Consider the following 114738-nt stretch of genomic DNA (forward strand, 5'->3'; position numbering starts at 1 on the left):
TCTTCGCGAAACTCAAAGAATTCAGAGGCGTCGCAATGAGGTGCTGCAAGACAGACCAAAGCTTCTCAGCTTTCATCGCCATCGCGGCAACCCTCATCCGACTCAGATGAACGTCAACAGACCTTAACAGACGTTTAAGAAAATTCTCCATACATCGTCATGGCAAATCCGGAAGGCCCTCCTACGGCCTTCCCATGAGCCCCTGAAACGCCCTTTAAAACTGTTTCAGAACGGGACGTTTCAGGCTTTGCGGCGGAAGCCCGAAACCACCGCCCGTCCGGAGGCGTCGATTTCCAGATCGAGGATATGATCCGCTCCCGTCAGGGTCGCCCTGCGGCCCTCGAGCGCCGCCTCCGGAGCGGCGTCGAGGATCTCCTGGACGCGCAGCCAGTCCTCCGGCGGGAGCGTCGCCTTCTCTGCGGCCAGCGCCCGCGCCAGACGGGAGGACAGGATCACTGTGGAGAAGTCGGCGCCGAATTTCCCGCCGCCCATCGCCACGGGCGGGCCGAAATCGCCCGCGCCGGGGGAACGGAGGAAATTGGCGAAGGCCTGGGAACGCACAAAGCCCCGCGCCACGGCCCGCCCAAGGTCTGAGGAAACCTTGTCCATCTTCTCCACGGTCGTCCGACGCTGATGATCCATGTTCGCGCGGCCGACATTATAGTCGAAGCCCGGATCCACCCCGAGGGGGATCTTGCGGATCTCGCCCGTGCGGCCGTTCACCCAATCGCGCGTTTGAACCCCGGGCGCTTCAGAGGGCGTCAGCCCCCGGCGCGCCAGATCGCGATCGGAGAGCTGCTGGATGGAGCAGCGGCAGCGCCAGCCGTTGGGCGGCGCATGAGCGCCCCACCAGGGATCGTCCCAGGGCAGGACCACGCCATGCCAGGCGCGATGCAGCGGACGCGTGCGTCCGTCGAGCACCGCGACATAGCGCAGCCAGGGGCGCGCCGCCGCCGTCTCCTCGATCCGCTCCCATCGCCCGGCCGCATGGGCCATGCGCAGGTTGGTGTCATAGACGATCTCCAGACGTCGGGGCGAGCCGAGCTGCGCCGACCGGACCTCGCCGGTCTGCGGATCGACCACGTCCTGACGCCCCCACCAGCCGCCCGCCTGAAGGATCGGCGTCAGGCGCTGCTGAAATTCGCGCAGCGTCGTTCCCTCCTCGATGGCCGCGCTCATGGCGTCGCGGACCTCCTGGAGGAGATCCATCTTCATCAGCCCGGCCACGGTGAAGGCGCGGCCATGCTCCTCGCGCTCCATGTCCCGCCAGTCGAAGCTGGCCCTCAGCCCCTTGCGCTCGAAAGCCTCGATCGCTTCTTTGGGCGGCAGGGGCTTGAGGTCAATCCCGCTCAAGAGGCGCCTCCAGACGACCGGCCAGACGGGCCGTGAAGCCGCCCCGCGTCAGAAGCTCTTCGAAGGCGGCGGACTCCATCTCTCCGATGAGCTCCGCCAGCCGGTCCCGCGCCTCCTCCAGACTCCCCGCCTCCTCCAGCAGGCGTCGGATCGGATCGACCAGAGGCGCCATGACCGGACGCCAGTCGCCGAGCATCTCTCCGGCCAGATCATCCAGGGCGTCCGGCCCGGCCGCATGACAGGCGCAATCCGCTCCGGAAGCGCGGGGCTGGAAGGCGGACGCAAGCGGCTGGCGCGCCCCAAGGGCGGGCGGCGCAGGAGAGACGGCCGGGCTCGACGCTCCGAGGGGCGCGAGGAAATCGCCCTTCTCTCCGGCCGGAGGATCGGGCAGGCCCATGCGGTCGCGCACCACGCTCTGCTCGACCTTCAGACCCCGGTCCACCATCATCCCGAGGGCCTCGGCGAAGAGTTTCAGGTCTGTGCTTTTCGGCAGCTCGATCCTGAGGCGCGGATAAAGCTCCCGAGGGCCGCGGTTCAGATCGATCAGCGGGCGCACGAGATCGCGGTTCAGGGCGCTGGCGAGCTGGCGCGCGTCGGCGCGCATGATGTCGCGCCGCACGTCGTCATGCACCTTCGCGGCGGCGAGAGATCCGCCGGAGACCTCCGTGGTCAGGGTCTGGCCGAGCACCGCCTTGGAGACCTGGCGATCAAGCCAATTCGCCAGACGCTCATAAAGATCCGTGCCCGCGCCTCCACCTTTGGCCGCCTCGACGAATTCGATGAACATGCTGGAAGGAATGATGGCGGCGGCGGAGCCGATGTTGGCCACCGCCCGCAAGAGGATCTCCTTGTCCCTCTCCGTGGCGCCCGTGTGGTATTTGCCGACGCGCAAAGGCTGGCCATGGACCTCGACGAAGGTGATCCAATCCTTGATGTCGTAATTCTTGAAGAGCCAGGCCCAGGCGGCGGCGCGGGCGAGGCCGCCGCGGATCGGCAGGCCTGATTTGGCCGAGGCCTTGTGGATGACGTATTTGCAGGGCCAAAGCTCCTCCGGCCCGCCCGCCCCACGCAGCCGCAGGGTCTCGCCGTCATCGCGATCGAATTCGAACCAGCGCGGATCCCGGCGCTTGAGCCGCGCCGGCCACCATTGGCGCGCCGAGAAATCCCAGATGATCTCCGTGACCGAATAGCCCTTGCCGATGGCATCGAGGATGTCGAAGACCTCCTCCTCCAGATCTTCGCGGCGGAGCCAGGCGCGGACGAGATCCGCGTTCGCCACGTCCTCCGCCGAATCGGAGGCGCTCTCCACCGTGATCTCCAGCTGCGCCACCGCCCTTTTGCGGGTGCCGAGCACCGAGAGATAATGGAGATCCTTCTCCTCCATCTCCTCGGCCAGCTCCAGGTAGGCGACGGCGTCGCCCTGTTCGGCGGATTTGAGGAGCCGCGTCAGGCGATCGGGCGTCAGGCCTTGCGCCGGATGGCCGCTCATGACGCTGCGCACGCCCGAAAGCGCAGGCGCCGCCTGCTCCTCGGGGAGCCGCCCCAGATCCACAGGTCGGCCGAATTGATCCAGCAGCTTCGTCACCAGGCGCCCCTCTTCGTGAAGCGGGCGACGCCCGCCCGATCCTCTGCGTCGGAATCCTCGCGGCGGGCGGCGCGATATCCATAAGCGACCGCCCCCTCCGCCGCTCCGGCCAGACCCATGAAGGCCGCCCAGGTCCGGTCCGCATGGCCAGCGCTGTCGCGGTTCGCCACGAGGCGCGGTCTGCCGGAAGGCCCGACCATCTTCTTGATCTTGTGCAGATCGGCGCGCAGGACCGGATCCCCCGCCGGGATCCGCGCCTTGCGGTCCTCGAAGATCTGCTTGGCGTGGGTCGCCAGATCAAGCTGGCGCGCGGGCGTCATGAGCACGCCCTCCACCCGCAATTCCCCATAGCGCCGCTGGGCGTCCTCCACCGGCTTCTCGCCCATGCCGGTCTGATCCATGACCAGCCGCACCGGATCGTAGCGCTGCATGAGGTCATGCAGCCGGTCGTCCTGCTCCGAGAAGCTGGCGCCCTTGAGCTCCACGATCTCCCGCGTCCAGAAGACGTCGCCGACCTGCTCCCAGACCCAGGCGACCCAGAGATCGTTGCGCCGGGCGATGTCATTGCCGATGAAGCAGGCGCCGCCCTGACGACCCTCCGGGTCCCCCGCGGCTTCATGCTCCGCGCCCAGGATCAGATCATGGGGCAGCCAGGCGCTCGCCTCGTCGAGCCACTTCAGTTCATATTCCTGCGCCCAGGCGTCCTCGTCGGCGATGCCCGCCCGCAACTCCTCGATGTCGCGCGGCAGGCCTTCGGCCACAGCCCGATGAATATCGACGATATGGCGCGACCAGGCGTCGCCCTCCGCCGTCACCAGCTCATGGAACTTGTTCCCCTTGCCGTTGGGCGTGGAGACGACGCGGATCTTGTGGCCGGCGGAGATGACGGGGAAGAGCGCCTTCCAGATGGCCCGGCTGTCGTGATGAAAGGCGAATTCGTCGAGCAGCACATTGGCGCTGAAGCCGCGGGCCGTATCGGGATTGGCGGGGAGCGCCGTGATGCGCGAGCCGCCCGGCAGGACCACCTCCAGCGCCTTGTAGCGGGCGTCTCCGGCTCCGGCGACTTCATATTCCAGCTCTTCAAAGGCCATTTGATAGGCCTTCGCATGGAGTTTGACGCCCTCGTCCATGGCCTCCTTCGCCTGACGCTCGCCGCGCGAGAGGATCACCCAGCGCCGACGCGCGCCAAGGGTGAAGGCCTCGAAGCAATCATCCACCGCCTCCAGCGTGGTCGTGAAGGTCTTGCCGATCTGGCGCGACCACATCCCGACCTTGAAGCGCGAGCGGTCGGCGAGCCAGGCCCGCTGATAGGGATAAAGGGGAACCGCCGGAGAGCTCATGAGAAGATTCCATAGACGTCCTCGCGGATGCGCCGCAGGACTTCGGCGGGATCCTTCACGCCTTTCTCCGCGACCTCCTCTTCAGCTTCGGCGAGCTTCTCCTCCAGCTTCCGGACGAATTCCTGACGGATCAGCTTCTCGCGATCGGCGTCCTGCTTGGCCGCCTGGGCCAGCTTCTGCATGGCGGCGGCGGCGAACATCGCCTCCTTGGGATCCAGTGCGATCACCTGGCCTTCTTCACTGATCAGCATCTTGCTGATCAGCCCATGCATCAATTCGATGTTGAGCCGGGCCGTGCGGCTCTCGGGGGCCTCGCCATAGCTGCGCACGAGGGTTTCGGCGATCTCGCGCGAGCGGCGCAGCTCCGCCCCGATGGAGGCCAGCTGCTTGACGTGGCGGCCGAGCGCGGAGCGCGAGATTCCCGCGTCCATCTCCTGAAGCTTGGCGAGGATCTCGTCGATGGTGCGGCCCTGATCGCGCAAGGCGGCGATCATCTCGCGCAATTCGGGCGGCAGACGCCGGACGCTGGAAGGACGGACTCGGGCCATGCTCAGCCTCCGCGCCCGGCGCGCGAGACGCCCTCGACCTGAACGTCTCCGGAGACCACATAGCCGCCGCGCTCGGTCAGCTCGACCACCAGCAGATCGTCGGCGAGCCAGTCGAAGGCGACGAGATGACGCTCGCGCAGCCATTCGGCGTCTTTGCGCGTCACGTCCCGCGTCACGCCCTGGATGGGCCGGAAGCCCTGACGGATCCCCTGATGGAGCACGCCGTCGCTGGCGGAGCCTCCAAGCTCCCGGAGAAGCTGGAGCAGATAGAACCGGCGATGCTCCGCGACGAAATCCCTGAAGCTCATCTCACGCCCTTGTGCAGGAGGAAGTCCTCGATCCGCGTCACCGATTGCGAGAGGCTGGAGAGCTGCTGGGTCTGGGCCCGCTCCGCTCCGGCCAGAGCGGCGATCTGATCCTTGAGCCCTGCGAAATCCTCCGCCGTGGGCAGATGCTTGATGTCGCGCTCCATGAGATCCGTGCGCCGCTCCAGCCCGCCAAGGCGCGAGGAGACGCCCTGAACCTTCGCGTCGAGGTGGCTGGTCTGCTCCCGAAGATCCTCCTTGGTGGCCATGGAGGCGGTGGCCGCCCGGATCATCCAGGCCGCGAGAGGAAGGACGACCACGCTCAGCAGAGGCAGCCATTTGAGATAGGTCGAAGGGTCCATCGGTTCATTCCGTCGCATCATAAAGGCAGGCGGCGTCCAGCCCCCTGAGCAGATCCGCCCCCGTCCCGACGGAGGCCGGGCCGCCGTCATCCAGCAGGGCTCCGGCGTGACGCCGGGCGGACGTCTGAAGGCCGGCGCAGATCGCCTCGCCGTTCGGCGCGATCGGCGCCGCCAGAGGCGAAATCGCGCAGCCATTCACGAGAGGCGTCAGGATCAAGAGAATCACGCGCGGCATCGTCCATTCTCCGGCGGGTTTCGGATTGCGCCCTGAGGGCGTCGCGCTCGGCCTCCGCCGCTTCCGCCCGGCGCTGCGCGGAGAAGCCGCGCAGGAGCAGGCGCAGGAGAAGCGCGGCGAAGGCGAAGATCGCGGCGAGGATCACCTCCATGCGGAGCGCTCCTCGACCGGACGGGTGAAGGGGCCGCGCGGCGGCTCGCCCGGCGCGGAGGCGGCGGGAGCCTGAGCGCCCCAGCGCGGTTCTCCCTGAAGATCGGAGCCGCCATAGGCTCCGCCCTCCTGAATCTCGCTCCAGCGGAGATCGGGGCGAAATCCAGCCTCCTCCCGCCGGGGCGCCGCAGGCGCGGAGGCGGCGGAGCCCTGCGGCGCGGCCTCGACCAGTTTGGCCTCGGCGATGGAGGCGAGCACGCCCTCGCCGGGCTTGAGCGCCGAGAGAGCGTCCGGGACGCTGCGCCCGGCGTAAGCCACGGCCGCGGCGGCGGGACCGTTCAAGCCGCGCGCCAGAGCCGCCCGCACGCCGGACATCAGGGCCAGATGCAGCGCCTCCCGATGAGCGGCCTCGATTTCGATCCCCCAACGCTGGCGCGCCAGACGGGAGAGACTGAAGAGAAGCCCGCCCAGAATCAGACCGAAGATCTGAACCAGGACCGGCAGCAGAAAATCCACGAAGGAAGCGAAGACGCTCATCATTCGGCCCTTTCAAGCCAGCGGCGGATGTCGAAGCCCGGACAGGCTTTGGCGGCGTATTCGTTATGGCCGCTGACCCGGGCGATCGGCGTCCGGGCGGAGATCTCCCGCAGAAGCCGGTCGAGGGCCGCGCCTTGCGCCGGGAGGTAATGATCTGCGAAGCGGTCCGAGGCGGCGCTTCCATGGCCGCCGATCAGGCAGATCCCGAGCGTTCCGGAATTGCGGCCGCGCACATGGGCGCCGATCTGCGTCTCGGGACGGCCGGGCAGGACGGAGCCGTCGCGGCCGACGAGCCAGTGATAGCCGATGTCCCGCCAGCCGTTGAGCTCCACATGCCAGCGGCGGATCTCTTCGATCTGCTCGCGCAAGGGGCGGCCGCGCATCCAGTCGGGACGGGTGGCGGCGCAATGCAGGGTGATCTCGCGCACCGGATGTCCTGCGCGCCCCTGGCGGATCACGGATCCCGCATGAGGCCGGGCCTGAGGCTCAACCGGGCGCGGAGCGGCGAAGCTGCGACGGGCGGCTTCGGTGCGCGGACCCTCCAGTCCGTCGATCATCCCGAGGTCGACCCCGCGGGCGGACATGACGGCTTGCTCGGCCGCGATCAGCAGCCGCGCCTGCGGCCAGGTCTCCGCGCCCGGAGCGATCTTCGCGCGCAGCACATAGAAGAGGGAGAAGAGGGCGGATCTGGCGGAGCCGCCCCAGACGCCGTCCAGCGGACCCGGATCATGTCCGAGCGCCTTCAGGCTTCTCTGGATGTCGAAAATCCGCATGATGAACCGCCATGTTTCCGATGCGGTTCATCTTGCCACCCCTGATCTTCCCGTCTTACCCGGACAGCTGTCCCGTCAAGACCATCTTCAGGTCAGTCTTCGCGCAAATCATCCGGAAGGCAAGATTTCTCCTCGCCCTCAAAGAGCGCGAACATATCCATCTGCGCGGAGGGGGGGCGGTTGCGGGCGCGGTGGCGCCGCACGGTGCGGATATGGCAGCCGAGGGCGCGGGCGATCTGCGCCTCGGATTGCCCCTGGAGCAACCTCTGCCCAATGTCGTGGGCGAGCTTGCGGTCGCGGCCCGTCAGCCAGAGCGGAACCGTGATGGCGCCTGGCCCAAGCGCCTCAAGAATAGAGGCCGCGGCCTCCATGCCGACCGACTGGACCAGCAGGCTGTCCATCTCCAGATTTCGGCTGATGTAGATCTCGCGGCCGCCATGGTCGCGCGCCAACTGGACGGCCGCCTCCACGCCCGCGACCTCGGCGATGAGGCGAAGGCTGGGCGGCGGCTCTCCGAAAGATTTGAGAACATCGGCGCGCGAGGTCGTCATCAGAGAGCGCCCTGTCTGGCGAGAGCGCGGCGACGCCAGGCCTTGAGGCCCTCGATCACCTTCTCGGCGTCTTGCGGCGTGAGCCAGTCCGGATCGCCCACGCCATCGGGACGGGCGTCGGTCGCGGTCATCCGCGCCACGAAGCCGCGCAACCCTTCGCGCGTCGGATTCTCCAGCAGGTCATGGCGGCGCATGTCGCCCCAGAGCGCGAAGACCTTGCGCACATGGGCCTTGGGCGAAGGCTTGAAGTTTTTGCTCTTCGCACCGCCGGAGCGGGCGCGCAGGGTGAGCAGAACCCGTCGAAGCTGAGCCTCCGTCATGGCGCGGATCGAACGCTGACCGACCGTCTGCTCCAGAAAGGCCCGCCAGGTCTCGTCATCCTCCAGGCCAGCCACCTGACGGCGGGTCGCATGGACGGCTTTGATCGTGTCGCTCATCTCCAGAAACCTCCCGCATGCAGAAGAAGACCAAAAACCGCCGTCGACATGAGGGCGTCGGCGAAGCTCCAGGCCGCGCGCGGCTGGCCGTCCCTCAGAAGGGCCACGCAAAGACCGAACCCCAGAAGGCCGATGACGCTTCCTTGAGGCCAGCGCATCACCAACCCCCCTCGTCGGGGGCGGGCAAGCCGAGGAGGGGCGGCGCGGCGGCGATCTTCGCCCTCCCTTTCGTGCGGCGAGCCTCGGCGCGCTTCTGCGCCTCCACCTCTTTCCGCTGCTCCTCGATCTCCGCCAGATCTCTGAGCAGATGGTAGAGATCTCGGGCGTCGGCGGTTTCGATCTCGATCCTGACCACGCCCTTCTCGCCTTTCGTCGTGGAGGAGAAGGACTTCAGGCGGGAGGCCTCGCCGATGTAGATGATCGCCATCACGCCGCCTCCGTCTCTGCGGACCGGGCGGCGGTCGCGTCGTCGCGCCACAGCTGGACGACGCCTTGCGTCCGCTCGAAGCCGATGACGTGAACCACCGGCTCCACCAGGGTGAAGCCGACGTCTGTTGCGACATGCCAGAGATCATTGCGGGCGAAGCTCTCCCTGACCAGCTGGAGCACCCGCATGCCGATCGCCTCGCCGCCCTCCAGAAAACAGCCAAGGCTCCAGAACCAATCCGCGAGAGCGAGACGCCTTCCCTGATGGACGAGGCGCGCCAGCTTGAGCGCCCAACTCTTGGGATCGGCGGCTTCGCCAAGACGCAGAGCGAGGCGCTCGAAATCCTTCACGCTGAAACTTCCCTCGCTCCAGAGTCCGGCCACGAAATAGCCAAGGTTCTCGGCCCTCGGATCAGGACGCCGTCCCATGGGCGCCTCCCGCTTCCAGAGCCTTCAGCTTCCCCATGGCCGCCGCCTGCGAGAGGAACGTCTCATGCTCGATCAGGCCGCCCTCGCTCCAGGCGACGCCCCAGCGGATCGGCAGACTGCGGGCGCATTCCATCTCGACGAGCACTGGACCGGATTCGACCTCCCCGGCGTGTTCCGCCGCAGAGCGCCAGGCCTCGATCAGAAGGGAGGAAGCGTCCAGCGAGGCGCCGCATTCCGGCTCATCCCAGAGCATGTCGGGCGTTTCCAGATCAGCGACGCGCGCCTCCAGATCGACGATCCTGGCGCGCAGGGCGGCCTTCTCGGGATCCTCCGGCGGTTCGGGCATGGGCCTGCCGTCTTTGGCGACGCCGAGAAGCTCGACCTTCACGAGGCCGTTCTCCAGATCCTCCGCATCCTGATTGCGGATTTGGGCCGCAAGACATCTTTCGGCGGCGTCTTCAGCGCTCGAAGCCGGAACCAGAAGAATGCTGTAAATCCGCGTCTTGCGGAATTTCACGGTGTAAAGAGGCATGACGATCTCCTGAGAAGCATCCTGCGGGCGGCCGTCTTCGGGCCGCCCGCCCCTGGATCAGACCGCGAAGACGGGCCGAAACCCGACGCTGGAATTGGCGTGATCAGGCCGACAGGCCAGACTGAGCGAGAAGAGGCCGTAGTCCTGGCGGCTGATCCAGCTGCCGCCGCTCAGGGCGACGCCCCCGCGATCTTCGCCGCGCCCCCAGACATGATCCTTCGTCGCCGCCTTCTCGGGACCGCCGATCACGCGGGAGGGAATGAAGATCGTCGAGAGGTCGAAGCCTTCGCCCCGCTCCTCATGGAAGGCCGTCGGGAAGCCGTCGCCCAGGCCCGGCCCATAAGGCACGCCCGTGTCGGTCCAGAATTCGTCGCCGGGCTTCTGATCGCTCCAGATCTCGATCCCGCCCCAGGCGTTGATCCGCAGCCCGTCCGTGAACTGCCAGACGTCGCCCCAGAGATCACGGATCCCGCGCCATTCCGCAGGCAGGACGCCCGTCGGCGAGACGCCCTCCCGTTCGAAGATCCCGACCACGCCGCCGATGGGCGCGCCCTTGTCGATCAGCGCCAGCAGCTGCACGGCGGCCAGATCATGGACCGACCAGAGTCGCCAGCCTTCGCCGAGCGTTCGGCAACCCTCCCGCGCCTTGCGGATCGTGAGGCCGGTCCAGGGCCTGCGCCGCGCCTTCATCGTGAGGCCTTCGCCCTCTTCGGAGCGGCTGGCCAGATATTTGCCGATCCAGATGAACTCCGAGGAGCCGCCTTCGGCCTTCGCAAAAGCCGGATGCAGGCGGAAGCCCTCGCGCGGCCAGGGCGAGATCCACCAGATGCGCTCGTCGCCGCGCCGCTCGCTCCGCAGCCAGAAGCGCGGGATTCTCACCATTTCGGAATCGTCCTCCAGCCGCACCTCGCCGATGCGGCTGAAGATCGGATGATCGCGGAAGGTCGCGTAATCCACATGCAGCGTGGCGCCGTCATGATCGACGCGCCGCCAGAGGCCGCCCTCGCCGAGGGCGATCCCGATCACGCCCGCGCGCAGGCGGTCGGAGACGGCGGTCTCTTCAGCGAAGGCGCGGGCGCAATCCACCTCAGGCCCGCGCAGGAAAGCCCACATCTCGCGGGCCTGATCCAGAGCATGGACAGGCGCAAGGCCCGCGTCGAAGGCCTGCCAGAGCAGGCGCGCGCGCTGCTCGCACCCCCAGTCGGGGGCGGGCGTGCGGATTTTTTCGACCGGAAAGGAGGCGAAATCCGGAGAAACAGGGTTGATCGTCTGGTTCATGGGGTTTCCTCTCAGGAGAGCAGCCGGCTGACGGGTGCGGCGGACGGCAGGCGCACGCGGCCTTCGCCGCCCGCCTCGATCTCCGCCTTGCGCGGCCAGTTCTCGACGATGGTCAGATCCGTGGCGCGCGCGATCACGCGGGCCAGTCTTTGCGCGTCCTCCAGTCCGGAGAAGCGGAGGATGCAGGCGTGGGCGAGCAGCGCCGCCGCCACGCCGACGACGACGGCCGCATCCTCCTCAGCGTCCAGAAGGACGTCGAGCGGATCCATGGAGGATCCGGGCTCAGACGAAACGTCGCTCTTCGGGTCGAAATCCGACATTTCAACCTCCTTTAAACGGGGTTTGAAGAGGATCAGGCGTGATCGGGAGAAGGCGCGCCGCGCGGGCGGGCGCGCTGGCGCCAATGGTCGAGGCGGACGACGCCCCCCTCTTCCGGAAAATCCTCGCAGGCGCCGGATCGCGCCTGCGGGAGGGTCAGCGCGGGCGGCAGGACCGCGCCCTCCAGAGCCTCGACGCGCTCTGCGGCTTCGGCCAGAAGCTCGCAGGCCTTCAGGACCGTCCCGATGGTCAGGCTGTCCCTGTGGATCTGATCGTAGAGATGGCTGGCCACATGGCGGATCTCTCTGCTCAGCATGGCGATCATTCCTTCACGTTCAGATTGGCGCGGGCCTGCCGCAGGCCCTTCAGCGTCACCCCCTCGCCGCCGCCCGCCATGGCGGCCAGCACGAGAACCTTGCTCACGCCGCGCAGGGCGCCGGGCTCTTCGGCCACCTCGCGCAACAGGGCGATCTCCTCCGCGCCCTTCACGCCCCAGGCTGAGGCCAGAACCCGCACGTCGCCGAGGGTCGCGCCCTTGAGGAAGAGGCGCATGCCGATCCGGCTGTAGAGCTGGGCGAATCGCAGCGAGCGCTCGCCCCCCGTGAGGCGGGCGTAGACGTCGGGATTGCCCACGAAGGCGAGGCCGACCCCGGTCGCGTCATGGATGGAGCGCAGTTCCTCCAGAGCAGCCACGGAGAGATGCTGCGCCTCGTCGACGATGAGCAGGCCGCGCGTGTTCTCGACGCGGCGGCGAATGGCGCGGGCCAGCTTGCGCCGCCCGATCTCCCGCACGCCGACCGCGTCGCCGACCTCCTCCAGCGCCGCGCCGAGCGAGGCGCTGTTGGGCGAGATCGTCGCCGTCCAGACCGAGGGATTGCTGTCGCGATATTGCTGGATGGCCTTGGTCTTGCCCACGCCCGGATGGCCGTAGACGCAGACGACGTCCCCCATCATCTGGGCGTAGCTGAAGACCGCGAGGATCTTCTCCACCGTGGGCGAGCGGAAAAAATTCGGGCGGCTGGGCAGAAGTCCCGCGGCCGCGTCATGGCGGTCCTGAGCCGCCAGCCATTGCCGGATCTTGACCTCAAGAGCCTGCACGTCGCCGGGGTATTTGCCGTTGAGCCATTGGCTCAGGGCGGTGACGGAGGCGCCGATCTCGGTGGCGGCGCGCGCCTGAGAGAGGCTGCGGCGCTCCATCAGCCCGCGCACGCGATCCTGAAGCGGCGGATGCGACAGGGCGCGATCATCAGGAACGAGGGCCTCCAGATCGGTTTCGATCTGGACGGAATCGAGTTTGGCGTTCATCTTCAGGAAACTCCTGTTTCTGTAGGTTCCAGGGGTCGGCCGATGGGCGGTTGCTTCGCCCATCGGCCTCTTTCATTCGGCGGGCGGCAGGCCGCGCCAGACGCGAGCGCCCGCCAAAGCCCGCCGGACGAATTCGTTTCCGCCCTCCTCATCCTCCTCCTGCGGTGCGGCCGCAGGCCTCTGGCGCGCGGCCAGAGCGGAGAAGTCGATGAGATCGGCGGCGGAATCTTCTTCGATCTCCAGGCGCGCAAGGGCGTCGCGGGCGGGATCGGGAATGCGGAGGAAATGGCCCGCCACCACGGCGCCGGTGGCGGCCGCCGGCGGCGTTTCGGCCTCCTCGCGGGCGACGGAGGTCCGGCGGGCCTTGTCGTAAAGCGCGGCGCGCTCCAGCGCCTTCATGTTCGCCGCAGCCGCAGCCCCCGCCTTGACGGATTTGACCAGACGCCGCTTGTTCTTGTTCCACTCGCGGCCCTCGTCGGCGCTGTTGAAGGCGGAGTCCGGCTTGTAATCTGCGACCGCCAGATAGCGCCCGTTCAGTGCGTAGAGGTGGACGCCCGCACTCAGGTTCTCGGGATCGAACATGACCGCCACCCGCTGACCTGCCAGCCGGGCCGAAACCTCGGACCAGTAACGGTTCTTGCGATGGGCGCCGCTTCCGGCCTTGATGCTGATCACGCCGCTTTGGCCGATGGTCACGACCTCGCGCGACATCAGCAGCAGACGGCGCTGGCGCTCGGAAAGCTGGCGCGGGACGACTCCCTCGGAGGCCTCCGCCCAGGCCTGATCGAAGCTCAGAACGCCCCGGCACAGCTGGGTCTTGCGGTTCGGCTGGGCGTTATGGCGGCGAATCTCGTCGGCGAGCGCGGCCTGCACCTCCTCGACCGCGACCGCCGAGGCTTTGCTGAAGCCCCGCCCGATCAGGGCGGGATGGGTCGCGACCTTGTCGTGGATCCCACCGATGCCGAAGGCGCGCTCGATGGGCTTGGCGCCGGGATTGCCGATCTCTTTGTCCGGATTGGTGAAATGCGGTTCGATCCCGAGGGCGAGCAGCATGCCGATCCCGTCATGCTCGTCCTTGAAGCGGCGGCGGCCCCTCGCTCCGGCGCTCATCGGCTTGTTCGCCGCCACCATGGTGTTGTCCACCCACATATGCGCGGGCGCGCAGACCGAGGTCAGGTCATAAGTGGCTAGCCGGAAAAGGTCTGCATGCTCGGTCTTGCCGAGACGGAACGCCAGGATCCGGCGCGTGGCGACGTCCTGAAACAGCCAGGCCGTCGCCGTGTTGAGGATCTCGCCGTCCGGGAACCGCACCCAGAGCTTGTCGAATTTGAGGCCGTCGCCGTTCACCGCCTCGCCCGGCGCGAAGACGCTGGCGTCGCGGCGCTGCTTGGGCAGACGGTCGGAGATCGCGCCCATGCCCTCGCGCATGAAGATCACGACGAGCGGATCGAGATCCGTCTCGATCCGCCGCGCCAGCGTCTTGGCGGAGGGGATGGTCCAGCCCTCGCTGGCCGCGACTTCCGCCAGCCGCCGATAGCTGTCGGCGTGGCTCGGCTGGCGGCGGGTGAGGTAATGCCCGACGTAGAAATCCCAGGCCGCCGCATCGCATTCGGCGCGGCGGTCGACCTTCCCGGCGTAGCGAGGAGCCAGAGCGGGCAGCCAGTTCCGGCGCTCGATCCCCTTCACCGCGGCCATCCAGCGCCGCAGCGTGGCCGGAGCCGCGCCCGATTCCTCCGCGATCAGCTCCACCGCCCGGACGCGGCTGGCGCCGCTCTCGATCAGCGTTGCGACATCGAGGAGCAGATTCATCCGCCGTTCCGCCTCCGCCCGATGATGTTCGGGCTGGTTCTCGTAAAATCCCCAGGCCTCGTCCTGTAGCGGCGGCTCGACGGCGCCCTTCGGCGCCGCCTTGCGCTGGCGCAGCAGCCAGGCCGCGCGGGCGCGCTCCGGCAGGCCGGAGACGTGATATTCCAGACCCCCGCCGCGACCCGCCTCCCGCTGGCGGCTTCCCCAGCCGTCGCGCTTCGCGCGCCTGATGACGCCGCTCTCGCTGGCTGGAATTCCCGGCAATCCTTGGGCGGCCCAATCCGCCGCCGAGAGCCATTCGGTCATGATCGCCCCCTTTGGGGCGGCTTCCGCCGCTCGCAGCCGGGGATCACAAATTGCAGGCCCCATTCGGTCATCTCGACGGACCACGGGCAGGGAAGCGAAATCCCCCCCCCCTCGATTCCTGGTCCTGCGACATGGCCGCGGCCTCCTGCTGCGTTCCCGTTGCGCCGACGCCAGCCCCCGCGCCCTGCGCCAGGGCGCGGGCGGATCTGGATTTCCGGATGAGGGGGCTGGCGGACTTCATCAGCCCTCCTCGCGCAGGGCGGGAGAGGCCCGGAAAGCCAGCGTCGAGCTGGCGCGGATCTCGATGGCCTCGCCGGTTTGAGGATTGCGCCCGGCGCGCGAGCCCCGCGAACGACGCTCGAATGCGCCGAATCCCTTGATCGAGACCTCATGCCCGGCGCCGGTGGTCTCGACGATGGCGGCCAGCGCCTCGTCAAGCACGGCGTCGACCTGATCCTTGTGGAACCCGGTCGCCTCGGCGACCTGCGCGATCAGCGTGAGTTTGGTCAATCTGGTCATGTTCAATTCCTGACGGAGACAAGACGGATGGAGGCCGGAGCGGGATCCGCTCCGGTCTTGGCGAAGGCCTCGCCGCGAGCCCCGGAGGACGCGGCGGAATTGGGGGATGAGGATGAGGCGGCGCGTGTTGTGCGGGCGCTGTCGGTAAAGCGCGGACTTTCTTTACCGCTGACACTTTGTGCGGTTCGATATATGCTCGCCGCGCCAGACCGACCGCGGTTCGGCGTCCCGTCCGGGCCGTAGCGATCCGGCCAAATCACCTCCGGCGCCACGCCGAGATGATCGGCCACGATCCGCTCCACGGCAGGATAAGGGCGGTGCAGGGCCTGACGGACCGTGCCCTCCCCATATCCGTTCCGGCGAGAAAGCTCGGCCATCGTCGATCCCCTCATCCGGATCGCGGCCTTGATTTCTTCAGGATGCCACCCGCGCGCCGTGCGGGCGATCCGTGCAGATCTCTTCATGAGACTGCGTCCTCTCAACATCGCCTCGCGGACGGCCATCCGATGGGCGAAAAATTGCGGTGCAGGTTGTGACGTTCCGTACGGAAATTGAAGTTAAAAAACTTCACTATCAAAGGAAAAACACTTCATTTTTGACGTGCGCTGAAAACGCGACAGGAGACCCGGCGATTAATCATTTAATATCAGTATTTTACTATATTTTATATTTTTTTAAAGCACCCACCTCAGAAGGCCAGGTCAAAGCTTATGAACTCTGATGAAGGCTTTTCCGCGAGGCTTAAAATTGCCCTTGGCAAACGCAGCGGAAGCTGGCTAGGCCGTCAGCTCGGCGTGGCAGGATCAACCGTAAACGACTGGTTAAGAGGCGACAGTGAGCCAGTATTATCAAACTTGATCAAATCCGCAGAAACACTGGGCATATCAGTGCAATGGCTTGCAACTGGTGAGGGGAGCATGATCGGCAGCAACCCCAAAAGCACTCACCAAGAGCCTGTGGATAAATGGCTGCTTACCAAAGCTGTTGAAGGAGTTAGGCGCACCTATAAGCGCGTAGGGGGGCAGATTCAGGCTGCTGGAGAAGTGGAACTAGCTTTTGAAATGCATGATAGGATCGTCACACTTGCAGCAGGTCAGGAAGCCCGACACGGCGCCCTGTTGATGGCCTTAGACCAACTCGAAAAGGATCTCATAGGCTCTGCGAAAACCAAGGAAGGCGGCGACAAACGCACGGCCCAATTCTCGTAATAAATGAATAATCAGCATAGGGAATAGGTAAAACTTGAGATGCTTTCGGTCAGGGTTTGCGCTCGCTTCAGATAGGCGCGTGAGTTTAGAAAAACATTAAATATCATATAGATAATAAAACACTGACCAAAACATGAAACACTGACGCCTCGGTCAGTGTTTCAAGTAAGAACCCTGACCGAAAATTTCCTGTGAAATGTCGCGGATCTGCGACAACATCTATATTTATCAATCGCTTAAATGCATGTTTAAACGCCGATCAAATAGGCAAATGGATTCCCAAATCATCTGTCCCAAAACTCGATCTCGGGGAAATTTCTCAAACCTCGGCGTTGCCGCGGCGATCAAGAGCGAAGGCGCTTAGACGCCTGTAAATGCGTCATGAATCCCATTTAATGCCGCCTTGTCCTGGCCTATCCCGGATTTCTCAAACCTCGTGTCCGTCAATAGCCCACCAACGGATCATGCACACGACGAACTGGCCGCCCTGATCCGTGCTGGAAATCTCGGCTTCACGCAACGAGCCGGGGCTCTCCCTCCAAGACCCGAGAGCGCCGCCTTCGCCCTAGGGTCAGCCTGATGACATCTCCATTTCGGGGATCTCGCCAGATCCAGCACAATACGTCCGAACTCCAGGGGCCATCTCGCTGAATCCCATCTCGGCATCGATCAGCGCCGCCGATCAAGCCTCGAGCCGCTCCATGGAAGAGCTATCTGTTCCTGAAGACCGGCCTGCGCTTCTCGACGAAGGCGGCCATGCCTTCCTTGCGGTCCTCCAGGGCGAAGGCGGCGTAGAGCAGCCGTCTCTCCAGATGGACGCCCTCCGCGAGGTGGGTCTCATAGGCCTTGTTCACCGCCTCCTTGGCCAGCATCGCGATGGGGCGCGACAATCGAGCCGCCTTCGTCGCCAGCTTCAGAGCCTCCTCGTAATAGCTCTCCTGCGGGAAGACCCGCGACACCAGGCCCATCGCCAGCGCCTCCCCGGCGTCGAGCGCGCGGCCCGTCAGGATCATGTCCATGGCCGCCGCCTTGCCGATCAGCCGCGTCAGGCGCTGGGTGCCCCCGGCTCCGGGGATGATCCCGATCTGCGTCTCCGGCAGGCTGAAGCGGGCGCTTTCCGAGGCCACGACGATGTCGCACATCATCGCCAGCTCGCAGCCGCCCCCGACCGCATGGCCGGAGACCGCCGCAACAGTGGGCTTCCGCGCGCGCGCCAGCGCCTCCCAGGAGGCCGTGACGAAGCCTTCCTCGTAGACTTCGGCGAAGGTCTTGTCCTTGATCTCCTTGACGTCGGCGCCGGCGGCGAAGGCCTTCTCCGAGCCGGTCACGAGGATCGCGCCGATCTGCGGATCGGCGTCGAAACCGGCGACGGCTGCGGAAAGCTCGCCCGTGAGCTGTCTGTTCAGCGCGTTGAGCGCCTCGGGGCGGTTCAGCGTCACGACGCCCACGGCGCCCTCGACGCGGGTCAGGATGCATTCGAAACTCATGGCGGACCTCAGGCGATGCGGATGACGATCTTGCCCATGCGGGCCGGATGCTCCAGCCGGGCGAAGGCGGCGGGAACTTCGGAAAGCGGAAAGACGCCGTCGATCAGCGGCGCGAATCCGCCCGCCTCCCAGGCGCGGACCAGGCGGCGGAATTCGTCGAGGCTCCCCATGGTCGAGCCGTGAACGGAGATCTGTCGCACGAAAAGCCGCTGGATCTCGGCGGAGGGATGGCCGCCCGTGGTCGCGCCGCAGGTCACGAGCCTTCCGCCCCGCGCCAGAGACCGCAAGGAGGCGGCCCAGGTCTTTTCGCCCACATCGTCGACGACGAGATCCACGCCCTCGCCCCCGGTCAGTCGCAGGACGGCTTTCGCCACGTCTTCGGCGGCGTAATCGACGGCCGGAACGCCCATCGCCCGAACATGCGCGAGCTTCTGCGCGCCCGTGGTGGAGGCGATCACGCGCGCCCCCGCCATGCGCGCCAGCTGCAGCGCCGCATAGGCCACGCCTCCGCCCGCGCCCTGGATCAGAACCGAAGAGCCCGGCCCGGCCTCGCCCTTGCCGAAGACCATCCGCCAGGCGGTGAGCCAGGCCACGCCCAGAGCCGCCGCCTGCTCCACGTCGGCCTCCGGCGCGAGCCTGATCAGCGAAACCGCAGGCAAGGCGACTTCTTCGGCGAAAACCCCGTCGCGATGCTCGCCGAGGATCTTCACCGCGACGCAGAGCGGCTGATCTCCCGCGAGGCAGAAGCGGCAGCGCCCGCAGAATTCACAAGGGTAGAGCAGGACGCGGTCTCCGGGCGCGAAGCCGGAGTCCGGATCGACCTCCAGAATCTCGCCGACGCCGTCCACGCCCATGATCTGCGGCAAGGCGTGGGTGATTCCGGCGCCGCTGTCGCGCATGTAGAGATCGACCCGGTTGACCGAAGCCGCCAGCATCCGCACCCGCGCCCATCCGGGCGGGCGAACCGGATCCGGGGCCTCGCCGTACACGACGCCCTCCGCGCCGCGCGTCTTGAGGATCACGGCCTTCATCGGTCCTCCTCCCTGAATTTTCAGGTCAATATATTTTCTTTTATACCGATGCAGATCCTCTAAGGATCATCATCTTCATGTGGTTTTAAAGCATGTTGCCAATCCGGATTCAAGATAATATATGTAAATATATTTACGTAAAAACCGGGAGGATGACATGACGATGGATTCGGAGACCCTGGCGCAGTTCACCACGGCGGTCCGCCGCTTCGTGGAGGAGCGCCTTATTCCCGCCGAGGCCGAAGTGGCCGAAACCGACGAAATCCCCGCCGGAATCGTCGCGGAGATGCGCGATCTCGGGCTTTTCGGCCTCACCGCGCCCGAGGAGTTCGGCGGCCTCGGCCTGACCATGGAGGAGGAGGTCCTGACCATCTTCGAGCTGGGCCGCGCGGCGCCCGCCTTCCGCTCGATGTTCGCGACCAACGTCGGCATCGGGATGCAGGGCATCGCCATCGACGGCACCCCGGAGCAGAAGGCGAAATATCTGCCGCGTCTGGCCACGGGCGAGCTCATCGGCTCCTTCGCCCTCACCGAGCCGGACGTGGGCTCGGATGCGGGTTCCGTCCGGACCTCCGCCCGCAGGGAGGGCGATCATTACGTGCTCAACGGCGTGAAGCGCTTCATCACCAATGCGCCTCATGCGGGGCTCTTCACGGTGATGGCCCGCACCGATCCGAACCAGAAAGGCGCCTCCGGAGTCTCGGCCTTCGCCGTGGAGCGCGGAACCCCCGGCCTCTCCCTCGGCAAGACCGAGAAGAAGATGGGTCAGCAGGGCGCCCATGTCTGCGACGTGGTCTTTGAGGATTGCCGCGTTCCGGCCTCGGCGCTGATCGGCGGTCTGGAGGGGCAGGGCTTCAAGACCGCCATGAAAGTGCTCGACAAGGGGCGTCTGCATATCGCGGCGGCCTGCGTCGGGCTCTCGGAGCGCATCCTCGACGACATGCTCGCCTACGCCGTCGAGCGCAGGCAGTTCGGCAAGCCTCTGGCGGAGTTCCAGCTGATTCAGGCCATGTTCGCCGATTCGAAGGCCGAGGCCTACGCCGCGCGCTGCATGGTCGTCGACGCGGCCCGCAAGCGCGACGCCGGACAGGACGTGAGCCTTGAGGCCTCCTGCGCGAAGATGTTCGCCTCGGAGGCCGTGGGCCGCATCGCCGACCGCAACGTCCAGGTTCACGGCGGCAACGGCTATATCCGCGAATATCGCGCCGAGCAGCTCTTCCGCGACGCCCGGCTGTTCCGGATCTACGAGGGCACGACCCAGATCCAGCAGATCATCATCGCCAAGGCTCTGACCGCCGGGGCGAAGGCCCGCGCCGGAGGATGAAGCCTCAGGGGGCGGCGGTCATTCCGCCGCCTCCTTCGACCGCGATTCCGCATCCGGATCGATCTTCTTGAAGTTGCGCAGCATCTTGTCGAGGTAATGGATCATGTGGATCCGGTCTTCGGTGGAGAATCCGGCCAGCGCCTCTTCGTAGTAATCGGCGATGACCGGGCGCATGTCGCCGTCCCAGAGGCCGCGCCCCTTGGCGGTCAGGCGGATCAGCCGCGAGCGGCCGTCCTTCTCGTCGACGACCCGCTCCAGATAGCCCATGGCCTCCAGCCGCGAGAGCACCCCCGCCAGATTCTGACGGCTGACGAGCAGGAAGGCGGCCATGTCGCCCACGGCGGCGCCGTCCTCGAATCCGGGACGCGTCAGGGCGCCGAGCACCGCCCATTGCTGTGTGGTGATTCCATGATCCTCCAGCGCCCGCGTGCCGGTTTTATGCAGCATGTTGGCGCATTGGTAGAGCCGGAAGAAGAGCCTGTTGCTCAATCCGGCGGACATTCCCGAAAATCTGTCAATATCTTTCACCATTTACGCAGTCTCGCCCGAGCGGCGGCCAGGGTCAAGAGAGCAGGAGGCGGGGGCTCGCAGAAAATTAATGGAAATATATTGACATAAAAATCCGAGCATCCTACCTTCCTGATCCAGAGGGGCGAAAGATGATCCGGCGCTGAAGAAACCGGGATCTTCCCCACCAGACATCGGGAATCCGCAGGAACGGCGGTTTTCCGGGCGGATTTCTGCAATCTGAACATCAGGGATGGAAATGTCTTTGCGAGGCTTGAAAGGTAAAGTCGTTGTCGTAACCGGAGGCGGCGGCGGCATCGGCTCCGCGACCTGCCTGCGGTTCGCCGAGGAAGGCGCGCGCGTCGTGGTCGCGGACATCAGCCCGGCGGCCGCCGAGAAGGTCGTCGAGGCGATCCGCGCCGCGGGCGGCGAGGCGGTCGCCATGATCGCCGACCTCACCGACTACGCAGCCACCGGCGAGGCCGTGGCGAAGATCGAGGCCGGATTCGGCCCCGTCGACATCCTCGTGAACAATGCGGGTTGGGACCTCTTCGTCCCCTTCCTCAAATCCGAACCCGACTACTGGGCGAAGATCATCGACATCAATCTGCGCGCGGTGCTGAACGTCACCAGGCCGGTGCTGGCCTCGATGGTGGCGCGCAAGGCGGGCGGACGGGTGGTCTCCATCGGTTCGGACGCCGGACGCGGCGGCTCCTCGGGCGAGTCGGTCTATTCGGCCTGCAAGGCGGGCGTGATCGCCTTCATGAAGACCCTCGCGCGCGAGCATTCGCGCCACGGGATCACCTTCAACACCGTCTGCCCCGGCGTGACCGAAACCGGCATGCTCGAGAACTTCATGGAGGCGGCGGGCGACAAGGAGAAGCTCCGGGTGGCCTTCGCCAAGGCCGTGCCCATGGGCCGCCTCGGGCGCCCCGAGGATCTGCCCGGCGCGATCCTCTTCCTGGCCAGCGACGACGCGGCCTTCATCACCGGCCAGACGATCAGCGTCTCGGGCGGCCTGACGATGCACGGCTGAGGGAGCGACGCCATGAGCTACGAAGACATCCTCTATGAAGAGCGCGGCGGCGCGGCCTGGATCACCATCAACCGTCCCGACAAATACAACGCCTTCCGCGGCCAGACGGTCGACGAACTCATCCACGCCTTCCAGAAGGCAGGATGGGACCGCAAGATCGGCGTGATCGTGCTGACCGGCGCGGGCGACAAGGCCTTCTGCACCGGCGGCGACCAGTCCGCCCATGACGGCCAGTATGACGGGCGCGGCGTGATCGGCCTGCCCATCGACGAGCTTCAGAGCCTCATCCGCGACGTGCCCAAGCCCGTGATCGCGCGGGTGAACGGCTTCGCCATCGGCGGCGGCAACGTCCTCGCCACCATCTGCGATCTGACCATCGCCTCCGAGAAGGCGCAGTTCGGCCAGGTCGGCCCCAAGGTGGGTTCGGTGGATCCGGGCTTCGGCACGGCCTATCTGGCCCGCGTGGTCGGCGAGAAGCGCGCCCGAGAGATCTGGTATCTCAACAAGCGCTACAGCGCCGCCGAGGCGCTCGCCTGGGGGCTCGTCAACGCCGTGGTTCCGCATGAGCAGCTCGACGCCGAAGTCGACCGCTGGGCGGCCGAACTGATGGACCGCTCGCCGACGGCTCTGGCTCTGGCGAAGGTCTCCTTCAACGCCGACAGCGAGAACATCCGGGGCATCTCCGCCCTCGGGATGCGCGCCCTCAGCCTCTATTACGACACCGACGAGAGCAAGGAAGGCGGCGTGGCCTTCCGCGAGAAGCGCAAGCCCGATTTCCGCAAGTTCGGGAAATAGGCTTTCGCCTCCGGGGGCGGCGGGCCTCTTCGTCCGGGAGACCCGCCGCGCCTTTCGAATTCCCTGCGCGAGACTTCAAGAATCAAGGCCTCGAAGAGGCCGGGAGGAATCATGGCTGCGCCCAGCATTTTCGACACAGAGGAATTGAACGCCCTGCGGGACCTCGCCCGCAAGTTCGCGACGGAGCGTCTCGCGCCGGGCTATCAGGCGCGCGAGAAATCCGGCGGCTTCGGGCCGGATCTCGTCCGCGAGATGGGCTCGCTCGGGCTGATCGCGCCCGAACTGCCCGAGGAGTTCGGCGGACTCGGCGCCGGAAGCATCTATTCCGGCGTCATCATCGAGGAGATCGCCAGGGGCGACTTCAATTTCGGCTACGTCAACATCCTCGGCTCGCTGAACGGCCAGATCCTCGCGAATTTCGCCCATGACTCGATCAAGCGCGCATGGCTGCCGCGTCTGATCGCGGGCGAACTCATGGTCGCCATCGCCCTCACCGAGCCGCGCGGCGGATCGGACGCCGCCAATCTCGGGCTGAAGATGGAGCGCTCGGGCGCCCATTACATCCTCAACGGCGAAAAGACCTCGATTTCGGCGGCCGATCAGGCGGCGGGTTCGGTGGTCTTCGCCCGCACCGGGCGTCCGGAGGACAAGGCCAGGGGAATTTCGGCGATCTTCGTGCCGATGGATCTGCCGGGAATCTCGACCACCCGCTTCACGGACGTCGGTCAGCACGCCATCGGGCGCGGCTCGATCTTCTTCGACAATGTGAAGGTGCCCGCCGAAAACCTCCTCGGCGAGGAGGGCAAGGGCTTCGTGCAGGTGATGCAGGGCTTCGACTTCTCGCGCTCGCTGATCGGGCTGCAATGCCTCGGGACGGCCCGCCAGAGCCTCGACGAGACCTGGGCCTACGCCGGAGAGCGCCACGCCTTCGGCAAGCCCCTCGCGGCCTTTCAGGGCGTCTCGCATCAGCTCGCCGATTTCGACACCCGCGTCGAGGGCGCGCGGCTGCTGAGCCTCAACGCGCTCTGGCTGAAGGACCAGGGCCTGCCGCATGTCGCCGAGGCCGCGATGGCCAAATGGTGGCCTCCGCTGCTGGCCTATGAGGCGATCCACGCCTGTCTGCTGATCCACGGCCACGCCGGATATTCCAACGAACTGCCCTACGAACAGCGTCTGCGCGACGTTCTGGGCCTCCAGATCGGCGACGGCACCGCGCACATCATGAAAAACATCATCGCTCGCGAGCGGGCCGGCCGCGCGGCCGTCTCCACCTGACGAAGCGAGAGGGGAAACGTCATGAATTTCGATCCCGTGTTGATCGAGCCGCGTCGGGCGCGCATGAAGGCCGCCGGATTCTGGCGCGACGAGACCTTGCTCGACCATTTCGAGGCCCGCCTGAAGGAGAAGCCCGAGGCCCTCGCCCTGACCGCCGTGATCGCGGCGACGGGCGAGCGACGGGATTTCACCTGGGCCGAAATCGACCGTCTCGCCTGGAAGGCGACGGCGGGTCTGCGTCGGCTGGGGCTCGGCAAGGACGACGTGCTGTCCTGCCAGCTGCCCAACGGCTGGGAGTTCGTCGTGCTCTACATCGCCTGTCGGCGTCTGGGCGTGGTGTTCAATCCGGTCATGCCGATCTTCCGCGAGCATGAATTGCGCTTCATGCTCAGGCATGGCGAGACGAAGGTCTTCGTCATCCCGAAGATCTTCCGCAATTTCGATCACGAGGCCATGGCCGAGGCTCTGAAACCCGAGCTTCCGGATCTGGCGCATCTGGTCGTGGCGGGCGGAGCGGGCGCGAACAGCTTCGAGGCGCTGCTCGTCGAGCCCTCGGCGGAGGAGCTTGCGGAGCTTCGGACGCTCAGCGCCCGCGACCGCGGCGACGCCGACGACGTCTGCCAGCTGATCTACACCTCGGGCACCACCGGCGAGCCCAAAGGCGTGATGCATAGCGCCAACACCATGTATTCCAACCTTTATCCCTATGCGGAGCGGCTGGGGCTCGGGGCGCGGGACGTGATCCTGATGGCTTCGCCCATGGCCCATCAGACGGGCTTCATGTACGGCTTCCTCATGCCGGTGATGCTCGGGGCGCGCATGGTGCTGCTCGACGTCTGGGACAAGGCGCTCGCCGCGCGGCTGATCGCTCGGGAGCGCGTGAGCTTCACCATGGCCTCGACGCCCTTCCTCATGGATCTGACGCAGGAGGCGGAGGAGTCCGGCGCCGACGTCTCTTCGCTGCGGATCTTCCTTTGCGCCGGAGCGGCCATTCCCGGCGCTCTGGTGGAGCGCGGCGACAGGATCCTCGGCGCGCGGGTGATCTCGGCCTGGGGCATGACCGAGAACGGCGCCGTGACCGTCTGCCGCCCCGAGGATCCTCCCCGGCGCTCCGCCGACAGCGACGGCTTTCCCCTGCCCGGCATGGAGATCCAGATCCGCGACGTGGACGGCGCGCCTCTGCCGCCCCGCCGCGAAGGGAGCCTCTTCGTGCGCGGCTGCTCGAATTTCGCGGGCTACCTCAAGCGCCCGCAGTGGAACGCCACCGACGCCGAAGGCTGGTTCGACACGGGCGACCTCGCCTGGGCCGACGAAGAGGGCTACATCCGCATCAGCGGCCGCTCCAAGGACATCATCATCCGCGGCGCCGAGAACATCCCGGTCGTCGAGGTGGAGGCGCTGCTCTACAAGCATCCGGCGGTGTTGCGGGCGGCCATCGTGGGCTATCCGGACGAGCGCCTCGGCGAGCGGGCCTGCGCCTTCGTGGCGGTCAAGCCGGGGGCGGCCTTCGACTTCGCCGAGATGACGCGCTTCCTCAAGGCGGAGCGTCTGGCGCAGCAATATTTCCCCGAGCGTCTGGAGGTCGTGGAGGCTCTGCCGAGCACCGCCTCCGGCAAGATCCAGAAATTCGCGCTGAGGAACCAGCTTCGAGCCGAGGCCGAAGCCCGCAAGGGCTGAAGTCCGCGAGAGCCGCCCCGCCCGGCGCTCGCCAGAGATCCGGGCGGACTCCCATCTCGTCAGGCTCCAGAGGCCGACCATGTCCCAGACCTCCCCTGTCACGCTCCTTGTCGAGGGCGGGACGGCGCTGATCCTCATCGACAAGCCTCCGGTGAACCTGGCTTCGCGAGCCGTCCGCGAAGGACTCATGGCGGCGCTCGACGGCGCCGAGGCCGCAGCGGCTTCAGGCCAGGCGAGCCGGGTGGTTCTGGCGGGCGCGGGCAAGGCCTTCATGGCCGGCGCCGACGCGAAGGAATTCGCCGGAGCGCCTCAGCCGCCCCATCTGCCCGACATCGTCGCGCGGATAGCAGTCTTTCCCATTCCCGTGGTCGCGGCGATCCGCGGCCCGGCTCTGGGCGGCGGCCTCGAACTGGCTCTGGCGGCGCGGGCGCGGGTCGCGGCGCCGGGGGCGGTCCTCGGTCTGCCCGAGGTGACGCTCGGCGTGGTCCCCGGCGCGGGCGGAACCCAGCTTCTGCCGCGCCTGATCGGCTTCGCGCCCGCTGTGTTGCTGATCTCCGAAGGCCGGAGCCTCGGCCCGGAGGAGGCGCTGAAGCTCGGGTTGATCGACGCGGTCGCGGAGGATCCGCTCGCGGCGGCGCGGGAGATCCCCATTCCCGAGCGGGCTCCGCTCGCCCTCGTCGCCGATGCGGAGGCGCTCGCCGCCGCCCGGACTCAGGCCGCCCGCCGGACTCCCGGCCAGATCGCGCCGCTCAGGGCCATCGAGCTGATCGAGGCCGCCGCGCGTCTGCCGCTCGCCGAGGGGCTGGCTCTGGAGCGCGCAACCTTCCTGAGCCTCAAGACCTCCGATCAGGCGGGCGCCTTGCGTCATGTCTTTTTCGCCGAGCGCGCGGCCATGTCGCGCGGCAAGGGCGAGGCCGCCCGCGAGATCCGTTCCGCCGTGGTGGTCGGCGGCGGGAACATGGGCTCCTCCATCGCCTATGCGCTGGCGGGGCTCGGGATCGACGTCGCGCTGGTAGAGACCGACGCGGCGGGCGCGGCCCGGGCGCGCGAGAACGTCGCCCGGCTTTACGCCGAGGCCGTGAAGCGGGGCAAATCCTCCGAGGCGGAAGCCGCCGCCGAAATGGCCGCGCGCTTCTCCTTTCATGAAGGCTATGGCGCGCTTCCTGCGGCGGATCTCGCGATAGAAGCCGCCTTCGAGGATCTGGAGGTCAAGCGCGCGATCTTCGCCGCGCTGGACGCCGCCTTGCCCGAGACGACGATCCTCGCCACCAACACCTCTTATCTCGATGTGAACGCCATCGCCGAAGGGCTGCGCAATCCGGGGCGTTTCCTCGGGCTGCATTTCTTCAGTCCGGCCCATCTCATGAAGCTGCTGGAGGTGGTCAAGGGCCGCGAGACCTCGCCGGAGACTCTGGCCTCGGCTCTGGCTCTGGCGCGGCGGCTGAAGAAGATCCCGGTGCTGGCGGGCGTCTGCGACGGCTTCATCGGCAACCGCATCCTGACGCGCTATCGCCAGACGACGGACATCCTCCTGCTCGAGGGCGCGACCCCCTGGGCCGTCGACGCCGCCATGCGAGATTTCGGCATGGCCATGGGGCCTTACGAGGTTCAGGACCTCTCCGGCCTCGACATCGCCTACGCCAACCGCAAGCGGCTCGGCTGGAGGACGAAGCCGGGCTTCCGCTACATCCCCATCGCCGACCGCATCGTCGAGGAGACGGGGCGGCTCGGGCGCAAGACCGGGGCGGGCTGGTATGACCATGGAGGCGGCGCGGCGAAGCCTTCGGGCTTCATCGAGGCCATCCTCTTCGAGGAATCCGCCAGGGCGGGGATCCGGCGCCGCGAGATCGGCGCGGCGGAGATCGTCGAGCGCGCGACCACGGCCATGATCGAAGAGAGCCTGCGCATCCTCGAAGAGGGGATCGCCGAAAGGCCCTCCGACGTCGATCTGGTGATGATCCACGGCTACGCCTTTCCGCGCTGGCGGGGCGGCCCGATGTGGCTCGCGGATCGGCTCGGGGCGCCTGAAGTCCTGCGGCGCGTCGAAGCCTACGCCGCCGAAGATCCGCTGTCGTGGAGCCCGCCCGAGCTTCTGCGCCGTCTGGCGCGGGAGGGCCGCAATCTTGACGATCTGGAGGGAGGGCGCGATGCCTGAAGCTTATATCTGCGACTACATCCGCACGCCCGTCGGCCGTTACGGCGGGGCTCTGGCGGCGGTGCGGACCGATGATCTGGCGGCCCTGCCTCTGGCGGCCTTGCTGACGCGCAATCCGGGGCTCGACCCCGCCGCCGTCGAGGAGGTCTGGTATGGCTGCGCCAATCAGGCGGGCGAGGACAACCGCAATGTGGCGCGCATGGCGCTGCTGCTGGCGGGCCTGCCCGAGACCATTCCCGGCGTCACGGTGAACCGGCTCTGCGGCTCGGGGCTGGAGGCGGTCGCCGCCGCCGCCCGCGCCATCCGCGCCGGAGAGATGGAGATCGCCATAGCCGGGGGCGTCGAGAGCATGACCCGCGCGCCCTTCGTCATTCCGAAGGGGGCTTCGGGCTGGTCCCGCGCGACGGAGATCCACGATACGACCATCGGCTGGCGCTTCGTCAATCCCCGCCTGAAGGCGCAATACGGCGTCGATTCCATGCCGGAGACCGCCGAGAACCTCGCCGATGATCACAAGATCTCCCGCGCGGATCAGGACGCCTTCGCCCTGCGCTCTCAGGCGAAGGCGGCGGCGGCTCAGGCCAACGGGCGCTTCGCGGCGGAGATCATCCCCGTGACGGTTCCGCTCGGGCGGGGCAAGACGGCGGAGATCCTTCAGGACGAACATGCCCGCGAGACCACGCTTGAAGACCTCGCGAGGCTCAAGCCCATCACGCGGCCGGACGGAACCGTCACGGCGGGCAACGCCTCGGGCGTCAACGACGGGGCGGCGGCTCTGATCATCGCCACGGCGGAGGCCGCGAAACGCCACGGTCTGACGCCCATCGCCCGCGTGCTGGGCGGCGCCTCGGCGGGCGTGGCGCCGCGCGTCATGGGCTATGGCCCGGTTCCGGCGCTCCGCAAGCTCTCGGCGCAGACCGGCGTCGCGCTGGAATCCCTCGACGTGATCGAGCTGAACGAAGCCTTCGCGAGCCAGGCGCTGGCGGTGTTGCGGGGGCTCGGAATCGCCGACGACGATCCGCGCGTGAACCCCAACGGCGGCGCCATAGCTCTGGGCCACCCGCTCGGCATGAGCGGCGCCCGCATCGCGGGAACGGCGGCTCTGGAGCTGGCGCGCGGAGGAGGACGCCACGCCGTCGCGACGATGTGCGTCGGCGTCGGGCAAGGCGCCGCGCTGATGCTCGCGCGCGTCTGAAGAGAATCATCAGGAGGAAACGCAATGGCCGAGATCCAGCCCTTCAAATGGGACGACCCCTTTCTGCTCGACGAGCAGCTGACCGAAGACGAACGCATGATCCGCGAAAGCGCCTTCGCCTATGCGCAGGACAAGCTTGCGCCCCGCGTCCGCGAGGCCTTCCGCAAGGAGCACACCGACCCCGAGATCTTCCGCGAGATGGGCGCGCTCGGCCTGCTCGGCGTGACCATCCCCGAGGAATATGGCGGGATCGGCGCGGGCTATGTCTCCTATGGCCTCGTGGCGCGCGAAGTGGAGCGGGTGGATTCCGGCTATCGCTCCATGATGTCGGTGCAGTCCAGCCTCGTGATGCATCCGATCTACGCCTATGGCTCCGAAGAGCATCGGCGCAAATACCTGCCGAAACTGGCTTCGGGCGAGTTCATCGGCTGCTTCGGGCTCACCGAGCCGGACGCAGGCTCCGATCCCGGCGGCATGAAGACCCGCGCCGTCAAGACCGCCGACGGCTATCGCCTCAACGGCGCGAAGACCTGGATCTCGAATTCCCCCATCGCGGATGTTTTCGTGGTCTGGGCGAAATCCGAGGCCCATGGCGGGAAGATCCGCGGCTTCGTGCTGGAGAAGGGAACCAAAGGCCTTTCCGCGCCGAAGATCGAGGGCAAGCTTTCCCTGCGCGCCTCCATCACCGGCGAAATCGTGCTGGAGGACGTCGAGGTCGGGGAAGAGGCGCTGCTCCCGAATACGGAGGGTCTGTCCGGACCTTTCGGCTGCCTCAACCGCGCGCGCTACGGCATCGCCTGGGGCGCGATGGGCGCCGCCGAAGCCTGCTGGCATGCGGCCCGTCAATATGGCCTCGACCGCAGGCAATTCGGGCGGCCTCTGGCCCAGACGCAGCTTTATCAGAACAAGCTCTCCAACATGCTGACCGAGATCACGCTCGGGCTTCAGGCGGCGCTTCGCGTCGGGCGGCTCTTCGAAGAGGGCCGCATGGCGCCGGAGATGATCTCCGTCATCAAGCGCAACAACTGCGGCAAGGCGCTGGACGTCGCCCGCATGGCGCGCGACATGCACGGCGGAAACGGCATCTCCGACGAATTCCCCGTCATGCGCCACATGGTCAATCTGGAGACCGTGAACACCTATGAAGGCGCCTATGACGTGCACAGCCTGATCCTCGGGCGGGCGCAGACCGGCCTTCAGGCCTTTTTCTGATCGGGGGACGATTCCATGAAAATCCTCGTGCCCGTGAAGCGGGTCATTGACTTCAACGTCAAGCCGCGCGTGAAGAGCGACGGCTCCGGCGTGGATCTCGCCAATGTCAAGATGTCGATGAATCCCTTCGACGAAATCGCCGTCGAAGAGGCCGTCCGGCTGAAGGAGGCCGGAAAGGCCTCCGAGATCCTCGTGGTCTCCATCGGGGTCAAGCAGGCGCAGGAGACCCTGCGCACCGCCCTCGCCATGGGCGCCGACCGCGCGATCCTCGTCACGGCCTCCGAGGACGTCCATCAGGACGTCGAGCCTCTGGCCGTGGCCAGGATCCTCAAGGCGGTGGCCGAGGCTGAAAAGCCTGATCTCGTCATCGCGGGCAAACAGGCCATCGACAACGACATGAACGCCGTGGGCCAGATGCTCGCCGCGCTGCTCGGCTGGAGTCAGGCGAGCTTCGCCTCCTCCCTGACGCTCGAAGAGGGTCATGCTTCGGTCGTGCGCGAAGTGGACGGCGGCCTTCAGACGGTGCGCGTGAAGCTGCCCGCCGTGATCACGGCGGATCTGCGGCTCAACGAACCCCGTTACGCCAGCCTTCCCAACATCATGAAGGCGAAAAAGAAGCCTCTGGAGGAGAAGACCCCCGCCGATTACGGCGTGGACGCTTCGCCGCGTCTGACCATCCTCAAGACCGCCGAACCCCCAAGCCGCAAGGCCGGAATCAAGGTCGGATCGGTGGATGAGCTGATCTCCAAACTCAAGACGGAAGCGGGGGTGATCTGATGGGCGTTCTTCTTCTCGCGGAGCTTTCCGGCTCCGGACTCGCGCGCGACGCCACGGCCAAGGCTCTGGCGGCGGCCAGGGCCCTCGGGCCCGCGACGGTGCTTGTCGCCGGACAGGGCGTCGCCGGAGCGGCGGCCGAAGCGGCGAAGCTCGAAGGCGTGGCCAGGGTGCTGCTCGCCGATGATCCGCTTTACGCCCATGGCCTGCCCGAGCCTCTGGCGGCCTTGCTGATCGCTCTGGCGCCGGGCTACGGCCATATCCTCGCACCGGCCACGGCGACGACGAAAAGCGCCTTGCCGCGCGCGGCGGCTCTGCTTGACGTGATGATCATCCCCGACGTGGTGTCGGTGGAGAGCGCCGAGGTCTTCGTGCGGCCCGTCTATGCGGGCGCGGCCTTGCAGACCCTGCGCTCCGGGGATCCGGTCAAGATCCTGACCATCCGCACGGCGGCCTTCCAGCCCGTCGGCGAGAGCGGGGCCTCGGCTCCGGTCGAGGCCGTCGCGGCGGCGGCGGATCCGGCGCTTTCGACCTGGGTCAAGGAGGAGGTCGCGGCCTCCGACCGGCCCGAGCTGGCGGCGGCGCGGGTGGTGGTCTCCGGCGGACGCGGCGTCGGCTCTCAGGAGAGCTTCAGGCTCATCGAGGCTCTGGCGGACAAGCTCGGGGCGGCGGTGGGCGCCTCGCGCGCGGCGGTGGATTCCGGCTACGCCCCCAACGACCTTCAGGTCGGCCAGACGGGCAAGGTCGTGGCGCCCGAGCTTTACATCGCGGTCGGCATTTCGGGCGCGATCCAGCATCTGGCGGGCATGAAGGACAGCAAGGTCATCGTCGCGATCAACAAGGACGAAGAGGCCCCGATCTTTCAGGTGGCCGATTACGGCCTCGTCGGCGATCTCTTCGCCCTCGCGCCGGAGCTGACGAAGAAGCTCTGAACGCCGAAGCGCGCGGCTTGCGGGCCGCGCGTCAGCCAGCTCATGCGCGCGAAGGGGGAGGACAGCCGATGGACGCAAAGATCCAGCGCGAACGGATGGACTATGACGTGGTGATCGTGGGCGCGGGTCCGGCGGGCCTCTCCGCCGCGATCCGCCTGAAGCAGCTTGATCCGGAGCTTTCCGTGGTCCTGCTGGAGAAGGGTTCGGAGGTCGGAGCGCATATCCTCTCCGGCGCGGTGCTGGACCTCTGCGGGCTTGAGGCGCTTCTCCCCGATTGGCGCGAGCGCGGCGCTCCGCTCGGCGTCGAGGTGGAGCAGGATGAATTCCGCCTGCTGACCCGCACGAAAAGCCTGCGGATTCCGAATTGGCCCATGCCGCCGATGATGTCCAACCACGGCAAGCGGATCGTCTCGATGGGGCTGGTCTGCCGCTGGATGGCGGCGCAGGCCGAGGCCCTCGGCGTGGAGATCTTTCCGGGCATGTCCTGTTCGGAGATCGTCCGGGGCGAACGCGGCGAAGTCCGGGGCGTGGTGGCGGGCGAATTCGGCAAGCGGGCCGACGGGACGCCGGGTCCGCATTACGAGCCGGGCATGGAGATCCTCGGCAAATACGTCTTCCTCGCCGAGGGCGCGCGCGGCTCGCTCTCCAAGGAGCTGATCGCGAGCTTCGACCTCTCCCGAGGCCATGAGCCGCAGAAATTCGGCCTCGGCATGAAGGAGGTCTGGCGGCTGGACCCGGCGAAGCATCGGCAGGGCGCGGCGACCCACAGCATGGGCTGGCCGCTCGGGCGCAAGGCCGGAGGCGGCGGCTTTCTCTATCACGCCGAGGGCGGAGAGCTGTTCCTCGGCTTCGTGGTGCATCTGAATTACAAGAATCCCTATCTGCATCCCTATCTGGAGTTTCAGGACTTCAAGCGTCATCCCTTCGTCGCGGAGCTGCTGGAGGGCGGCGAGCGTCTGGTCTATGGCGCGCGGGCGATCTCGGAAGGCGGCTGGCAGTCGATTCCGAAGCTGACGGCGCCGGGCGCGGTCTTGCTGGGCTGTTCGGCGGGGCTGGTGAACGTGCCGCGCATCAAGGGCAATCACAACGCCATGCTCTCGGGGATCGCGGCGGCCGAGGCCGCCCATGCGGCGATCCGCGCAGGCCGCTCCGGCGACGAGCTGACCGCCTATGAAGCGGATCTGCGCTCCGGGCCCATCGCGCAGGATCTGAAGAAAGGGCGCAACGTCAAGCCGCTCTGGACGCGCTTCGGCCTGACGGGGGCCCTGGGGCTCGGGGGGCTGGACATGTGGGCCGCCAGCCTGACCGGACGCAACCTTTTCGGCTCCCTGAGCCATGGCGGAACCGACGCCGCCGCCACCGAGCCCGCCGCCGGGCACAAGCCCATCGACTACCCGAGGCCGGACGGCAAGCTCGCCTTCGACCGCCTGACCAATGTGGCTTTCGCCTTCACCAATCACGAGGAAAGCCAGCCTGCGCATCTGAAGCTGAAGGATCCGGCCTTGCCCCTCTCGCGGAGTCTGCCGGAATTCGCCGAGCCCGCGCAGCGCTATTGCCCCGCCGGAGTCTATGAGGTGCTCGACGAGCCTTCAGGTCCGCGCTTCCAGATCAATTTCCAGAACTGCGTGCATTGCAAGACCTGCGACGTGAAGGATCCGCTTCAGAACATCCTCTGGACCACGCCCCAAGGCGGCGAGGGTCCGAATTACCCGAACATGTGAGAGGAGGCGCCTCATGACCGACCACCCCGCCGGACGTCGCGGCTTCGTGCAGGAGCGCGTCGTCTCCTTCGCCGATTGCGATCCCGCGCGCATCGCCTATACGGGCCGCCTCGCGGATTTCGCTCTGGAGGCCATCGAGGCCTTCTGGAGCGATGTCCTCGACGGCGAAAGCTGGTTCGAGTTCAACCTCGACCATGGCCTCGGCACGCCCTTCGTCAAGATGGAGATGGAGTTCAGCGCGCCGGTCACGCCGCGCTGCAAGCTGAGCCTCCATGTGGAGCCCGCCGCGCTCGGGAGCAGCTCCATCGCTTTCCGCATCGAAGGCTTTCAGGAGCGCCGGAGCTGTTTCGTCGGGCGCTTCGTCTGCGTCTTCATCTCCATCGAGAGCTTCGAGAAGATCCCGGTCCCCGGCTGGATCCGCGAGAAGCTGGAGCGCCGTTTCGAGATCCCGAAGCCCGCTCCCTGAGGCTTCGTCCTGATCTCCCGTCCGGGGAGAATTCCCGTCCCGGACCGCCTGAACCCGCCGCAGTCTCCTGCGGCGGGTCTTTTCCTGCGAGATCGGAGGCCGCGCCTCAGGCCTGTTTTCTCGGCACGGAGAGCGTCAGCAGGCCCCCGAGCAAGGCGACGCCCGCGAAGATGTAGAAGGCCGTGACGTTGCCCAGCCCCGCGCCGAGGATGATTCCGCCGATCAGCGGCCCGAAGATACCGCCGAGCCTTCCGAATCCGGCGCACCAGGCCATTCCGGCGCTGCGCGTGGTCGTCGAGAAGTAATTGGCGACGAAGCCGTAGATCAGCACCTGAGTGCCGATGGTCCCCACGCCCGCGACCGCCACCGCGAAGAGCAGGACCGGCAGAGGCAGCGCGAAGGTCAGCAGGACGAGCGAGACCGCCGCAAGGGCGAAAGTCGTCGCGATGACCTTCTGCGCGCCGATCCGGTCGGCCACGCGCGAGGCGATCACCCCGCCGACCACCGCGCCGCCGTTCAGCATGAGCAGGAAGGCGAGGGAGTTGCGGGAGTCGTAGCCGAGGGTCTCCATGATCTTGGGCAGCCAGGTGTTGAGTCCGTAGGTCAGCAGGAGGCCGCCGAAGCTCATGACGCCGAGGATCAGCGTGCTCAGGAAATACTGACGGGTGATCAGCGCCGAGAAGCCGACCTGCGGCGTCGCGGCGCGTTCGGCTTCGAGCTCGGCCAGGGCGGGAGCGGGCACGCCGGATTTCGCCGTGACCGCCCGGGCTTCGTCGAGGCGTCCGCGCGCGACCAGCCAGCGCGGCGATTCCGGCAGCCGGAAATAGGCGAGCGGCAGCAGCACGACGATCGGCAGGGCGCCGATCCAGAACATGCCGCGCCATCCGATCTCCTCGCGCAGGACCATGGCCAGCAGGGCGGCGAAGACGCCTCCGACGGGGAATCCGCCGTAGACCACGGCGTTGTAGAGGTTCTTTTTCCCCGGAGGCGCGAAATCGGCGATGAGCGTCGCCACGGTGACGATCAGCCCGCCGATGCCGATCCCGGTGAAGAGCCGCCAGAGGCCGAAGGTCTCGATGCTGGTCGCCATGGCGGCCATCCCCATCCCGACCGAGAACCAGGCGATGTTGACGAGCATCAGCTTGCGTCGCCCGAGGTGGTCGCCCAGCGCGCCCGAGACCAGCGCGCCGATCATCACCCCGACCAGCGCATAGGCGCCCAGCGCCCCCGCCTGTTGAGCCGAAACCTGTCCGATCTGATCCGGATCTCCCATCAGAATCGGCAATATGGTTCCATAAACCACCAGATCATAGCCATCGAAGAACAGGGCCAGCGTGGCGATGACGACGATCCAGAAAACGGATCTCTGGTGGTCTGCGCTGACGAAATCGGATTTTTCATGTGGATTCATCGAGTTTCATGTCCTCCCTCGCGCCGTTTTCCAATCGGCTGCGGTTGTGTTGGTCGAGGGGCGCGGAGATTCCCTGATTCGAAAATCTTCACGCCTCCGCCTATTGAGTAAATATATTGACATAAATGGCGGCGGATTGGCAAGCCCCGGAGAGGCGAGATCCGCGCCGCCAAGACGCCTCCGGATTGCGTCTCCGCCGGGGAGGATCCCGAATCTGGAGAAAGACGTGGTGGAAAGTCCTGCGACGCGGGTCGAGACCCGAAATCCGGCTGCGCAAAGTATCGCCATGGTCGCGTCAGGAGATAAAATCAGATCAGGATCAAAACCGGCGATTGTGAAAGACCAAATCGTCAGTACTGCCCGCAATCCTCCACTTCGCGATAATCTTACAGAATAAATATCAACCTCACAGATATCATTACTCCGCACGCTCTTTCAGATTGCAAATGATTAAATCTTCTTTCATGATTACCGGCAGGGCGTCCGAGCGATCAGGCGTCTCCAGAAAATCTTGCGATCAGCCCACTGCGGAGAACCAGCCAATGAAAAAAACAATCCTTCTGCCGATCCTGGCCGCCCTCGCCCTTCCGAGCTACGTTTCGGCCCAGGACCATTCCGCCAGCTTCGACCTGACGGCCAAGGTGGATCCCGTCTGCCGCCTCACCACCGGCGACCGCGCCTCGCGGATCAACGACTTCCAGGTCGACGGCGATTTCGGCACGCTTCAGAGCACCAACAGCACCGGCGGCGGCAACCGGACCAAGCTCGCCACCATCACGCGGACCTGGACCGACGCCAACCGGCTGGAGCACACCAGCCCCGCCACGAGCGAGTACAAGTTCTTCGTCGCCTGCAACCCCAATGCGGGCGCGACCCTGACCTACGCCCGCAAGCCCTATCTGGCGCGCACGGGAACCACGGGCAGCGACGTGGCGGACCAGATCGCCTATGACGCGCTCGTGCGGGCGGCCGGATCGGCCAGCTTCGTGAACAAGAACAGCGGCGACAGCGAAGCGATCTCCGCCGCGAACATGGGCGCGGCCGCGAACCGCAGCATCGAGGTGAAGTTCGAGGTCAAGGACTTCCTCGACGTCAACGGCTTCATCACGAAGGCCGCCGGCCTCTACGCCGACACCTTCACCGTCTCGGTTCAGGGCTTCTGATCCAGACTCCCTGAGAGGCGCCGCCTCCTGCGCAGAGACCCATCCCGGACCGGCGGCCGCGCTGCGTCCGGGGCGGAGCAGGGCGCGAGCCGAACCTCCACGCCCAGACAGGGCCGGAGATCTCCGACGACGCCTTGATGCCGAAGGAAAGACCCATGGCGAAACGAGGGACAGGCGCGATTTTCGCCGCTCTGCTGGCTTTGTCGACTCCCTTTCCGGAAGCGAGGGCCTTCGAGCTTTCGCCCATCAGCACGCATCTTGAAGCGGCCGGCCCCGGAGTCCGCGGCAGGATCGTCCTGCGCAACACCCGCGATGCGGAATTGCCCATGCAGACCCGCGTCATGCGGCGGCATGTGGCGGAGGACGGCCGGATCACGCTGGAGCCGGCCGACGCCGATTTCCTCGTCTTTCCCCCGCAAGCCCTCGTGCCGGCCCATGGCGCGCAGACGATCCAGTTCCAGTATGTCGGCCCCCTGCTGAACGAAGGGCGCTCCTATCTGCTCTACGTCAGCGAGGTGCCCATCGCCGCGAGCGGCGAAATGGTCGTGCGGCTCGTCTTCGAGATGGGCGCGGCGGTCTATCTCCATCCGCCCGGAGCGAAGGCGGAGCTGTCGCTCGAAGGCGCGACTCCGCTTCCGGGCGGCCGCATCGAACTGCGCGTGCGCAATTCCGGCGCCCGCCACGCCGTGCTCATCGAAGGCTTCGGCGTCGTGCCGGGCGCGGAGGCGGCTCTGGCGGCCTATGGCGATCTGGCGAGGACGCGTCCTGAAAATCCCATCGTGCCCCCGCATGCGCTGAGGCGCTTCGTCATCGGGGGCGCGCCCGCGCAGAACCCATGAAGCGGGCTGCGAAGTCAGGCGGGGGAATCGCCGTCCTCCTCGTCGCGGCGGCTTTCGCGACGACTCCCGAAGCCTCCGCGCAAGACGCCGCGCTCCAGACGCCCGCCGCGCCTCCGGCCCGGGGCGACGGGGAGGAATTCCGACCAGACCGGCATGTCGCCGAAATTCCCTTGCCGCTCTTTCTGCTGGGCGCTCCGCATGGCGAGGCGAGGGCCGCCCTGCGCGGATCCGATCTGACGGGCGTCGACGCGCAGGACCTGGCGGAGGCGCTCTCCTCCTCGCTGAAGCCGGAGGTTCTGGAGCGCATCCGGAGCCTGGGACGCGGCTATGCGGCGCCCGAGGCTCTGGCGGAGGCGGGCCTGCGGGTGGCCTATGATCCGGGAACCCTGACGCTGGAGGCCGAAGCCGAAGCCGCCGCCTTTCAGGACTTCGACTTCTTCCTCTCCAGACGGGCGGAGGCGCCGCGTTCGGATCTGATCGCTCCGGCGCGCTTCGCCGCCGGTCTGGACGGATCGCTGCATCTGGCGCAGAACCTGAACCAGGGCGGAGATCCCCTCGTCGGCCTCAGCCTCGACGGCTTCGCCAATTTCGGAGGCCCCGACGGCCTCTATCTGGATTTCTCGGGATACGCCGACCTCAGCCCCGAGGCGACCGGCGAACGCTTCCATCGCGGACGCCTGACCCTCTTCCGGGATGATCGCGAGCGGGCGATCCGATACGCCGCGGGAGACGTGCGCCTCGACGCTCCGTCTCTGGCGGGCTCGCCCGATCTGCTCGGCGTCTCGCTCGAACGCCGTTACGCCGAGATCGATTCCAGACGCATCGTGCGGGCCCTCGGCAGCCGCTCCATCCTGCTGGAGCGGCCTTCCACGGTGGAGGTCTTCGTCAACGGCGCGCCCGTCGCGAGATTCCGCGCGCAGCCCGGACGGGTCAACCTCAACGAGATTCCCTTCGTCGACCTCGGGAATGAGGTGACGATCTACGTCGAGGACGAATTCGGACGCCGGGAGCTGGATTCCTTCTCCTTCTCCTCGGGAGAGGATCTTCTCGCGCCGGGCGTCTCCGAATTCGGCCTGGCGGGCGGCGCGATCCAGCCGAGCCTCGGAGACGGCCTGAAATGGCGCACCGAGACCTGGGCGGCTCAGGGCTATTACCGGCGCGGAGCGACGCCCGGGCTCACGCTCGGCGCGGGCGCGGCCGTCGACGACGCGGGCTTCGCCTCCGCCTCCCTCCAGGCGACGGCGGCCCTGCCGCATGGAATCGGGCGGCTGGAGGCCGCCGCCTCCACCGCGCCGCAGGGCGAGGGATTCGCGGCCTCCGCCGCCTATGACGCCGAGTTCGGCGGCCTGATCCGGGAGCGTGACCAGATCGGAATCCGGCTTGATTACCGTTCCGCGGATTTCGCCTCCTTTGGCGGCGGCGGAGGTCAGGAGAGGCTGTCCGGATCCGTCTCCTATCACTTCGGCCTGAGCGACCGGACCAACGCCAGCCTCGGCGCCGCCTACGCCCGCAATGGCGGAGAGGATGAAATCCGTCTGCGCGCCGGGCTTTCCCACGGCTTCCGCTCCCTCACGACCTCGGTTTTCGTCGAGCATGCGCTGCGGGACGAGCGTGCCGACGAGACGCGGTTCCTGCTCTCTGCCTCCATGCCGCTCGGGCCGGATCGCTCCCTTTCGGCGTCCTACAACAGCCAGCGGGAGACGACGCGCCTCGAATACCGCAAGCGTCATCGCAATTACGTCGGCGAATACGGCTATGATCTGCGCATGGAGCATGACGAGGATTCCGTCGGCCTTTACGGAAGGGCCGATTACATCGGCAATCGCTTCGAGGCCTCGGCGAGCCTCGATCATGTGGCGCAGGACGTCGGCGCCCTGTTCCAGGGGGAGGCGCCTCTGGTGGGCTCTCTGCGCCTGAGCTCCGGCCTCGCCTTCGCCGATGGCCGGGTGGGCGTCGGGCGACGGATCGGCGGCGGCTTCTTTCTGGTCGAGCCTCATCCGACGCTGGAGGGGGCGCGGCTGTCCGTCGGGCGGGCGGCCGATCAGCAGGCCCTCGTGACCACGGACGGCTTCGGCGCCATCGTCGCGCCCGCCTCCACGGGATACGGCCTGTCGGAGCTGGCGCTGAATCTGGAGGACGGGCCGATCGGCTATGATTTCGGCTCGGGCCTCTACGCGGCGGAGCTGGGCGCGCGCGGCGGCGCCTTCGTGCTCGTCGGCGACGACGCCTTCTATTCCATGAGGGGCGTGCTGCTGAACGCCGAGGGCGAGCCGGTGGCCTCCCGGCTGGGCAAGCTGACGCCGCTCGGGAGCGGGCGACCCGCCCTGAACGTCTTCACCAATCAGGCGGGCGTCTTTTTCGCCAGCGGTCTGGAGCCGGGGCCCTACGAGATGGAGATCGACGGTTCGGTCACGCGCATCGAACTGCGGATTCCGGCGGAAGGCGCCTTCGTCGAACTGGGCGACGTGATCCTGGGAGGGACGCATGACTAGGAGATCCTGGAGGAGCGCGGCGGCTTGCTGCGGCCTGATCGGACTGGGCTTCCCTTCCGAGGCCTGGCCCTGCCGGTTGACCGGCGTCGAATTCTCGACTTCGGAGCATTCCCTGCGCTCCGAATACGACGCCCGCGCCGCGACGGACGCCCGGATCTTCATGACGCCCCAATTCGATGCGGAGGACGCCGCCTGCCTGCGGATTCCTCTGACGATCGAGCCGGAGCGGACCGGGGGACGCCTCTTGCGCGATGGAGGGGAGGGCTTCCTCAATTTCCGGATCCTGCAGGATGACGCGGCGGCCCGGAACGGCCCGGTCATGGAGATCATCCGGAACCAGTTTTCTCTGGCGGGCGATTATCGCGCGAATTTCCGCGTCTTTCCTTCAGGAGAACCGGCCGCCGCCGTGCAGGGCGAATTGCGGGTGAACGCCATCCCGATCACGCATTTCGTGCACGGGGCCTTTTCGACGAGCATCGATTTCGGAGAGATCGGCGACGGCCTCCTGAGGCCGAGACTGGACAAGTCCATTCTGGAGAAGACGGTCGATTTCATCTATCAGGCGAACATCCCGACGAGAGTGTCCCTGAGATCGGCGAAGGGGGGATATCTGAGGCTGGAGCGCCAGCCTGATCTGACGCCCATAGCCTATGGCGTTCAGATCAACAATGTTCCGCTGGAGCTGGATCCTGCGGCCGCGAAAGTGCTGAACATGGAGTTCGGTCAGCACAAGACAGGCAAGATCACCATCCTGTTGAAGGATGCGCAGGGATTGGCGGCGGGCTCCTACAGCGATCAGCTGACGGTGACCTTCACCCCGGACGAATGACCCTCTGCGCCGATCCGGAGCGCCCCCGGAGGCGGTTGATCGGAGGATGGCGAGTAATTGTTCACGTGGCTGACGCGACCTTGGAGGTCTGCGTGGATAGGTCATGCCGCTTCCCCATTTTCAGAACCTGAGACAGGAAGAGAAAGACGCGCTTCTGCTTGATTTTTCGGTTCTTGCCGGTCGTCGGGCCTCACGGATCGCGGAGCTTGAGGCTCGCCTTGGTCATTCTCCCTGAAGAGTTCGTCGAATTCGCATTGTCCGCCTTCCTCAGGACGCCTCAGCCTCAGGAGCGCCGCGGCCTCGCCGCAGGCGCTGGAGAAGGAACCTCGCCGCGCAGCGTCCGCCACCGCTCCAGAGCCTCCGCCCAGAGACCCTGCCGCTCCGCTGTCCGGGCCAGATCCATCAGGACGGACTCTTCGCTCGCCAGATTCATGTCGCTCCCAGCCCCGATGCCCGGACAGGTCTCCAGATCCCTCGCCGCGCCTCTGCGGCTTCAGGTCCATGGAAGCTCATCTCCCTACATCATTCCAGTTTCCGGAAGTCTGCGGCGCTCTCGACTTTCCGCAGGCGGATCCGGACGCCCGGAATCTCCGTACTCGTCCTTTTCGCCCGCCTATTCGGGGCCGGAAGACAGAGAGTTTCGGAAGTAGAAAGATTTCACGATCCCGATTTTCATCAATTCATACAATTTTCCCCGATCCCGACAGCAAATTCAAAACAGGATCTGAATCCGGGCGGCGTGAACGTCGAAAATTCAAGATGAAAGAATCGCCATGTTTTCATCATGACCGGAATCCGGAACAATCGATTTAGATAAATCTGCTATAGGATCTATCGGATACAGATAAATCCGACCGGGAGGACTCGCCATGGATCGATATCTGAAAGGCCTGTTCATCGCCTTCGCAGTGTTTTTGCTCGGAGGATTTCCCGCTCTGGCAGAGTCGCGCAGCGTCGTCTTCCTCAATCCCGGCAAGCGCGGAGAAGTTTTCTGGGAGCTCGTCGCCCGCACCATGGAGGTTTCGGCCAGACAGCTCGACTTCGAGCTGGAGGTCCTCTGGTCCGAACGCAACAAGCTGACCATGCGCGATCTCGGCCTGAGCGTCGCCGCGCGGCCCGAAAAACCCGACTTCCTCGTCCTCGTCAACGAGGAGAACGCCGCACCGCCCATCCTCGCCGCCGCAGACGAGGCGGGAATCGCCACCATCTTCATCTCCAGCTCCCTCGCGCCGGAGGACATGGCCCGCCTCGAACAGGACCACGGGCCGATCCGCCACCTCCTCGGCGCCATCGAGCCCGACATGAAGGCCGCAGGATGGCGCATGGCCGAAGAACTCGTCCGCGCGGCCGAGGCCGCAGGCCTGACCGGCGACGACGGCCAGATCCATCTCCTCGCCCTCGCCGGAGACGAGATCACCCCCGTCTCGACGCAGCGGACCCAGGGCATGCTGGATTACGTCGCCACCCGGCCGGACGTGATCGTCGACCGCCTGCTCTACGCCAACTGGAACCGCGCCGAAGCCGCCATCCTCACCGGCCGGTATCTCGACCTCATGCGCGCCCGGAACCTCAGGACCGCCGGAGTCTGGGCCGCCAACGATCCCATCGCCATCGGCGCCCTCGACGCCCTCGGACAGGCCGGCCTCAAGCCCGGAGAAGACGCCTTCGTCGTCGGGCTGAACTGGTCCGCCGAAGCCCTCGACCTGATCAAGAGGAACGAGCTCCTGCTCAGCGACGGCGGACATTTCCTCGCCGGCGGATGGGTCATGGTCATGCTCCGCGACTTCGTCGAGGGCTGCCGCTTCCTCAGCCCCCAAGCCCCCAGGACCCAAAGCTTCGAGACCAGCGCCATCGACAGGGCCACGCAGCCCGAACTGCTGGAGGTCCTCCGCGACGGCGAACTGGAGCGGATCGACTTCACGAAATTCCTGAGCACCCCAAAGACGTGCGGAGCTTATGATTTCTCCCGTGACGCCCTGATCGGCGCGATTCGACGGGGAGACCGATGAGCGAAGCCTCCACATTCGCCGAAGAAGCGCGCGGAGCCTGCGGCCGCAAGCCTCTCGGCGTCATCGTCAAGCTGCTGACGGTGGTCATCGCCCTGACCTGCGTCGTCCAGGCCTGCGCGGCCTTCGTCATCGCCTTCGGCAATTACGAGAGGATCAGGGCCCAGTTCGACGACAGGCTGGAGTATTTCCTCCAGGCCCGCGTCGAGCTGCTCGGCGGACTGGTCTGGCGCCTCCAGCATGACGAGCTCGACCGGATCCTCGAAGCCATGCTGCATGAAGAGGCCGTCTCCTCCATCACGGTCCGCGACGACGCGGGCTCCATCGTCGGAGAAGTCCGGCGCGAGGCTCCGGACGAAGCCCCCACCATCCGCGTGCGGGCGGATCTGATCTACATGAACGGCCTCGTCAGCGACAAGGCCGGATGGGTCGAGATCGTCGCCAGCCTCGGGCCCCTCCACGCCGATTTCGAACGGCAGAGGCGCAACGCCGTCATCCTGATGCTCACTTCGGCGGCCGCCATCGTGGCGGCGGTCTGGATGGCGGTCAGCCGCCTGATCGCCCAGCCGCTCGGGGAGCTGCGCGGCGCCATCGCCCGTTCTCAAGCGGGAGAACGCAACGTCCGGCTGCCCGAACGCGCCCAGGACGAGGTCGGAGAACTCTTCGGCGCCTTCAACAGCTTCATGGAGGCCAACGACCGCTCCATCGCCGCGATCAGCGCCGCAAACGACCGTCTGCGCGACCTCTCGGAACGCGACGATCTGACGGGCCTGCTGAACCGGCGCGCCGCTCAGGCGCATTTCGCCGGATTGCGCGGCGCGACGGGCGTCTCCATCGTCTTCATCGACGTCGATCTGTTCAAGTCGGTCAACGAGCTGCTCGGGCACAAGGGCGGAGACACCCTGCTGCGCGACATGGTCGCCCGCCTCACCCGCGAGATGAATTCCGACGCCGCCGCCTATCGCCTGGGCGGAGACGAATTCCTCGTCATCCAGCGCAACACAGGATCCTCGCGATGCGCCTATGAGCTCGCCGAACGCCTGAGGCAGGCGGTCAGCGGAGAATACCGCATCGGAGTCATGGTCCATGAGGTGACCATCTCGCTGGGCGTCTATCACGCGGACCAGCCGCTCGGGGATTTCGACATGGTCGTGGCCATGTCGGACCTCGCCCTGCGGCAGGCCAAGCACGCAGGCCGAGGACGCACCACGCTGCTCACCACCGAGCTGCTCCAGGCCGCCACCGCCCGCATCGAGATCGAACGCAATGTGGCGCAGGCCCTCGCCGAGGGACAGTTCGAGATGTTCTTCCAGACCCAGCTCGACCTGAAGACCAGGCGGGTCGTCGGCGTGGAGGCTCTGGCGCGCTGGCGCCATCCGCACAGAGGCCTCGTCTCGCCGGGCGTCTTCCTGCCGATCATCGAGGACATGGGCCTCTCGGTCGAACATGGCCGTCTGGCCGCCGCGCAATGCTGCGCCGCAGCCGAAAGGCTCCAGGCCGAGTTCGGGCGGCGGATCCCCGTCGCGCTGAACGTCAACGCCCAGCAGGTGGTGCAGGCCGAATTCTGGACGACGCTCCAGCGCGAACTCGTCCGGCGGAGCCTCCCGGCCTCCTCCATCGCCATCGAGATCACCGAAAGCCAGCTCATCGTCAACATGGAGGCCGCCTGTCGGGCCCTGAGCGAATATCGCGCCACCGGCGGCCTCGTCGCCCTCGACGATTTCGGAACCGGATACAGCTCCCTCGCCTATCTGACCCAATTGCCCATCGACAAGGTCAAGATCGACCGCTCCTTCGTGAAGCGCGCCCCGACCGACCGCACCGTCGCCACCATCCTGAGCGTCGCCGCCCAGCTCGCCCGCGTGATCGGCGCCGAGGTCGTCGCCGAAGGCGTGGAGACCGCGGAGGAAGAAGAGACCGTCGTGCGGCATGGCGTCCATCTGGTGCAGGGCTTCCGCTACGGACGCCCCGTGGAGCTCGAAACGCTGATGGCCGACCTGCGCGCGCAGGAAGGCGCGCTCCGTCTGCGGGCGGCCTCGCGGGCCCTCTGACGCCCGCAGGCCCCGCCCCCCTCCCGAACGCCCGCCCTCGCCTCCTCGGGGAGGGCGGACGGAATCCTGCGGCGCCCGCCCCCGACCGGATTGACCTGCGGCCATTCTTCTGCGTCCTCTGGGCGGCGCCCGAGGCGCGCGCGTCGGAATCCTCGCAGGAGGGCCGCCGTCGCGCCGGAGCGCGCATGACAACAGCAGGCCGCCCGCATCACGGGCCCGGAGGAACCGCCTTGCCGCAAGATCCGATCGTCCGTTCGCCTTCAGCCTACGCCTATCCCATGCTCATCAGGCGGATCCTCGAAACCGGCCTCTGGCGCGCGCCGGACCAGACCATCGCCTATGGCGACAGGCGCATGACCTATCGCGACCTCGAAGCCCGCGTGAAGCGGCTGGCCTCGGGCCTGAACGGACTCGGCGTGAACTCCGGGGACACGGTCGCGGTCATGGACTGGGACAGCAACCGCTATCTCGAAGCCTTCTTCGCGGTTCCGATGATGGGCGCGGTGCTGCATACGGTGAACATCCGTCTTTCGCCGGAGCAGATCCTCTACACGATCAATCACGCCGTGGACGACGTGATTCTCGTCAACGCCGAATTCCTGCCCGTCCTCGAACAGATCTGGGAGCGGGTCGAGCGCAAGCCGAAGCTCGTCCTGTTGCGCGAGGACGCCGCGGCTCCGAAGACCGCCCTGCCCCTCGCGACCGATTACGAAAGCCTCCTCGCCGGAGCCGCGCCGGACTTCGCCTTCCCCGATCTCGACGAGGACGCGCGCGCCACCACCTTCTACACCACCGGCACCACCGGCCTGCCCAAGGGCGTCTATTTCAGCCACCGGCAGCTTGTGGCCCATACGCTGGGCGTGGGCGGAGAAATCTCCTGCGGCGCCCATGGCCGCTTCGACGCCGAAGACGTCTACATGCCCATCACGCCGATGTTCCATGTCCACGCCTGGGGATTCCCCTACATCGCCACCATGCTCGGCGCGCGGCAGGTCTATCCGGGGCGCGTCCTGCCGGAGAAGCTGCTGAACCTCATCGAGACGGAGAAGGTCACCTTCACACATGGCGTCCCGACCATCCTGAACATGATGCTCTCGCATCCCCGCGCGGCGAGCGTCGATCTCTCGCGGCTCAAGATGATCATCGGCGGGGCCTCCCTGCCGCAGAGCCTCGCGAAGGAGGCTCTGGAGCGCGGAATCGACGTCTTCACCGGCTACGGCATGTCCGAGACCTGCCCCATCCTCACCCTCAGCCGCCTGAAGCCCGAATGGATGGACTGGGACCTCGACCGTCAGGCGGAGATCCGCTGCAAGACGGGGCGTCCGGTGCGGCTGGCGGATCTGCGGATCGTCGACGAGGCCATGAACGACCTGCCCCATGACGGAGTCTCGCAAGGCGAGATCGTCGTGCGGGCGCCCTGGCTGACGCAGGGTTATCTGCATGATCCGGAGAACTCCGAAAAGCTCTGGGCGGGCGGCTGGCTCCACACCGGAGACATCGGCGTCATCGACGAACATGGCTATGTGAAGGTCACCGACCGCCTGAAGGACGTCATCAAGACCGGCGGCGAATGGATCTCCTCGCTGGACGTCGAGGATATTTTGCTGAAATCCGGCAAGCTGGCCGAGGCCGCGGTCATCGGAGTGCCCGATCCGAAATGGACCGAGCGTCCGCTGGCGGTGGTGGTCGCGAAATCCGGCGTCGAGGTCTCGGAGGCCGAGCTGAAGGCCCATCTCCTCGGCTTCGCGGAGCGCGGCCTGATCTCGCGCTTCGCCGCGCCGGACCGCATCGTCTTCGTGGCCGAATTGCCCAAGACCAGCGTCGGCAAGCTCGACAAGAAGGTGATGCGCGCCGCCTACGGCCAGAGCGCCTGAAGGGCCTCGCCCGGGAGCGCGGCCCCGAACCGCGCTCCCCCGATCCGCAGGGGACTTCAGGCCGCGCCGGGGCCGGGCGTGGCGCCGGGCGGGCATTTGCCGAGGATGATCATCCCCAGCACCTCGTCTTTCGTCAGATCCTCCACGCGGCCCGTGCCGACGACCTGGCCGTTCTTCATCACGGTCACGCGGTCGGCGAGGTGGAAGACGTCGTGGATGTCGTGGCTGATCAGGAAGACCCCCACGCCCTCGCTCTTGAGATGCTGGATGAGCTCGCCGACCTGCGCCGTCTCCTGAGGCCCGAGCGCCGCCGTCGGCTCGTCCATGATGAGGATCCGCGCGTTGAAGAGGATCGCCCGCGCGATGGCAACGCTCTGGCGCTGGCCGCCCGAAAGGGTCTTCACCGGATCCTTGAAGCGCTGGAAACGCGGATTCAGACGCCCCATCACCTCGCGGGCCCTGGCCTCCATGGCGGCGTCGTCCAGAGTGCGCCAGCGGGTGAGCAGTTCGCGCCCGAGGTAGAGATTGGCCGCCGCATCCACGTTGTCCGCGAGGGCGAGGGTCTGATAAATCGTCTCGATGCCATAGGATTTGGCGTCGCGGGGATTCTCGATCCTCGCCTCTTCGCCCCGGATGCGGATCACGCCGGAATCGCGGCGATAGGCCCCCGAGAGGATCTTGATCAGCGTGGATTTCCCCGCGCCGTTATGCCCGAGCAGAGCCACCACCTCGCCGGGATAAAGGTTCACGGAAGCGCGCTCCACGGCGTGGACGCCGCCGAAGGAGATCGAGATCTCCTCCATCTCGACGAGCGGAGTCCGGTCTTCGACATGAGCGTTCATGACGGCTCCTCCCTCAACCCGCACGGCGCTTGTAGAGCGTGTCCAGCCAGACCGCCGCCACCAGAACCAGACCAACCACCACGTTCTGCAAGGGCGCGTCCAGCCCGAGCAGGATCATCCCCGAAGACAGAGACTGCATGAGCAGGGCCCCGAGCATCGCCCCCGCGATGGTTCCCGCGCCGCCCGCCAGAGACGTCCCGCCGATCACCGCCGCGGCGATGGTCAGAAGCTCGTCGAGGGTGCCCTGCGAATTGGTCGCCGATTGCAGGCGCGCCGAGGCCACCGCTCCGGCCAGAGCGCAGAGCACGCCCATGATCATGAAGATCTTCATCGTCACCCAGCGGGTGTTGACGCCCGCCAGCTCCGCCGCCTCGGGATTGCCGCCGATGGCGTAGACGTAGCGCCCGAAGCGGGTCCGCCGCGCCACGAAGGTCATGACCACACCCGCCGCCAGAGCGATCAGCACCGGAACCGCGATTCCATGCGAAATCTGCAAGCCGCCCGCAGGAATGATCACGTCATTGGCCGCAGCCCACTGGCGCACGGTTCCGGCGGGCCAGTAATAGGCGTTGGCCACCGCCGCCGCGCCCAAGACCGCTCCGCAGCCGAGCGCCGCCATCAGGGCCTCGGCCCAGACGGGGCGCGTCGGGAAGCCGAAACGCCGCTTGCGGCGACGCGCGGCGGCCTGAAGCAGCAGAAGCGCCAGACAGGCCAGAGCGGCCAGAACCCAGGTCGCGACGTCGCCGATGGCTCCCCGCGGACCGCCGCCCATCAGGATGAAGCGCGAATCCAGCGGCGAGACGGTCTGTCCCGAGGTCACCCACCAGGCCGCCCCGCGCCAGACGAGCAGCCCCCCCAGAGTCACGATGAAGGCCGGAATGCTCAGATAGGCGATGAGGAAGCCTTGCAGCCCTCCGACCACAGCCCCGAGCAGCACCCCCGCCATCAGCGTGACGAACCAGATCGCCGGATGTCCGAAGCCGAGGATCTCCGGCAGATAGCGCGCCTGCACCACCCCCATGACCATCGCCAGAAAGCCGTGCAGAGAGCCCACCGACAGGTCGATGTTGCGCGTGACGATGACCAGCACCATGCCCGTGGCCAGAATCGCCACGGAAGCCGACTGCACCGACAGATTCCAGAGATTGCGCGCCGTCAGGAAGCGTCCGCCGGACAGAAGGTCGAAGCCGATCCAGATGATCAGCAAGGCGGCGATCATGCCGAGAAAACGCGTGTCGATCTCCATGGCCCTGAAGGCCCGCCCCGAGAACCGCGCCAGATCTCCCGCCGCCCGGTTCGCTCGCGCGAGGATCGCGCGGTCGGGCGCTCCGCCCGCCGTCTGGTTCATCCTGTCCTCCCATGGCGGAGGCTGCGCGCCTTGCGCGCGCTCCGTCTCGTCCTGATGGGGAAACGGCCGGATCTGTTCAGGATCCGGCCGCGCGTCTCACGTCCGGAAGGCCGGACCGAGGCTCAATCGCAGGCGGGAGCGGTTCCGGCGGGCACGCCCTGGCAGACCACGGCCTTGCTCACCCATCCGGCGGCGATGATGTCGCCGAGATTCTCGCGGGTGATCGCCACCGGCTTGAGGAAGATCGAATTCAGCTCGACGCCCGCCGCGCCGCCGCTGAACTTCACCGCATTCGGAACCGCGTCGAGGGCGGTTCCGTCGGCGAGCTGCACGGCGATCTCCGCCGCCGCCTTGCCGAGGTCGCGCGAGTCCTTCCAGATCGAAACCGTCTGGGTTCCGAGCGCCACGCGGTTCAGGGCCGCATGGTCGGCGTCCTGTCCGGAGACCGGAACCGAGCCCGCAAGACCCTGAGCCTGAAGCGCCGCCACCACGCCGCCGGCGGTGCCGTCGTTGGCGGCCACCACGGCGTCGACCTTGTTGTCGTTGGCGGTCAGGAACTGCTCCATGTTGCGCTGGGCGTTGGCGGGCAGCCAGCCGTCGGTGTAGGCCTCGCCGACGCTCTTGATATGCCCGGCCGCGATGGATTCGCCGAGCACGTCCATCGCCCCCGCGAAGAGGAAGTCGGCGTTGGGGTCGGTCGAGCTGCCCTTGATGAAGACGTAATTGCCGACCGGCACATGCTTGAACACGCCGCGCGCCTGCATCCGGCCCACTTCGCGGTTGTCGAAGGTGATGTAGAAGGCTTCCGGATGCTCGATCAGGCGGTCGTAGGCCACCACCGGAACGCCCTCGGCGACGGCCTTCTCGACCGCCGGAATGATGGCGCTCGAATCCTGCGCGAGGATGATCAGCGCGTTCGCGCCCTGGGCGATCAGCGCCTCGACGTCGGTCAGCTGCTTGCCCGGCTGGGACTGGGCGTCGGCGGAGATGTACGTGTCTCCGGCGGCCTCGACGGCGGCCTTGATGGCGGCTTCGTCGGTCTTCCAGCGCTCTTCCTGGAAGTTCGACCAGGAGACGCCGATGGTCTTGCCCGCGGCCAGGGCCGGAGCGGCGAAGGAAAGGGCGAGGATGGCGCCCGCGAGGGCGGTGGCGGTCTTTCTCATGACGAAAATCTTCCTCCCGGCGCCGTCAGGCGCTTGTGGTTCCCCGAAGCCTCGCGCGCCCTCCGGGCGGCGGCGGCTCTGGCTCGTCCTCTTTTTTTCGAGGCTCGAAATAAAGAGTGACGGCAAAAGGAATTCCTGTCAATCTCGAAATCGGGGTCGGCGAACATATTGCTCCGCAACAGAAAATTCGCAATGCAGCATGAACCGCGGCCACGCAGGAGGGCCAGCATGGAGGACAGGATTTGGCGCTCCGCAAAGTCGCGCGTCCGGATGATCTGCGCCGTCAGAACCGCGGCCTGATCCTCGCCGCCCTGCGGCGCGAGGGGGGTCTCTCACGCACGGAGCTGGCCGCCCGCACGCGGCTCAGTCCGGCCAGCGTCTCGACCATCTCGGCGGCGCTGCTGGCGGAGGGAATCCTCGAAGAGGCCATGCAGGAGGAGACGCCGGGCTCAACCCTCAAGCGGGGGCGTCCGCAGGTGGCCTTGCGGCCCGATCCCCGGGCGGGGACGGCGGTCGTCCTCTCGGTCACGCTGAACCAGATCCTCGCCCGGCGGATCGATTACGCCGGAGGCTCCGTCGCGGAGGCCGCCCGGCGCTTCGACAGTCTGGCCGCGCCGCCCGGCGCCCTGCTGGAGGCCACGGCCGACGCGATCCGCGAGACCCTCGCCCAGGGCCCGACTCCGCGCGCGCCGATCCGGATCTCGCTCGGCGTGCAGGGCGTGACCGACGCCGCAGGGACGCGCATGATCTGGTCGCCGGTCACCCATGAGCGCGACATCCCTTTCGCCGCCCGTCTGGAGGCCGAATTCGCCGCGCCGGTCTTCGTGGCCAACGACTGCGCCGCCATCGTGCAGGGCCTGCGCAATCGCGAGCCCAAGCGTCACGCCGGGGATTTCGCCGCCATCCTGCTCTCGCATGGCGTGGGCATGGGGCTGCATCTGCAGGGCGCGCCCTTCCTCGGCGCCCGCAGTTCGGCGATGGAGTTCGGACATATGGTCTATCAGCCGGAGGGGGCGCTCTGCCGCTGCGGCGGACGCGGCTGCGTCGAGGCCTATGCGGGAAGCTACGCCATCCTGCGCCGCGCGCGGGGACTCCCCGATCAGACGCCGCCCGAATCCGGAGAGGATCACGAAGCTCAGGCGCCTCTGGCGGCGCTCGCCCGCGCCGGGCCGGGACCCGAACGCGAAGCCTTCGAGGCGGCGGGACGCGCCATCGGATACGGCTTGCGCAATCTCTTCACGCTGCTCGATCCGACGCCTGTGGCTCTGGTGGGGGCGGGCTCTCTGGCCTTCGACCTGATGGAGCCGGAGATCCGCAAGGCTCTCGCGGGGGCGACGGGGCTGGCGGAGGCGGAAGACCTCGAATTCAGCCTGCATCCCGACGAGTTCAGCCTGATCCTCGAAGGCGGAGCCGCAGCCGCCCTGCGCGCCCTCGACGAGGAGGCCGCGGCGGGCGCGCGCGGAGGGGAAGCCTGAGCGGAATCCCCTCCGCCGGAAGCCGCCGCCGGAAGCCGCGAAGCCCCTGCGCAAGGAGCGCAAGGGCCTCCGGAGCTCACTCGGCGACGGGAACCACCGCGCCCTTGTAGGTGTCGAGGATGAACTGACGCACCGGCTCGGACTTCAGCACCTCGACCAGCGTGACGATCTCCGGACGGGTCTCGTCGCCTTCGCGCACGGTCACGATGTTGGCGTAGGGATTGCCCTCGGCGCTCTCGACGGCGATGGGATCCTTGACCGGGTCCAGTCCCGCGCCGAGCGCGTAATTGGCGTTGATGGTCACGGCGTCGGCTTCGTCGTTGGCGTAGACCTGCGGCAGGAGCGCCGCCTCGATGTCCGGCAGGAAAGTCAGGTTCTTCGGATTCTCCGCGATGTCGGAGATCCGCACCGCCGCCGCCTCGACGCCCTCTTTCAGCTTCACCACGCCCTCGCGCTGGAAGATCGCGAGGATGCGGCCTTCCTCGGCCACGGAATCGCGCAGGATCACGCGGCCGTCCTGCGGCAGCTCGGAGAGGCTCTTCCAGCGCTTCGAGTAGATGCCGATGGGCTCGACATGCACGCCGCCCGCATCGACCAGCTTGTAGTCGGGGTTATCCGCAAGCACCTCGTTCAGATAGGGAACGTGCTGGAAATAATTGGCGTCGATGTCGCCGCCGACGAGGGCGGTGTTGGGCAGGATGTAGTCCTGAAACACGACGACGTTCAGATCCACGCCCTTTTCCGCCAGCAGCGGCTTGGCGAATTCAAGGATCTCGGCGTGCGGCACCGGCGAGGCGCCCACCGTGATTTTGGTCTGGGCGAAGGCGGGACCGGCCAGCGCCAGAACCGAAGCGAAAGTCGCGGCGAAGATGCGGTTCAACATGATGAACTCCTTGAGACTCAAGAGAGAGTCAGCGTTTGTCCAGGCGCCGCGCGAGGCGGTCGCCGAGAAACTGGATGACGAAGACGATCAGCAGCACCGCCAGAGTGGCCGCCAGGGTCACGTCGCGACGGCTGCGCTGGAATCCTTCGAGATAGGCGAGATGTCCGAGGCCGCCCGCTCCGATGGCGCCCGCCATGGCCGTATAGCCCACCAGCGCGATCAGCGTGACCGTCAGGCCGGAGACCAGAGCCGGAGCCGCCTCAGGGATCAGCACCCGGAAGACGACCGTTCCTATGCCGCCGCCCATGGCGCGGGTGGCCTCGATGACGCCGCGGTCCACCTCGCGGAAGGCCAGCTCCACGAGGCGCGCGTAGAAGGGCGCCGCCCCGAAGATCAGCGCCGGAAGCGCCGCGTTCACCCCGAGGATCGTGCCCACCACCGCCCGCGTGAAGGGAATCAGCAGCACCAGCAGGATGATGAAGGGAATCGCGCGGAAGACGTTCGTCAGCGTCGAGAGCGCCCAATAGAGGGGCCGGTTGGCCAGCAGCCGCCCCGGCGAAGTCAGATGGAGCGCCGTCCCGAGCAGAAGCCCGAGCACGAAGACCGCCGCTCCCGCCATGGCGGTCATGTAGAGCGTGTCCTCCGTCGCCTTGAGCAGAGGCGCGAGGCGCACGTTGGGCAGCCATGCGGAGATCCATTCGGCGAGCATGGCTTCAGGCCTCCCGCAGGATGTCGACGCCGATCCCGCGCGCCGCGAGGAATCCGGCCAGAGGACGCGCCTGAGACGGATCGGGCAGATGGGCCACGATCTCGCCGGAAGGGCCCTCCGGAGTCTGGATCAGGCGGGCCTGCAGCAGATTCGCCCGCAGCCCGAGCTTCAGAACCGCCTCGGAGAAGGCGGAGGCCTGCGCCTCGCCGCCCTCGGCCGCATGGGTCAGGCGCAGAAGCGCGCCCTCGGGCGGCGCAAGGGCCGGATCGAAGCCGCCCTCCTCCGCGGTCTGGCGGATGAAGCGGCGGGTGATCGGCTGCTTCGGCGCGGCGAAGACCTCGGAGACGAGGCCCTCCTCCACGACGCGCCCGGCCTCCATCACCGCCACATGATCGCAGATGCGGCGCACCACATGCATCTCATGGGTGATCAGCACGATGGTCAGCCCGAGGCGGCGGTTGATCTCGGAGAGGAGATCCAGAATCTGGTCGGTGGTCTGGGGGTCCAGCGCCGAGGTGGCTTCGTCGCAGAGGAGCAGGTCCGGAGCGTTCGCCAGAGCCCGCGCGATTCCCACGCGCTGTTTCTGTCCGCCGCTGAGCTGCGCGGGATAGGCGTCTTCGCGGCCCTCCAGACCCACCAGCCGGAGCAGCTCCTCGACCCGGGCGCGCCGCTCGGCGCGGGGGATTCCGGCGATCTCCAGCGCGAAGGCCACGTTGGCGCGCGCCGTCCGCGACCAGAGCAGATTGAAATGCTGGAAGATCATCCCGATCTTGAGCCGCGCCTTGCGCAGCTCCGCTCCGGAGGCCCGGCCCATGTCGCGCCCCGCCACCAGAACCGAACCGGAGGAAGGCTTCTCCAGACCGTTCAGCATGCGGATGAGCGTGCTTTTCCCCGCGCCGCTCTGGCCGATGATCCCCGTGACCCTTCCGGCGGGGATGGCCAGACTCACCTCGTCCACGGCGGCGATCCTGCGGCCGCCCGCGTGATAGATTTTCGAAACCTGGTCGAGCGTGATCATGTCTGCGATGTCTGCGACGTCCGCAAGCCCGGCGCCGCCGCGCCATGGGCCAGGACGTCGGGCCCCCGGGAGATCCCCTGAAGATGAAGCCTGGACCCTGGCTCGCACGCCGCCGGGCGGGCGTCCAATGCTCAAGCGCCCTATCTTCATGCGATATCCGCATAAGCAGGAGCCTTCCGCGCCCTCCGCACCAGGAGACGGAGGAGGAGCGGCCAGGGAGCGCAAGACGCGTCGCGCGGGCGGAGACTCCGGGAATCCGGAAACCTTCCTGAAGGGCGGGTTCTCCTCAAGATCCTGAATTTCCTATCTTTCGAGAAATCCGCCCTCTCCTGGCTGGGCGCGGGCCTCCCGGCGGAACCCCTCGCCTCGGCACCCTGCCCGCGCCGGATCCGCAGACGGACGCCCTCGACGGATCCCGGCGCGGCGCGGCCCTGCCGCAGGGGCGAAATGACGCAGCGGACCATCGTCCTTCTCGTGAAGCCGCATGGATTGAAGCCGCATGGATTGAAGCCGACCCTCCCGCATGCCAGATTCCCGACCGGCCCTCCCGGCCGCATGGAGACCCGAACTTGCCCGAGTTGAAACCCAGGCCCGAGTTGAAACCCGGGAACGATCTGGTCACGGCCCCGATAGGCCCCACCCTGCTGGCCTTCGCCCTGCCCACGCTCGCTTCGTCGATCCTGCAATCCGCCAACGGCTCCATAGACACGATCTGGGTCGGGCGGCTGATCGGAGAATCCGCCGTCGCGGCCACCGCCAACGGCAACCTCGTCATGTTCCTGCTGACGGCCTTCGTCTTCGGCTTCGGCATGGCCTCGACGATCCTCGTCGGACAGGCGGTCGGGCGCGGAGATCTGGACTCCGCCCGCAGGGTGGTCGGGACGGCGGTCGGCGCCTTCCTGCCGGTCTCGCTGCTGCTGGCGGCGGTCGGCTGGTTCGTGGCGCCGCATGTGCTGGGCGTGCTGGGCGTCGCGCCCGAGATCGAGCCTCTGGCCCGGGACTTCCTGAAGGTCACCTTCCTCGCCCTGCCCGCCTTCCTCCTCATGACCATGCTCATGATGATCCTGCGCGGCGGAGGAGACGCCGTCACGCCGCTGATCTTCATGGCCATGGCCGCGGTTCTCGACGTCTTCCTGAATCCGGTCTTCATCCTCGGGCTGGGGCCCTTTCCGGCGATGGGCGTCGGCGGCTCGGCCCTGGCGACCGCCGTCGGCAGCTACGCCAGCCTCGCGGCCATGCTCGCCTACGTCTATGCGCGCGACCTGCCCCTGAGGCTGCGCGGGGCGGAGCTCGGGCATCTGCGCCCCGACGGCGCCATCCTGAGGCTCATGCTGGCCAAGGGCCTGCCGATGGGAATCCAGATGATCGTCGTCTCGGGCTCCATGCTGGCGATGATGACCCTCATCAACGGGCGCGGCGTGGACACCACAGCCGCCTTCGGCGCCACCCAGCAGCTCTGGACCTACGTGCAGATGCCCGCCATGGCCCTGGGCGCGGCGGTCAGCGCCATGACCGCCCAGAACATCGGCGCCGGAAGATGGGACCGCGTCGGGCGCATCGCTCAGGTGGGGGTGGGCTTCAACCTCGCCCTGACGGGCGGGCTGGTGCTGCTTCTGCTGCTGGTCGAGCGCGCCGCTCTGGAGCTCTTCCTCGGCCAGGGCGGAGCCGCCGCCGAGATCGGACAGCACATCGTGCGGATCGCCACATGGGGCTTCATCCCCTTCGGCGTGACCATGGTGCTCTTCGCCACGGTGCGCGCCAACGGACAGGTGCTCTGGCCGCTGGCGATCCTCTTCGTCTCGATGTTTCCGGTCCGCCTCGGCTTCGCCTGGGGCCTTCAGGGCCTGATCGGCCCGGACGCCCTCTGGCTGAGCTTCCCGGCGGCCATGGTCGCGACCATGGTCATGGCGATCCTCCTCTACCGCTACGGCGGCTGGCGCAAGGAGCGCGACATGAGGCTGCGCGCCGCCGCCATCCCCGACGCGCGGCCTCCGGCGGCGGCGCTCTACTCCGAGGCGGCGCCTCCGGGCAGTCCGCTGGCGGGCAACGCGCCGCCGCTGCGCGAAGGGGAAGCCTCATGAGCCTGCTCAAGCTCCGGGGCCTGAGCGTCCTTCGCAACGGAAGGCCCGTGCTCAAGGGAATAGATCTGGAGATCGGGCCGGGCGAATTCGTCGGGCTGCTCGGGCCCAACGGCGCGGGCAAGACCACCCTGCTCCGGGCCGCGCTCGGACTCCAGCCTGCGGAAGGCTTCTCCTCTCTGGCGGACCTGTCGCCGGCGGCCCGGGCCAGAGCCGCCGCCTTCATGCCCCAGGCGCGCGAGATCGCCTGGCCCATGTCCGTGGAGCGGGTCGCGGCGCTCGGACGGCTCGCCCGTCCGGAGGCCGCCGCCGAAGCCGACCGCGCCGCCGTGGAGAGGGCTCTGGCCGCGCTGAACCTCGGAGACTTGCGCGGACGCCGCGCCGACGAGCTCTCCGGCGGCGAACAGGCCCGCGTCCTCATGGCGCGCCTTCTGGCTCAGGAGACCCCCCTCCTGATCGCCGACGAGCCCGCCGCGGGGCTGGATCCGGCGGCGCAGATCTCGGCCATGCGGGTCTTCGCGGGCCGCGCCGCCGAGGGCGCCGCCGTTCTGGCCTCGCTGCATGATCTCGGCCTCGCGGCGCGGCACTGCACGCGGCTGATCCTGCTGCGCGAAGGCCGGATCCTGGCCGACGGGCCGCCCGACCAGGCCCTGACGCCCGGCAATCTGGCGCGGGTCTTCGGCGTCACCGCCTGGAGCGCCCGGACGGATCAGGGCTTCGTGCTCCAGCCGCTCGACGTGATCTGACGAACGGGATCGGGACGAGATCCGCCCGGGAATTCCGGCGAATCCGGATGGCGGGATTGCGTGATGGGGTTTTTGCAATAGATTGCCGCCAGAGCCGACCCCTGCCCGCCTCCGGATTCCTGCTCCGGATCTCCGCGGGGCCGGGAGGAGTCGGCTCCAGCATCGCCACGTTCCGTCGCGCTCGTCGCGGCGCGGACAGGATCCAGGGAGCGGAAAATTCACCGATCAGACATGACAGGCGGCCGAGGATATTTCGGCACCGACGGCGTCCGCGGGCGAGCCAACGCCCATCCCATCACCGCCGAAATGGCCCTGCGCCTCGGCCAGGCCGCAGGCAGCATCTTCGCAGGAGAAGGAGGAGACCGCCGACGCGTCGTCATCGGCAAGGATCCGCGCCGGTCCTCCTACATGCTGGAATCCGCCGTGGCGGCGGGATTCATGGCCATGGGCTTCGACGTCTGGTCGCTGGGGCCTCTGCCGACTCCGGCGGTGAGCATGCTGGTGAAGTCGCTGCGGGCCGATCTGGGCGTGATGATCTCCGCCTCGCACAACCCCTTCCATGACAACGGCATCAAGCTCTTCGGCGCCGACGGCTTCAAGCTCTCCGACGCCCAGGAGGCGGCGATCTCCGCCCTGATGGACGCGGGCGTGCCGGACTCCGCCTTCGTCGAGCCCCGCGCCATGGGCCGCCATACGCATCTCGACGATTCCCACGCCCGCTACATCGAGTTCGTCAAGAACACCTTCCCCCGCGAACTGAGCCTCGACGGGCTGCGGATCGTGGTCGATTGCGCCAATGGCGCAGGCTACAAGGTCGGGCCCATGGCCCTCTCGGAGCTGGGCGCCGAGGTCATTCCGCTCGGCGTCGCGCCCAACGGCTTCAACATCAACGACGGCGTGGGCTCCACCGCGCCCCAGGCCTGCGCCGCCAGAGTCGTCGAGACCCGCGCGGATCTCGGAATCGCCCTCGACGGCGACGCCGACCGCGTCCATCTCATCGACGAGACCGGCGCCGTCATCGACGGCGACCAGATCATGGGGCTCATCGCCGGATCCTGGGCGGCGCGCGGCGCGCTCAAGGGCGGGGCTCTGGTGGCCACGGTCATGTCGAATCTGGGCCTGGAGCAGCATCTCAAGGCCCAGGGGCTGGGGCTCGTGCGGGCCAGCGTCGGCGACCGCTTCGTCGTCGCCGAGATGCGCGCGCGCGGATGCAACCTCGGCGGCGAGCAGTCGGGACACATCGTCTTCGGCGATTTCGCCTCCACCGGCGACGGGCTCGTCGCGGCGCTCCAGGTGCTGGCCGAGATGGTCCGCCGGGGCGAGAAGGCCAGCACGCTCGGACAGGTCTTCAAGCCCTATCCGCAGCTTCTGAAGAACGCCCGCTACGCGCCCGGCGCCAATCCCCTCGCCGCGCCGGAGGTCAGGAGCGCCATAGCCGAGGCCGAAGCCCGGCTCGAAGGCCATGGACGGCTGCTCATCCGCAAGTCCGGCACCGAGCCGCTGATCCGGGTCATGGCCGAGGACGAGGATCCCGAACTCGTGCGCGAGATCGTGGAGGCGCTCGCGGCCCTGATCGCGCGAACCTCCTGAAGGCCCCCCCCTGAAGGCCCGGGCCTCCCGAGGCCGAGGGGATTGACCGCCCCGCCGCTTTCGTCTTGATGAACCCCGACAGGTTTGCAGGACGGGAGCGGAGCGGATCATGACCGAAGGCCTCTGGGATTTCTGGATCGACCGCGGCGGCACCTTCACCGACGTGATCGGCCGCGCGCCCGACGGGACTCGCCGGGCCCGCAAGCTGCTCTCGGAGAATCCCGAGGCCTATGAAGACGCCGCCGTGGAGGGAATCCGGCTCCTGCTCGGCGCGGCGCGCGGCGATCCCCTGCCCGCTTCGCGCATCGGACTGGTGCGGATGGGCTCGACGGTGGCCACCAACGCGCTGCTCGAACGCAAGGGCGAGCGCACGCTCCTGCTCGTCACCAAGGGATTCCGCGACGCCCTGCGCATCGCCTGGCAGGCCCGGCCCGAGATCTTCGCCAAGGAGATCCTCCTCCCCGAACAGCTTTACGAGCGGGTGATCGAAGTCGAGGAGCGGCTTCGGGCCGACGGCTCGATTGAAACGCCCTTCGCGCCGGGAGATCTGCCCGAACGGCTGGCCCGCGTGCGGGCCGAGGGGATCGGCGCGGTGGCCGTGGCCTTCATGCACGCCTGGCGCGACGGAGCCCATGAACGCCTCGCCGGAGATCTCGCGCGGGCGGCGGACTTCGCCCAGGTCTCGCTGAGCCATGAGGCCTCGCCCCTGATGAAGCTGGTCGGGCGCGGCGACACCACCGTCGCGGACGCCTATCTCTCGCCGATCCTGAGGCGCCATGTGGCGCGGGTCGCGGAGCGTCTGGGCGCGACGCCTCCGGGCGAACCTGGCCCGACGCTGCAATTCATGATGTCCTCGGGCGGGCTGACCGCCGCCGAGCGCTTCCAGGGCAAGGACGCGATCCTCTCCGGCCCGGCGGGGGGCGTCGTCGGCATGGCCGAGACCGCCGCCATCGCGGGCTTCCGCAAGGTCATCGGCTTCGACATGGGCGGCACCTCGACCGACGTCGCCCATTACGCCGGAGACTACGAACGCGCCTTCGATACGGAGGTGGCCGGAGTCCGCATCCGGGCGCCCATGATGCGCGTCCATACGGTGGCGGCGGGGGGAGGCTCCATCCTGCGCGCCGAGAACGGACGCTTCCGCGTCGGGCCGGATTCGGCGGGCGCCGATCCGGGGCCGGCGAGCTATCGGCGCGGCGGACCGCTCACCGTGACCGACGCCAACGTCATGCTCGGCAAGCTTCAGCCGGATCTCTTCCCCGCGATCTTCGGGCCGCAGCAGGACCAGCCCCTCGACCGCGAAGCCGCCGCGCAAGGCTTCGCCGGGATCGCCGCCCGGACGGATCTGACTCCCGAAGCCGCCGCCGAAGGCTTCCTGCGCGTGGCCGTGACCAACATGGCCAACGCCGTCAAGACCATCTCGGTGCGGCGCGGCCATGACGTCACGCGCTATCTGCTCAACGCCTTCGGCGGCGCGGGCGGACAACACGCCTGCCTCGTGGCCGACGCCCTCGGCATGGAGGCCGTGCTGATCCATCCGCTTTCAGGATTGCTCTCGGCCTATGGAATCGGGCTCTCCAGCATCTTCGCCAGCCGACAGAAGGCCGTGGAGGCGCCTCTTGAGGCTGGAAGCCTTCCCCTCATGCAGGCGGCCTTCGCCGAACTCCGGGCCGCCGTGGCGGAGGAATTCGCCGCTCAGGGACTCGCGCCGGAGGTCATGGAGGCCCGCGAGATCCTGCATCTGCGCTATGAAGGCTCGGATGCGGCGCTTCCGGTGGTCTTCGGAGGCGATCCCGCCGCCGCCCGCGCCGCCTTCGAGGCGGATCATCTGGCGCGGTTCGGCTTCGCCTCGCCGGAGAAGCGTGTGATCGTCGAGGCCGTGGAGGCCGAAGGGCGCGAGAGCGCCGATTCCCGCAAGGCCGAGCCCGTCCATCCGCTCCGACCGGGCCGCCCTGCGCCTGCCGAGAGCCGCCGCGTCTTCATGGAGGGGGCATGGCGCGAGGCGGGGATCTTCCGCCGCGAGGTCCTGACTCCCGGCGCCGAGATCCCCGGCCCGGCGCTGATCATCGAGCCCAACCAGACGGTGGTCGTCGAACCCGGCTGGAGCGCCGCCGTCACGGCCCATGACCATCTTCTGCTCCGGCGTCACGAACCCCTCGCGCCGCGCAAGGCGGCGGGAACCGAGGCCGACCCCATCCTGCTGGAGGTCTTCAACAACCTCTTCATGTCCATCGCCGAGCAGATGGGCCTGACGCTCCAGAACACGGCGCAATCGGTGAACATCAAGGAGCGCCTCGATTTCTCCTGCGCGGTCTTCGACGGCTCCGGCGCTCTGGTGGCCAACGCCCCGCACATGCCGGTGCATCTGGGCTCCATGGACCGCTCCGTCGAGACGATCATCCGCCGCAACGCCGGAAAGATCCGCCCCGGCGAGGTCTACGCCCTCAATGCGCCTTATGACGGCGGCACCCATCTGCCGGACATCACCGTCTGCACGCCGGTCTTCGATGAAGCGGGCGCGGAGATCCTCTTCTGGGTGGCCTCGCGGGGGCATCATGCGGATGTCGGCGGGATCGCGCCCGGCTCCATGACGCCCCGCGCCACCCGGCTTGAGCAGGAGGGCGTCCTCATCGACAATCTCAAGCTCGTGGAAGGCGGCGTCTTCCGCGAAGCCGAGGTGATGAAGGTTCTCACGGATCATCCCTGGCCCTGCCGCAATCCGGCGCGCAACCTCGCGGATCTCAAGGCGCAGATCGCGGCCAACGCAAGAGGCGTCGCCGAGATGCGCCGCATGGTCGAGGATTTCGGCCTCGACGTGGTGCGGGCCTACATGGGCCATGTCCAGGACAACGCCGCCGAAGAGGTCGCCGCCCTCGTCGCGCGGCTGAAGGACGCCGAATATGTCTACCCCACGGATCAGGGCCGCGAGATCCGCGTCAAGATCTCCATCGACCGCGAAAAACGCGAGGCCACGGTGGATTTCACCGGCACCTCGCCCCAGACCGGGGACAACTTCAACGCCCCCGAGCCGGTGGCCCGCGCGGCGGTGCTCTATTGCTTCCGGGCGATGGTGGAATCGCCCATCCCCATGAACGCCGGATGCCTCAGGCCGATCCGGATCGTCATTCCGGAAGGCTGCATGTTGCGGCCGCGGTCTCCGGCGGCGGTGGTGGCCGGAAACGTCGAGACCTCGCAGCATGTGACCAACGCCCTCTTCGGCGCCCTCGGGGCCATGGCGAACAGTCAGGGCACCATGAACAACCTCACCTTCGGCGATGAGGAGTTCCAGTATTACGAGACGATTTGCTCCGGGGCTCCGGCGGGGCGGATGAACGACGGACGCGGCTTCGCGGGCGCCTCGGGCGTCCACACCCACATGACCAACTCGCGCCTCACCGATCCCGAGATCCTGGAATTGCGCTTCCCGGTCCTGCTGGAGGAATTCCGCATCCGCGAGGGCTCCGGAGGAGCGGGCGAATTCCCCGGCGGCGACGGAACCGAGCGTCGGATTCGGTTCCTCAAGCGCATGGATTGCGCGATCCTCTCCTCGCACCGGAGGATCGCGCCTCGGGGTCTGGGGGCGGGCGGGCCGGGCGAGATCGGCGCGACGCAGGTCCGGCGCAATTCCGGCGAGGTGGAAACCCTGCAAGCCTGCGATCAGACGGTTCTCGAACCCGGCGAGGCCGTGATCCTGACCACCCCCACGCCGGGAGGCTTCACGCCCGGCTGAGGCGGCGCCGGATCAGGCGCGGCGGGCGTATCCATCGGGGTTCTCCGATTGCCAGCGCCAGGCGCTGCGGCTCATCTCGGCGAGGCCGCGTTCGGCGCGCCAGCTCAGCAGGCGGTTCGCCTTGGCCGGATCCGCGACGCAGGCGGCGATGTCGCCCGGACGACGCCCCGTCACTTCATGGGGCAGATCCCGCCCGCAGGCCTCGGAAAAGGCGCGCAGCATCTCGCGGACGGTGTGCCCCGAGCCCGTCCCGAGGTTGAACACCTCCACGCCCTGACGCGCGGCGGCGTAGCCCAGCGCCGCCACATGCGCCCGCGCCAGATCCACCACATGGATGTAGTCGCGCAGGCCGGTGCCGTCGCGGGTGTCGTAGTCGTCGCCGTAGATCGAGAGCTTCGCGCGGCGACCCACCGCCACCTGCGAGATGTAGGGCATCAGATTGTTCGGCACGTCATGGGGATCCTCGCCGATGCGGCCGCTCTCATGAGCCCCCACCGGATTGAAATAGCGCAGGATCGCCCCCCCGCTCCCCGGACGCGCGCGGCTCCAGTCGAGGATGATCTGTTCGGCCATGTGCTTGGTGCGTCCGTAGACGCTCGCGGGATGGCAGGGATGCGACTCGTCCAGCGGCAGATATTCCGGCTCGCCGTAGACCGTGGCCGAGGAGGAGAAGACGATCCGCGCGCAGTTCACGGCGTTCATCGCTTCGAGCACGTTCATCGTGCCCGAGACGTTGGTTTCGTAATAATCGAGGGGCCTGGCCTCGCCTTCGCCCACCGCCTTGAGTCCGGCGAAATGGATCACCGCCTGAGGCCGGAAGGCCTCGAAGAGCCCGAAGAGCGCCGCGCGGTCGCGGATGTCGAGCCGGGCGAAGCGGAAATCGCGGTTGGAGAGCTCCCGCACGCGGTTCAGCGCCTCGGGCGAGCTGTTGGCGAAATTATCCGCCACAAGGATCCTGTGGCCTTCCGCAAGCAGTTCGAGCAGCGTGTGGCTGCCGATGTAGCCGGCGCCGCCGGTCAGAAGCACGTCCATTCCACGTTTCCCGAATGGCGAGTTCCATGATGCTCAGGAACTCCACAGGGAAATTAACGGGGAATGGGTTGGGGATTCGTTGACGCGAAGGCCGGTCCCGACAAGAAATCGGCCCGGCCTGCGGAGTCAGCGGCGGCGGGACCAGGGCAGCCAGAAGCGTTCGATCAGCCGGAAGAGGATCTCGAAGCCGAAGGCGAAGAGCGAAATGGCGAGAATCCCGACGATCACCATGTCCGTCACCAGGAATTGCGCCGCCGACTGGATCATGTAGCCCAGGCCGCGCGAGGCCGCGACCAGCTCCGAAGCGACGAGGGTCGTCCATCCGGCCCCGAGCGCGATCCGCACCCCCGAGATGATCGAGGGCAAGGCCGCAGGCAGGAGCACATGCCGCAGCGTCTGGAACCGGCTCGCCCCGAAGGAGCGCGCCGCCCGCACCTGCGATTCCGAGGCGCTCCCGACTCCGAAGGCCGTCGAGATCGCGATGGGCGCGAACATCGCCACCGAGATCACCAGGATCTTGCTCCCCTCGCCGATGCCGAACCAGATGATCACCAGCGGCAGATAGGCCAGAGGCGGCAAGGGACGGATGAACTCGATGAGCGGATCCAGCAGACCTCGCCCCACGGGACTCAGCGCCAGCACGAACCCCGCCGGAACCGCGATCAGCAGCGTGACGAGCAAGGCCGCCATCACCCGCCCGAGGCTCGCGGCGGCGTGCTGGCCGAGGGTGGCGCTGGCGTAGCCCGTATCCGCCGCGATCTGCGCCGCCTTCCAGACGCGATCCGGCGAGGGCAGGAACACCGGCGGCGCCCATCCGCGCGCCGAGGCGATCCACCAGAGGCCGAAGACCGCCGTCAGGGTGAAGAGCGCGGCGAAGACCGGCAAGCGCCTGAGGAAGGCCGCCGGAAGCGCGGGCCTGCCGCCCGACGGGAAGCGCGACGCCGCGCGCTCGGGAAGATTCGTCGCGCTGACGGTCATCAGGCCGCCTCCTCGGCGTGAATGGCTGCGATGAGGCGCTCGCGGGCGGCGATGAAGGCCGGTTCGGCCTTCAGCGCGCGGGCCGGGACGCCCTCCAGAAAGCGGGCGGAGAAATCGAGGCCTTCGTCCAGCCCGATCCGTCCCGGACGCGGCTCCATCACGACCACCCGCGTCCCGAGAAAGAGCGCCTCCTCGACGCTGTGGGTGATCAGCAGAGCCCCGGCGCCGCTGGCCCGCCAGACCTTCAGCAGCAGCTCCTGCATGCGGTCGCGGGTCATGGCGTCGAGCGCGCCGAGGGGTTCGTCCATGAGCAGGAACTCCGGTTCGGCGGCGATGGCCCGCGCGATCCCGAGCCGCTGGCGCTGACCGCCCGACAACTCCCAGAGGTTCTTGCGCTCATGGCCCTCCAGCCCGACCAGCCGGAGCAGCGCCGCCGCGCGCTCCAGCCGCTCCGCCCGCCCCGCGCCCTTGAGCCGCAAGGGAAAGGCGACGTTCTCCGAAGCGTCGAGCCAGGGCAGAAGGGCGTCGTCCTGAAAGACCACCGCCCGATCCGCTCCCGGCCCGGTCACCGGGCGGCCGTCGACCTCCACCGCGCCCGAACTCGGGGCGACGAAGCCCGCCGCCAGATTGAGCAGCGAGGTCTTGCCCGCCCCCGAACGCCCCAGCACGGTCACGAATTCGCCGCGCCGGATCGTCAGGTCCACGTCGCGCAGGACCTCGACGGAGCCCCCGCCCGCCGGATAGCTCAGCGAGGCCCTGCGCAGACGCAGAAGGCTCAATTCTGGTCCGCCTGCTGGGCCTGACGCGCATGGGCCGCGTTCACATAGGGCGCGTAATCGGCGAGGGCGGAGGGGAAGCTCCCCTGCTCCACGAGGAAGGCCGCCGTATCGGCGATGGCCTTCGCCGTGCCGCCGCCGAGGAAGGCTTCGCCCGCCTGATCCTTCAGCCCCACGAATTCATAGCCCTTCAGCAAGGCGGGGACCTCCTCCGGCGAAGCGCCGGTCAGTTCGGCGATGGCCTTGACCTGTTCGGATCCGGCGGTCCAGGCCTCGGGATCGGCGAGATAGGCGTCGGTGGCCGCGCCGGTCGCCCGCACGAAGCCCGCCACGATCTCGGGATTCGCCTCGGCGTATTCCTTGCGGACCACCCAGCCGTCGAAGGTCGGGCCGCCCCATCCGGCCACATCCGCCGAATCCGCGAGCACCTTTCCGCCCGAGCCCTTGATCTGGCTCAGCACCGGATCCCAGACATAGGCGCCCTGGATGTCTCCGCGCTCCCAGGCGGCGGCGATCTCCTGCGGGCGCAGATTGACCAGCCGCAGGTCGCTCGGCTTGAGGCCCCAGTGGCCCAGAGCCGTCAGCAACGAATAATGCGCCGTGGAGGCGAAAGGCGTCGCGACGGTCTTGCCGGCGAGGTCCTTGGGCTCCGCCACGTCGCGCACGGCGAGGGCCTCGGCGGAGGAGATGTTCCCCACCACATAGATCACCTCGATGGGCAATTCCCGGCTCGCGGCGACGGTGATCGGGCTGGAGCCGATATAGGCCACGTCCACCGAGCCCGAGGCCAGAGCGGCGATGACGTCGGCGCCCGCGCCGAAGAGGCTCCAGGAGACCTTGGCGCCGGTTTCGGCCTCATAGGCGCCCGTCGCCTGAGCCACGCGGCTCGGCTCGACGATCTGCTGCCAGCCGATCCGCAGATCCTGAGCGGCGGCGGGAGTCAGGAAGGAGGCGCCGAGGACGGCGGCCAGCGCGGCGAATCTGCGGGTCATTGAGAGCTTTCCTTATCCGATGCGGCGCTTTCGCCGGAGCCCGGAGCATCTCGCGCCGGAGGGCGATCCCCTAGTGCTTTCTTCATCCATCCATCTGATCATTCTGGATAACGCCTGAAGGATCCGGAGATCTTCGCCCGGATCCATATCCGGAAAACGCACAAGCAAATCTGATGACGGCCTTGGACGCGGCCGCCGTCCTCCTGAATAGTCTGCGGAGTTGTCCGGCCTTTCAGGATCCTGCGTCATGACGAGCATCGCCCCCCGCGCCCCCTTGAACTTCTTCTGGTTCATCCCGACCCATGGAGACGGCGCCTATCTCGGGACGGAGAAGCGCGCCCGGCGTCCGGAATTCCGCTATTTCAAGCAGATCGCCACGGCGGTCGACGAGCTGGGCTTCGAGGGCGTCCTCCTGCCGACGGGCCAGAGCTGCGAGGATTCATGGATCACCGCCGCCGGACTGGCCACGCTCACCGAGCGGCTGAAATTTCTGGTGGCCTTGCGTCCGGGCGTGACCTCGCCCGCCTTCGCCGCGCGCCAGACCGTGGCGCTCGACCGGCTCAGCGGCGGGCGGCTGCTGCTCAACGTGGTGGTGGGCGGCAATCCGAAGGAGCTGGCCGGAGACGGGATCTTCCTCTCCCATGACGAGCGCTATCGGCAGGGCCGCGAATTCCTCGAGATCTGGACGCGCCTCGTCACGGGCGAGACCGTGGATTTCGACGGCGAACATTACAAGCTCCAGGGCGCGCGGATCGACTTTCCGCCCGCTCAGACGCCGCGTCCGCCGCTCTATTTCGGCGGCTCCTCGGAGGCGGGTCAGGATCTCGCCGCCGACGCCGTGGACCTCTATCTCACCTGGGCCGAGCCTCTGGCCGACGTGGCTCAGAAGCTGGACTCCGTGCGGCGCAAGGCCGCCGCGCGCGGCCGCAAGCTGCGCTTCGGGATGCGCCTGCATTTCATCGTCCGCGAGACGGAGGAGGAGGCCTGGCGCGCCGCCGAAAGGCTCATCGCTCATGTCACCGAGGAGCAGATCGAACACGCCTGGCGGCGCTTCACTCAGGAGATGGATTCCGTCGGCCAGCGCCGACAGGCCGAACTCCATGGCGGACGCCGCGACAAGCTGCTGATCGCGCCCAATCTCTGGGCGGGCGTCGGGCTGGTGCGGACGGGCGTCGGGGCGGCTCTGGTCGGGACGCCCGAGCAGATCGCCGAGCGGCTGCGCGAATATCAGGCGCTTGGAATCGAGACCATCGTGGGCTCCGGATATCCGCATCTGGAGGAGGCTTATCACGTGGCGGAGCTGCTCTTTCCGCTGCTCGGAATCGAGACGCGGCGGCAGGGCCTGCGCGAGGCCATCGCCAACGAGTTTTCGGTGGGGCTGGCCCGCCAGGCCTAAAAGCCGACTGTCGGGCGGCGGGCGCTGCTGTCACTCTCGAGCGATCCGGGCGAAGACCCGGAAGGCAAGGGAGTGAACAAGATCCGCAAGACCCCGAACCCGCTCGCGGAGGCTCTGGCGCTTCTGCGCGAGCCCGCCGCAGATCTTTCATCCGGCTCGCCGAAATCCGCCGCCCGACGCGTGGGCGGCGACATCACCATGCGCAAGCTCCAGATCTTCTGGGCGGTGGCTCATGCGGGCTCCCTCACCCGCGCCGCCAAGACGCTCGAAGTCACGCAGCCGACGCTCTCGCAGCAGCTCGCCGCGCTGGAGGCCTCGGTGGGCGCGCGGCTCTTCGAGCGCGCGGGCGGCGCGCTCACCCTGACGGAGTTCGGCGTCTCCTTCCGGCGCCATGTCGAAAGCGTCCTGCGCACGACCCAGGAGCTTGAGGACATGATCTCCGAATCCGGCGAGGGCCGACAGCGGACCATCCGCATCGCCGGATTGCCCTCGGCCATGCGGACTCTGGCTCCGGCGGCGATGCTCTCCCTCGCCTCGGAGCGCGCCGCGCTGGATTTCGACATGCATGAAGGCGCGCCCGACGAGATCCTTGAAATGCTCTACGCCCGGCGGATCAACGTCGCGCTGCTCTCCTCGAACATGCTGGACGACCTCTCGACCGGCTTTCGTCAGATCCCCCTCATGGAGGACCCCTACGTCCTCGTGACGCCGGAGCGCCTCGACCTCTCGGAGATCTCCGATCCGGAGAGCCAGCTCTCTCCGGAGGATCGGGAGATCCTGCGCCGCACGATCCAGTTCGCCTTCGGCAACCAGCATTCGCGGCGCATCCAGAACTGGTTCGACGCCGTGCTGCCGGGCGCCCGGACCTTCGCCCGCACGCGCAGCTTCGACCTCGCGGTGGAGATGGTGCGCAGCGGCCTCGGGATCTGCGTCGCGCCCCGGCTGAGCGCCTCGCAGGGCCAGGGCTCCGCGACGCTCGAAGGCGTGCGGCTGCATCAGCTCTCCATCGCGCCGCGCCGGATCGTGGCGATCACCCCGACCCATTACGCCCGTCAGGAGCCCTACGCCACGCTGCTCGCGAGGCTTCAGGAGGTGGGCGCCGGGCTCTCCTGGCCGCCCGTCGCGCCGCAGCCGCCCTTCATCGCCCTGCGTCAACAGGACCAACGTCGGTAAATTGCGCGCCCCGCCTCTATGGCCGCCATAGATTGCGCATCTCCCCTCCGAAACTACGCTGTTCTTGCGCCCGGGATCGGCCCGGACGCCACCCGCGCATCGCGCGCAGATATGGAGGAAAATCATGGCCTGGAGCAAACCGGTCATCGCCGAAGTCGCCGTCGGCATGGAGATCAACATGTACGCCTGCGCGAAGCAGAAGTGACCTCGTTCTGCTGCGGAGCCAGGGAGGCGACGAAATGTTGAAGATCGTCGTTCTCGGCGCCGCAGCAGGCGGAGGCCTGCCGCAATGGAACTGCCGCTGCGCGGTCTGCGCCGAGGCCTGGAGCGATCCGGCCTTGCGCGAGACGCAAGCCTCTCTGGCGGCCAGCGTGGACGGGCGGAGCTGGTTCCTGATCAACGCCTCTCCGGATCTGCGGGCGCAGATCCTCGCGACGCCGCAGCTGCATCCTCGGGAAGGAAGCCTGCGCCACAGCCCCGTCGCGGGGGTGATCTTGACCAATGGCGAGATCGACGCCGTGACCGGCCTCCTCTCGATGCGCGAGGGGCAGCCCTTCGCCCTGCACGCCCATCCGCGCGTGCTGGAGACCCTCGCCGCCAACAGCCTCTTCAACGTGCTGGACCCGGCGAAGGTTCCGCGCCTGCCCATCTCGCCCGGCGAGCCCTTCGAGCCGCTGCTCCCGGACGGCCGCCCCTCCGGTCTGCTGGTCGAGGCCTTCGACGCGCCGGGCAAGCCCGCCTGGTATCTCGAAACCGCCGCCGAGGCGCCCAAGCCCGCCGCAGGCGACACGCTCGGCCTGACGCTGACCGACCGCGCCAGCGGCGCGCGGGCGCATGTCCTGCTCGCCTGCGCGGCCCTGACGCCGGATCTGGCCGAGCGTCTGCGCGGGGCGGATCTGCTCTTCTTCGACGGCACGCTCTGGCGCGACGACGAGATGATCCTCGGCGGGCTGTCTCAGAAGACCGGGCGGCGCATGGGGCATCTCTCGATCTCGGGCCCCGAAGGCGCCATGGCGCTGCTTGGGGATCTGGAGATCCGGCGCAAGGTCTTCCTGCACGTCAACAATTCGAATCCCGTCTGGCTTCCGGCCTCGCCCGAGCGCGCCGCCGTCGAGGCCGCAGGCTGGAGCATCCCCCGCCAAGGAGAGGAGTTCGCCGCATGAACGCCGACCCCAGGATTCCCGAAGAACCCCGGGAGCCGCTCGACGGGCCCGAAGCCCTGGAGCGCCGCCTCCGCTGGATCGGCGCGACGCGCTATCACAGCCTCCATCCCTTTCACCGGCTGCTCCATGGCGGGAAGCTGGACAAGGGACAGGTGCAGGCCTGGGCGCTGAACCGCTTCGCTTATCAGTCGATCATTCCGATCAAGGACGCGGTGGTGGTCTCGCGTTTCCGCGACCGTCAGACCCGTCTCGAATGGCGCCACCGCATCGAGGACCATGACGGCGGCCCCGAGGACGAAGGCGGAATCGAACGCTGGCTGCGTCTGACCGACGGGCTGGGGCTGGATCGGGCCTATGTGGAATCCATGCGGGGAATCCTGCCCGCGACCCGCTTCGCCGTCGAGGCCTATGTGCATTTCGTGCGCGACCGCTCGCCGCTGGAGGCCATCGCCTCCTCGCTCACCGAGCTTTTCGCGCCGAACCTGCATGAGGAACGCATCTCCGGCATGCTGGAGCATTACGACTTCATCAATCCCGAGATCATGGTCTATTTCCGCCGCCGCCTGACCCAGGCTCCGCGCGACGCCGGATTCGCTCTGGATTACGTCAAGGCCCACGCCCGCACGCCCGAAGAGCGCGCGCTCGTCTGCGAGGCGCTGATCTTCAAGACCAACGTGCTCTGGGTCCAGCTCGACGCGCTGCATCACGCCTATGTCGGCGGCATGATCCCGCCGGGAGCCTTCGCGCCGGGGGAGGACGCGCCATGAGCGAGGCTGAAAATCCGCGCCCCGAAGCCCCCTGCCCCGAAGACGGGATCGAGCGCCTGCGCGTCACGCCGGAGAGCCGCCCGAAACTGCCGCGTCATGTGATGCTGCGCCACGACAAGACCCGCGACCGCTGGCTGATCCTCGCGCCGGAACGCGTGCTGGCGCCCGAGCCCACCGCCGTGGAGCTTCTGCGTCTGGCGGACGGCAAGCGCAGCCTGCGGGAGATCGCGGAGGAGCTGGCGGCGATCTACGCGGCGCCCGCCGAGGTCATCGAGGCCGACGCCCTGGAGATGTTCCAGGATCTGGCCGACCGCGGCTTTCTGACTCTCGCCAGGGAGGCCCGAGATGGCTGACTCCCCCCTTCCCGAGACCCCGACGCCGGAGCCCATGGCCCCCGTCGCCGTAGACGAGTTTCAGCTTCTTTCGAAACAGGCCGAGGGCTCGACCTACGGGATTCCTCTGGCGGTGCTGGTGGAGCTGACCCATCGCTGCCCTCTGCAATGCCCCTATTGCTCCAATCCGGTGGAGCTTGAAGCCTCGAGCAAGGAGCTGACGACGGCGGAATGGCTCCGGGTCATCGACGAGCTGGCCGAGATCGGCGTCTTGCAGATCCATTTCTCGGGCGGAGAGCCCACGGCGCGCAAGGATCTGGTCGATCTGGTGCGGCGGGCCTCGGAGGCGGGGCTTTACTCCAACCTCATCACCTCGGCGGTGATGCTGACCCGCGACAAGCTGGAGGCTCTGGCCGACGCCGGGCTGAACCATGTCCAGATCTCGATTCAGGGCGCGGAATCCCGCGTCGCGGATCGGGTGGGCGGCTTCCGCAACGGCCACGTCAAGAAGCTCGAAGTCGCGCGCTGGGTGAAGGAGCTCGATCTCCCGCTGACCGTCAACGCCGTGATGCACCGGCAGAATCTGGCGCAACTGCCCCAGATCATCGATCTGGCCGTGAGCCTGCGCGCCGCGCGGCTGGAGGTCGCCAACGTGCAATATTACGGCTGGGCGCTGAAGAACCGTCAGGCCCTGATGCCCTCCCGCGCCCAGATGGAGGAATGCACCCGCGTCGTCGAGGCCGCCCGCGCCCGGCTGCATGGAATCATGGAGATCGATTACGTCATCCCCGATTACTACGCCGAGCGCCCCAAGCAATGCATGGGCGGTTGGGGGCGGCAGTTCTTCAACATCTCTCCGGCGGGCAAGGTGCTGCCTTGCCATGCGGCGGAATCCATCACCGGGCTGGAGTTCGATTCCGTGCGGGGCAACAAATCCATCCGCTGGATCTGGGACAACTCGGAGGCCTTCAACCTCTATCGCGGCGTGGACTGGATGCCCGAGCCCTGCCGGAGCTGCGCCTTCAAGGAGATCGACTTCGGCGGCTGCCGCTGTCAGGCCTTCGCGCTGACGGGTTCGGCGCGCAACGCGGATCCGGCCTGCGTGAAGTCCGAGCATCACGCGCGGCTCTTCGCCGTAGCCCATGAAGCGGCCTCGGGCGGAGACGGCTTCCTCTACCGCAATTTCTCGGGCGGCACGCCGGAGAAGACCGGAGGCTGAACAGGAATGGTCGAACCCGGCTTTCACCTCGACGTGGGCGACGGGCACCGGATCTGCGTCGAGCCCTGGGGCGATCCTCGGGGCGCGCCGATCCTCTTCCTGCATGGCGGGCCGGGGAGCGGCTGCAATCCGGGCCAGAAGGCGCTTTTCGATCTCGAGCGCCATCATGTGATCTTCGTGGATCAGCGCGGAGCGGGCCGCAGTCTGCCGCGCCGCGCGCGCCACGCCAACACCACGGCCCATCTGATCGCCGATCTCGAACAGGTCCGGCGCCGTCTGGGGATTCCGCGCTGGCTGGTCTGCGGCGGCTCCTGGGGCGCGACGCTCGGTCTGGCCTATGCGCAGGCCCATCCCGAGCGCGTGGCGGGCCTCGCCCTGAGGGCGGTGTTTCTGGGGACGCGGGCCGAACTCGACTGGGCCTTCGGCGAGGGCCTGAGGATCTTCCGGCCCGAGCTTCACGCAGCCTTTCTGGCCCATCTGCCGCCCGAGGAGCGGGCTTCGCCTCTGGACGCCCTGTGGCGACGCATCCTCGACCCCGCGCCGGAGGTCCATGGCCCGGCGGCCTGGCTCTGGCATGACGTCGAGCGCCGCCTCTCCGAGCTTGAGCCCGCGCGGAGCGATCTGGAGGCGCATGACGCCTCCGCGCCCTTCCCCGCGACGGCCTTCATGGAGGCCCATTATTTCCGCGAGGACTGCTTCCTCGCGCCCGAGGCTCTGATCCGGGGCGCGGGGCGTCTGGCGGGGATTCCGGGGATCCTCGTGCAGGCGCGCTATGATCTGCTCTGCCCGCCCGCCACGACGGCGCTTCTGGCGGCCCATTGGCCCGAGGCCCGCCTCCGCATGGTCGAGGCCGCCGGGCATTCCCTGAGCCATCCGGGCGTCTTCGCGGCGCTCGCCGAGGCGGTCAGGGAATTGACCTCAAAGTAAAGAGCCCCGGCTCCTCCTCCAGAGCCGCCCGGAGTCCCGCCTCCGCGCCCATGACCACCACCCGCCCTCCTGCGAGCGCCTCATGGAGCCCCTGCGCGAAGCGGCGCAGATCCGCCGGACGAGTCGAGAGGACGGCGTCAAGCTCCTCCTGGCGGCGCTCCCCGGAGGAGGCTTCGAGCAGCCTGTCCTGCAACCGGAGCAGCAGTTCATCGCCGGGAGTCCTCGGCATGAACAGGGCCCCCAGAGCCCCGATGCGCAGACGCTCCGTCATCTCCTCGTCGGCGGCGGATTCCAGCCAGCGCCCGGACTCGCGCATCACGGCGAGGCTGCGCCTCAGATGCGGATCCCGCACGCTGAACAGGCTCGCGATCCCCTCCCGCCCGAGGCTCGCCCGCAGGCTGTAGGCGCCGCCCTCGACGCGGAGCTTCGGCCAGAGCCAGCCCGTTTCGATCGCCCGCAGCCCGAGGGCCTGCGTCCCGCGCGGCGCCAGCCCTGTAAGATCCGCGCAAAGCCCCACCACATTGAGCGGCGAAGGCGTGACGAACCCCTCATGCGCCGCAAGAGGCTCCGGAGCCGCGAGAGCGGGCTCCGCCTGGACGGGAGCGAAGCGCGCGAGGAAATCCCGGAAGGGCGCCGCCTCCGCCGCCCCGGAGACGGCCAGCCTCGGAGCCAGCCGCAGGAGGTCGAGCCCCGCAAGCCGCGCCTCGGAAGCCTTCGGCGCGAGAAGTCGCCCGAGGCCGTTCAGCCGATCCTGAAGGGCGCCGCCGTCAGAGAGTCCCGCGCGCAGACGCAGGTCCAGAAGCTGATGCGGCAGGCGTTGAAGCTGCTCCTTCAGACGCCCGCGCTCGACCTGCTCCAGATCGGCGATGCCCTCCTCCGGGAGCGGCGCGCCCAGAGCCTCGGCCAGAAGGTCCAGCGCCTGAAGCGCCTCCTCGGGCCGCGTCGTGAGCCGCAGGACGAGGCTCGCGGCGGAGCGGCCGTTCCGGTCGCTCGCGGCCCAGGGCTGCGCCGAGAAGCCTCGAACCAGAGCGAAGGCGGGGTGATCCTTCACCGCGCGCGTCGAGAGCCGAAGCCCGAGGATCGGCGCAAGATCGCGCTGCGCGGGCGCGAGGCCGCCCAGATCCAGCCCCAGCGCGATCCGCAGAAGTCCGTCCTCGGCCGGGGGCGCGCGCAGGAGCCGCCCTTCCCATGAACCCTGAGCCTGCGGTATCTCGCGCGGAAGCTGCGCCAGCGAAAGCCTCGGCGTCGCGCAGGGAGAAGCGGGCTCCGGAGGGCGCGGAGCGGCGGGCGGCGCGACGGCGGCCAGGTCATGAGCGCGGCGCCTGAGGCGCTCCGCGAGCCTCTCGGCCTGAGCGGGATCGGGCGTCAGAAGGATCGTCGCCTGATGCGGATTGCCGAGGAGATCCTCCCGGATCGCCCGCCGCAGGGCCCGAGCGCAGGCTTCGGGCTGCGCGCGCAGACGCCTCAGGCCGGAGGAGGCGTCGAGCGCCTCCAGCGGATCGCCCCCCTGCGCCCAGAATCCGAGAATCCGCCCCAGCCGCGTCAATCCGGCGGGCTTGCGCGGAAAGGCGTCGAGATCGCGTCCCTTCAGCTCCGTCTGCGCGAGAGCCGCCCGCAGAAGCTCGTCAGGCATATGATCGGCCAGCTCCGCCAGACGCGCCGCCGCGGCCTCCGGCGCCTTGCGGGCCTCGCGCCCGCGCAGGATCGCCGTGAAGGCGGGCTGCGCGAGTTCGGCGGAGAAGCCGCTCGTCCGCCCGAGAGTCAGCACCTCGATCCGGCGCAGGGGCGAATCCGGGAGATCGAAGAGCAGCGTCTCCAGCACCCGCGCCAAGGCCGGATCCATCGCGCGCGGAACCCATCCCAGAGCCGCGAAGGGCTCCGGCGCGGAGAAGGTCTCGGCGAAACGGCGCGGCGCGGGGAAAGGAGCCTGAAGCGGAAGGCCGGGCGCCGGAGCGCAGGGCGCGAAGCTCCGGAAGGCGGCGTGGATCTGCGCCAGCCTCGGAGCCAGAGGCGCCGGTCCCGAAAGGAAGACCAGCGCCCGGGAAGGATGATGCGTGGCCTTGTGGAAGCCCCGCAGCGCCTGGAGCGTGAGATCGGGGATGGCCTCGGGATCGCCGCCGGAACTCCACCGACAGGGCGTCTCGGGGAACAGGGCCGCGCGCAGACGCAACGCAAGCCAGGCCTCCGGATCGGCGAGATGGCCGCGCATCTCGTTGAAGACCACGCCGGTCAGCTCCGGACCCCGTTCCGAGCGCCGCAGACTCCAGGCCTCCTGAGCGAAGGCCTCCTCCCTCAGCAGCGGATGCAGGACGGCGTCGAGGCAGACCTCCGTCAGATTGGCGAGATCCGCCGCCAGAGGGCTCGCGAAATGATAGGAGGTCAGATCCGCCCAGGTCGAGGCGTTGAGATGGCTGGCCATGCTGGCCGCGTTGAGCTCGGCGAACTGCTGATCGCAGGGAAAGCGGCGCGAGCCCCGGAAGATCATGTGCTCCAGCACATGCGCGACGCCGGAATCGTCGCCGGGGCTGGTCGGGAAGCTGATCGAGAACTCCGATTCCGGCCCCTCCGTCTCCAGCGCGAGGATCCGCGCCCCCGTCGCGCGATGCCGCAGCCGCAGAGCCCGCCCTTCGGCGAGGATCGCCTCTCCGACGATCTCGAAATCCGGATTTCTGGAATCTGGCGTCATGCTTCTGCGGATCCTGTCCTGTTGCGCGGCGGGCGGCCATTGCTATCGTATTGATTGCATGAAGGTCGCCCCTCATGCGGGCGATGGTTCCGGGCGCCCTGCGCAGGATTTTCCGGAAGGCGGGCCTCGTTCAGCAACCGTTCAGTCATCGTTCATCAGACGACGTATACCTCTCAAACACGTCCCGGCGTTGCTTTCGTTTTCCCTCCCCGCTTGATGAATGGTGATTGATCTTGAACGCCATAGACCCTGACGCCCTCGTCGTCCCTCCGAGGACCTCCGCCTTCAGACGCCCCCTTCCCACCCGCATCGCGCCCGGAGAACGGGTCTCCGCGCAGGACATCACCGCGATTCTCTGCGTCCGGCTCCACGAAGGCAACCCCTGGGCGGCCGACCGGCTGCGGCTCTTCGCCGAGCATTACGATCCTGCGCCGCGCGTGCTGGTGCTGGACTTCGGCTCGCAGGAGCCCTACGCGGAGATCCTCCGGTCCATCTGCGCCGGATGCGGCTTCGATCATCGCCAGGAACCGGACGAAGACACCTATTCGCCCGCCGCCGCCCATAATCGCGGCTTCGAGCACTCGACCACCGATCTCGTGTTCTTCTGCGACGTCGATTGTTTCGGCGCGCGCAGCCTCTTCGGCGATCTGGCCCGCGTCGCGACTTCGCTGCGGATGAAATCCGTGGTGGACGCCTCGCTCATCCTGCCGGTGCTGCACATGGGCGAAGCCGACACCGCGCGTTGCCTCGCCTGCGAGACTCCGGCCGAAAGATCCGCCTACCTCGACGCCTTCGGGCATTACGCCCAATATGCGCAGTTCCAGAAGGCCGACAATTTCTTCATCGCCCCCTATTCCAACATCTATCTGATCAACCGCCGGATGTTCGACCTCTGCGGCGGCTATGATGAAAGATTCAGGGGACATGGCTCCGAGGATTTCGAATTCCTCACCCGTCTGGGTCTGCATGCGCAACACGTCCCCGGCGCGGCGAATCTGACTCTCGATCGCTACGGGCCTCTGGGCGCGGAGTTCTACGAAGCCAAGCCCTATGTCGGATTCCGGAGATTCTTCGAAGCCATGTCCCATCCCGCCGACAGCTTCGGCCTCAAGATCCATCACCTGTGGCATCCCCGTCCGGCCGCCGAGGACTGGCAGAGCAAGAACGACTGGAAACGCGCCAGACTCCAGGCCGCCTTCGCCGATTACGTCGGGCAGCCGACCAATCTGCTGAAGATCGATTTCCTGCGTCGGGAGAAGACCGTCTACTGCCTCTGCAAACACCCGGATCAATGGGCCTATCACCTGCCCCTGAGGCTGGCGGGCTACCGGACGGTGCTCGTCGATCAGGACGATCCGGCGACCATCGCCCGCGTGAGCCGCGAACTCGTGGCCGACGACGCCAGCGCCATCTCCATCTTCAACCCCTACATGAAGAGCCACGAGGGCTTCCGTCCCCTGTTCATGCTCGCGCAGGATCTGAAGCGCACGGTCGTCGTGATCGAGCGCGGCGCCTTGCCGAACTCGATCTATTACGACGACGACGTGGCCTACGCCTCGCCCAACTTCTCCGAAGAGGCCTTCGCCCGGGCCTCCTTCTCCAACGCGGAGCTGGCCGACGCCCGGGATTACGTCGAGACCCTCCGTCAGGGCGCCGCCACCCTGGAGGCCATGGACGGATACGCCGAAACCGAAGCCCGCCATCCCTGGCTCGCCCATCTGACGCGCCCCGTCTGCTTCATTCCGCTTCAGCTCGAAGAGGACATGGCGGTGACGATGTTCGTCCGGGGCGAGGAATCCTACGCCGGATTCGCGGCCTCCCTGAACGCCCTCGTCGCGGAGAACCGGGACGTCATGTTCATCGTCAAGCCGCATCCGCTCTCGAAGGGCGACCAGATCCTCCCCGCGAGCAACCTGCTCGTCGCCGAGCGGAGCGACAACATCCACTTCCTGCTCGACGCCGCCTCCTTCACGCTCTGCTACAATTCGGGCGTGGGGCTTCTGTCGGTGCTGCACGAGAAGCCGACCTTCACGCTGGGCAACGCCTTCTACCGGCTTGCGGGCGCGGCGCGGCACTGCTCTTCGGCCCGCGAGGCCGTGGAGGCCTTCCGCGCCGGAGACTTCCAGCAGCCGAGGGAGGATCTCGCGACCCGGATCGCGGCCTGGTTCCTCCACCGGCGCTACTCCACCTTCTCGGCCGAGGACGTGATCCGCGATTTCGGCCACCGGAAGGCCCATGGCTACCGGAACATCCTGGTGACCAGCCTGCGCTGGCGCGACGTCTCCGTCGCCCTGGAGCGGCAGAGGGATACGGCCCCCTTCTCCTGGAAATGCTACATGACCGCCAGACTGGGCATGAGGTATCGCGAACCGGCGCCGGCTCCGCCGCCGAAGCCCCAGCCGAAGCCCGCCGCTCCGGCGCCTGCGGCCGCCGCCAGACCGGCCGCTCCCCCGGCGCCCCCCGCCCAGACGGCGCCCGCCGCTCCGGCGAAGCGTCAGGCGGAGCCCGCGCCCCATACGAACGAGCTGATCAAGTCGACCCGGAAATTCCGCCTCTATTCCCTGGCCTATGCGCCCTTCCTCTCCGACCGGCAACGCGAGCGCCTCCGGAACAATCCGCAGGATTTCTTCGACAAGTCCACCCATCCCATCTCGAAGATGGGCAAGGCCATGTTCAGGCGGCAGCTTTCGGCGGCGGTCTGAGTCCGGCGGAGACGCGGCCCTCCCGGCGGCCTTCTCCGGCCGCCGGATCCCCTCCGCTCAGAGCGGGCGGACGGAGAGGATTTCGAGCGGCGTGGTCCGGCCGCCCGCCTCGAAGTCGACGATCTCGCCCGGCTCGGCCTCGTCGAGCGCCCGCGCCAGAGGCGAGGTCCAGGCGAGGAGGCCCCGCAGGGGGTCGGCCTCGTCCTCTCCGACGATCCGCAGGGTCTGGAGGCCCTCCGGACGCCGGACGACCACCTCGGTTCCGAAGCCGACCGCCCCGGCGCCCGGATCCTGCCGGAGAAGGCGCATGCTGGCGCGGCGCGCCTCCCAATAGCGCAATTCACGCCGCAAGGGCTCGGCCTCCTGCTCGGCGAGGCCCTCCAGAGCGCGCCGCAGCCCGGCGATCCGCTCCAGGATGAGTCCGGCGCCGCGTTCGGTCACCAGATTGGGCGCGGAGCCCACAGGAATGTCCGGCTGAGGCGCCTCCGGCGCATCGTCGTTCTCCTTCACGAAGGCGCGGCTCATCTTCCACCTCCCGTCCCGCCGAAACCCGCAGACTCGCATGTCGGGAGCCCCGGGCCAAGCCCCGAAGGCCTCAGGGCGCGGAGGCCGCAGAGGCCGCGGCGGCGGGCGCGGGCGCGGGCGCGAGCCGCGTGCGGATCTCCCGGCTCAGCGGCGCCGAAGCCGCGCCCAGATGGCTCGGGCGGCCCGGCAGCCCCATCGGATAAAGCCGCTCCTGCTGACGCACATAGGCGGCGGATTTCGGGCCGCAGAGCCGGGCGCGCATGTCCTCGGGCGCGGCGGCCGGATCGTTCGGCAGATCGGTCAGACGCAGCCCCAGGCCCCGGACGTCGCCTTCGAAGGCGGCCTCCAGCAGGGCGGCGGCCCTTTCGTTGCGCTCGCGGTCGGTGGTGGCGCCGAGCACCACCGCCACCACGCGCCGACCATCCCGCACGGCGAGGCTCACGAGATTGCGGCCCGAAGCGCAGACGAAGCCCGTCTTCAGCCCGATGGCGCCCGGATAGCGGGTCAGGAGCTGGTTGAGGGAGGGCAGCCTCCGGTCGTTGAGGCTCACCTCGGAGAGGCCGAAGAAAGGCAGGCGCTCGGGAAACATCCGGTCGATCGCCGCCGCGAGGATCGCCAGATCCCGGGCCGTCGAGACCTGGGCCTTGTCGAAGAGGCCCTCGGGATTGACGAAATGCGTGCCGGTCATGCCGAGCCGCCGGGCCGCGTCGTTCATCCTCTCGACGAAGGCCGCCTCGTCTCCGGCGAGGGTCTCCGCGATGGCGACGGCGGCGTCGTTGGCCGAAACGCCGAGCATGGCGTAAAGCGCGTCCTCCAGAGACATGACGCTGCCCGGCGCCAGACCGGACTTCACCGATTCCGCCCCCAGCGCGTTCTCCGAGAAGACGACCTCGTCGCCGAGCGTCACGATCCCGGCGCGCAGGGCCTCGAAGGCGACGAAGGCCGTCATCAGCTTGGTGGTGGAGGCCGGATACCAGGGGCGTCCGGCGTCCTCGGCCTGGAGGACCTCCAGGGTCTGGGCGTCGATCGTCAGCGAGGGCGTCGCCCGGGCGGGGGCCGCGAGGGTCAGGAGCAGGGCGCAGAAGAAGGCGCGGGTCAGCATGATCGGGGCTCGGCGGAGTTCAGGGACAAAGGCTCCAATCTCCAGATTTCCGCAGATGAAACAAGCTGATCTTGCGCCGCACGCGTCCGGTCTCCGCAAGGGAGGCCGGACGCGGCTCCGCCGGATCCCGCTCTGGAGCGTTCAAACGCTCCAGGTTCTTGTCTGGTCGCCTTTTCGCGACGCGAAGCCATCCGGCTTCGCTGGACAAGGCTCTAGTTGGGCCTTGGTTCGCCGCTCGAGCTGACGGAGGGCTGAGGCAGGGAGGGGATCCAGACGCCGAACTCGACCTCGCCGCTTTCGCCGGGCGCAAGGGCCCCGTCGAACGGAAAGAGGATCTCGCCTTCCAGAGGCTCCATGAAGACCACCGGCAGGACAGGCGGCAAGGGCGTCAGCCCCGGAGGATGCGAGATCACCCGACCCGGCGCGCCCGGATAGAACAGCGTTCCGCTCGGCGTGTGGTCATGGATCCGCACCCGCCTGACAGGCGTCACGCCGCGATTCTCGAAGCGGATCCGGTAGACCACGCAATGCCCGGACCCGATGGACAGCTCGACGGCCGTGAAGCCCGCCTCTCCTGCGTCCGGGACGCCGTTGCAATCGGCGTCGACGGCCTGGAGCTTGCGCGCGAAGATCGCCCCCGACCCGTCGCCCCCCACCCGCGTCAGGTCCGCGACCGAGGCCGAGCCCGAAACCCCGCCCCTGACCACCCGCGCCGTCAGGCGGGTCAGATCGCTCCAGCCGCCGGGGGCCTCCTCGGGGATCTTCGTCACCAGCCAGAAGAGATGATCTCCGGCGGGGATGGAGGTCGAGGCGCTCCAGTCCCAGAGCGCGTCGCCGGGGCCATGGACGCCGTCGCCGTCGTCGCGATAGAGCGCCCAGGTCAATCCGCGCTCCGAAGCCGCCTCGAAGCTCGCCGCGCCCCCGCCCAGACCCTGGCCGATCTGCAGCCGATGGGCGTAGATCGCCAGCTGGCCCGCCGGAACCTCGGCCTCATGATCGGGGCTGAGCAGGAGGGTCAGGTCCTGCTGGGGGCGGCAAGCCGTCAGGGCGTTCAGCGCCATCTCCCAGGGCGCGGCCGGATCGTCCGAGAAGCGCGTCAGACCGATCTGGAGGTTCTGGACCCTGCCGTCGAAGCCGACGATCACCCGCCCCTCCTCGCCGGTCGGCGAGCTCGCCAGCACGCCGACGGCGTCGCCGCCCGAGAGGCTCACCGAGCCGCCGCCCGACATCCGCGGAAGAAGGGTCGCTCCGGCCCATACGCCCATGACGCCGACATATTCCAGACCTCCGGCGTCGCCGCCCAGGCCGCGCAGGTCCATCCTCAGGCCCTCCACGGGCGCGGAGAAGCTGATCTCCACGACGCTCTGTCCCGCGCCGCGCAGCGCGAGGGCTGCGGCTCCGCCCGGCCCCACGGCGCCGACGCCGATCTGGCTGACGGCGGGCGGAAGGTGGTCGACGACCGTGAAGAAGCCCTCCAGCTCTCCGAACCGCAGGACGCCGCTGGAGGCTCCCGCAGCCCAGGAGGTCGAGGCCCAGTCCACCCCGATCTCGCCCAGAGGGCAGACCGCCGCTCCGACCGGCGGAGCCGTCCCGCGCACCGGAACGGCCGAAGCCTGATCCTGATCATCCTCGTCGGGGTCGCCGTTGCCGGGGATGGAGTCCACGTCCTCCAGAGGCGCGCCGAGAGCGTCGGTCATCGCGATCACTTCGGCGACGTTGGTCCAGCTCCCCGTCGCGAGGGGCAGGACGCTCAGGAACAGACGGGCCTCGCCGCCCAGAGGCAGGGCCGAAGTCAGGCTCCAGAGGCCGCTGACCAGATCATAGGTCCCTTCCGCCGAAGAGGCGCTCATGAACAGATAGCCCGACGGCAGGAGATCGCGCACGACCAGGCCATGAGCCGCCACATCCCGCGCATTGCGGAGCGTCAGGGTGAAGTCGATGGGGAAGCCCATCAGGGGGGCGGGATCGGAGATGCTCTTGGTCAGGGAGACGTCGGCGCGGTGGAAGGGGAAGACTTCGGCGGAAGCCGCGTTGTTCGCGGGCTCGGGATCATGAGCGTTCGAGGCGGCGGAGGCCTCGTTGAGCCAGGATCCGCTCGCAGCGACCCGGGCGACGATCGTCAGGGAGGCGACGCCGTCTCTGGCGAGGTCGCCGAGGCTCCAGAGGCCTGAGGCCGGATCATAGGCCCCTCCGCCGTCGTCGGAGACATGGAGGAGGCCCGAGGGCAGGAGATCCGTCACGACGGCGGATTCTGCGGTCGAGGGGCCGAGGTTGGTCAGGTTCAGGGTGAAATGCGCCAGATCGCCGACATTGGGCGTGGCGAGGGCGACGGTCTTGGTCAGGGCGAGGTCGGCCACGGGCAGGGCGTCCACCATGGCGGCGGCGACGTCGTTGGCGGGGTCGACGTCATGCGAATCCGTCGTGACGCTGGCGATGTTCTCGTGGAGGCCCGAGGGCCGGATCCGCGCCGTGATCTCCAGACGGGCGGTCGCCCCGGCGGCCAGAACGCCGTGCGTCCAGAGGCCCGAGACCGGATCATAGGCTCCTCCGCCGTCATCCGAGAGATATTCGAAGCCCGAGGGCAAGAGATCCGTCACCCGGACGTTCGTGGCGGGGATATGCCCGGCGTTGCGCACGGAGAGGGTGAAGACGACCTCGGAGCCGACCAGAGCCGTCGGCGGATCGGCGGTCTTGGTCAGGACGAGATCGACGTCGTCGTCCTGAATGGAGATGGCGGTGGTCTGGAGCGCTCCGGGGCCGCAGGCGCGCGTATTGGCGATGGCGTAGACGTTCGCGGGATCGGCCTGCATCTCGAGCTGGATGGTTTCGAGCGCCTCGAGGACCTCGTCCTGAAGGATGGTCAGGCCGAGGGGAAAGCGCTGCGCGGCGTAGACGCCGGGCGGGACGAGGATGGAGAAGAGATCCGTTCCGGAAGGCGTCGTGTAGTCCACCCCGAGGACGGCGGTTCCGCCGGTCACGCGGGCGTAGACGTTCATGGGAGCCGTCACGGTCCCGTCCACGATCAGCGCGGGAAGGGAGGCCGCAGGCGGAGTCCCGCCCTCGATCAGCAGGCCGCCGGCGGCGGCGAACTCCACGAAGGGCGAGAGGATTATATGGACATCATCCAGAAAATTGCCGGTGGAGCCGCTGTTCCCAGACCGGAACTGAATCCTGTAAAGACCGGTCGCGCCAGCGAACCTGACGGCGCCGGTCGTGTTCTCGTTCACCAGCCATCCTGCGCCTGCGCTCGTCGTCTGCGTGGCCAGAAGCTGCACGATGTCGTTGGAGTTCGTCGGGCTGGCGATTTCATAATAGGCGATCTGAGGATTGGCGCCCCCGGTGCGGTTGCGATGGGCGAAGCGCCAGCGCAGAGGCTCGTCGTTGAGGAGGCATATCTCCTGATAGAGCGCTCCGATCAGATTGGCGTTCAATTCGGCGAAATAGGAGCCGGCGTACGAGGGAGTGCTCTGGGTATTGGTCTTGTGCCAGATTTCGATCTTGTGGTCCGTTGCGGTGGTCGACCAGCCGGGCACGTCGATTTCATCATACAGGGTTACGAAGGAGCCGGGAGAGCCGGGCGGCAGGACCGCCCCGTTGAGGAGCGGATCCTCGAAATCCGGATTCGTGACGGTGCGGAGCTGCGCGGAGGCCGGAGAGGCCGCCAGAAGGCCGCAGAGAATCACCCCGGCGAATCCTCCCGCCGCAAGCCGATCGCGGAGCGCGCCGAAGCGCGACGGAAGCTGGGGTCGAACGGGCGCGAGCATGGGGCCTCCTGGGGGAAATCCGGCGCGATCCTGCGTCGGGCGACGGGCCTGAACCCGACCGCAACAGCAGAAGACCCCTCAAATGCTGAGAAATTCCTATGATCCGCCTCTCGGAGGTTGTATTTTCGCCCTCCGGGCCCGTCTCAACGAAAAGACGTGAAGCGCGACCTCTGGACGCGGAGACGTAGCGGAAGGCTTGTGCGTCGCCTCATCCCGAAGGCGGGCTGTCCGCGCCGCCCGACCCCCGGGTTTTCCCGATTCCCCGGAGGGGTCGTCCGGTCCGGATTCGCGTCGCGGGCCAGGAGTCCGGGCGAACGCATCCCGGGATGTCGCGATTCGCCGAAATCCTCTCCCCTGCATTTCCGCGTCAACACCCTCATTGGTGGATTTTTATCTGAAACTTCCCGCTTCCGGTGATTGAGTGAAGGAGTTTCTTCATGGTTCACGAATATATGACGTGCAGTGAACTTCAATCCTGAACGCATGGCCTGCGGCTCGCCGCTTCGCCGTGGTCCGACGCAAGGAGACGTCATGGCGCTCACCCTCTCCAAAGGGCAGAATCTTTCGCTCACGAAAACCTCCCCGGGCCTGACCAGGGTGCTGATCGGCCTCGGCTGGGATCCGCGCGTCACGGACGGCTCCGGCTTCGATCTCGACGCCTCCGCCTTCCTGCTCGGAGAAAACGGCAAGGTCCGTTCGGACGCCGACTTCATCTTCTACAACCAGATGACCTCGGGCTGCGGCTCGGTCTCGCACACCGGCGACAACCGCGACGGAGCCGGCGACGGCGACGACGAGCAGATGAAGGTCGATCTCTCGAAGGTGCCCGCCCATGTGCAGCGCATCGCCGTGACGGTGACCATCCATGACGCCGAACAGCGTCGCCAGTCCTTCGGCCAGGTGGGCAACGCCTTCATCCGCATCGTCAACGACGAGAACGACTCCGAAGTCGTCCGCTACGAGCTGTCGGAAGACTACTCCACCGAGACCGCGATGGTCTTCGGCGAGCTCTACCGCCATGGCGGCGAATGGAAGTTCCGCGCCGTGGGACAGGGCTATGCGGGCGGCCTGCGCGCCATGTGCCAGCAATACGGCGTCAACATCTGACGCGAAGCTCCGGCCTCTTCCCTCCCCTGTCTCCAGAAGCTCAGGAGCCATCATGGCGGTTTCGCTTTCCAAGGGCGGCAACGTCTCCCTCACCAAGGAGGCCCCCGGCCTCTCCTCCGTCACCATCGGCCTCGGCTGGGACGCGCGCGTCACCGACGGCGCGGCCTTCGACATCGACGCCTCGGTCTTCATCTGCGGCGAGAACGGCAAGGTCCGTTCGGACGCCGATTTCGTCTTCTACAACAATGCGGTCGGAGCGGGCGGCGCGGTGCGTCACCTCGGCGACAACCGCAGCGGACAGGGCGACGGCGACGACGAACAGCTGCGGGTCGACCTCAAGGCCGTGCCCGAGGACGTCAAGAAGCTCGTCTTCGCCGTGACGATCCACGACGCCGCCGCGCGCGGCCAGAACTTCGGCCAGATCGGCAACGCCTTCATCCGCGTCGTCAACGACGCCGACGGCAAGCCGATCACCCGCTACGACATGAGCGAAGACCATTCCGTCGAGACCGCCATGATCTTCGGCGAACTCTATCGCCATGGCGGCGAATGGAAGTTCAAGGCCGTGGGCGCGGGCTTCTCGGGCGGGCTCGGACAGCTCGCCTCCAGCCATGGCGTGAACGTCGGCTGAGGTCGACGCGGATCGGGCTCTCGGCGCCCTTCGGGGCTTCGGCGGCCGGATCCGCCCTTCCAGCATATCCGCCGGATCTTCGCGGCCCGGGCCTTCCGGGCGCGCCGGACCGGCGCGTTTTCAGCACAAGGCCACAGAAGATGATCGGACTGGAGCTTCAGGCGGGGGGGAACGCGCCGATCCCCGAAACGGCGCAGGTCGAGATCCGGCTGCCTTCGGGCGCCGGGATCGACGTCTCGGCCCTGCAGACCTACGCCGACGGCAAGGTGCGCGGCGACGGCGACATGTGCTTCTTCAACCAGCCCTCGATTTCGGGCGGCGCCCTGGTCCTGCAACGGGCCGCCCCGGATCGCGCGAGCTTCACGCTGCGGCTCGCGAACCTCCCGGCCGCGGTGGAGAAGATCGTGATCGCCGCGACGCTCGAAGGCGCCGGGAATTTCGGCCAGCTCGCGGGCGAGATCGCGCTCTCGACGGGCGACGTGGTCCTGCGCATCCCCGTGGCGGGGCGCGCCGAGAAGGCCCTGATCCTCGCCGAGGTCTACAGACGCAACGGACAATGGAAGATCCGCAACGTCGGCCAGGGCTTCAACGGCGGCCTTGCGGCCCTCGCGACCCATTTCGGCGTCTCGGTCGCCGAGGCGAAGCCCGCGCCGCGCCCCTCCCCCGCTCCGGCGCCTGCTCCGGCCCCCGCTCCGGCTCCGGCCCCCGCTCCGGCGGCCAGGCCTCAGGTGAATCTCTCGAAGATCTCCCTGACCAAGGCCGAGAGCAAGATCAGCCTCAAGAAGCAGGACGGCCGCTTCGGCAAGATCCGCGTGAACCTGAACTGGAACCAGAAGAAGCGGAAGGGCCTCTTCGGGCTCGGCGGCGGCGGGATCGACCTCGATCTGGGCGCGCTCGTGGAGAGCGTGAACGGCGACCGGACGGTCGTCCAGGCTCTGGGGCGCACCTTCGGCGATTACGACTCCTTCCCCTTCGCGCGGCTGCTGGCCGACGACCGCACCGGCGCCTCCACAGACGGCGAATGGCTGGAGATCAACGGCGACCGCTGGACGCAGCTCCGTCGGGTCCTGATCTACGCCTTCATCTACGAGGGCGTCCCCAACTGGTCCGAGACCGACGGCGTGGTGCGGGTGATCGTGCCCGACCAGCCCGAGGTCGAGGTCCGGATGAACGAACATGGTTCGCCTCTGGGGCTCTGCGCCGTGGCCCTGCTGGAGAACGTCGGCGGCGAGATCCGCGTGAGCCGCGAAGTCACCTTCCACAAGGGCCATGAGCCTCTCGACCGGGCTTACGGCTGGGGCATGCGCTGGACCGCCGGCCGGAAATGAGCCGTCGGCCCTTCCCGGACTCCTCATCGGCGCGCCCCCCCGAAGCGGGCGTGCGGCGCATCGGAACACAGGAAACATCATGACCACACCCCCTGCGGACAGATCCATGCTGTCCTATCTGAAATGGGCCTTCATCGTCACGGGTCTGGGGCTCGTCCTGGGCGCGGTTCTGGGCTGGCGGACCACGGGCACCTTGAGCGGCATGGCGTCCATCGTCTTCATCTGCGCGGTTCTGGCGGTTCTGGAGATCTCGCTGTCCTTCGACAACGCCATCGTCAACGCCAACAAGCTGAACACGATGTCGGCGGTCTGGCGTCAGCGGTTCCTGACCTGGGGCATCCTGATCGCGGTCTTCGGCATGCGGATCCTCTTCCCGCTGCTGATCGTGATGCTGGCGGCGAAGATCGGCCCCTGGCAGGCGGTGACGCTGGCCGCCTCCGATCCCGACGAATATTCGCGCATCATGCAGGGGGCGCATCTGCCCATCGCGGCCTTCGGCGGCACTTTCCTGCTGATGGTCGCCCTGAGCTTCTTCTTCGACGAGGAGAAGGACGTCCACTGGTTCGGCTGGATCGAACGGCGCATGGCCTGGCTCTCGTCGATCAAGGGCGTCGAGATCGCCATCGTGCTGAGCCTGATCCTGGCCTTCTCGCGGCTCGTTCCGCCCGACCAGATCCAGAGCTTCGTGATGTCGGCGATCTACGGCCTGCTGACCTTCCTGCTGGTGCAGGTGGCGGGCGAGCTGCTCGACGCTTCGGACAAGGCGCTCAAGGGCGCGGCCAGCGGCGGGCTCGGCGCCTTCCTCTATCTGGAGGTGCTGGACGCCAGCTTCAGCTTCGACGGCGTGATCGGCGCCTTCGCCCTGACGCACAACCTCTTCGTGATCGCCATCGGCCTCGGCATCGGCGCGATGTACGTGCGTTCGATGACCATCATGCTGGTCGAGAAGGGCACGCTCTCGACCTATCGCTATCTGGAGCACGGCGCCTTCTGGGCGATCCTGATCCTCTCGGTGATCATGTACGTCCAGACGACGGGCCTGCACATCCCCGAGGTGGTCACCGGCCTGGGCGGCGCGGCGCTGATCGGCGTGGCGCTCCTGGCCTCGATCCGCTGGAACAAGGCCAATCCCGACGGCGAGGAGGATTCCCGCGAACCGGCGGAGATCCTCGCCGCTCCGGCCGAGTGATCCGTCTGCGCGCGTGATCCGTCTCCGTTCGGGGGCCGCCCTGCGGCCTCCTGCGGAGCGGCCCGACCGGAGCTTTCCCCTGCGGCGCGCCGATCCGGGCGCGCCGCCTCATCCTGCAAGGCCCCCGGCTCGGGAAGCCGCCGGAGCCGCAATCCCCACGATCAGGAGACCCCATGCGCAGATTGCCCGTCTATCTTGTCCTCGACGTCTCCGGCTCGATGAGCGGAGAGCCCATCGAGGCCGTCCGCAACGGCATGAAGATGCTCGTCAGCACCCTGCGCAGCGATCCCTACGCCCTGGAGACCGCCTGGCTCTCGGTGATCCTCTTCGACGGCTCGGCGCGCCAGGCGACTCCCCTGACCGAGCTGATCGCCTTCCAGATCCCCGACATCGGCGCGGGCTCGACCACCTCGCTGGGCGCGGCGCTCAAGCTGACCGGCGAATGCATCGAGCGGGAGGTGGAGAAGACCACCGCCTCCTCGAAGGGCGACTGGAAGCCGCTGGTCTTCCTGATGACCGACGGCCAGCCCACCGACGACTGGCGCAAGGGCCTCGCGGAGTTCCGCAAGGTGCGGACCGGCATGGTCATCGCCTGCGCCGCCGGGCCCAGCGCCGACGCCTCGCTCCTCAAGGAGATCACCGAGGTGGTGGTGGCGCTCGACACCGCCGACAGCAGCACCATCGGCGCCTTCTTCAAATGGGTTTCGGCCTCGGTCTCGACCTCCTCGAAGAAGGTGGACCTGAACAAGTCCGACGCCGACGCCCTCGACGAACTGCCGCCGCCGCCGCCGCAGATCAACCTCGTGTGACGCTCCGGCGCGGAGGGCCTTCCGGATCCTGCGCGCCTCCTCCGGCCCCATCGCGGGAGAAGATCCCATGAGACGTCTGCCCGTCTATCTGCTTCTGGACACCTCCGGCTCCATGAAGGGCGAGCCCATCGAGGCCGTCAACACCGGCGTGCGCGCCATGATCGGCGCCCTGCGCCAGGATCCCCATGCGCTGGAGACGGTGCATGTCAGCATCCTGACCTTCGACCGCGAGGCCAACGTGGTCCTGCCGCTGACGCCGCTCGACACGCTGCAGCTGCCCCGGATCGTCACGCCCGAGTCCGGCCCGACCCATCTGGGCCTCGCGCTGGAGGTGCTGGCGGAGCGGGTCGGGCGGGAGCTGCGCAGATCCACCGCCGAGACCAAGGGCGACTGGGCGCCCTATCTCTTCGTCATGACCGACGGCCGCCCCTCGGACGTCCAGGCCTTCGCCGAGCAATGTCCGGTCGTGCGCGGGCTCGGCTTCGCCAGCGTCATCGGCTGCGTGGCCGGCCCCAAGGCCCGCAGGGAGGATCTGGAGCCTCTCTGCGACCATGTCGTCGCGCTCGACACCATGGACGGCGCGGGATTCGCCGGGTTCTTCCGCTGGGTCACCAGCGCCATCGCGAAGGGCGGCCAATCCGTCGGGGTCGCCGGGGCGACGGATCTTCCGCCGCCGCCGCCTGAAATCCAGGTCGTGTTCTGAGGAGGCGCCCATGCGCAGATTGCCGATCTTCTTTCTCGTCGACGTCTCGGAATCCATGGCGGGCGAGAACCTCTACAAGCTCGAAAAGGGCCTTGGCGCGGTGGTCTCGGCGCTGCGCAAGGACCCCTACGCCCTGGAGACCGCCTGGCTTTCGGTGATGGTCTTCGCGGGCCGGACGCGGGTGTCGGTCCCTCTGACCGAGCTGACCCTCTTCCAGACTCCCGAACTGCCCATCGGCGGCGGGACGGCGCTCGGGGCGGCGCTCGACCGGCTGATGGACGAGATCGACCGCACGGTGACGGTCTCGACTCCCGACCGCAAGGGCGACTGGCGGCCCATCGTCTTCCTGCTGACCGACGGCCATCCCACCGACGACGCTTCGGCGGCTGTGGCGCGCTGGAACCGCGCCTATCGCAGCCGGGCGCATCTGGTGGCGGTGTCCATCGGCGGCGGAGCGGATCACGAATTGCTCAAGCGCCTGACCGAGGACGTCGTGGTGTTCAACGATCAGGCGCCCGACGCCTTTTCGCGCTTCATCGGCTGGGTCACGCTCTCGATCCAGAGCCAGAGCCGCAGCGTCAGCGCGGGCGAGGAGGGCAAGCTGAGCCTCGCCAAGGGCGAAGCCGATCTGCTGGCCAGACCCGGCCCTTCCGCCCGGCGCGGAGAAGAGGCGGGCGTGGACGACCGTTTCGCGGTCTTCGTCGGGAGATGCGTCTCGACGAAGCTGCCCTATCTCGTGAAATACGAACGCCAGTATCGGGAGGCGGACACCCAGGATCCGGTGCTCGCGCGCGCGCTGCGCAAGAAGTTCTACCTCCTCAAGACGACGCTGCCTCTGAAGGCGAGCTATTTCGACCTCTGCGCCGAGGGCGAAGGCGCGCATCCTGCGGTGAAGGTGAACTCCATGGATCTGGTCGGCGGTCAGCCGCCTTGCCCGCATTGTCTCTCCCCGATCAGCATGGCGATGCACGGAGCGGGATGCGGAGGACTTCACTGTCTGCGCGGCGAGGGCGAGGCGACTTGTCCCTGGTGCGGCGCGCTCGGGTTTTACGGCGCCTCGGAAGGCGGCATGGAGATCGGAAGGGGTCGCGGATGAACCATCAGGCCTCCAACGAGAAAGCGGTCTGGACCAGCTTCGACCGCCTCGCCCACATGCTCTCCGATCTCGACTGGCCTCCGGCCGCGGAAGGCGAGCACAGCTTCCATGGCCTGAACCTCGACGAGCGGCGGATCCTGCGGCTCCTCATGCTCGCCCCGGAGCGGCGAAAGGAGGCGGCTCTTCCCTGCGCGCCTGCGCCCGCCGCCGAGCCGCCTCCTCCTCCGGAGCCCATCCCGCCGCTCCTCGCTCAGGATCGGGAGGCGACGTCCCTTGCGCCCGCCCCCCTTGCGCCAGTTCCGGAGGCCGCGGCCTCCGGCCCGACGCCTCCGGCTGGCGCGCCGGATCCGGCCGGGCCTCTCCCGTCCTTCGCCGAACCCGAGGCGCCGCCTGCGTCTGGCGCCATGGCTTCTCCGGCGCCGGAGATCCAGCCTCCGAGCCCCCGGGAGGAGCCCCCACCCGCGCAGATCCCTGACCTGCAGCCCCCTCCCGCGATGGTCGCCCCGCCGCCTCCGACGACGCTGGAAGCCTTCGCTCACGCCCCGCGCAAGCCGCTTCTCCAGCAGCCTCCTTCCCTCCAGCGCCAGGCGTTCGACGCGGGCGGACTGGAGCCCGGACGCCGCTCCCTTCCGGCGAAGCAGATCAGCCTCTCGCTGCCCAACGCCCGCGCGGGCGAGCCCTACGAGGCGCTCCTGAACGATCACCTCGGCGAATGGCGCGACGAGGGCGGTCCTCTGAAGGATCCCCGCTTCATGGGCTCGGGCGGCGCAGGCGGCTCCGGGCTGGAGCTGGATTCCGCGACGGGCCGTCTGTCCGGCCGTCCGGGCGCGAGCGGCGACTTCACGTTGCGCATCGCCGGACGGCATCGCGACCGCCCTTGCGAGGTGACGGCCAGCCTGGCGGTGATTCCGGATCCGAAATCCCTCTGGGTCTACCGGGACAGCGACAGGAACGCCCCTCACTGGCGGCCCGACGAGGAGGCGCAAAGGATCGACTCGGGACCTCTCTTCGGCCTCGGCGCGAGCAAGCGCGGCCGCTCCCACGCCCGCGACGGCGGCTTTCGCGACGACGCCTTCAACATCCTCTCGGTCTCGCCCGAAGGCTGGACGCTCGGCGTCGTGGCCGACGGGGCGGGCAGCGCCCGCATGGCGCGGCGCGGCGCGGCGCTGGCGGTCGAGACCATGTCCCGGACCCTGCCGCCCCTGCTGCGCGAGCATGTGGAGCCCCATCTCTCCGATCTGCTCCCCAGAGCGGCGGCCAAGGAGCTCCAGGCGGCGGACCACCTGCATCAGCGCATGACCCACGCCTTCACGACCGCCGCCCACGCCGCCGTTTCGGCCATCCACGCCGAAGCGAAGGAGGCGGGCGACAGCGTCTCCGCCTACGCCACCACCCTCGTGGCGAGCGCCGCGCTCCGGACGCCGCAAGGCTGGCTGATCGCGGCCTTCGCCATCGGCGACGGCGGCGCGGTCATCCTCGACGCGCCCACCGGCCACGTGACGCCCCTCACCAGGCCCGACAGCGGCGATTTCGCCGGACAGACCCGCTTCCTGCACATGACGGAGTTCCGCGAGCCCGAACTCCTCGCGCGGCGGGTGGCCGTGACGCTCCTGCCGGATTTCACCGCCCTGATGCTCATGACGGACGGAATCACGGATCCGAAATTCCCCACCGAGACGGATTTCGCCGATCCGGCGCGCTGGACGGCCTTCTGGAGGCACGACCTGACGAAATCCGTGAACGTTTCGCCCGAAGACCCCGAAGCCGGAAGCCGGCTGCTGGACTGGCTGGACTTCTGGTCGCCCGGCAACCACGACGACCGGACCATCGTGATCCTGACTCCAAGGCGGGAGCCCTCCGCATGACGAGCGTCGTGAAGCTGACCACCCTCGACGGCAAGTCCGTCGAATACGTCGACGAGATGATCGCCCAGGGCGGCATGAAGGACGTCTATTTCAGTCCCGACCGCAGCTATGTGGTGGCCTTCTTCCGCGACGCCCTGGATCCCCAGGGCAAGGAGCGGCTGCGCTCCATCGTCGGAACCTACCGCGACGGGCTCTTCAACCAGGCGGGCGGCGACTACTGGAAGGATCTCTTCTGCTGGCCGGTCAGCCTCGTCGAGAAGGACGGGCGGATGGGCGTGGTGACGCCCGTCTATCGCCCGCATTTCTTCTTCGCCCATGGCTCGGTCAACGGCGACATGCTCGGGATCAAGGGCAAGGAGAAGGAAGGCAAATGGTTCGCCAGCGCCTCCAACCGCTCCAAGTTCCTGGCGCCGGAGGAGAAGGGAAGCTGGCTCACCCATCTCCAGATGTGCCTGAGCATCAGCCGCGCCGTGCGGAGGCTCCATGCGGCGGGTCTGGCGCATTCGGACCTGAGCTACAAGAACGTGCTCGTCGATCCCACCAGCGGCCGCGCCTGCATCATCGACATCGACGGTCTGGTGGTGCCGGGGAAATTCCCGCCCGACGTGGTCGGCACGCCCGACTTCATCGCGCCCGAAGTGATCTCCACGCAGCATCTGGCGAAGAACGACCCGAAGCGCAAGCTGCCTTCGGCGGAGACCGACCGGCACGCCCTGGCGGTGCTGATCTACATGTATCTGTTCTACCGGCATCCCCTGCGGGGCGGGAAGGTCCATGACCTCGACCCCACGAAGGACGAAGAGATGCAGATGGGCTCGAAGGCCCTCTTCGTGGAGCATCCCTCCGATGCGGGCAATCGCGTCAAGGCGGCCCAGCTGAACAAGGCGCAGCTGCCCTGGTGCGATCCGGCGCGCCTGCCCTACACGATCTCGGGGCCTCTCCTGAGCGACCTTTTCCGCAAGGCCTTCATCGACGGGCTCCACGCGCCCCAGAACCGCCCCACCGCCGACGAATGGGAGCGCGCCCTCATCCGCACCATCGATCTGGTGCAGCCCTGCTCCAACCGCTGCGAGATGGGGTGGTATGTCTTCGACAACACCAGCAAGCCGAAATGTCCGCATTGCGGAACGCCCTATCAGGGCAAGCTGCCGATCCTGAACCTCTACTCCAGCCGTCAGAAGGATTCCTATCGCCCGGACAATCACCGCGTGATGGTCTGGGACGGGCAATCGCTCTTTCCCTGGCACATGAACCGCAACTTCATTCCGAACGAGAACACCACGCCTGCGCAGCGTCGGAGGGTGGGGTATTTCCAGCGTCATGCGGGGGAATGGCATCTCGTCAACGAGGCCATGCCGGACATGCGGGACCTCGTCGCGAAAAGGGACGTCGCGATCGGCGGAAACGTCAAGCTGGTCGAGGGGGCGCAGATCCTCCTTTCGCGCGCGGAGGGCGGACGCCTCATCCAGGTGCAGATGTCCAACTGACGCCTCCCCGAGCCATGGCCGCCCTCCACGGACTTCAGCGGCGGGCGGCCGCCCCGGCCACGGCCTCCTGAAGCTCCTTCGCCCAGTCGGCGCCGCCCGAGGCCCGCGCCAGAAGCTGCGCCCCGACCATCGCCGCGAAGATCACCTGCGCCTCCCGCCGCGCCTCGGGATCGGCCTCCGGCGTCCGGGCGAGGAACTCCGCGAGCAGGGCCCCGGCCCCCGCGCCATAGGCCTCCCGGGCCGGAGGCTCCGCCTCGCCGGAGAGATGCGGGGCGTAGGCCAGCAGGGGACAGGCCCGGTCGCCGGGCCTGGGCCGGAAGTAATGGCGGAGGATCGTCAGGATGCGGTCTTCCTGCGGATCCTCCGCGCCTCCGGCGGCGCCCCGCCAGAAGGCGGCCGCCTGCGCGAAGGAGAGGGCGCAGGCCTCGCGGACCAGCTCCTCCTTCGAGGCGAAATGCCTGTAGAATCCGCCGACCGTCAGGCCCGCCTCCGCCATGACCTCGGCGACCGCCACGGCCTCGACGCCGCGCGCGCGAAAGAGGCGGCTGGCGCTCTCCAGGATCCGGATCCGGTTCCGCGACGCCTGCTCCGCCGACGAGCGCCCCATCTTCAGGCCTCCCTTCTGAAGGCCAGAAGCTTCGCGGTCAGCTCCTGGAGCGTCTCGTCCTTCTGGTTGAACGTCAGGCTGCGCGTCAGCACGATTCCCCGATCCGGCCGGGAGCGCGAGGGCGTGATCTCCAGGATCCGGCTCCGCACCCGCAGGACGTCGCCCGGACGCGTCGGACGCGGCCAGGAGATTTCGCCGCCCGCCCCGATGACCCCTTGCGCGAAGGGAAGGCTCTTCACGAGCAGATTCATCGTCAGGGCCATCGTATGCCAGCCGCTCGCGGCGAGGCCCTGAAAGAAGCTCCCGCGCGCCGCCTCGGGGTCGGTGTGGAAGGGCTGGGGATCGAAGCGGGTCGCGAAGGCGATGATCTGCTCTTCGTCGATCAGATGCTCTCCGCTCAGAAACTCCTGTCCGACCGCCAGGTCGTCGAGATGGAGAAGCGCGGGCGAAGTTCCGGAAGCCATCGGATGTCTCCTCGTCGAGGCCTGGACGCGCAGGAGGCGGCCCGAAACGGAGCGCCCGGAATAGATCATATGCGTAATCTATTCCGGCGCAAGCCGCCTCCGCCCGCCTTCATGGAAGATCACCCCTGCGGCGGCGCGTCCCCCGCCTCCGGGGCGGCTTCCGGAGAGGCCTCGGCGCGCGGATCGAGGACGAGGCTGCCCGGAGTCTGGGCGCGCGCCAGAGGCATGGTCGCGAAGCTCTCCGGCGCGGGCGGCGGCCCCTGGCGGCGGGACATCCGGAAGAGCGAGAAGACCGCCATGACGAAGCTGCATCCGGCGATGGCGAGGAACAGGCCATGCGGCCCCCGGGTCTGCATGAGTCCGGCGGCGAGCATGGGGCCGAACATCGTCCCGATCCCGTAGAGGATGAGCAGACCGCCCGCCGTCTTCACGAAATCCGAGCTCTCCACCATGTCGTTGGCGTGGGCCACGGCCAGGGAATAGACCGGATAGACCAGCCCCCCCATGAGGAAGGCCGTCAGGAAGATGGTCGCCGGATCGCGGCTGGCCATCATGGCGGCCGTCAGGGCGAGCGCCGCGCAGAGGAATCCGGCGGCGCTCATGACCAGCCGGCGGTCGATGCGGTCGGAGAGGCGCCCCAGCGGAAACTGCAGGAGGATCCCCCCCGCCATGGTCGCGACCAGCAGGGTCGAGATGCGGGCCCGGTCATAGCCGACCGCATTGCCGAAGACCGGCGCCATGTTGTTCCATGCGCCCTCCATCACGCCGCCCATGATCACGCCGACCGCCGCCGCGGGCGACGTCGCGAAGATGGCGCGCAGGTCGAGCCGGACCTCCGTCAGGGGCTTCGGATGGGCCTGACGGGACATGGCCGTCGGGATCACCGCCGCCGCGAAGGCGATCCCGCAGAGCATGAAGGGAGTCGTCAGCAACGGATCGGTGAAGGGCATGACGAATTGTCCGGTCATCACGGCGCCCATGGTCGCGACCATGTAGAGCGAGAAGACGAGCCCTCGGGATTCGTTGGTCACCCGCTCGTTCAGCCAGCTCTCGATGATCATGAAGGCGCCCGCCAGAGCGAATCCGCTGGCGCCCCGGATCAGGATCCAGACCAGAGGATGCACGATCAGGCCGTGCAGAAGGGCGCAGATGGCCAGAAAGGCCACCAGCGCCGTGAAGGCGCGCACATGGCCCGCCCTGCGCACGATCCCCGGCGCGACGAAGCATCCGAGCGTGAAGGCCACGGCGTATCCGGTGCCCAGAAGGCCGATCTCGTAGATCGACCAGCCTTCGAGCGCGCCCCGCACCGGCAGCACGACGCCCGACAATCCCGCTCCCACCATCATCAGGAAGGTGGAGAGCAGCAAGGAAACGATGGGAACGAGAGTGGAGCGCATCGCCTGACCTGCGATCATGGAGGATTCCGGCGAAGCCCCGGCGACGCGGACGCCGCAGGGCTTCGGGCGCGTCTGCATAGGCCTTCCCCTGCGCGCGCGCCAGACGATTCCCCGCTGACCGCAGACCCCTTCCCGGGCTATGATCGCCCGGAGCCGTTCAGGAGGAAGCCTTGCGCAATCCGCTCCGCAGCGCGATAGAGCGCAGCATCCACAAGATGACCGGCGCCGGAGCGATCAGCTTCGACGATCCCCCGGGAGACCCCGGGCTGCTCGGGCCGGATTCCGTCGCCTGGAAGGTGCACGCCGATTTCGTCCCGATGATCGCGGGCGGCGTCTCGGCGCTCATGACGCAGATGCTCCATCCGCTGGCCATCGCCGGAGTCTGGGATCATTCGAACTTCCGCGCCGACGTCATGGGGCGTCTGGCCCGGACGGCGCAGTTCGTCGCGGGCACGACCTACGCCGCGAGGCCCACCGCCGAAGACCTGATCGCCCGCGTGAAGCGGCGTCACGAGGCGGTGAAGGGCCTCGACGCCTCGGGCCGGGCCTACAGCGCGAGCGATCCGGCCTTGCTGACCTGGGTGCATGTGGCGGAGGCCTCGGGCTTTCTGGCGGCCTGGCTGCGCTTCGTCGACCCGACCCTGCCCGAGGACGAGCAGGACCGCTATTTCCGCGAGACGGCCCTGATCGCGGAGAAGCTGGGCGCGCAGGACATTCCCGTCACGGCTTCGGCGGTGGCGGCCTGGCTGCGCGACATGACGCCCGAACTGCGCTTCGACGACCGCACGCGGGAGGTTCTGGCGGCGATCTCGGCGGCGCCGGTGCGTCCTGCGGTTCTGGGCGTCTTCCGGCGTTTCGTGATGGCGGCGGGCTTCGAGCTCATGCCCGCGCCGATGCGCGCCCTGATCCCGCAGCAGGACCGCCCCCGGGCCCCCGGCGCCCTGCAGGCCATGGCCTGGGCGACTCCGGTCGGGAGATGGGCCATGCGCGACAGCGCGGCGAAGAAATCGCGCCGACGCGCGGCGGCTCCGGCCGGAACGCCCTGAGGCCCCCTCCCCCTGCGGGATCGCCTCGCTTCGGCGGACGGCCCGCCTTATGATTCCTCCCGAGCCCCGACGCCGCGCGCAGGGGCGAGTCTGGGGGGAATGAGATGTTGAAGAAACACAGGACCTTCGCGGTCATCGGCCTTGGCGCCTTCGGCAGCACGGTCGCCGGAGAACTGGCGAAATCGGGCCGTCAGGTGATCGGGGTGGATCTGGACGAAAGGCGCGTCGCGCAGATGGCCTCGGCGCTGCATTCGGCGGTGATCCTCGATTCCACCGACGAAGTCGCCCTGCGCGAGGCCGCCATAGATCAATACGACGCCGCCCTGATCGCCATCGGCCGCGACATTCAGGCCAGCATCCTCACCACGATGAACCTGCGGATGCTGGGGATCGGCGTCATCTGGGTGAAGGCGGCGAACAAGACCCATCACCGGATTCTCGTCAAGCTGGGGGCCGACCGCGTGATCCTGCCCGAACAGGAGATGGGGCGGCACATCGCGCAGATGCTGAACAATCCCATCGTTCAGGATTACGTCAGCCTCGGCAACGGCTACAGCGTCGTCAGCGTGGATGTTCCGGAGGGCCTGAAGGGGCGTTCCCTGGGGTCTCTGGGAATCGGCTCGACCCATGACCTGAAGATGCTCGGGCTGATGCGCGGCGCGGAGTTCCGCAGCTGCGACCGTCCGGACCTGACCCTCGAAAGGGCGGACAAGCTGATTCTCCTCGGCAAGCGGCCGGATCTGCGCCGCTTCGGCGACGCCTTGTGAGGAGAGCCGTCATGTCCGCGCATCTCGGATTTCTGGCGCGTCGTCTGGCGCGTCTGCCTCCGCCCATGGCTCTGGCCTCGCTCTACGCGGCGCTGATCCTGATCGGCGCCCTGACGCTGATGCTTCCCTTTTCGCGGAAGGTCTCCATCACCTGGTCGGACGCCTTCTTCACCTCGACCTCCGCCGTGACGGTGACCGGCCTTTCCGTGCTGGACGTGCACGCGGACTTCACCTTCTTCGGACAGCTCGCGCTCGCGACGCTGATGCAGCTCGGCGGCACGGGGCTGATGGTCTTCGCGGTGATGATCCTCGGCTCCCTGGGGCTTCCGGTCGGGATCACGGGACAGATCTATCTGCGCGAAGACCTCAACCAGAGCTCGCTCGGGCAATTGCGGACCCTGGCCCGGACGATCCTCAAGGTGGCGCTGGTCTGCGAGGCTCTGGGAGCCGCGGTTCTGGCTGTGACCTTCGTGCCGGATCTGGGCCTGATCCGGGGCCTCTGGGCGGCGGTCTTCCATGCGGTTTCGGCCTTCAACAACGCCGGATTCTCGAATCTGCCGCAGGGGCTCGCGCCTTACGTCGGGAATGCGGGGATGAATCTGGCCATTCCCGCGCTGGTGCTCCTCGGGGGGACGGGCTACGTCGTGCTGCAGGACGTGGCGCGTCAGAGGAACTGGCGCGCCTGGTCGCTGCATACGAAGATCATGCTGGCCGGCACGGCGATCCTGCTGCCCTGGTCGGTCGCGATGTTCGCGCTGCTGGAATGGACCAATCCCCTGACGCTCGGCGCGCTGGACGGCCTGACGGACCGCCTCTTCGCGAGCTGGTTCCAGGGCGTCGCCACGCGCACGGCGGGATTCAACACGGTGGACGTCGCCGGGATGCACGACAGCACCTCGCTGATGCTGATCTCGCTGATGCTGATCGGCGGCGGCCCCGCCTCGACGGCGGGCGGCCTGAAGGTGACGACCATGGTGGTGATGGTCATCGCGACGGTGGCCTTCTTCCGGCGACGCTCGCAGCTCAGCGCCTTCGGGCGAGGGATAGAGCTGGAGCAGGTGCTGAAGGTCATGGCCCTGACGGCGATTTCTCTGGTTCTGGTGTTTCTGGGGGTGTTCCTGCTGGCGTTGTCCCATGACGGGCATTTCCTCGACATCAGCTTCGAGGTGGCGAGCGCCTTCGGGACGGCGGGCCTCTCGCGGGGCTATACGGGGGAGTTGTCGGGCTTCGGACGGGCGGTGATCATGGCGATCATGTTTCTGGGCAAGGTCGGCCCCCTGACGCTCGGATTCTTCCTGGCGACGCAGGTTCCGCCACGCCTGCGCTATCCGGCCGGGAAGATCCATCTCGGATGACGGCGCCCCGAAAGGACAGGCCTCCTCCGGCTTGCGCAGAGGCGGGCGGCGTGGTTATGTCCTGTGCGGTTTGCGGAGGACATGAGCCTTGATGGATGAAAAATTCCTCTTCGCCGTGGGGCAGGCGACGAAAGAGATCAACGGCAATCTCTTCTCGACCCTGATTCCCATCGCCAGACGCGACGGAGATCCCGTCGTCGATCCCCGCGTGGAGTTCCCCAATCGCGGGCGCGTCTGGTGGATGGTCCGGGGCGCGAACACCGTGGGCTATGCTCCGCCGGGCTGCCTCGTGCTGGCGGGCGTCGAGGAATCGGTGATGCGCACCGCCGATCCCGACAAGGATCACTGGCAGGCGTTGCAGCCGACCCTGCCCCGCCTGACGGACTTCATCGAAATCCTGACTCCGCCGGACCCGCCCTCAGACCCCGCCGAGCTGCTCGACGGCTTCAGCATGATCTGCGACCACGAGCCGACGCGCTTCGTTCTGGTCCGGCTCGGCTCCAGCCTTTACGGCCCGCTCAAGATCATCCTGTCGGGGCCCGAGAACGACCGCGAGCTGCAGCCCGAGATCGGCTTCAGCAAACCCGCCGCGCCGCATCGCGTCCATCGTTTCGACATGCCCTCCTCCGGAGAGCGGCCGGGCCATATCCGGGCGCAGGTCCACGTCTGGCCTTCGGACCGGATGCTGGGCGAGAACCAGGGCCATCTGGTCCATTATGAGGCCATGACCGGCGCGCTCTTCGAGGAGCTGCGCAACGAGGCCGAGGAAGTCGACCTGGTGGGCGTCCAGGAGGCGCTGCGCCAGCTGTCCGGCGCGTATCAGTCGCGCAAGCAGCGTCAGGACTTCATCAACCGCTTCACCCCTCTCGTCGAGCAGGCCGAAGTCTCTCCGGCGGTCATGGACCGGGCCCGGAAGATTCTCGCAAGCCAGACGAACCATCTCGACGCCCTGAACGAATTCTTCGACGGCGTCCTCTCGGACGAAGCCTTCAAGCCCCGCATCGAGGCGGCCATCGACGCCCGCGTCGAAGCGCGCGTGACCGAACTGGCGGCGCAGATCGACGCCCGCGCTCAGGAGCGCGTCCGGGAGCTCACCCAGAAGCGGAGCGATCTCGAAACGCGGATTCAGGAGGAGGAGGAGCGCTTCCTCCGCGAAGCGGCGCGCCGCAGGCAGGAGCTGGAGCTGGATCTGGAGGCGAAGCGGCGCGAAGCCCGGGAGGAGACGGAGCGCCGGATCAACGAGCTCGAGGAGTTCGAGCAGATCGCCGCCCTCGGCCTGCAGGAGGCGACGGATCGCCTCTCCACGGAGCGCTCGGCCCTTCTGGGCGATTATCTCGCGATCGAGCCGCTGTTGCGGCGGCTGACCCGCGCCGAGGCCGCTCCGGCGGTCGAGGCCGCCGCGCCCGCGCCCGCGGCCTCTCCGGGTCTGGCCCTGCCCGCCGTCGCGCCGCGCGCGCCGCGCCCCCCCGCCTCCGAAGAAGACTTCTTCCAGCGCTTCTCGACGCATGTGGACGCCTGCGGATTCCGATTCGACAGGGAAGATCTTCTGGCCTTCCACCTCGCCGCCAAGCAGCGCGGCCTCGTCATCCTCGGCGGCATGTCGGGCACGGGCAAATCCTCGCTGCCTCTGCTCTACGCCGAAGCGCTCGCCGGAGAGGAGAGAGAGCCCGCCTTCCTCAGCGTGGATGTGAATCCCTCCTGGACCAGCCCCTCCGACCTCTTCGGCTATGTGGACGCGCTGGAGCGGCGGTTCATGCCCGCTCCCTCGGGCTTCTCTCGCCGGGCGATCCTCGCGGCCCACGAGCACCGCCACAACGGCCCCGAAGCGACGCTGCACGGCGTCTGCTTCGACGAAATGAACCTCGCTCAGCCGGAGCATTACATGGCTGACGTGATCCAGGCCGTCTCGCGCTCTCCGGGCCAGCAGGCCGTCAGCCTGTTCGACCCGCAGGCCGTGCGCCCGGACGATCCCTTCCAGCCCCATGCGCGCCTCGAACTGGCGCCCAATCTCCTGCTGTTCGGCACGGTCAATTTCGATGAAACCACGCGGCCGCTGTCGCTCCGGCTTCTGGACCGCTGCAGCCTGATCGAATTCCGCCCCTCGGGAACCCTGCCCTCCCTGACCGTGCGGGCCGCCACAGGGCGCGTCCGGGCGAAGGGGGAGACGCTCCGCCTCGCCGATCTCCAGCACTGGACGCGCCTCGGCGGCGCGCCGCCGCGCGTGGTGGCGGTTCTGGACGCGATCCAGCCCGAATTGCGGCGTCTGGGCTGCGCGATCGCGCCGCGGCGTCAGAGCGCCATCCTCGACGCCGTGGCGAACGCCCCTCCGGAGCTCTGCGACCTCGAGCGCGCCATCGACATGCAGCTTCTTCAGCGCGCCCTCCCCCAGATCCGGAACCTCTATCGGCCCGGCGCGATGGAGGCTCTGAAGCGGCTGTCCGGAACCCTCGAACGTCTGTGCCAGGTTCCGCGCACGCTTGAAGCCCTGGCGGAGATCGAACGCCAGGAGCTGGACATGAGCGAAAGCTTCGCGTTGTCCGAAGAATGAGCGCGTTCATCATCTTCCAGGGCCCCGAGTCCCTGCTGGAGGTGGATCTTCCGGGGCAGGAGAGGCTGGTTTCGCTGCGCCTCAAGGAGACCCAGCGCATCGGCTTCGCGGTTCAGGATCCCGAGCCGGGGATGGAGGTCGGCGTCTGGATCGGAGACCGCGGCCTGGGCGATCTCGCCCCCGGCGAAGACGCCCGCCCTCACAGGCTGCGGCGCTCCATAGAATGGGCGGAGAGCTCCTGGCTCGACGGCGCGAACGGCGTCACGCCGATCACCCTGCGCCGCCTCGAAGACAAGGCGGTCCTCGCGCGCGTCAATGCGCTTGTGGAGCCGAGCAAGCTTTCGCAGCAGGCCTATGACGGCATGTTCGACGCGATGACGCGCATCAGCATCGAGCTTCTGCTGGACCTGACCTCGAAATCCCGTCTGGGCCTCGCGGGCCGAAGGGAGAACCCCGGAGAGAGAAAGCGCGGCGCCGTCTCCGCGCGAGTCGAGGCGAACCGGATCCGCGTCTTCTGGCGCGGGTTCGCGCCTCTTCTGGCCCAGCTCCTCGCGGAGCCGGTCAGAGGGACGAGGATCGATCTCGCGGTCCGGCGCCTGAGGCCGGGCGAAGGCGTCGACGCCCGCGTGCTGCGGCGGCTCTGCGCCGGGGGCAGGCCGGCGCGGCAGGCGCTCCAGGCGGGGGCGCCGATGGAGCTGCCCACCCCAAGCCCCACCATGGACACCCGGGAGCATCAGGCCGTCGTCGGGTTCCTCGACCTGCTGCGCCGCCGGACGATGCGAAGCCGGGCCACCACCAAGACGGAGATCGACATGCTGCGCGACGCCGTCGCGCTCTACGCGGGCCGGGACCTGCATCTGCACGATTTCGTCCTCAGGCGCGAATCTCCCAGGATCGACAGGCTCCAGACCATTCTGGACCAGATGGACGCCCTCTCCGGCGAAATCATGCGCATCATGCGGGAGTTCGGCGGAGAGCCCCGCCGCCCAGGACGGGAGATCCTTCTTCTGGAGGCGCTCGACACGCCTCTCTTCCGCAGCCATCCCGTCTATTCCCGCGTCGCCCTGCTGATGCGCTCCTTCCTGGAGCAGACGGCCATCGTGGTCGAACAGGGCGGCGCCGAGCGCGCCAAGCCGATCGAGACGATGTACGAACAATGGGTGTTCTTCCAGATCGTCGCGGCGCTGCGGGCGATCGGCCTTGTCTGCGTCTCGCACCGGTCCCTGTTCGAGCCGATCGCGCGCAACCGGTATTCCGTCGATCTCGACCGCAACGCCTCCGTGATCTTCGAGGCTGCGGACGGCCGCCGGGCCTCCGTGCGCTACGAGCCGACCATCCTGCCGCGCGCTGCGGCCCAGGGGGTGGACACCCTCTTTCGCGGCGACTCCCATACGCCCTGGACGCCGGACGTCGTGCTGGAGATCTTCGAGGCGAAGTCCGGCCCCCGCGACTACAAGCTCAGCTACGCCGTCGTGATCGACGCGAAATACACGCATGACAAGAACAAGGATCGGCAAACCAGAAACCTGGAAAGATATCTCGAGAAGACCGAACGATATTCGAGCATCCGGGATGTGGCTTCCGGCCTTCAGATCGTGCGTCAGATCTGGATCGCGGCCCCGGTCGAGTCCATGGTCTCGCCGCGGGACGAGACCATCATGTGGTCGGCGGACGGCGAGGTCGACGCGCATCCGACCGACCAGATCTCCGGGTGGATCGGCGTCGATCCGGCCACGCCGGAGGAGACGGCCGCAACGATGAAAAGCTTCCTCCGCGGCGTCCTCAACCATGCCCGCGACTATGCGCGCTCCGTCGAGGCGGATCGGCCCTCATGACCTCATGACGGCGCCGCCCTCCGGGCCGGAGATCCTTATTCGGAATCCGCGCCGCGCCGGGCGGCGATCCCGATTGACGAAACCGCGATTCAGGTGAAAACCGGAGGTCCGGCCGGACGCGCGCGCCGCGCCGCCCGTCGTCTGCATCAGGAGCCCAGGACCATGACGTCTCCCCTCGCCCCTCGCCGCCTGTCGGTTTCCCGCCGCGCCCTTCTGGGCGGCATGGCCGGTTCGGTCCTGCTGCGCGTCGGGCTTTCCTCCGCCCAGGCCCAGAGCGCCGATCCCGCCGCCGATCCCGATGCGGTGATCCGCATCGGCTCGCTCTACGAACCCCAGAACCTCGATAACGCCGCCGGAGCAGGACAGGGCGTCAGCGAGGCCTTCAACGACAACGTCTATGAAGGGCTCTTCCGCCTGACCGACGCGGGAAGCGTCGAGCCGGTCCTCGCCGAAAGCCACGAGGTTTCCGAAGACGGCCTGACGCATCTCTTCACGCTGCGGCCCGGGGTGCGCTTCCACTCGGGCGGCGCGCTGACTTCGGCGGATGTGAAGCATTCCATCGAGCGCGTCACGGCGGAGGCCTCGCGCAGTTCGCGCAAGCGCAGCCTCTCGACCATCGCCGCCATTGAGACCCCCGACGAGCTGACGGTGAAGATCACGCTGTCGCGCCGGTCGATCTCGCTGCCCTACAACCTCTCCTATGTCTGGATCGTCAACCATGAGGCGAAGGACCTGACATCGACCGCCGACGGCACCGGCCCCTACCGGCTGGCCGACTGGCGGCGCGGCTCGGCTCTGGCGCTGGACCTCTTCGCGGATTACTGGGGCGAGCGCCCGGCCAACGGCGGAGCGGTCTTCCATTACTTCACCGAGGCCGCCGCGCTCGACAACGCGCTGCTGACCGACGCCGTGGACCTCGTCTCCTCGGTCCAGAGCCCCGACGCCCTGGCGCAGTTCGAGGGGGATCCGCGCTTCACCATCGCCGAGGGCCTGTCCACCACCAAGCAGCTTCTCGCCTGGAACGACCGCATCGCGCCCTTCGACGACGTGCGGGTGCGCTCCGCTCTGGCGAAGGCGGTGGACAAGGACCGGCTGCGTCAGGCGATCTGGGGAGATCGCGGGATCGTGCTGGGCTCCTTCACGCCCCCGACCGATCCCTGGTTCGTCGACCTCACGGCAGTCAACGCCCATGATCCGGAGGGCGCGCGGGCGCTGCTCGCCGAGGCGGGCCACGCCGAGGGCCTGCGCTTCACCATCGACACGCCCAATTACGATCCGCATCCGATCACGGCGGAGTTCCTCAAGGCCGAATACGCCAAGGTCGGCGTCACGGTGGACATCAATCTGATCACCGCCAATGAATGGTATACGAAGATCTATCAGCAGAAGAACTTCCAGGCGACGCTTCAGGAGCACGTCAACCACCGCGACATCGTGTTCTACGGCGATCCCGATTTCTACTGGGGCTATGACGATCCCGAGGTGATCCGTCTGATCGCCGACGCCGAGGCCAGCGCGACCGAAGAGGAGCAGACCGAAAAGCTCCGTCAGGCCAACATCCTCATCGCCGAGGGCGCCGCGACCAACTGGTTCTATCTCAATCCGCAGATCGTGGTCTCGAAGGTCGGGGTCTCGGGCTATCCGGTGAACGGCCTCAACGCGCAGTTCTTCCTGCGCGGCGTCGCCAAAGCCTGATCCCGATGACGCGCTATCTCCTGCGCCGGAGCTTCGTGCTGGCCCTGTCGCTGATCGCGGCGGGGCTGGCGCTTTTCGTGCTGCTGCGGCTGCTGCCCGGAGATCCGGCGGCGGCGCTTCTGGGCGTGGGCGCGACCGAAGCCCAGATTGCGGCCGCGCGGGCGCAGATCGGCTCCGATCTGCCGATTCCGGCGCAATTCGCGCGCTTCATGACGGATCTCGCGCGGTTCGACCTCGGCGAATCCTTCGTGACCCAGGCGCCGGTGCTGCCCGAGATCGGCAGGCGGCTTCAGGTGACGCTCCCGCTGACCTTAGCGGCCTTTCTCCTGGCGATCCTGGTCGCCACGCCTCTGGGGATTCTCGCGGCGCTTTGGGCGGGAGACTGGCGCGGGACCCTGCTGTCGGGATTCTCGCAACTGGGGCTTGCGGTGCCGGTCTTCTGGATCGGCATCCTGCTGGTCTGGGTTCTGGCGGTGAATCTGCGGCTTCTGCCCGCGAGCGGCTTTCCCATGCGCGGCTGGGAGGATCCCGCCGGATCCTTCCGCGCGCTGATCCTGCCGGTTCTGACCATCGCCCTCGTGATGAGCGCCTCGCTCATGCGCTATGTGCGCTCGGCGGCGCTGGACGTCCTCGGCTCGGATTATCTGCGCAACGCCCGCGCCCTCGGCGCGAGCCTGCCCGAGGCCATCCGCCGCCATGCGCTCCGCAATGGAGCCCTCCCGGTGATCTCGGTGCTGGGGATCGAACTCGCCACGACCCTTCTGGGCGCGGTGGTGGTGGAGCGGGTCTTCGCCTTGCCGGGGCTCGGCTCGATGCTGCTTCTGGCGATCCAGCAGCGCGACTATCCTTCGGTGCAGGGGGTGCTTCTGGTCTCGACGCTGATGGTGCTGCTGATCGGCTTCGCCGCCGACGTGCTGCAACGCCTGATCGACCCCCGCCTGCGCGAGCGCGGAAGGAGGCCCGGAGAATGAAGCGGCTGACGCTCCGGCTCGGGCTTTTGCTGGTGGGATTCAATCTGGCGGTGGGGCTGCTGACCTTCTTCTGGACGCCCCATGACCCCGGCGCCATGATCGGCGGCAGGCTCTCGCCGCCCTCATGGACGCATTGGGCCGGAACCGACCGGCTCGGGCGCGACTTCCTCAGCCAGGTGATGGTCGGCGCCCGGATCGCGCTGCTCGTGGGCGCGGGGGCGACGCTGCTGGGCGGCGCGGTCGGGATTTCTCTCGGCGTGCTGGCGGCCTACGCCCGGCGCGGGCTGGACGACGCCTTCGCGGCGGCGCTGGACATCCTCATCGCCTTCCCCACCCTGCTTCTGGCGATGCTCGTCGTGGCGGCCAGCGAGACGGCCAGCCTCGGAACCGCGATCCTCGCCATTGGTCTGGCCATGTCGGCGATCATCGCGCGGCTGGCGCGGATTCTGACCAAACGGGTTCTCGCGCAGGATTACGTCACGGCCGCGCGCTGCTCGGGGCTCTCCTGGGCGCGTCTGACGCGGACTCATGTGCTGCCCAACATCCTGCCGACTCTGGCGGTGGCTCTGGCGGCGCAATTCGGCCTCGCGGTGATCGCCGAGGCTTCGCTGTCCTATCTCGGGCTGGGGGCGCCGCCGCCCAACGCCTCCTGGGGGACTCTGCTGCAACAGGCGCAATCCACGGTCCATCGGGCGCCCATCGGGGTGATCCTGCCCGGACTCGCCCTGGTGAGCCTCGTTCTGGGGATCAACTTCCTCGCCGACGGGCTGCGCGATCTGCTCGACCCCGAACGGGAGGGCGCGGAATGAGCCTGCTGGAGGTCCGGGATCTGAAGATCCGCGCCGGAGCGCGCCGACTGGTCCATGGCGTCGGATTCAGCCTAGGGGCGGGCGAGCGTCTGGGGCTGGTCGGCGAGAGCGGTTCGGGCAAGTCTCTGATCGCGATGTCTCTGGTGGGGCTTCTGGCGCCGGGGCTGCGCGCCGAGGGCTCCGTGAAGCTCGACGGGCGGGAGGTCGTCGGCCGTCCCGAGCGCGACCTGACGCCTCTGCGCGGGAGTCTGGCGGCGGTGGTGTTTCAGGATCCGCGCGCCGCGCTGGATCCTCTGATGCGGATCGGGGCGCAGATGGCGGCGCCGATCCGCCGCCGCGCCCGCCGCGAGGGCCTGAGCCTCGACGCCCGCGCCCTGAAGGCCGAGATGATCGCCGCTCTGGAGCGGGTCGCGATCTCCGAGCCGGAGCGGATCCTCGCGGCCTTCCCGCATGAGGTTTCAGGCGGACAGCGGCAGAGGGTCGCCATCGCCATGGCGCTCTCCTGCCGCCCCCGGCTGCTGATCGCCGACGAGCCCACCACGGCGCTCGACGTGGCCACCCAGGCCGAGATTCTCGACCTCCTCGACCGGAGAATCCGCGAGGAGGGGCTTGCGCTGCTCTTCATCAGCCATGACCTGCCGGTGGTGGCGCGGATCGCCGACCGGGTGGTGGTGATGCGGCGCGGCGAGGCGGTGGAGGAAGGCCCGACCGCTCGGGTCTTCGCCCGCCCGGAGCATGATTATACGCGCGGCCTGATCGCAGCCGCGCGGCGTCTGGAGCAGGCTCTGGAGGGCGGATCATGAGTCTTTTCCGCCTTGAAGGCGTCGATTACGCCTATCCCGACGGCGCGCAGGTGCTGCATGGAATCTCCTTCGCTCTGGAGGAGGGCGAGAATCTCGGGATTCTGGGCGAGAGCGGTTCGGGGAAATCCACCCTGCTGCGGCTGCTCCTCGGACTGGATCGCCCGGACGCCGGAAGCGTCGAGGCCGATGGGAGCCCGCTCGACCTCCGCGACCGCGCCCGCATGAAGGCGCATCGCCGCTTCGTCCAGCCGGTGTTTCAGGATCCCTATGGCTCGCTGGATCCGCGGATGCGCATCGGCCGGGCTCTGGCCGAACCCATCGCCGCGCTGGGCCTGCCCCTTGATCCGCATACCGAGGTTCCCCGCGTGCTGGCCGCCGTGGGCCTGCCCGAGGACAGCGCCCGGCGGAGTCCGCGCGCCTTTTCGGGCGGACAGCGCCAGCGCATCGCCATCGCCCGGGCGCTGATCGCGCGGCCCAGGGTTCTCCTCGCCGACGAGCCGGTTTCCGCGCTGGATCTCTCGACGCGGGTGCGGATCATCGAGCTTCTGGCCGCTCTCGGGCGGGAGCTGACCCTCGTGATGGTCTCGCATGACGTGGCGGTGGTGGCGGCGCTTTGTTCGCGGATGATCGTGCTGGAGCAAGGCCGCATCGTCGAGGCGGGTCCGGTGCGCCGCATCCTCGAGGCGCCGCAGCATCCCTATACGCGCCGCCTGCTCGCCAGTCTGCCCCGCATGCCCGCCCCTGAAAGGACGACGTCATGAGCTTCGCCGAAGACCACGCCGCATGGGCCGCCGCCCGCCTCGCCGCGCTCAAGGCGGAGGACGGCTGGCTGCATCTGACCGACCGCGTCGAGATCTCGCCGGGCCGTCATGAGGTCGGGCGGGGCGAAGAGGCCGAGATCCGGATTTCGGCTGGGCCTGAGCGACTCGGAGTTCTGACTCTGGGCGAAGACGGATCCGCCGCGCTGGACGCAGGCGCGGGGCCTCTGGCTTTCGTCGCCGCCCCGGAGGGGACGCCGCAGCTCAGGACCGGCGGCCTCCTGCTGGAGATCTCGACGCTGGAGGGGCAGGCGGCGCTGCGCGTCCGGGATCTGACCGACCCGGCGCGCGAGGCCTTCGCCGAGATCCCGGCTTATCCGCCGGACCCCGCATGGCGCATCCTTGCGGATTGGGAGAAGCTGCCGGAAGCGGAAGACCTCAGGATCGGGACCGTCACGGGCGTCGAGACTTCGGCGCGGATCACCCATCGCGCGCGCTTCCTGCATGAGGGCCGGGAGGTCGCGCTTCTGCCGACCCACTGGAAGAAGGGGAAGCCGATGTTCGTGATCCGCGACGCGACTTCCGGGCGGGAGACCTACGGCGCCTCGCGCTTCCTGATCGGCGAGCCGGAGGGCGACAGGATCGTTCTGGATTTCAATCGCGCCTTCAATCCGCCCTGCGCCTTCACGGATTTCGCGGTCTGCCCGCTGCCTCCGCGCGAGAACATCCTCCCCTTCCCGATCCGCGCGGGCGAGAAGAAGCTCGCCTGACTTCCGGGGCCGGGAAAGGTCGCCTGTGACGCGTTTGTCGCGTCGCCGCTTTCCGTTGATCGAGGTCGGCCGTCCGCGCATGCGACGCCCGGGCGCCGCGACAGGGAATCCTCTTTCCACCGTATGAAGATCGGGAGGCGCAGCAGGACGCGCTGGCGGAGGCGTGATATGGCTCCGGAGGCGCAGGTTGCGCGGATGAAGACGAAATCTTCGGGATGAAGGCGGAATTCCAGAGTGAATCAGAGCGATGTCCAGAAAACGGATCTGATCGGGAAGATCAGGACTTCCTATCGTCGCCTGAAGAAACATGCGCGCAAGACCCGCAAGAGGCTCTTCCAGAAATTCATTCTGGATCTGAAATGGAACGCCTTGCTGCTCAGGGCGAGGCTGGAGAGATACAAGAGGGCCTCCCGCGACGAGAACGAGCTCGCGAACGCCATGACGCTCGATTTCCTTGCAAGGGAGTTGAAGCTGGATGAAGCCGCCATGAGCGGCGTATCCGGATATTTCCAGCTGGACGTCTGGGTCGCGGAAGCCGTCAGATCCAGAACGATGACGCCGGACCAGGCCCGGACGCTCGCCCGGATTCTGGCCGCCGCCGGATGTCACAGGAGAGCCTGCGACGTCAACCTCGCGCTCTGGCGCGCGAATCTCAATCAGACGACGTCCTTTCCGGATTATCTGTCGACGAAGCTGAAGAGCGAAGGATCCGGAAAGGTCCTGAGCATCCTGGATCAGCAGGACTGGCGGCTGTCGGAGCCGCGGTTTGCTCCTCTCGTGATCGAGATCCTGTCTCGCGGCGACGCCGAGGGCTTCCTGTCCAGAGCGGGGACGCCGCTCCTGCTGAGGATCCTGGCGACGAATCCCGGTTCGAGGAGCCTCCGCGACAGATTGCGGAAAGACCTGCTCCAGAGGATTCGCTCCCTGAATCCCGCGGCGCTCGCGTTCCTCGCCCGTGAAAGAGGCTGGACGGTCGATGAGCTCCAGATGCGCCTTCAGGAGCCGGATCGGAGGAAGGATCCCCAGAGCCTCCTCGACGAAGCGGTCCTGCGCCCTGCAAGGGAGCTTGATCTGAAGTTGCAGGACATCCTGAGATCCGGCCTCCTCCCCCGGGATCCCGAGACGGCGATGGACCAGTTCAAGGGCGATCCCGAAGCCCTGCGCGCCTTGAGGATGGCGGAAAGCTTCACCGGCTTTCATGCGTTCAAGGGCATGTTCTCTCCGGCTGCGCAGCCCGGTTCTCCGGAGCTTCCGGCGGCCCGGAGCGGAGTCCTGGTGATTTCCGCCGGCGATCTCTCCGCCGAGGTGAGGGCCGGTCTGGGCGGCGGACAGCCCCGGACGCATCATGTGGCCATCCAGGCGAACAAGGGAGACACGCGCCTTCGCGACATCGTGGTCCCGCACAACAGCCCCATCGACCATGAGGCGGCTCATCAGGCCGAGGCCTTCGGGCGGCGCGTCGCGGACAGGATCTTCAAGGCGGCGAGTCCGGAGTTGCGGGGAGCATGGGCGCTTTCGCTGGCGGACCGGATGTTCGGCCAGTTCAAGCGCAGTCTGTCCCTGGTCGATTTCCAGCGTCAGGAAAACTGCGACAAGACGCTGATCGTTCTGGAGAAGGGGAACTGGGAGCACATGTTCTCCCTGGCCTGCGCGCTGGAAAGCGCAGGCGGCGAGGTCTGGGTGGTCTGGTCCGCGATGGAGGCCCCGGCGCGTCAGCAGCTTCTGTCGCACTGGCTACGGTCGGGAGCGGCGACTCCTCTTGAGCTTCTGATCCGTCAGCAGAAACTGACGCCGATGGGAAGCGCGGAGGAGATCTGGGCGGCGGCGGCCCTCGACCGCATCGCTCAGGCGCGGGAGCCGGAGCCGGGGTTCGGCGGGCCCCTTCTCAACCAGGGCCTGCTCGGCGAACTGGAGGACAGGATCCTTCAGGAGAAATGCCCGCTGATGATGGCGGGGCTTGGCGATCCCAGTTATTTCGCGGCCATGCAGGCCCTCCTCGCGAAGATGGAGGACAGGGGTCGGCAGATCGTGGCTCTGGATACGAACTGGGCGATCACGTCTCCGGCGAACAACGCCTTGAAGGGCGTTTGTCCCGGGGTCGCGCTCAACGCCTCGCTTGCGGGCATGGAGGCGGCGGCCGTCGAGGCGGAGCAGGAATTCCTGAGGTTTTGCGAAGATCTGGATCCGGCGTCTCTGGACCCTGGCGCGATGATGACGATTCCGCGCATGTATGGCGTCTTGCGCAACGTCATGAGCGATTGCGCCATCGAGATGATCGCTGCGCGGCGTCTGCTGGAGAAGAAGCCTGCGTGTTTCATCTCTCTTCCGGGAAGAGCGCCCGAAATCCGCGCCGCGACGATCATCGCCAGAGAAAACGGCGTCAGGAGCATCGACCTGCAGGCCTTCTATATTTCCAATCACCCGCGATACAAATCAAGTCTGGCGGATGTGTATTGCGCGATCACGACGGATCAGGCCGATCTGTACAAGAGGCATCTAGATCCTCCGGAGAATCAGCGGATCGAGGTGACCGGGTCTCTCGCCCTGGACCAGCGCCTTTCCCGGGTGCGGGGAATGTCGAAAGAAGAGGCGAGGGACAAGCTGAACTGGGCGAAAGACGACCGGATCCTTCTCTTTGGCGCGCAACATGGCTCGGGGAAGGAGGGGAGGCGCATCCTGGATCTTCTGATCGGAATGGTGGAGACTTGGCCCAGGAGCTGGCGTCTTGTGATCAAGCTTCACCCGCGCGAAGCCCAGAGCGTCGAACAGGACATGATCGACGCGATATCTGCTCTCGGGAAGAGAAATCAGATATCCGTCCACAGGTCTGAATCGATCTACGATTTGATTGTGGGATCCGATGTCGTTGTGACTCAATTTTCAAACATCGGCCTTGAAGCGGCTGTTCTTGGAAAACCTGTATTGGCCGTGAATTTCACGGAAAATGAATATGCCGTGGACCTGGCTGAAATCGGCGTCGCGGAGAGGATGTCCACTGAAGGAGATCTTCAAGAGAGAGTGAAATCTCTGATGTCGATTTATGGCGTCGAATATGAATCAACCAGAAGAGATGATTATTTTAAAATGAATGAATTTCTTGAAAACGGGGGATCTGCGGACAGAATCATGTCCATCATTGATAGTTGAATTCAATTAAAATTCATATGAACCAATCCTTCATCATCATGACGTTTTTTCCGCGCCGCCTGGATCTCATGTGATCCGGAAATATCGGAATCCAGCCTTCCCGAATGCTGTTCCTACGGTCGAGATGGCCCCAGTCCGGGCAGGCGACGGAGTTTCGTTTTCGCCCGGCAGGGGCCCCTGCCCCCGTGGCGCAGGAGCCTCAGGAGAGGACGCCCGCCGTCGTTTCGGCGAGCCAGTCGGCGAAGAGGCTCAGGCGTCGCGTCGGACGCGCCCGCCCGGGAAACAGAAGATGCGCCGGCAAGGCCCCGGGCCTGATCTCGGGCAGGACCTCGACCAGATCCCCCGCCGCCAGATGCTCCGCCACGTCATAGGCCGGGATCTGGATCATCCCCAGTCCCGCGAGGGCGCAGGCGATATAGGCCTCGGCGCTGTTGGCGCTGACGCGCCAGGGCGTCGGGCGGCTCCGGATCTCGCCCCCCTCGACCCATTCCCAGTCGGCCACCCGTCCGGAGCCGGGCGAGGCGTAGGCCACCTGAAGATGACGGTCGAGGTCGTCCAGACCGCGCGGCGCGCCATGGCGGGCCAGATAGGCGGGACTCGCGACGTTGATCTGGACGATCTCGCCAAGACGGCGCGCCCGCAGACTGGAATCCGGCAGGGGACCGATCCGCAAGGCGCAATCCACCCGCTCGCCGACCAGATCCGCCAGACGATCCGCGACGCCCAGCTCCACGACGATCCCCGGCCAGCGCGCCAGAAACTCCGGCAAGGCGGGCGCGAGGATCAGGCGTCCGATCCGCCCCGGAACCTCCACGCGGATGCGCCCTTCCAGACCTCGCGCGGCGCTGCGGAACATGGCCTCCATCTCCTCGTGTTCGGAGAGAAGGCCGAGGCAGCGTTCATAGAATTCAGAGCCTTCGTCGGTCGGATGGAGGCTGCGCGTCGTGCGCTGCAGGAGGCGCGCGCCCAGACGGGCCTCGAGTTCGGCCACCGCCGCCGAGACGCTGGAGCGCGGCTTCTGCAGCGTGTCGGCGGCCCGGGTGAAGCTGCGGGCCTCCACCACCCGGACGAAGACGCGGTAAAGCTCGATGCGGTCCATTGTTCGCCGATCCTGACAAGTGAAGCTGAAATCTGCTGATTAAAGCGGAAATCCGAACGGATATCCTGCCTTCAGCATCAACGGACGACATATGGAGAACAGCCATGACGGTTCGCAGCGTCAAGGACAAGACCATTCTGATCGCAGGCGGCGCCAAGAATCTGGGCGGTCTGCTGGCTCGGGACTTCGCCGGACTGGGCGCCCGGGCGATCGCGGTGCATTACAACAGCCCCGCCACCGCGGCGGAGGCCGAAGCCACCGTGGCCGCGGTGAAGGCGGCCGGAGCCCAGGCCGCCGCCTTTCAGGCGGACCTGACCACGGCGGGCGCGGTGAAGAAGCTCTTTGCGGAGGCTCAGGCCGCCTTCGGCCGTCCGGACATCGCGATCAACACGGTCGGCAAGGTGCTCAAGAAGCCCATCGCCGAGATCTCCGAGGCCGAATACGACGAGATGAGCGACGTCAACGCCAAGGCGGCTTTCTTCTTCCTGAAGGAGGCGGGCGCGGCGCTGAACGACAACGGCTCGATCTGCACTCTGGTGACTTCGCTTCTGGGCGCCTATACGCCGTTCTACTCCAGCTACGCGGGAACCAAGGCTCCGGTGGAGCATTTCACGCGCGCGGCCTCGAAGGAGTTCGGCGCCCGAGGGATTTCGGTGACGGCCATTGGCCCCGGCCCGATGGACACGCCGTTCTTCTATGGTCAGGAGGCGCCTGACGCGCAGGCCTATCACAAGTCTGCGGCGGCTCTTTCGCCGCTCTCGAAGACGGGTCTGACCGACAT

The 114738-nt window shown here is 67.7% G+C and carries 99 protein-coding genes (1 of these 99 only partly in view); 56 read left to right on the top strand and 43 right to left on the bottom strand.

Annotated features, from left to right (window positions below; all coding sequences use genetic code 11):
- Positions 1–240: 240 nt before the first annotated feature.
- From PHN62_RS03850 to PHN62_RS03950, 21 genes are all read right to left on the bottom strand, one after another.
- Positions 241–1353, bottom strand: coding sequence for a phage minor head protein (locus PHN62_RS03850; protein ID WP_300146533.1), 1113 nt, complete (start codon positions 1351–1353; stop codon positions 241–243).
- A complete protein-coding gene (locus PHN62_RS03855; protein ID WP_300146535.1) occupies positions 1340–2938 on the bottom strand; it encodes a DUF935 domain-containing protein in 1599 nt (532 codons plus the stop codon). The genes PHN62_RS03850 and PHN62_RS03855 overlap by 14 nt, the downstream gene beginning before the upstream one ends.
- Entirely contained in the window at positions 2935–4278 is a 1344-nt protein-coding gene (locus PHN62_RS03860) for a terminase family protein (RefSeq protein WP_300146538.1), read from the bottom strand. Before PHN62_RS03860 ends, PHN62_RS03855 begins: the two co-directional genes overlap by 4 nt.
- Positions 4275–4826, bottom strand: coding sequence for a phage protein Gp27 family protein (locus PHN62_RS03865; protein WP_300146540.1), 552 nt, complete (start codon positions 4824–4826; stop codon positions 4275–4277). Before PHN62_RS03865 ends, PHN62_RS03860 begins: the two co-directional genes overlap by 4 nt.
- 2 nt (positions 4827–4828) lie before the next feature.
- Complete coding sequence (locus PHN62_RS03870; protein ID WP_300146542.1) at positions 4829–5134, bottom strand: hypothetical protein; 306 nt, start codon at positions 5132–5134, stop codon at positions 4829–4831.
- Positions 5131–5493, bottom strand: coding sequence for a DUF2730 family protein (locus tag PHN62_RS03875; protein ID WP_300146545.1), 363 nt, complete (start codon positions 5491–5493; stop codon positions 5131–5133). Before PHN62_RS03875 ends, PHN62_RS03870 begins: the two co-directional genes overlap by 4 nt.
- Before the next feature lie 86 nt (positions 5494–5579).
- On the bottom strand, positions 5580–5879 hold the full coding sequence (locus PHN62_RS03880) for a hypothetical protein (RefSeq protein WP_300146547.1): 300 nt from the start codon (positions 5877–5879) through the stop codon (positions 5580–5582).
- The gene (locus PHN62_RS03885; protein WP_300146549.1) at positions 5870–6415 is read right to left on the bottom strand and encodes a hypothetical protein; all 546 of its coding nucleotides are present in this window, start codon (positions 6413–6415) and stop codon (positions 5870–5872) included. The genes PHN62_RS03880 and PHN62_RS03885 overlap by 10 nt, the downstream gene beginning before the upstream one ends.
- On the bottom strand, positions 6415–7188 hold the full coding sequence (locus PHN62_RS03890; RefSeq protein ID WP_300146552.1) for an N-acetylmuramoyl-L-alanine amidase: 774 nt from the start codon (positions 7186–7188) through the stop codon (positions 6415–6417). Before PHN62_RS03890 ends, PHN62_RS03885 begins: the two co-directional genes overlap by 1 nt.
- A gap of 92 nt (positions 7189–7280) precedes the next feature.
- Entirely contained in the window at positions 7281–7739 is a 459-nt protein-coding gene (locus tag PHN62_RS03895; protein WP_300146555.1) for a helix-turn-helix domain-containing protein, read from the bottom strand.
- Positions 7739–8176 carry a regulatory protein GemA gene (locus PHN62_RS03900; protein ID WP_300146557.1) on the bottom strand — a complete coding sequence of 146 codons (438 nt, stop codon included), beginning with the start codon at positions 8174–8176 and terminating at the stop codon, positions 7739–7741. Before PHN62_RS03900 ends, PHN62_RS03895 begins: the two co-directional genes overlap by 1 nt.
- A gap of 157 nt (positions 8177–8333) precedes the next feature.
- Positions 8334–8603, bottom strand: coding sequence for a hypothetical protein (locus tag PHN62_RS03905; RefSeq protein WP_300146560.1), 270 nt, complete (start codon positions 8601–8603; stop codon positions 8334–8336).
- A complete protein-coding gene (locus tag PHN62_RS03910; RefSeq protein ID WP_300146562.1) occupies positions 8603–9031 on the bottom strand; it encodes a hypothetical protein in 429 nt (142 codons plus the stop codon). The genes PHN62_RS03905 and PHN62_RS03910 overlap by 1 nt, the downstream gene beginning before the upstream one ends.
- Positions 9015–9563, bottom strand: a complete 549-nt coding sequence (locus tag PHN62_RS03915) for a hypothetical protein (protein WP_300146563.1) — start codon at positions 9561–9563, stop codon at positions 9015–9017. The genes PHN62_RS03910 and PHN62_RS03915 overlap by 17 nt, the downstream gene beginning before the upstream one ends.
- Before the next feature lie 57 nt (positions 9564–9620).
- Positions 9621–10841, bottom strand: coding sequence for a hypothetical protein (locus PHN62_RS03920; RefSeq protein ID WP_300146565.1), 1221 nt, complete (start codon positions 10839–10841; stop codon positions 9621–9623).
- Positions 10842–10852: 11 nt separating this feature from the next.
- The gene (locus PHN62_RS03925) at positions 10853–11161 is read right to left on the bottom strand and encodes a hypothetical protein (RefSeq protein ID WP_300146567.1); all 309 of its coding nucleotides are present in this window, start codon (positions 11159–11161) and stop codon (positions 10853–10855) included.
- Positions 11162–11193: 32 nt separating this feature from the next.
- Entirely contained in the window at positions 11194–11475 is a 282-nt protein-coding gene (locus PHN62_RS03930; protein ID WP_300146569.1) for a hypothetical protein, read from the bottom strand.
- A 5-nt stretch (positions 11476–11480) separates the two neighbouring features.
- Positions 11481–12464 carry an AAA family ATPase gene (locus PHN62_RS03935; RefSeq protein ID WP_300146571.1) on the bottom strand — a complete coding sequence of 328 codons (984 nt, stop codon included), beginning with the start codon at positions 12462–12464 and terminating at the stop codon, positions 11481–11483.
- A 72-nt stretch (positions 12465–12536) separates the two neighbouring features.
- Entirely contained in the window at positions 12537–14576 is a 2040-nt protein-coding gene (locus PHN62_RS03940; protein ID WP_300146574.1) for a transposase domain-containing protein, read from the bottom strand.
- Between the two features lie 240 nt (positions 14577–14816).
- Positions 14817–15095, bottom strand: a complete 279-nt coding sequence (locus PHN62_RS03945; RefSeq protein WP_300146577.1) for an HU family DNA-binding protein — start codon at positions 15093–15095, stop codon at positions 14817–14819.
- A gap of 2 nt (positions 15096–15097) precedes the next feature.
- Positions 15098–15559, bottom strand: a complete 462-nt coding sequence (locus tag PHN62_RS03950; protein ID WP_300146580.1) for a helix-turn-helix transcriptional regulator — start codon at positions 15557–15559, stop codon at positions 15098–15100.
- 246 nt (positions 15560–15805) lie between these two features.
- Here PHN62_RS03950 and PHN62_RS03955 point away from each other — a divergent pair, with 246 nt between their 5' ends.
- Positions 15806–16303 carry a helix-turn-helix domain-containing protein gene (locus PHN62_RS03955; RefSeq protein ID WP_300146582.1) on the top strand — a complete coding sequence of 166 codons (498 nt, stop codon included), beginning with the start codon at positions 15806–15808 and terminating at the stop codon, positions 16301–16303.
- Positions 16304–17013: 710 nt separating this feature from the next.
- On the opposite strand, the gene PHN62_RS03960 is transcribed toward PHN62_RS03955, so the two are convergent.
- Together PHN62_RS03960 and PHN62_RS03965 are read right to left on the bottom strand one after the other, a co-directional pair.
- Positions 17014–17790 carry an enoyl-CoA hydratase-related protein gene (locus tag PHN62_RS03960; protein WP_300146585.1) on the bottom strand — a complete coding sequence of 259 codons (777 nt, stop codon included), beginning with the start codon at positions 17788–17790 and terminating at the stop codon, positions 17014–17016.
- A gap of 8 nt (positions 17791–17798) precedes the next feature.
- The gene (locus PHN62_RS03965; RefSeq protein WP_300146588.1) at positions 17799–18821 is read right to left on the bottom strand and encodes a zinc-binding dehydrogenase; all 1023 of its coding nucleotides are present in this window, start codon (positions 18819–18821) and stop codon (positions 17799–17801) included.
- Positions 18822–18978: 157 nt separating this feature from the next.
- Here PHN62_RS03965 and PHN62_RS03970 point away from each other — a divergent pair, with 157 nt between their 5' ends.
- Positions 18979–20145 carry an acyl-CoA dehydrogenase family protein gene (locus PHN62_RS03970; protein ID WP_300146590.1) on the top strand — a complete coding sequence of 389 codons (1167 nt, stop codon included), beginning with the start codon at positions 18979–18981 and terminating at the stop codon, positions 20143–20145.
- A gap of 18 nt (positions 20146–20163) precedes the next feature.
- Here PHN62_RS03970 and PHN62_RS03975 read toward each other — a convergent pair whose 3' ends face one another.
- On the bottom strand, positions 20164–20646 hold the full coding sequence (locus tag PHN62_RS03975) for a MarR family winged helix-turn-helix transcriptional regulator (RefSeq protein ID WP_300146593.1): 483 nt from the start codon (positions 20644–20646) through the stop codon (positions 20164–20166).
- Positions 20647–20911: 265 nt separating this feature from the next.
- Here PHN62_RS03975 and PHN62_RS03980 point away from each other — a divergent pair, with 265 nt between their 5' ends.
- From PHN62_RS03980 to PHN62_RS04030, 11 genes are all read left to right on the top strand, one after another.
- A complete protein-coding gene (locus tag PHN62_RS03980; protein ID WP_367186993.1) occupies positions 20912–21688 on the top strand; it encodes an SDR family NAD(P)-dependent oxidoreductase in 777 nt (258 codons plus the stop codon).
- A gap of 12 nt (positions 21689–21700) precedes the next feature.
- Positions 21701–22483 (top strand): 2-ketocyclohexanecarboxyl-CoA hydrolase, encoded by a 783-nt coding sequence (badI, locus tag PHN62_RS03985; protein WP_300146599.1) that lies wholly within the window; start codon positions 21701–21703, stop codon positions 22481–22483.
- 111 nt (positions 22484–22594) lie between these two features.
- Positions 22595–23758 carry a cyclohexanecarboxyl-CoA dehydrogenase gene (gene aliB / locus PHN62_RS03990; protein WP_300146652.1) on the top strand — a complete coding sequence of 388 codons (1164 nt, stop codon included), beginning with the start codon at positions 22595–22597 and terminating at the stop codon, positions 23756–23758.
- 21 nt (positions 23759–23779) lie between these two features.
- Positions 23780–25435, top strand: coding sequence for a cyclohexanecarboxylate-CoA ligase (aliA, locus tag PHN62_RS03995; protein ID WP_300146655.1), 1656 nt, complete (start codon positions 23780–23782; stop codon positions 25433–25435).
- Positions 25436–25514: 79 nt separating this feature from the next.
- A complete protein-coding gene (locus tag PHN62_RS04000; protein ID WP_300146658.1) occupies positions 25515–27590 on the top strand; it encodes an FAD-dependent oxidoreductase in 2076 nt (691 codons plus the stop codon).
- On the top strand, positions 27583–28785 hold the full coding sequence (pcaF, locus tag PHN62_RS04005; protein ID WP_300146660.1) for a 3-oxoadipyl-CoA thiolase: 1203 nt from the start codon (positions 27583–27585) through the stop codon (positions 28783–28785). The genes PHN62_RS04000 and pcaF overlap by 8 nt, the downstream gene beginning before the upstream one ends.
- Positions 28786–28809: 24 nt before the next feature.
- The gene (locus PHN62_RS04010; protein WP_300146662.1) at positions 28810–29997 is read left to right on the top strand and encodes an acyl-CoA dehydrogenase; all 1188 of its coding nucleotides are present in this window, start codon (positions 28810–28812) and stop codon (positions 29995–29997) included.
- 15 nt (positions 29998–30012) lie between these two features.
- On the top strand, positions 30013–30774 hold the full coding sequence (locus PHN62_RS04015; RefSeq protein WP_300146665.1) for an electron transfer flavoprotein subunit beta/FixA family protein: 762 nt from the start codon (positions 30013–30015) through the stop codon (positions 30772–30774).
- Positions 30774–31703, top strand: a complete 930-nt coding sequence (locus PHN62_RS04020; RefSeq protein WP_300146668.1) for an FAD-binding protein — start codon at positions 30774–30776, stop codon at positions 31701–31703. The genes PHN62_RS04015 and PHN62_RS04020 overlap by 1 nt, the downstream gene beginning before the upstream one ends.
- A gap of 68 nt (positions 31704–31771) precedes the next feature.
- Positions 31772–33424, top strand: coding sequence for an electron transfer flavoprotein-ubiquinone oxidoreductase (locus PHN62_RS04025; RefSeq protein ID WP_300146670.1), 1653 nt, complete (start codon positions 31772–31774; stop codon positions 33422–33424).
- 13 nt (positions 33425–33437) lie between these two features.
- Positions 33438–33890 (top strand): thioesterase family protein, encoded by a 453-nt coding sequence (locus tag PHN62_RS04030; protein ID WP_300146673.1) that lies wholly within the window; start codon positions 33438–33440, stop codon positions 33888–33890.
- Between the two features lie 106 nt (positions 33891–33996).
- Here PHN62_RS04030 and PHN62_RS04035 read toward each other — a convergent pair whose 3' ends face one another.
- Positions 33997–35301, bottom strand: a complete 1305-nt coding sequence (locus PHN62_RS04035; protein WP_300146675.1) for an aromatic acid/H+ symport family MFS transporter — start codon at positions 35299–35301, stop codon at positions 33997–33999.
- Positions 35302–35843: 542 nt separating this feature from the next.
- On the opposite strand from PHN62_RS04035, the gene PHN62_RS04040 reads away from it, so the two are divergent.
- The 7 genes from PHN62_RS04040 to PHN62_RS04070 all read left to right on the top strand — a co-directional run bounded on the left by PHN62_RS04040 (position 35844) and on the right by PHN62_RS04070 (position 46555).
- Positions 35844–36464: a hypothetical protein gene (locus PHN62_RS04040; protein WP_300146678.1), complete on the top strand. Its 621-nt coding sequence runs from the start codon at positions 35844–35846 to the stop codon at positions 36462–36464.
- A gap of 155 nt (positions 36465–36619) precedes the next feature.
- Positions 36620–37303, top strand: a complete 684-nt coding sequence (locus tag PHN62_RS04045) for a molecular chaperone (RefSeq protein ID WP_300146681.1) — start codon at positions 36620–36622, stop codon at positions 37301–37303.
- Positions 37300–39795, top strand: a complete 2496-nt coding sequence (locus tag PHN62_RS04050; RefSeq protein WP_300146685.1) for a hypothetical protein — start codon at positions 37300–37302, stop codon at positions 39793–39795. Before PHN62_RS04045 ends, PHN62_RS04050 begins: the two co-directional genes overlap by 4 nt.
- Positions 39788–40624: a hypothetical protein gene (locus tag PHN62_RS04055; RefSeq protein WP_300146688.1), complete on the top strand. Its 837-nt coding sequence runs from the start codon at positions 39788–39790 to the stop codon at positions 40622–40624. The genes PHN62_RS04050 and PHN62_RS04055 overlap by 8 nt, the downstream gene beginning before the upstream one ends.
- An 869-nt stretch (positions 40625–41493) precedes the next feature.
- Complete coding sequence (locus PHN62_RS04060) at positions 41494–42633, top strand: ABC transporter substrate-binding protein (RefSeq protein ID WP_300146691.1); 1140 nt, start codon at positions 41494–41496, stop codon at positions 42631–42633.
- Positions 42630–44681, top strand: a complete 2052-nt coding sequence (locus PHN62_RS04065; RefSeq protein WP_300146694.1) for a bifunctional diguanylate cyclase/phosphodiesterase — start codon at positions 42630–42632, stop codon at positions 44679–44681. The genes PHN62_RS04060 and PHN62_RS04065 overlap by 4 nt, the downstream gene beginning before the upstream one ends.
- A gap of 230 nt (positions 44682–44911) precedes the next feature.
- Entirely contained in the window at positions 44912–46555 is a 1644-nt protein-coding gene (locus PHN62_RS04070) for a fatty acid--CoA ligase (protein WP_300146697.1), read from the top strand.
- 56 nt (positions 46556–46611) lie between these two features.
- On the opposite strand, the gene PHN62_RS04075 is transcribed toward PHN62_RS04070, so the two are convergent.
- The 3 genes from PHN62_RS04075 to xylF all read right to left on the bottom strand — a co-directional run bounded on the left by PHN62_RS04075 (position 46612) and on the right by xylF (position 49908).
- Positions 46612–47397, bottom strand: a complete 786-nt coding sequence (locus PHN62_RS04075; RefSeq protein ID WP_300146700.1) for an ATP-binding cassette domain-containing protein — start codon at positions 47395–47397, stop codon at positions 46612–46614.
- A gap of 13 nt (positions 47398–47410) precedes the next feature.
- Positions 47411–48745, bottom strand: coding sequence for a sugar ABC transporter permease (locus PHN62_RS04080; RefSeq protein ID WP_367186988.1), 1335 nt, complete (start codon positions 48743–48745; stop codon positions 47411–47413).
- A 122-nt stretch (positions 48746–48867) separates the two neighbouring features.
- Positions 48868–49908, bottom strand: coding sequence for a D-xylose ABC transporter substrate-binding protein (xylF, locus tag PHN62_RS04085; protein ID WP_300146703.1), 1041 nt, complete (start codon positions 49906–49908; stop codon positions 48868–48870).
- A 242-nt stretch (positions 49909–50150) separates the two neighbouring features.
- Here xylF and PHN62_RS04090 point away from each other — a divergent pair, with 242 nt between their 5' ends.
- Entirely contained in the window at positions 50151–51383 is a 1233-nt protein-coding gene (locus PHN62_RS04090) for an ROK family transcriptional regulator (RefSeq protein ID WP_300146706.1), read from the top strand.
- A gap of 76 nt (positions 51384–51459) precedes the next feature.
- Here the strand turns inward: PHN62_RS04090 and PHN62_RS04095 are convergent, their stop codons facing one another.
- Genes PHN62_RS04095 through PHN62_RS04105 form a run of 3 tightly spaced genes read right to left on the bottom strand, consistent with a single transcriptional unit; the run spans position 51460 to position 53993 of the window.
- Positions 51460–52266 carry a MetQ/NlpA family ABC transporter substrate-binding protein gene (locus PHN62_RS04095; RefSeq protein ID WP_300146709.1) on the bottom strand — a complete coding sequence of 269 codons (807 nt, stop codon included), beginning with the start codon at positions 52264–52266 and terminating at the stop codon, positions 51460–51462.
- Positions 52267–52294: 28 nt separating this feature from the next.
- Positions 52295–52975, bottom strand: coding sequence for a methionine ABC transporter permease (locus PHN62_RS04100; RefSeq protein ID WP_300146712.1), 681 nt, complete (start codon positions 52973–52975; stop codon positions 52295–52297).
- Between the two features lie 4 nt (positions 52976–52979).
- Entirely contained in the window at positions 52980–53993 is a 1014-nt protein-coding gene (locus PHN62_RS04105) for a methionine ABC transporter ATP-binding protein (RefSeq protein ID WP_300146715.1), read from the bottom strand.
- A 569-nt stretch (positions 53994–54562) separates the two neighbouring features.
- On the opposite strand from PHN62_RS04105, the gene PHN62_RS04110 reads away from it, so the two are divergent.
- The 4 genes from PHN62_RS04110 to PHN62_RS04125 all read left to right on the top strand — a co-directional run bounded on the left by PHN62_RS04110 (position 54563) and on the right by PHN62_RS04125 (position 62137).
- On the top strand, positions 54563–56074 hold the full coding sequence (locus PHN62_RS04110) for an MATE family efflux transporter (protein ID WP_300146717.1): 1512 nt from the start codon (positions 54563–54565) through the stop codon (positions 56072–56074).
- Entirely contained in the window at positions 56071–56817 is a 747-nt protein-coding gene (locus PHN62_RS04115; protein ID WP_300146721.1) for an ABC transporter ATP-binding protein, read from the top strand. The genes PHN62_RS04110 and PHN62_RS04115 overlap by 4 nt, the downstream gene beginning before the upstream one ends.
- 231 nt (positions 56818–57048) lie before the next feature.
- Entirely contained in the window at positions 57049–58407 is a 1359-nt protein-coding gene (glmM, locus tag PHN62_RS04120; RefSeq protein ID WP_300146723.1) for a phosphoglucosamine mutase, read from the top strand.
- Between the two features lie 109 nt (positions 58408–58516).
- The gene (locus tag PHN62_RS04125; protein WP_300146726.1) at positions 58517–62137 is read left to right on the top strand and encodes a hydantoinase B/oxoprolinase family protein; all 3621 of its coding nucleotides are present in this window, start codon (positions 58517–58519) and stop codon (positions 62135–62137) included.
- A gap of 12 nt (positions 62138–62149) precedes the next feature.
- Here PHN62_RS04125 and galE read toward each other — a convergent pair whose 3' ends face one another.
- The 4 genes from galE to tauA form a co-directional block, all read right to left on the bottom strand.
- A complete protein-coding gene (galE, locus tag PHN62_RS04130; protein ID WP_300146729.1) occupies positions 62150–63169 on the bottom strand; it encodes a UDP-glucose 4-epimerase GalE in 1020 nt (339 codons plus the stop codon).
- 126 nt (positions 63170–63295) lie between these two features.
- Positions 63296–64147 (bottom strand): ABC transporter permease subunit, encoded by an 852-nt coding sequence (locus PHN62_RS04135; RefSeq protein WP_300146732.1) that lies wholly within the window; start codon positions 64145–64147, stop codon positions 63296–63298.
- The gene (locus PHN62_RS04140) at positions 64147–64926 is read right to left on the bottom strand and encodes a taurine ABC transporter ATP-binding protein (protein WP_367186989.1); all 780 of its coding nucleotides are present in this window, start codon (positions 64924–64926) and stop codon (positions 64147–64149) included. The genes PHN62_RS04135 and PHN62_RS04140 overlap by 1 nt, the downstream gene beginning before the upstream one ends.
- Positions 64923–65915 carry a taurine ABC transporter substrate-binding protein gene (tauA, locus tag PHN62_RS04145; protein WP_300146735.1) on the bottom strand — a complete coding sequence of 331 codons (993 nt, stop codon included), beginning with the start codon at positions 65913–65915 and terminating at the stop codon, positions 64923–64925. The genes PHN62_RS04140 and tauA overlap by 4 nt, the downstream gene beginning before the upstream one ends.
- 247 nt (positions 65916–66162) lie before the next feature.
- Between tauA and ssuD the strand changes: the two genes are divergently transcribed.
- The 8 genes from ssuD (at position 66163) to pip (ending at position 72892) form a co-directional block, all read left to right on the top strand.
- Positions 66163–67311, top strand: a complete 1149-nt coding sequence (gene ssuD, locus PHN62_RS04150) for an FMNH2-dependent alkanesulfonate monooxygenase (RefSeq protein WP_300146738.1) — start codon at positions 66163–66165, stop codon at positions 67309–67311.
- 72 nt (positions 67312–67383) lie between these two features.
- On the top strand, positions 67384–68484 hold the full coding sequence (locus tag PHN62_RS04155; protein ID WP_300146740.1) for a LysR family transcriptional regulator: 1101 nt from the start codon (positions 67384–67386) through the stop codon (positions 68482–68484).
- A 124-nt stretch (positions 68485–68608) separates the two neighbouring features.
- Positions 68609–68689: a pyrroloquinoline quinone precursor peptide PqqA gene (gene pqqA, locus PHN62_RS04160; RefSeq protein WP_300147098.1), complete on the top strand. Its 81-nt coding sequence runs from the start codon at positions 68609–68611 to the stop codon at positions 68687–68689.
- Positions 68690–68723: 34 nt separating this feature from the next.
- Entirely contained in the window at positions 68724–69647 is a 924-nt protein-coding gene (gene pqqB, locus PHN62_RS04165) for a pyrroloquinoline quinone biosynthesis protein PqqB (RefSeq protein WP_300146743.1), read from the top strand.
- Positions 69644–70414, top strand: coding sequence for a pyrroloquinoline-quinone synthase PqqC (gene pqqC / locus PHN62_RS04170; protein ID WP_300146745.1), 771 nt, complete (start codon positions 69644–69646; stop codon positions 70412–70414). The genes pqqB and pqqC overlap by 4 nt, the downstream gene beginning before the upstream one ends.
- On the top strand, positions 70411–70767 hold the full coding sequence (pqqD, locus tag PHN62_RS04175) for a pyrroloquinoline quinone biosynthesis peptide chaperone PqqD (RefSeq protein WP_300146747.1): 357 nt from the start codon (positions 70411–70413) through the stop codon (positions 70765–70767). Before pqqC ends, pqqD begins: the two co-directional genes overlap by 4 nt.
- Complete coding sequence (gene pqqE / locus PHN62_RS04180) at positions 70760–71965, top strand: pyrroloquinoline quinone biosynthesis protein PqqE (RefSeq protein WP_300146750.1); 1206 nt, start codon at positions 70760–70762, stop codon at positions 71963–71965. The genes pqqD and pqqE overlap by 8 nt, the downstream gene beginning before the upstream one ends.
- Positions 71966–71971: 6 nt before the next feature.
- A complete protein-coding gene (pip, locus tag PHN62_RS04185) occupies positions 71972–72892 on the top strand; it encodes a prolyl aminopeptidase (protein WP_300146752.1) in 921 nt (306 codons plus the stop codon).
- Here the strand turns inward: pip and PHN62_RS04190 are convergent.
- Positions 72870–75578 (bottom strand): insulinase family protein, encoded by a 2709-nt coding sequence (locus PHN62_RS04190; RefSeq protein ID WP_300146754.1) that lies wholly within the window; start codon positions 75576–75578, stop codon positions 72870–72872. The genes pip and PHN62_RS04190 overlap by 23 nt on opposite strands.
- Before the next feature lie 233 nt (positions 75579–75811).
- Between PHN62_RS04190 and PHN62_RS04195 the strand changes: the two genes are divergently transcribed.
- Positions 75812–78280 carry a hypothetical protein gene (locus PHN62_RS04195; protein ID WP_300146756.1) on the top strand — a complete coding sequence of 823 codons (2469 nt, stop codon included), beginning with the start codon at positions 75812–75814 and terminating at the stop codon, positions 78278–78280.
- 57 nt (positions 78281–78337) lie between these two features.
- On the opposite strand, the gene PHN62_RS04200 is transcribed toward PHN62_RS04195, so the two are convergent.
- The 3 genes from PHN62_RS04200 to PHN62_RS04210 form a co-directional block, all read right to left on the bottom strand.
- Entirely contained in the window at positions 78338–78805 is a 468-nt protein-coding gene (locus tag PHN62_RS04200) for a GreA/GreB family elongation factor (protein WP_300146758.1), read from the bottom strand.
- 70 nt (positions 78806–78875) lie between these two features.
- On the bottom strand, positions 78876–79907 hold the full coding sequence (locus PHN62_RS04205) for a D-alanyl-D-alanine carboxypeptidase family protein (protein ID WP_300146760.1): 1032 nt from the start codon (positions 79905–79907) through the stop codon (positions 78876–78878).
- A gap of 212 nt (positions 79908–80119) precedes the next feature.
- Positions 80120–83671, bottom strand: coding sequence for a DUF11 domain-containing protein (locus PHN62_RS04210; protein WP_300146763.1), 3552 nt, complete (start codon positions 83669–83671; stop codon positions 80120–80122).
- A gap of 531 nt (positions 83672–84202) precedes the next feature.
- Here PHN62_RS04210 and PHN62_RS04215 point away from each other — a divergent pair.
- The 9 genes from PHN62_RS04215 (at position 84203) to PHN62_RS04255 (ending at position 93886) form a co-directional block, all read left to right on the top strand.
- Positions 84203–84778 carry a TerD family protein gene (locus tag PHN62_RS04215; protein WP_300146766.1) on the top strand — a complete coding sequence of 192 codons (576 nt, stop codon included), beginning with the start codon at positions 84203–84205 and terminating at the stop codon, positions 84776–84778.
- A gap of 49 nt (positions 84779–84827) precedes the next feature.
- Positions 84828–85409, top strand: coding sequence for a TerD family protein (locus PHN62_RS04220; RefSeq protein ID WP_367186994.1), 582 nt, complete (start codon positions 84828–84830; stop codon positions 85407–85409).
- 140 nt (positions 85410–85549) lie between these two features.
- Positions 85550–86737: a TerD family protein gene (locus PHN62_RS04225; RefSeq protein WP_300146770.1), complete on the top strand. Its 1188-nt coding sequence runs from the start codon at positions 85550–85552 to the stop codon at positions 86735–86737.
- Positions 86738–86816: 79 nt separating this feature from the next.
- Complete coding sequence (locus PHN62_RS04230) at positions 86817–87926, top strand: DUF475 domain-containing protein (protein WP_300146773.1); 1110 nt, start codon at positions 86817–86819, stop codon at positions 87924–87926.
- Positions 87927–88099: 173 nt separating this feature from the next.
- Positions 88100–88735 (top strand): VWA domain-containing protein, encoded by a 636-nt coding sequence (locus PHN62_RS04235; protein WP_300146776.1) that lies wholly within the window; start codon positions 88100–88102, stop codon positions 88733–88735.
- 67 nt (positions 88736–88802) lie between these two features.
- Positions 88803–89438 carry a VWA domain-containing protein gene (locus tag PHN62_RS04240; protein WP_300146779.1) on the top strand — a complete coding sequence of 212 codons (636 nt, stop codon included), beginning with the start codon at positions 88803–88805 and terminating at the stop codon, positions 89436–89438.
- Positions 89439–89448: 10 nt separating this feature from the next.
- Complete coding sequence (locus tag PHN62_RS04245; RefSeq protein WP_300146782.1) at positions 89449–90534, top strand: TerY-C metal binding domain-containing protein; 1086 nt, start codon at positions 89449–89451, stop codon at positions 90532–90534.
- Complete coding sequence (locus PHN62_RS04250; RefSeq protein ID WP_300146785.1) at positions 90531–92399, top strand: protein phosphatase 2C domain-containing protein; 1869 nt, start codon at positions 90531–90533, stop codon at positions 92397–92399. The genes PHN62_RS04245 and PHN62_RS04250 overlap by 4 nt, the downstream gene beginning before the upstream one ends.
- On the top strand, positions 92396–93886 hold the full coding sequence (locus PHN62_RS04255) for a lipopolysaccharide kinase InaA family protein (RefSeq protein ID WP_300146788.1): 1491 nt from the start codon (positions 92396–92398) through the stop codon (positions 93884–93886). The genes PHN62_RS04250 and PHN62_RS04255 overlap by 4 nt, the downstream gene beginning before the upstream one ends.
- 34 nt (positions 93887–93920) lie before the next feature.
- Here the strand turns inward: PHN62_RS04255 and PHN62_RS04260 are convergent, their stop codons facing one another.
- The 3 genes from PHN62_RS04260 to PHN62_RS04270 form a co-directional block, all read right to left on the bottom strand.
- The gene (locus PHN62_RS04260; RefSeq protein ID WP_300146791.1) at positions 93921–94493 is read right to left on the bottom strand and encodes a TetR/AcrR family transcriptional regulator; all 573 of its coding nucleotides are present in this window, start codon (positions 94491–94493) and stop codon (positions 93921–93923) included.
- A gap of 2 nt (positions 94494–94495) precedes the next feature.
- Positions 94496–94957, bottom strand: a complete 462-nt coding sequence (locus PHN62_RS04265) for a MaoC family dehydratase (protein ID WP_300146793.1) — start codon at positions 94955–94957, stop codon at positions 94496–94498.
- Between the two features lie 119 nt (positions 94958–95076).
- The gene (locus tag PHN62_RS04270) at positions 95077–96432 is read right to left on the bottom strand and encodes an MFS transporter (protein WP_300146795.1); all 1356 of its coding nucleotides are present in this window, start codon (positions 96430–96432) and stop codon (positions 95077–95079) included.
- 92 nt (positions 96433–96524) lie between these two features.
- On the opposite strand from PHN62_RS04270, the gene PHN62_RS04275 reads away from it, so the two are divergent.
- From PHN62_RS04275 to PHN62_RS04330, 12 genes are all read left to right on the top strand, one after another.
- Positions 96525–97400: an oxygenase MpaB family protein gene (locus tag PHN62_RS04275; RefSeq protein ID WP_300146798.1), complete on the top strand. Its 876-nt coding sequence runs from the start codon at positions 96525–96527 to the stop codon at positions 97398–97400.
- 104 nt (positions 97401–97504) lie between these two features.
- Positions 97505–98167 carry a TrkA family potassium uptake protein gene (locus tag PHN62_RS04280; protein ID WP_300146801.1) on the top strand — a complete coding sequence of 221 codons (663 nt, stop codon included), beginning with the start codon at positions 97505–97507 and terminating at the stop codon, positions 98165–98167.
- Between the two features lie 11 nt (positions 98168–98178).
- On the top strand, positions 98179–99522 hold the full coding sequence (locus PHN62_RS04285; RefSeq protein WP_300146803.1) for a TrkH family potassium uptake protein: 1344 nt from the start codon (positions 98179–98181) through the stop codon (positions 99520–99522).
- A gap of 91 nt (positions 99523–99613) precedes the next feature.
- On the top strand, positions 99614–102070 hold the full coding sequence (locus PHN62_RS04290) for a hypothetical protein (protein ID WP_300146806.1): 2457 nt from the start codon (positions 99614–99616) through the stop codon (positions 102068–102070).
- Positions 102067–103905, top strand: a complete 1839-nt coding sequence (locus tag PHN62_RS04295; RefSeq protein WP_300146808.1) for a nuclease domain-containing protein — start codon at positions 102067–102069, stop codon at positions 103903–103905. Before PHN62_RS04290 ends, PHN62_RS04295 begins: the two co-directional genes overlap by 4 nt.
- A 162-nt stretch (positions 103906–104067) precedes the next feature.
- Positions 104068–105600, top strand: a complete 1533-nt coding sequence (locus PHN62_RS04300; protein WP_300146810.1) for an ABC transporter substrate-binding protein — start codon at positions 104068–104070, stop codon at positions 105598–105600.
- A 5-nt stretch (positions 105601–105605) separates the two neighbouring features.
- Positions 105606–106571: an ABC transporter permease gene (locus PHN62_RS04305; protein WP_300146812.1), complete on the top strand. Its 966-nt coding sequence runs from the start codon at positions 105606–105608 to the stop codon at positions 106569–106571.
- A complete protein-coding gene (locus PHN62_RS04310) occupies positions 106568–107380 on the top strand; it encodes an ABC transporter permease (protein WP_300146814.1) in 813 nt (270 codons plus the stop codon). The genes PHN62_RS04305 and PHN62_RS04310 overlap by 4 nt, the downstream gene beginning before the upstream one ends.
- A complete protein-coding gene (locus tag PHN62_RS04315) occupies positions 107377–108183 on the top strand; it encodes an ABC transporter ATP-binding protein (protein WP_300146817.1) in 807 nt (268 codons plus the stop codon). The genes PHN62_RS04310 and PHN62_RS04315 overlap by 4 nt, the downstream gene beginning before the upstream one ends.
- Positions 108180–108944: an ABC transporter ATP-binding protein gene (locus tag PHN62_RS04320; protein ID WP_300146820.1), complete on the top strand. Its 765-nt coding sequence runs from the start codon at positions 108180–108182 to the stop codon at positions 108942–108944. Before PHN62_RS04315 ends, PHN62_RS04320 begins: the two co-directional genes overlap by 4 nt.
- Positions 108941–109711, top strand: coding sequence for a DUF1684 domain-containing protein (locus PHN62_RS04325; protein WP_300146823.1), 771 nt, complete (start codon positions 108941–108943; stop codon positions 109709–109711). The genes PHN62_RS04320 and PHN62_RS04325 overlap by 4 nt, the downstream gene beginning before the upstream one ends.
- An 891-nt stretch (positions 109712–110602) precedes the next feature.
- Positions 110603–112858 (top strand): UDP-N-acetylglucosamine 2-epimerase, encoded by a 2256-nt coding sequence (locus PHN62_RS04330; RefSeq protein ID WP_300146825.1) that lies wholly within the window; start codon positions 110603–110605, stop codon positions 112856–112858.
- A gap of 199 nt (positions 112859–113057) precedes the next feature.
- Here PHN62_RS04330 and PHN62_RS04335 read toward each other — a convergent pair whose 3' ends face one another.
- Complete coding sequence (locus PHN62_RS04335) at positions 113058–113957, bottom strand: LysR family transcriptional regulator (protein WP_300146828.1); 900 nt, start codon at positions 113955–113957, stop codon at positions 113058–113060.
- Between the two features lie 104 nt (positions 113958–114061).
- Here PHN62_RS04335 and PHN62_RS04340 point away from each other — a divergent pair, with 104 nt between their 5' ends.
- On the top strand, positions 114062–114738 hold the 5' portion of the coding sequence (locus tag PHN62_RS04340; RefSeq protein WP_300146831.1) for an SDR family oxidoreductase. It continues 97 nt past the right edge of the window; 677 of the gene's 774 nt are visible here — the first part of the coding sequence; it begins with the start codon at positions 114062–114064; its stop codon lies off the right edge, out of view.

It is taken from the genome of Neomegalonema sp. (assembly GCF_028688855.1).
Taxonomy (GTDB): Bacteria; Pseudomonadota; Alphaproteobacteria; order Rhodobacterales; family Rhodobacteraceae; genus Neomegalonema.

Bases quoted from the DNA above. Each gene is read 5' to 3' on its own strand.
- PHN62_RS03860 (WP_300146538.1), bottom strand. From the start codon at position 4,278: ATGAGCTCTCCGGCGGTTCCCCTTTATCCCTATCAGCGGGCCTGGCTC.
- PHN62_RS03865 (WP_300146540.1), bottom strand. From the start codon at position 4,826: ATGGCCCGAGTCCGTCCTTCCAGCGTCCGGCGTCTGCCGCCCGAATTG.
- PHN62_RS03870 (WP_300146542.1), bottom strand. From the start codon at position 5,134: ATGAGCTTCAGGGATTTCGTCGCGGAGCATCGCCGGTTCTATCTGCTC.
- PHN62_RS03875 (WP_300146545.1), bottom strand. From the start codon at position 5,493: ATGGACCCTTCGACCTATCTCAAATGGCTGCCTCTGCTGAGCGTGGTC.
- PHN62_RS03880 (WP_300146547.1), bottom strand. From the start codon at position 5,879: ATGGAGGTGATCCTCGCCGCGATCTTCGCCTTCGCCGCGCTTCTCCTG.
- PHN62_RS03885 (WP_300146549.1), bottom strand. From the start codon at position 6,415: ATGAGCGTCTTCGCTTCCTTCGTGGATTTTCTGCTGCCGGTCCTGGTT.
- PHN62_RS03890 (WP_300146552.1), bottom strand. From the start codon at position 7,188: ATGCGGATTTTCGACATCCAGAGAAGCCTGAAGGCGCTCGGACATGAT.
- PHN62_RS03895 (WP_300146555.1), bottom strand. From the start codon at position 7,739: ATGACGACCTCGCGCGCCGATGTTCTCAAATCTTTCGGAGAGCCGCCG.
- PHN62_RS03900 (WP_300146557.1), bottom strand. From the start codon at position 8,176: ATGAGCGACACGATCAAAGCCGTCCATGCGACCCGCCGTCAGGTGGCT.
- PHN62_RS03905 (WP_300146560.1), bottom strand. From the start codon at position 8,603: ATGGCGATCATCTACATCGGCGAGGCCTCCCGCCTGAAGTCCTTCTCC.
- PHN62_RS03910 (WP_300146562.1), bottom strand. From the start codon at position 9,031: ATGGGACGGCGTCCTGATCCGAGGGCCGAGAACCTTGGCTATTTCGTG.
- PHN62_RS03915 (WP_300146563.1), bottom strand. From the start codon at position 9,563: ATGCCTCTTTACACCGTGAAATTCCGCAAGACGCGGATTTACAGCATT.
- PHN62_RS03920 (WP_300146565.1), bottom strand. From the start codon at position 10,841: ATGAACCAGACGATCAACCCTGTTTCTCCGGATTTCGCCTCCTTTCCG.
- PHN62_RS03925 (WP_300146567.1), bottom strand. From the start codon at position 11,161: ATGTCGGATTTCGACCCGAAGAGCGACGTTTCGTCTGAGCCCGGATCC.
- PHN62_RS03930 (WP_300146569.1), bottom strand. From the start codon at position 11,475: ATGCTGAGCAGAGAGATCCGCCATGTGGCCAGCCATCTCTACGATCAG.
- PHN62_RS03935 (WP_300146571.1), bottom strand. From the start codon at position 12,464: ATGAACGCCAAACTCGATTCCGTCCAGATCGAAACCGATCTGGAGGCC.
- PHN62_RS03940 (WP_300146574.1), bottom strand. From the start codon at position 14,576: ATGACCGAATGGCTCTCGGCGGCGGATTGGGCCGCCCAAGGATTGCCG.
- PHN62_RS03945 (WP_300146577.1), bottom strand. From the start codon at position 15,095: ATGACCAGATTGACCAAACTCACGCTGATCGCGCAGGTCGCCGAGGCG.
- PHN62_RS03950 (WP_300146580.1), bottom strand. From the start codon at position 15,559: ATGAAGAGATCTGCACGGATCGCCCGCACGGCGCGCGGGTGGCATCCT.
- PHN62_RS03955 (WP_300146582.1), top strand. From the start codon at position 15,806: ATGAACTCTGATGAAGGCTTTTCCGCGAGGCTTAAAATTGCCCTTGGC.
- PHN62_RS03960 (WP_300146585.1), bottom strand. From the start codon at position 17,790: ATGAGTTTCGAATGCATCCTGACCCGCGTCGAGGGCGCCGTGGGCGTC.
- PHN62_RS03965 (WP_300146588.1), bottom strand. From the start codon at position 18,821: ATGAAGGCCGTGATCCTCAAGACGCGCGGCGCGGAGGGCGTCGTGTAC.
- PHN62_RS03970 (WP_300146590.1), top strand. From the start codon at position 18,979: ATGACGATGGATTCGGAGACCCTGGCGCAGTTCACCACGGCGGTCCGC.
- PHN62_RS03975 (WP_300146593.1), bottom strand. From the start codon at position 20,646: ATGTCCGCCGGATTGAGCAACAGGCTCTTCTTCCGGCTCTACCAATGC.
- PHN62_RS03980 (WP_367186993.1), top strand. From the start codon at position 20,912: ATGTCTTTGCGAGGCTTGAAAGGTAAAGTCGTTGTCGTAACCGGAGGC.
- badI (WP_300146599.1), top strand. From the start codon at position 21,701: ATGAGCTACGAAGACATCCTCTATGAAGAGCGCGGCGGCGCGGCCTGG.
- aliB (WP_300146652.1), top strand. From the start codon at position 22,595: ATGGCTGCGCCCAGCATTTTCGACACAGAGGAATTGAACGCCCTGCGG.
- aliA (WP_300146655.1), top strand. From the start codon at position 23,780: ATGAATTTCGATCCCGTGTTGATCGAGCCGCGTCGGGCGCGCATGAAG.
- PHN62_RS04000 (WP_300146658.1), top strand. From the start codon at position 25,515: ATGTCCCAGACCTCCCCTGTCACGCTCCTTGTCGAGGGCGGGACGGCG.
- pcaF (WP_300146660.1), top strand. From the start codon at position 27,583: ATGCCTGAAGCTTATATCTGCGACTACATCCGCACGCCCGTCGGCCGT.
- PHN62_RS04010 (WP_300146662.1), top strand. From the start codon at position 28,810: ATGGCCGAGATCCAGCCCTTCAAATGGGACGACCCCTTTCTGCTCGAC.
- PHN62_RS04015 (WP_300146665.1), top strand. From the start codon at position 30,013: ATGAAAATCCTCGTGCCCGTGAAGCGGGTCATTGACTTCAACGTCAAG.
- PHN62_RS04020 (WP_300146668.1), top strand. From the start codon at position 30,774: ATGGGCGTTCTTCTTCTCGCGGAGCTTTCCGGCTCCGGACTCGCGCGC.
- PHN62_RS04025 (WP_300146670.1), top strand. From the start codon at position 31,772: ATGGACGCAAAGATCCAGCGCGAACGGATGGACTATGACGTGGTGATC.
- PHN62_RS04030 (WP_300146673.1), top strand. From the start codon at position 33,438: ATGACCGACCACCCCGCCGGACGTCGCGGCTTCGTGCAGGAGCGCGTC.
- PHN62_RS04035 (WP_300146675.1), bottom strand. From the start codon at position 35,301: ATGAATCCACATGAAAAATCCGATTTCGTCAGCGCAGACCACCAGAGA.
- PHN62_RS04040 (WP_300146678.1), top strand. From the start codon at position 35,844: ATGAAAAAAACAATCCTTCTGCCGATCCTGGCCGCCCTCGCCCTTCCG.
- PHN62_RS04045 (WP_300146681.1), top strand. From the start codon at position 36,620: ATGGCGAAACGAGGGACAGGCGCGATTTTCGCCGCTCTGCTGGCTTTG.
- PHN62_RS04050 (WP_300146685.1), top strand. From the start codon at position 37,300: ATGAAGCGGGCTGCGAAGTCAGGCGGGGGAATCGCCGTCCTCCTCGTC.
- PHN62_RS04055 (WP_300146688.1), top strand. From the start codon at position 39,788: ATGACTAGGAGATCCTGGAGGAGCGCGGCGGCTTGCTGCGGCCTGATC.
- PHN62_RS04060 (WP_300146691.1), top strand. From the start codon at position 41,494: ATGGATCGATATCTGAAAGGCCTGTTCATCGCCTTCGCAGTGTTTTTG.
- PHN62_RS04065 (WP_300146694.1), top strand. From the start codon at position 42,630: ATGAGCGAAGCCTCCACATTCGCCGAAGAAGCGCGCGGAGCCTGCGGC.
- PHN62_RS04075 (WP_300146700.1), bottom strand. From the start codon at position 47,397: ATGAACGCTCATGTCGAAGACCGGACTCCGCTCGTCGAGATGGAGGAG.
- PHN62_RS04080 (WP_367186988.1), bottom strand. From the start codon at position 48,745: ATGAACCAGACGGCGGGCGGAGCGCCCGACCGCGCGATCCTCGCGCGA.
- xylF (WP_300146703.1), bottom strand. From the start codon at position 49,908: ATGAGAAAGACCGCCACCGCCCTCGCGGGCGCCATCCTCGCCCTTTCC.
- PHN62_RS04095 (WP_300146709.1), bottom strand. From the start codon at position 52,266: ATGTTGAACCGCATCTTCGCCGCGACTTTCGCTTCGGTTCTGGCGCTG.
- PHN62_RS04100 (WP_300146712.1), bottom strand. From the start codon at position 52,975: ATGCTCGCCGAATGGATCTCCGCATGGCTGCCCAACGTGCGCCTCGCG.
- PHN62_RS04105 (WP_300146715.1), bottom strand. From the start codon at position 53,993: ATGATCACGCTCGACCAGGTTTCGAAAATCTATCACGCGGGCGGCCGC.
- PHN62_RS04115 (WP_300146721.1), top strand. From the start codon at position 56,071: ATGAGCCTGCTCAAGCTCCGGGGCCTGAGCGTCCTTCGCAACGGAAGG.
- glmM (WP_300146723.1), top strand. From the start codon at position 57,049: ATGACAGGCGGCCGAGGATATTTCGGCACCGACGGCGTCCGCGGGCGA.
- PHN62_RS04125 (WP_300146726.1), top strand. From the start codon at position 58,517: ATGACCGAAGGCCTCTGGGATTTCTGGATCGACCGCGGCGGCACCTTC.
- galE (WP_300146729.1), bottom strand. From the start codon at position 63,169: ATGGACGTGCTTCTGACCGGCGGCGCCGGCTACATCGGCAGCCACACG.
- PHN62_RS04135 (WP_300146732.1), bottom strand. From the start codon at position 64,147: ATGACCGTCAGCGCGACGAATCTTCCCGAGCGCGCGGCGTCGCGCTTC.
- tauA (WP_300146735.1), bottom strand. From the start codon at position 65,915: ATGACCCGCAGATTCGCCGCGCTGGCCGCCGTCCTCGGCGCCTCCTTC.
- ssuD (WP_300146738.1), top strand. From the start codon at position 66,163: ATGACGAGCATCGCCCCCCGCGCCCCCTTGAACTTCTTCTGGTTCATC.
- pqqA (WP_300147098.1), top strand. From the start codon at position 68,609: ATGGCCTGGAGCAAACCGGTCATCGCCGAAGTCGCCGTCGGCATGGAG.
- pqqB (WP_300146743.1), top strand. From the start codon at position 68,724: ATGTTGAAGATCGTCGTTCTCGGCGCCGCAGCAGGCGGAGGCCTGCCG.
- pqqC (WP_300146745.1), top strand. From the start codon at position 69,644: ATGAACGCCGACCCCAGGATTCCCGAAGAACCCCGGGAGCCGCTCGAC.
- pqqD (WP_300146747.1), top strand. From the start codon at position 70,411: ATGAGCGAGGCTGAAAATCCGCGCCCCGAAGCCCCCTGCCCCGAAGAC.
- pqqE (WP_300146750.1), top strand. From the start codon at position 70,760: ATGGCTGACTCCCCCCTTCCCGAGACCCCGACGCCGGAGCCCATGGCC.
- pip (WP_300146752.1), top strand. From the start codon at position 71,972: ATGGTCGAACCCGGCTTTCACCTCGACGTGGGCGACGGGCACCGGATC.
- PHN62_RS04190 (WP_300146754.1), bottom strand. From the start codon at position 75,578: ATGACGCCAGATTCCAGAAATCCGGATTTCGAGATCGTCGGAGAGGCG.
- PHN62_RS04200 (WP_300146758.1), bottom strand. From the start codon at position 78,805: ATGAGCCGCGCCTTCGTGAAGGAGAACGACGATGCGCCGGAGGCGCCT.
- PHN62_RS04205 (WP_300146760.1), bottom strand. From the start codon at position 79,907: ATGCTGACCCGCGCCTTCTTCTGCGCCCTGCTCCTGACCCTCGCGGCC.
- PHN62_RS04210 (WP_300146763.1), bottom strand. From the start codon at position 83,671: ATGCTCGCGCCCGTTCGACCCCAGCTTCCGTCGCGCTTCGGCGCGCTC.
- PHN62_RS04215 (WP_300146766.1), top strand. From the start codon at position 84,203: ATGGCGCTCACCCTCTCCAAAGGGCAGAATCTTTCGCTCACGAAAACC.
- PHN62_RS04225 (WP_300146770.1), top strand. From the start codon at position 85,550: ATGATCGGACTGGAGCTTCAGGCGGGGGGGAACGCGCCGATCCCCGAA.
- PHN62_RS04230 (WP_300146773.1), top strand. From the start codon at position 86,817: ATGACCACACCCCCTGCGGACAGATCCATGCTGTCCTATCTGAAATGG.
- PHN62_RS04235 (WP_300146776.1), top strand. From the start codon at position 88,100: ATGCGCAGATTGCCCGTCTATCTTGTCCTCGACGTCTCCGGCTCGATG.
- PHN62_RS04240 (WP_300146779.1), top strand. From the start codon at position 88,803: ATGAGACGTCTGCCCGTCTATCTGCTTCTGGACACCTCCGGCTCCATG.
- PHN62_RS04245 (WP_300146782.1), top strand. From the start codon at position 89,449: ATGCGCAGATTGCCGATCTTCTTTCTCGTCGACGTCTCGGAATCCATG.
- PHN62_RS04250 (WP_300146785.1), top strand. From the start codon at position 90,531: ATGAACCATCAGGCCTCCAACGAGAAAGCGGTCTGGACCAGCTTCGAC.
- PHN62_RS04255 (WP_300146788.1), top strand. From the start codon at position 92,396: ATGACGAGCGTCGTGAAGCTGACCACCCTCGACGGCAAGTCCGTCGAA.
- PHN62_RS04260 (WP_300146791.1), bottom strand. From the start codon at position 94,493: ATGGGGCGCTCGTCGGCGGAGCAGGCGTCGCGGAACCGGATCCGGATC.
- PHN62_RS04265 (WP_300146793.1), bottom strand. From the start codon at position 94,957: ATGGCTTCCGGAACTTCGCCCGCGCTTCTCCATCTCGACGACCTGGCG.
- PHN62_RS04270 (WP_300146795.1), bottom strand. From the start codon at position 96,432: ATGCAGACGCGCCCGAAGCCCTGCGGCGTCCGCGTCGCCGGGGCTTCG.
- PHN62_RS04280 (WP_300146801.1), top strand. From the start codon at position 97,505: ATGTTGAAGAAACACAGGACCTTCGCGGTCATCGGCCTTGGCGCCTTC.
- PHN62_RS04285 (WP_300146803.1), top strand. From the start codon at position 98,179: ATGTCCGCGCATCTCGGATTTCTGGCGCGTCGTCTGGCGCGTCTGCCT.
- PHN62_RS04290 (WP_300146806.1), top strand. From the start codon at position 99,614: ATGGATGAAAAATTCCTCTTCGCCGTGGGGCAGGCGACGAAAGAGATC.
- PHN62_RS04295 (WP_300146808.1), top strand. From the start codon at position 102,067: ATGAGCGCGTTCATCATCTTCCAGGGCCCCGAGTCCCTGCTGGAGGTG.
- PHN62_RS04300 (WP_300146810.1), top strand. From the start codon at position 104,068: ATGACGTCTCCCCTCGCCCCTCGCCGCCTGTCGGTTTCCCGCCGCGCC.
- PHN62_RS04305 (WP_300146812.1), top strand. From the start codon at position 105,606: ATGACGCGCTATCTCCTGCGCCGGAGCTTCGTGCTGGCCCTGTCGCTG.
- PHN62_RS04310 (WP_300146814.1), top strand. From the start codon at position 106,568: ATGAAGCGGCTGACGCTCCGGCTCGGGCTTTTGCTGGTGGGATTCAAT.
- PHN62_RS04315 (WP_300146817.1), top strand. From the start codon at position 107,377: ATGAGCCTGCTGGAGGTCCGGGATCTGAAGATCCGCGCCGGAGCGCGC.
- PHN62_RS04320 (WP_300146820.1), top strand. From the start codon at position 108,180: ATGAGTCTTTTCCGCCTTGAAGGCGTCGATTACGCCTATCCCGACGGC.
- PHN62_RS04325 (WP_300146823.1), top strand. From the start codon at position 108,941: ATGAGCTTCGCCGAAGACCACGCCGCATGGGCCGCCGCCCGCCTCGCC.
- PHN62_RS04335 (WP_300146828.1), bottom strand. From the start codon at position 113,957: ATGGACCGCATCGAGCTTTACCGCGTCTTCGTCCGGGTGGTGGAGGCC.